Origin of the sequence: Streptomyces sp. UG1, from assembly GCF_049974585.1 — a bacterium.
Lineage (GTDB): Bacteria > Actinomycetota > Actinomycetes > Streptomycetales > Streptomycetaceae > Streptomyces.
Genome location: NZ_JBNGGG010000038.1, coordinates 1 through 112024, shown reverse-complemented (window position 1 = coordinate 112024; position 112024 = coordinate 1). Strand labels below are relative to the sequence as shown.

The window sequence follows — 112024 nt, the reverse complement described above, 5'->3', positions numbered from 1 at the left end:
GCCCCCTCAAGGCCGCTGTGGCGCGAGGGCGAGCTGCAGGGTGTCCCGGTAACCGGGGAGCCCCTTGACGTGGACTTCGCCGTCGACGCAGATCGTCTCGCCAGTGATCCAGGCGGCGTCTTCGCCTGCGAGGAACCGGACGACCTTGGCGACGTCGCCGGGCTCTCCGATGCGGCCGAGCGGGGTGCGTTCGAGGACGGCGTCGCCGAACACGCCGGTGGTCATGTGGTGGGACTCGGTCAGTGTCGTGCGCGTGAGGCCGGGGGCGACGGCGTTGACCCGGATGCCGTGTCTGCCGAGCTCGGAGGCGGCCACCTGAATGAACATACCGACCGCGGCCTTGCCCGCGCAGTAGTGCGCCAGGCCGTCGGTGGGGATCGCGAGGCTGACGGACGAGGTGTTGATGGCGGACGCGGTCCCGCCTCGGGCGATCGTGCGCCGGGCGAGGATCTTGGTTCCGAGGAACGGGCCGGTGGTCAGGACTGCCCTGACGTCGGCCCAGTCCTTCTCGTCGCGGCCGACGATCGGGAGAGGTCGGCGCATCCCGCGTTGTTGACAAGCACGTCGACCGACCCGAGCTCGCGTTCGGCGAGGTCGAACGCGGCGGTGAGGTCTTCGGCGGAGGTGACGCTGCCCGCCCGCACGGCGACCCGGCCGGGCGCGCCGGCACCGGCACCGGCACCGAGGAGTTCTTCCGTGATCGCGCGGCCGATTCCGTTGGCCGCGCCGGTGACGATCGCTACCGAGGAGGCGAGACTCATTTCATGATCCCTTCAGGTGGGCAGGCGGGGTGACGCTTCGCGGCTCACCGTCGCGGTCACTGCTTCTCGGACATCAGCCTGGCAACGCCGCCGCCGATGTAGTCGACCGTTCCCAGACCCTGCTCCACCGCGAGGGTCTCGGTCAGGTTGCGCAGTATCGCGGCGTCAAGGATCGAGTGGAACCGACCGTCCTCGGTGAAGTTGATGTTCGCCCCCGCCACACGCACGAAGAGCACGGTGACCGCCCTGGCAGGGATCCGCGGGCGGGGCGGGGGCTGACTCGCCGCCGCCATAGCGCCTCGCTGTGCCTGATACGGATCGCCCAGCTCTTGACAATCGGGGACGAATATTTGCCCTCTCAGGACATGCTTGTGATCCGCGCCACGTCGCTGTCGAACGATCCGCTTCTGGTGGCCGAACTCGGCGGCGACCCCGCGGAGTTGCAGCGCGCCTCGGGAATCCTCCGCCTCTCGGAGACACTGGAGATGGCGGCCGTGGTCGGCTTCAACCCCGACTCCGACGGCCTCGCCCGGGCCCGCCGCCTGAAGGTGCCGACGACCCACCAGGGCGTGGACGGTCTCATCGCCATGGACGGCTCGAGGACATCGACCTCGTCTTCGACGCCACGTCCGCCAAGGCGCACCTGGCCAACGCGGCCAGGCTGGAGCCGTGCGGCAAGCGGCTGATCGACCTGACTCCGGTCGCGATCGGGCCGTTCGTCGTGCCGGCGGTCAACCTCGACGCCGCCGACGTCAACATGGTCACCTGCGGCGGCCAGGCCACCATCCCGATCGTGCACGCCGTCGCCCGCACCACGCCCGTCCCGTACGCGGAGATCGTCGTCTCCATCGCCTCGAAGTCGGCGGGCCCCGGCACCCGGGCCAACATCGACGAGTTCGCCGCGTTGTAACGGAAGTCGTCCACGCCGCTGCCGCCGTACTCTTCCTCCACACCCAGCCCGAGCAGTCCCACGGCGCCCGCGGCCCGATACAGCGCACGGTCGACCCGGCCGGCCGCCTCCCAGGAGGCAAGGTGGGGGGTGACCTCCTTGGCGACGAACGCCCGGACCATGACCCGGAAGTCCTGTTCGTCGGTGTCGTAGATCTCTCTCTTCACAGGGGTCGTGCCTCCTCTGTCGTCCTGCATCCGGTGCTGTGCGAGGTCAGCACCTCATTGCCGTACAGTCGGCGCGCGAGCCGCGGACCGCTGCAGCCGTTGCTCCTGATGGGCGGCCGGGGCGTCGACCACGTAGAGGCGGCAGCCGAACGCCTTGGCCCCTGTCGGTCATCGACCGCGAAGAAGCTCGATCTTGGCCATGCCCTTGGGGTTGACCGCCTACAGGATCCGCCCGATCAGCACAACACCGTCAGCCCCGTCCCAGGTGCCGTGGAGGGGTGATCCGCCGGGCGTCGGCCGTCCCGGCGGTGTCGGTCGGCACGAGGTAAAGGGCCGAACCCCCTCGGCGGTCAGGGACTGGGCCACGATCAGGTGCCTGCCGTCGGCGTGACCTCGATGCCGTTGGCGTTGATACCGGCACTGGTCTGAGCCCAGTCGCCGCCCAGCGCGGCCTTCTCGGGCGCACCGATACTGCCGTCGGGCCCTATCGGCACCCGGATGAGGGCCGGGACGCGGCTGACGGTGAACCAGGCCGCGTCGCGGGTCACGGTCACGTCGTTGAGGAACGCGGCATCAGGGACGGTGACGTCGGCCGGCAACGCGCCGGACTCCGTGTCATACACCCGGAAACCGGTGAGGACGCTGTCACCGCCGGCACCCCAGAGCCGGCCGAAGGCGGTCGATGTCCATGCCGGCCGCCTTTCCGATACCGACGCTCCACCGACTGGCGGTCCGACACCGGCGAACCCGGCGCCCTGGACTGTTCAGCGACTGTTGGCCACTGGGGGGGCTGTGTCAGCGGGTGCGCTGGAGCTTGTCGAGGATTTGGGTGGTGGTGGCGGTCTCGCCGAGGCGGGGGAAGATGTTGTGGATGCTGTTGTGGTGGGCGTCGGGGTTCATGTCGGTCATTGCGTCGGTGGCGAGGACGACGTGGTAGCCGTGTTCGTGTGCGACCCGGGCGGAGGATTCCACGCCGATGCTGGTGGCGACGCCCGCCAGTACGACCTGGGTGACGCCGGCCTTTTGCAGGTCGTCGTGGAGGGTGGTGCCGCCGAAGGCGCTCCACCGCTGCCTGATGACGCGGATGTCACCGAGCTGTGGGGCGAGTTCGTCGACGGGGTCGGCAAAGTCCGGCTGTGGGATGAAGTCCGCAGGCCCGTTCACCTCGGTGCGTCCGGGGGCATCGCCCAAGATGCTGACCAGCGCGACCGGCAGACCGCGGGAGCGGAAGGCGGCGGCCAGATCGGCGGCGTGCTGGATGACCTGCTTCAGGCCGTCGGTGTCCCCGCCCGGCATGGCGAGGATGCCCTTCTGCAGGTCGACCACGATCAGGGCGGGCTTCGCGTCAACCGTGGAGAGTGTCACTTCGGATTCCGTTCTCGTGCGTGACGGGGCGCGCCCGCCTCTGGTATGCGAAGCCTCAAAGGCTGCACGGAAGTTTCGATACAGCGTATCGATACCTTGTAACGTAACAGTGTTGCGTTAGGCTGTCAAACATGGGGCGTCCACGAGAGCACGACGAACACACCGCCCGAGCCCTCCTTGAGGCGGCGGAGCGCGCCATCCAGCGGGACGGGCCGGAGGCCATCTCCATCCGCGGGGTGGCATCGGATGTCGGCACGACCACCCGCGCCGTCTACAGCCTGTTCGGCTCCAAGCAGGGCCTCGTCGCCGCGCTGGCCGCCCACGCCTTCGACCTGCTGCGCACGGGGATGGAGCAACTGCCCGAAACGTCGGCGCCCGACGACGACCTCATCGAGGCCGGCCTGGTGATCCGCCGGTTCGCCCTCGAACACCCCTCCCTCTTCCGCATCGTCTTCCGGAACACGGCGGACCCCTTCATGCGGAGCCAGCTCATGGTCCGCTCCGCATCCGCCCGGGCCCTGGACGTTCTCAAGGCGAAGATGGCGCGGCTCGCAGCCGCGGGACTGCTGGGCACCACCGGCGCCGACGAGGCGACCGTGCATTTCCGCGCGCTCTGCGACGGCCTTGCCGGACTCGAACTCGGTGGCACGTCGGCCATCCCCGCCGACGACGGCGAACGACTGTGGCGCGCAGGACTTGGCGCCCTTGTACGCGGCCTCACCACGCCCTGAACTGCCAACCGGGCGCGCTCTTCCCCACGCCCGGCACCATCCCGCTCAACGCCGGCGGCTGCCGCCCCGGCCTCGCCGAACTGCTCGGCTCCCTGCACCGACCAGGGTGGAGCCTGGCCGATCGTCTTGGCCCCAGCCTGCTCACCGCCCATCTCCACCGTTGACGACGCCGGGCGCGTCGCCTGCACACAACGCCGCGACAGGCCGTCACCACCGCCCGGAAGTGAAGATCACGACCACGACAGGCCCACCGACCCACCCGAAGAAGGCAGAGAGAGGACATCCCCCATGCCGCTGCGGGCGGTCCGTATGGTGCCCACGCCGATCCAGGCCCCGATGCCGCCAGGTGGGGCGGCATCGGGACAGCGCACGAAGTCGGCGGATCGGTGCGGCGGCGACTACTTACTGGCGACGTCCAAGGGCAGGATCTTGTGGAAGGTGAAGACCGCGGCAACTGCCACCACGACGTGCATGACGAGCAGCGCTATCACACCCACCGCGTCGGCGTGCGGTGTGTAGTCGCTGACGAGCATGGCGAGGTCGGGGATGAAGGAGACAACGACCACGGCCGGGAGGAGCTTGCGCAGCAGCGACTCAGGGTCCTTCGAACTTCGCCGGACGATGCTCCAGCCGATGGCGCCGATGACCAGGCCCACCACAGTGAAGAAGACGAACGCGGATGCCTGGAGCGGCTGGAAGTCATCGGAGGCACCGGCGGCGCGAGCGAGGGCGGCGATGTCCGCCTCGACGATCGAGGATGCTGCTGCGGCGGCGAGCAGGCCGCCGATGACGACAGGAGTGCCGGGCCGGCGCAAGGCGGGTGAGGGTGAGGCGGAGGTCAGGTTGGACATCAGTGCTCCAGATGGCAGAGTTCTCTCCTCCGGCCAGGCCGCAGCGGCGCCGGATCGCGATGCAGGTGAGCACGGATCGAGGCTCAGATGTTGGGGCGCAGGTCCAGGACGTCGTTCACCTGGTCGGCGCGGAGACTCGGTCCAGATACGGGCGAGGTCCGCTGTCCGGGTCACCGCGCGCATGTCGGCGCCGTCTCCCGCACGATGGCCGGTAGACCTGCACACCGCCCGGGGGGAGATCTGCACGAGAGGGCCGCCTGGGGCCGCCTCGCCGACGGACTCGGTGACGCCATCAGGCGATCTGTGCGGTGATGGCGCCCAGGCGTTCCACGCTGACAGTGACGGTGTCGCCGGAGGCCAGCGGGGGGTGGGCATCACGGCCGTAGCGGCCCCAGAGTTCGGCGAGGCAGCCGCCGCCGCAGGTGCCGGAGCCGAGAACGTCGCCGGGTTTGACCCAGGTGCCGCGGGAGGCGTACGCGGCCATCTCGGCGAAGGAGAAGGCCATGGAGGCGAGGCTGTCCCGCCCGATCAGGGTGCCGTTGACGGAGGCGGTCATGGCCAGGTCGAAGGACTTGCCACGGCGGGCGGAGGCGAGTTCGTCCGGGGTGACCAGGGCGGGGCCGAGCGTCGTGGCGGTGTCCTTGCCCTTGACGGGGCCGAGGGGCACCTGCATCTCGGCGAACTGGATGTCGCGTGCGGACCAGTCGATCAGGATCGTGTATCCGGCGATGTGGGATTCGGCCTGCTCGGGCGTGAGGTCGGTGCCGGGGCGGCCGATGACGGCGGCCACTTCCAGTTCGAGGTCGAAGGCGCCGCTGCCCGGGGCGATGGGGACCGGCTCGTCGGGGCCGATGATCGCGTAGGGGTTGGTGAAGTAGAAGGCGGGCGCCTCGTACCAGCGCGGAGGGATGGTGGCCTGCGGATCGGCGAGCTTGGCGACGCCCTCGACGTGCTGCTCGAAGACCATGAAGTCGCGGACGGTGGGCGGCTGCGGTAGGGGGGCCAGCAGGGTGGCCTCCTCTTTCTTGCGGACCTGGCGGGGGTCGCTCAGGGCGCGTCGGCCGGCGGCGTCGAGGCGTTCGCCGTCGTCGCCGAGCAGGTCGAGCAGGCGCAGGCCAGGTTCGAGGGCGTGGATGACATCCCCGTCGAGGACGCCGACGCGTTCCCCGTCGTCGGGGTGGGTGTAGGTGACGAAGCGCATGAGGGGCTCCCGTAGTGGTGGGGGCGCGGAGGTCAGAGTGCGCAGTGCAGGGGGCCGCCGTGGAACGTGACGGCGTCGGTGAACGCGGCAATGACATCGACCGTGTTGGCGTCCGCGTCGGCGTAGGCGCTGTGCAGGTTGAGCACGATGCGTTCCTGATCGGGCCAGTCGGCGAACTCGCCGAGGTCACAGTCGCGGGCGGCCTGAAGGGGTGTCAGGCCGCGGGCGCGGCCGTCGCGGGCGATGCGCTGGACGGCGCGGTAGTAGCGGGCGTGGGCGTCCAGGACGGTGTCGGTCTCCTCCCGGGTGATGAGGGGCCCGTGGCCGGGGACGATGGTCTCGGCCCCGAACGCCGCGAGCCAGTCCAGCGAGCGCAGGGCGCCCTCCAGCGACCCGGTGAGCACCATCGGGGTGACGTGGTGGAAGAGCAGATCGCCGGCGAACAGCACACGCTCGTCGGGGAGCCAGGCGATCAGGTCGCCGGGAGTGTGGGCGGTGTGTCCGGGGTGGTGGACCTCGATCCACCGGCTACCGGTGTGCAGGGTCGTTTCACGGTCGACGGTCACGTTGGGCGGTCGGTGGCGGGCGATGCCCCAGTCCGGTGCGGGCGCCCAGATCGGCGGCAGGGAGGTCAGCACGGTGTCCGCGAGGATCGACTCGCGGGTCTCCGAGTGGGCCAGGATGGGCACGTGCGGGGGCAGCAGGGCGTTGCCGTGACTGTGGTCGCCGTGCGCGTGGGTGGTGACGGCGGCCATGAGCGGCGCGTCGGCCGAGGCCTCGGCGACGGCCGCGAGAAAGGCTCGGGTGCGCTGCGCGGTCGCGCAGGTGTCGATGAGCACGGCGCCGTCCTCGCCCAGGACGGCACCGGCGTTGTTCAGCCACCAGGTGCCGTCGGGCTGGAGCCAGGCGTGCACGCCGGGCACGACCTCCACCAGGCGCGCGTCCTGCTCGCCTGACCGGCTGCGGGGCTTGGGCACGGAGGCGGACACCGCGAAGGGGTAGTGCTGTTCGGGCATGGCTGGTCCTCGTGTCAGGGGGATTCCTGGTGGCGGCCGGGGTCAGGCCAGTTGGTCGCGGAGCCACTGCAGGCTCCAGGGGAGGATCTCCCGCGCCTTCTGCAGGGCGCAGTGCGTGGCGTTCGGCACCAGCCGCACAATGGTGTTCGGACGGGTTTCCAGCGCCTCGGAGTCTTCGGCCGGGACGTGCTGGTCCTCGGCTCCGTTGACGTACAGCAGCGGCACCGGATCGCTGCCCCAGTCGTCCAGCAGCCCCTGGGCGCGCAGCGAGAACTCGCTCATGGCGGCCTGGAGTTCGGCGGAGCTCGGCTCGGCGTCCAGCCGCAGGGAGTTGCCGAAGATGCCGGGCATGCCGAACCGGAGCCGGGCGACGGCCTCGGGGCTGAAGGCGGTGTCGATGAGCCCGCCGACGCTCACCGCGGCGTCGACCATCCCGAGCAGGGCCAGCTTGATCGTCCAGTGCCCGCCGAAGCTGAAGCCGGTGGCGCCAACCCGGCGTGCCTCGGGGAAGCGGCGCCGCATCCAGTCGATGATCCCGGCGATGTACCGCTCACCGTCGGGACCATTGGGCACCGGCGACTCGCCAGTGCCGGCCATGTCGAAGGTGACCACCCGCGCGCCGATCATCCGAGCCGTCGCGACAGCGGTGGGATGCACCTCGGTCTTCCAGGTGTCGACGCCGCTGAAGACCAGGACGACGGGGGCGTCCGACGGCAGGTTCCCGGGGAGGTAGAGATGGATGGGGACCTCGACCACCTGTCCGCGGAAGTGCACGCCGATCACGTGTCGCTCAAAGGGCACCTCGAAGCCGGGCGAGGCCTGCAGGAAGGTGCGCAGTTGGTGGTCGTAGGCACGGGCGTGGGCGGCGTTGCCGAGGACGGGGAACTTGGCGATCCCGTACAGACGGCTGGCCAGGAGGGGATCCCCGTCCTTCTCGGCCCGCTCCGCGAGGAGGGACCACTCGTGCGCCCAGCCCCCGGGACCGTCGGCCCACAGATCGCGGATGCGGCGGGACATCTCGTCAAGAACTGCGGGATCGGTGCCGAACAGTGTCCATTGCGGCGTGCGCTCCTCGATGAGCTCGGCGGGATCGACAGGGAAGGTGTACGGCATGCGGCCTCCGGGTGCGTGAGAAGGCGGGGCCGCCGAGTACAGCCTCACCGGGAGCATCATGCACCATAATGCACGCATGCATCAAGATGCATGAATAGAATGGACTCAACCGCACCCGAGCCCCCGGCAGCCGGATCGAAACGAGGAGACATCCGTGACCCGATCACCCGCGACCTCCGCGGCCGGCGCCGGCCCGGCCGGGCAACCGCTCGGCCGCAGGGAGCGGCAACGCCAGAGGATCCGCGCGGCGATCCTGGACGCGGCCCTCGAGCTCTTCGCCGAGCAGGGGTACGCCGCGACGACCATCGACCAGATCGCCGAACGGGCTGACCTGGCCCGGCGCACGGTCTTCAACCACTTCCCCCGCAAGCGGGACATGCTCGACGGCTGGTCGGCCGAGCGCCGCGAACTCGTGGTCGCCCGGCTGGCACAGGAGGACGTGCGCCAGGCCCCCGCCCGCCGTCAGCTCGAACTCCAGATGGACGCCCTGGCCGAGGCCAACGAGCAGGACCCCAGGATGGCCCGCGTCATCTCGCTGGGGTGGCTGAGCGAACTAGGGACCTTCGAGAGCCCGTTCCCGGTCTTCGACACCTTCCGCGACAGCGTCCGTCTCGGCCAGGAGACCGGCGACTTCCGCCCCTCCCCCTCCCCCGAGACCGTCGCGGAAGCCCTCAGCGCCTGCTACATCGACACCCTCCACCGCTGGCTCCAGGCAGGCCAGCACACCGACAAGCCTTTCCCTCTCGCCCCGGCCCTGCGGGCGAAGCTGGACCTGATCCTGGACGGCCTGACGGCATCTCGGGCATGAGCACGAGGGGTGGCATCCGTCGCCATCTGCGCCTCCCGAGGTCCATGCGAGCACTCCCAGGACACACTCGGTCCCGGCCGTGTGTGTCCTGGGCGATTCGGCGCTGCGGCCTGAGAGCGAGCCAACCGGCGCCAGATTGCGTACGTACCATGAAGTTGCGGGACAGCCTCTGTCGGCCGACAGGCATGCAAGGCCCCGCATGTCACCGGCAGGTCTTCTGCCCTGCCAGGTGCGCCTGCTCCCTCCGTCCAACGACGACGACTGCCCCAGCCCTGACCCGCTACCGCCCCGAGCCCACTACGAGGTTCGCCACCTGAACTCGCACCCACCATGACCGTGGCCGCGACATACGGCTCCATACCCGAACCCGTCCGTGGCCGGGGCCGCCGTCGCAGCCGTCACCGAACGGGTAGGGATCAGGGCGGGCAGCGTGGTCGCGCCCCTCCAGGATCCGCTGCGCATCGCCGAGGAGTGGTCCGTGGTGGACAACATCTCGGGTGGCCGTGCGGCCGTGTCGTTCGCCTCCGGGTGGCATCCCCACGACTTCGTTCTCAACCCGCCGGGATACAACTCCCGGCAGGAAGACGTCATCGCGGCCATGAAGACCGTCCGACAGCTGTGGCGCGGGGAACCGGTGACGCGCGTGAACGGTCTGGGCAAGGAAATTCCGGTACGGGTGTATCCCCCTCCGGTGCAGCGGGAACCGCCCATGTGGCTGACGAGCGCCGGCTCCACCGACACCTTCCGGTTGGCGGGCGAGATGGGGGCCGGGGTGCTGACCCATCTGGTCAAGCAGGGAGTGGATGTGCTGGCCGAGAACATCGCCGTCTACCGCGAGGCCTTCCGGACGACGGCGTGCTGGAGGAGGCCCGGGGGCCAATGCGCGCGTACGTCGCCGGATCTCTCGGTCTGTTCGGCACCGGGAACACCGCGTCGCGGGACAAGGAGCCCCGGCTGTCACCGCAGCGGCGAGAGCGGTTAATCGACGCCTGCGTCGATCGGTACTTCCGCAGCCTGGGGCTCTTCGGCGCGACGGACAAGGCGATCACGACCGTGGAGAAGATCCGCGCCATGGGAGTGGTTGTGCCTGATCGACTTCGGTGCGCCGGTTGCGACCGTGCCGGCGGGGCTCGATCATCTCGATCTGGTCCGGCGGGCGGTCACGGCATGAGTCAGGACCGAGAGGGTAGGCAGACAGGTGCGCGTTCCCTGTGCGAGTTCCTTGATCCAGATCATCGAGCCACGCAGATGGACTCCGGCAAGGTGGCTGTCTGGGGTCTTGTCGTATCGGGTGGCGACACCTCTCCATGCCTTGAGCTTGTTGATCAGGCGCTCGACGGTGTTCCGTTCCTTGTAGAGCTCGGTGTCGTGGCTGACGGGCCGGCCGCCCCGACTGCCCTTCTTCTTGCGGTTGGCGGCATGGTCCGTCCGGGGGCGGCCGACAGATCCGCGCACCCGGACTTTCTTGAGTACCGGGATGAACTGCGGGCTGGCCGGCGGTCAGGGACGAAGGCCAGTGGGTGGCACTTGCGGTCGGCGGCGACGTGGATCTTGCTGGTCTGCCCGCCCCGCGAGCGTCCGAGCAGGGCCGCTTTCAGGCGGGCCTTGCGTCGACGCCGGATACGTCGCCGTTCCTCCCGCTCAGGATCAACAGCGTCGTGATGGGCCCGGGCGGTGGTGGAATCCACGCTGACCAGGGACAAGTCCACCTCACCCCGCTTCGCGGCCTCCGCGATCATCTTCTCCAGAAGCGCCTCGAAGACACCAGCGTCCCGCCACTGCCGGAACCGGTTGGACACGGTCGTCCAGGCGCCGAACTCACTCGGCACCTCACGCCACGGCGCACCCGTCCTGAACCGCCAGATCACTCCCTCGAACTGCTGCCGCAGCCGCTCCGGGCACGGACCGCGCTCGCCGACCGGCAGGTGCTGCTCGATCAACGTCCACTCGCTATCCGTCAGTTGTGCACGCGCCATACACGACGATCGACCGGATCCGCCCCGCCGCGCGGGCCGGATCCGCCAAATTGATCGAAACCAGATACGCGCCTAGTGCGCGGTGATTTTCGCGCCGGTGGCATAGCCGACGGCCGCGTCTAGGAGCTGTCCGACGACGTCGGCCTCCCCCGGGCTGCGCGGCGAGTAGACCATCAGATATGTCAGGGGCTCGCCGTACATCCCGGCCAGTGGGTGCCGCTCGGCCCACCCTGCCTCCAGCGCGGTGACGGCGTCCGACGGGCTGAGGATCATGTGCATCGAGCCGTCTCCCGGATGGATGTGGGCCACCTCTCCCTTGGCCATTCGTGTGGCAGCCGGTGCCTTGTCCAGATCCAGCAGGGTGATCGCGTCGTTGTGCCGTTCGAAGGCGCTGAGGCGGTAGCCGAGGACTCCGGGGGATCCGGCGGCGCATGCGTCGAAGCGGTCGAGTACGGCGACCCGGGCGCGCAGCGAGCCGGGCTGGTCGACCTGCCGGTGCGGCACGGGGTAGCGGCCGATGCGGGGCCGTTCGCCGTCACGGTGGGGGAGCTGCGTCAGCCATCGCCCGTCTCCGGCCTCTCCGATGAAGGGGAGGTGGACACCGGGGTCCTTCGTCTCCCGCATTCTGGTCCGCAGGTAGGTGACCTGCAGCCAGCCCTTGGCGCCGTGGGGGATGCCTCCTTGGCCCAGGGCGCGCCAGCGCTCGTAGTCCCGGACGGTGGCGACCGAGGCGGCGAACGTCGCCCCGGCGAGGCCCCATCGGACAAGGTCTGCTGTTGTCATGCTGCTTCCTTTCCGGGTGCGGCGACCATCCGCTGCCGGATCCGGCCGATGCCTTCGATGGTGGTGACGACCGTGTCCCCGGCCGCGAGGAACCGCGGCGGCGTGCGGCACAGACCCACGCCGCCGGGTGTGCCGGTGAGGATGACGTCGCCCGCGTTGAGGGGGATGACCGCGGACAGCCGCGCGATCAGCGTCGGGATCGGGAAGATCAGCTCCCGGGTGCTGGCCCGCTGCACGACCTCGTCGTTGACCGTGCAGGTGAGCGTGAGGTCGTTGACGTCGTCGAACTCGTCCAGGGTGACCACCCAGGGGCCCAGCGGGGAGAACCCCGGGTAGGACTTGCCGAGGCCGAACTGGGGAGCGGGACCGGACATCTGCAGGATCCGTTCGGACAGATCCTGGGCGACGGTCAGTCCGGCGACGTGGTCCCAGGCCTGGTCCTCGCCGATGCGGAAGGCGGTTCTGCCGATGACGACCGCGAGTTCCGCCTCCCAGTCCACGTTCCCGTCGGGCAGCTCCACGCTGCTGTAGGGGCCGGTGATCGACGAGGGGAACTTGGTGAACACCGGCGGCAGCCCCTCGGGCGCGGTGACGCCCGCCTCGTCCACGTGCTCGTGGTAGTTGAGACCTACGGCGATGATCTGCCCGGGCGCCGGCACGGGCGACCGCAGCCGCTCCGGTTCGAACGGCACGGCGTCCTCGAGCGGTGCGGTGGCCGCCCATCGCCGGAACTCGTCCCACTGTTCGTAGACGCTCTGGGGCGACGGGCCGAACCGGCCGGCGCTGGCCTTCTCGACGTCGTGGGCCGTGCCGTCGACGGCCAGGACCAGCCGTCCGTCAAGGTTCGCGAGGCGCATATGCATCTCCTGTCTCACCCCTCGGTGGGCTGCCGACCGCCGAGGGGACATTCGTGGATGGTCGGGGGGCGGCCGTTCCGCGATCGAGCGCCCTGCTCAGACGGCGGCGAGTGCCCTGCTCAGAAAGTCGAGCGTGGCCTCGTGAAGCGGCGCCGCGTCGAAGGCCGGGTCGACGTGACCGGCACCGGGAAGGACGACCAGGTCGGCCTGCGCGCCCTGCTCCCGCAACGCACGGTGCAGCCGGCGGCTCTGTGCGATGCCCACCCTCCGGTCGGCGTCCCCGTGTGCGATGAGGAACGGAGGGCTGTCCGGGCGGGCGTACCGGGGCAGTCGGGCGCGGTCGGTCTCGCCCGGGCGGTCGAGGGGTGCGAAGCCGAGAAAGCGCGCGGCTGACGAGCCCGGGGCATTCGACACCTCGATGACGTCGTCGGGCGCGTCGTCATCCAGCCGCAGATAGTCGTTGGGCGCGCAGTGGTCGATCACCGCCGCCAGCGCGCATGAGGTTTCCGCGTGTGGCCCGAGCCGCCCCACGAGCCACGCATCGTCGGCTCCCAGCCCGACGGCGCCGACGAGATAGCCGCCCGCGCTGGAACCGAATCCGACGACACGGTCCGCGTCCAGCCCGTATGTGCCGGCGTTCGCACGGACCCAGCGGACGGCGGCGGCCACATCGTGCACGGGGCCGGGGAAGCGGCACTCCCCGGAGAGCCGGTAGGCGACGGACGCGACGGCATAGCCCGCGTCCAGCAGGAACCGCCACGGGCCCATCGCCTTGGTCCCCGTGAAGAACCCGCCGCCGTGGGCGTACACCACCACCGGGCGCGCGACGCTCCTGCCGTCGTCGGGCAGGTGCAGGTCGAGTACGAGGGGCCGGAAGCCGGGTGACACCGCGTACGGCACGTCCAGGTAACTGCGCACGCCCTCGAACGGGACGCTCGGCATCGGGCGGAGCAGCTCCGGCCAGGGGCCCGGGTACCCACCCGGCTCCGCCGGGACCGCAATACCCTCGTCGGCGGGTTCCGCGCGAGCGGGCTGTCCGTGCGCGTGGCCCGCACCGGCACTCCCTCGCCGCTGGCGCCCGCCACCGAGCTGACCGCCTACCGCATCATCCAGGAAGCCCTCACCAATACCCACAAGCACGCGTCCGCGACCCGGGCCGCCGTGGTCCTGGACTACGGTGCGCACGGCCTTCGGGTCACCGTGACGGACGACGGACGTCCCGGCGCGGCCAAAGGCGCGGGCACGGGCCACGGGCTGATCGGCATGCACGAGCGGGCCGCCGCCATCGGCGGTACCGCCTCTGTCGGCCCGCGCCCCGAAGGGGGCTTCCAGGTCGTCGCCGACCTGCCGGTCTCACTCGCCCCCACCACCGTCTGACACGCCCGTGAGGAAAAGCCGTCAATGACGATTCGCGTCCTGCTCGCCGACGACCAGGCCCTGCTGTGCGGCACCTTCCGGCTGCTCGTCGACGTGCAACCGGACATGGAGGTCGTCGCGGAGGCCTCCAACGGCCGGGAGGCAGCTGAGCTGGCCCGGTCCGAGCGCGCCGACGTCGTCGTGATGGACATCCGGATGCCCGAGATCGACGGCATCGAGGCCACCCGGCTGATCGGTCAGGACGAGTTCGTCATCGAGGCGCTCCGGGCCGGTGCGAGTGGCTTCCTGGGCAAGGGAGTCGAACCGGCTCAGCTGCTCGATGCCATCCGCCTCGTGGCCGCAGACGAGGCGTTGCTCTCCCCCGCGGCCACCAAGGGCCTCATCGCCCGCGTCCTCGCCCAGCCCTCCCCCAGCGGCCTCGTCGACCCTCGCAGGCCGGCCACGCCGACTCCCAGGGAACGCGAGGTGATGAGCCTGGTGGCCACCAGCCTGTCCAACGACGAGATCGCCGAACGCCTCTTCGTCACCCCGGTCACCGTCAAGACGCACGCGAACCGGGCCATGGCCAAACCGGGCGCCCGCGACCGCGCCCAGCTCGTCGTCATCGCCTACGAGACCGGCCTGGTTCGTGCCGGAGAGCCGCAAGGCTGAGGTGCGCCGCCCGCTCCCGGCACGGGCGGGCCTGCTGCGAGCGTCGACAGGTCGCGGCACACGTGCCCGTCCGTCGGCCGTTACGGCTGCCCCTCTCCGCCCCGCTGTGCCGCGGCAAGCGCCGCCTCTGCCTTCTTGCGGTACACAGCGAGCTTCTCGGCGGGGGCGATGATCTGGTGGCTGCGAGACTTGACGGACACGTCGTGCTGGCCTGCGGCCTTGCGCAGGGCGCCCACGGTGGCCTGTTCGCGGGGGATGTGGGCGAACGGGTCGAAGGAGTACCAGCGCATCGCGTTCTCGTGCGTCATCTTGTTGATCTCGTCGTCGGGCACGGAGTTCGCGGTCAGCACCTCATGGAGTTCCTCGGGGGCGTTGGGCCACATCGAGTCGCTGTGCGGGTAGTCGGCCTCCCAGCAGATGTTGTCGATCCCGATGTCGTTGCGCAGCCTCACCCCGATCGGGTCGCTGATGAAGCAGGTCAGGAAGTGCTCACGGAAGATCTCCGAGGGCACCTTGCCACCGAAGTCCTGGAGCGTCCAGGTGGCGTGCATCTCGTAGGTGCGGTCCAGGCGGTCCAGGAAGTAGGGGATCCACCCGGTGCCGCCCTCCGACAGCGCGATCTTGAGGTTCGGGTACTCCTTCAGGACCCGGGACCACATCAGGTCGGCCGCCGCCTGGACGAGGTTGATGGGCTGAAGGGTGATCATCACGTCGGGCGGGGCATCGGGCGCGGTGATGGCGAGGCGGCCGGAGGAGCCGATGTGCAGGTTCATGACCGTGCCGCAGTCGGTCAGCGCCCGCCATACCGGGTCCCAGTACTCGGAGTGGAAGCTCGGGTAGCCGAGCGGGACGGGGTTCTCCGGGAAGGTGAGCGCGTGGCAGCCCTTCTCGGCGACCCGCCGTATCTCCTGGGCACAAAGCTCGGCGTCCCAGATGGCGGGGAGGGCCATCGGGATGAAGCGACCGGGGTGGGCGGCGCACCACTCGTCGATGTGCCAGTCGTTGTAGGCGCGGACCAGGGCGAGGGAGAAGTCGGAGTCCTCGGTGGCGAACAGGCGGGCGGAGAAGCCGGGGAAGGAGGGGAAGTTCATCTGGGCGAGGACACCGCCGGCGTTCATGTCGGCGACGCGTTCGTCGACGTCGTAGCAGCCGGGCCTGATCTCGTCCAGGCCCTGCGGCTCCATGCCGTACTCCTCTTTGGGCCGTCCGGCGACCGCGTTGAGCGCGGCGTTGCCGACGGAGTTGTCCCGGAACTGCCATACGTCGCTGCCGTCCTCGCGGTGGACCAGGCGCGGGGCGTCCTTCTTGTAGCGGGCCGGCAGGTGGTTCGCGAACAGGTCGGGCGGTTCGATGATGTGGTCGTCGACGCTGATGAGGATCATGTCATCGCGGTCCATGGGACTCCTTGGAGCTCGGGTCGGATCAGTCCGAGGCGGGCAGGGCCTTGGGCGGTTTGACCGTCAGGGGCTTTCCTCCGTACGTGAGTTGTCCGGCGCCGGAGGCGGTGCAGAGGAGTTCGAGCGTGTCGGCGGGGTCGACGTAGCGCTTGCCGATGAGGGTGTCGGGTGCCTCGCCGGACGGCTGGGCGGCGGGGGCGTCCTGGGCAGGGACCATGGGCGTGCCGCCGCACTCGATGGGGCTCGCCGCGTCCTGCGGGGCCCGGATGACGATCACGCGGGTGGTGGAGGTGGCGGAGGCGAGCTGGTCACCTGGGCGCGGGGTCGGTGCGGGGGAGCCCATTGCGCGGTTCTCCTTCGGGTACGGGTGCCGGTGCGGTGAGCCGCTCCCCCAGCCGGTCCAGGTCGAAGGACTGGCGGGCGAGCCAGAAGCGGAGGAAGCCGGTGAGCGAGTAGCGCAGGAACAGGGCGCCGCCCACCACGGTGGCGGCGATGCCGCCGAGGCCGATGGCGAGGGCGTCGCCCTGGGCGAGGGAGTTGTCCGTGGCGTGGGCGAGGGGGAACGCGAGCGCCCCGAGCACGAGCCCCGCGGCCATGAGCAGCCCGCCGAGGCGCAGCCAGAGGGTGGCGCGGGCGGCCGCGGGGTCGGGGATCTTCAGCTCGGCGAGTTCGCGGACGAACCGGTCCGCGCGCGCGTCGGAGGGTGCGGTCATGTCGGGCTCCCCAGGTAGTAGGAGGAGAGTTCGGCGTGCAGGGAAGTGTCGGGGCGCCCCTGCCACTGGACGCGGCCGCGGACGAGGACGGCGGCGTGGTCGGCGGTTTTCAGCACGGCGGCGGCGAACTGCTCGACAACGAGAACGGCGACGCCCTGCCGGGCGATGTCGGCGACGAGTTCGTACAGCTCGGCGACGACCAACGGGGCGAGCCCCATGGACAGTTCGTCCAGGAGCAGGACGGCGGGGTCGGTGGCCAGGCCCCGGGCGAGGGCGAGCATCTGCTGTTCGCCGCCGGAGAGCGTGCCCGCGGGCTGGGTGCGCCGGGTCCCCAGGACGGGGAAGCGGGCGTAGGTGATCTCCTCGATCTGCTCCTGGGTGCGGCCCGTGAAGGTCATCATCAGGAGGTTGTCGCGCACGGAGAGGTTCGGGAAGACGCCGCGGCCCTGAGGGACGAGGCACACGCCGTTGCGGGCGAGGTCGCGCGGGTGGATGCCGGTGGCGTCCCGGCCGCCGAGCAGTAGTCGGCCGGCGCTGGGCGGGTGCACTCCGGCGGCGACCTGCAGGAGCGTGGTCTTGCCGGCTCCGTTCGGGCCGAGGAGTGCTACTGTCCGGCCCGCCTCGACGGCCAGGTCGACGCCGTGCAGGACGGTGATGCCGCCGTGGGCGGCACGGATGCCCGACAGCTCCATCAGCGGCTCGGCACTCATGATCCCGCCTCCCCCAGGTAGGCCGCGAGGACCGTCCGGTCCTGCTGGACACGGGCGGGCGGGCCACTGGCGACGACGGTGCCGATGTCGAGGACGTACACCTCGTCGCAGACGCTCATCACCAGGCTCATGTCGTGCTCGACGAGGAGGACGGCCGTGCCTTCGTCGGCGAGGGAGCGCAGCAGGGCTGCGAACCGCTGTGTCTCCTCGGCGTCCTGTCCGGCCGCAGGCTCGTCCAGGAGCAGGACGCGCGGGCCGAGGACGAGCGCGCGGCCGACCTCGACCAGGCGGGCCAGGCCGGTGGGGAGCGCATCGGCGGGGTCGCCCGCCACGCCCGTCAGGCCGAGCCGGTCCAGCACCGCGTCAGTTGTACGGGCCGCGTGGCGGCGCCGGGGTCCGAGTTCGGCGGCGACGAGGAGATTGTCACGGACGGAGAGGCGGCCGAACAGCTCCAGGTGCTGGAAGGTGCGGGACATACCGCGCCGGGCGCGCCGGGCTGGGCCTTCGCGAGTGATGTCGTGGCCGTCGAGGCGGATGCGGCCGGCGCCGGGGCGGCGCAACCCGCAGACCACGTCGAACAGGGTGGACTTGCCCGCGCCGTTGGGGCCGATGAGGCCCGTGATCCGGCCTGCCTCGGCGGTCAGCGACACGCCGTCGAGGGCGCGGCGTCCGCCGAAGGAGACGGTGACCTCCTCAGCCCGCAGCAGTGGTGGCACGGCTCAGCACCTCCCCGTCCTCGGGCCGCCAGGGGCGACGTACTCCCCACCACTCGGGCGGGATGTCGGAGGGCGGCCGCTGTGTGGCGGCGGCACGGACACGCAGTAGTACGGCCGTGCCGAGGGCGATCGTGAGAAGCAGCCAGCCGTTCGCCACGTCGAGCGCGGCGAGCAGCCAGCACAGGCCGAGGACGCCGACCAGTGCGGACAACAGCGGCCGGTTCCGCCCCAGTGGCGCCCATTCGGCGCGCATATGGGCCAGGATGCCGCCGGGGCTGTGCGCGAGCCCCATGCCGGCGAGCGCGACGAGGAGCGCGGTCGCGTCGTGGACCCACGGGCCGGCGCCGTGCAGCAGCTGCGCTGGGAGGACGAAGGCGATGCCGGTGAACAGGCCGGTGCCGACCGCGCCGAGCCCGCCGATGACGGCGATCAGGAAGATCGACAGCCCGGCGACCAGGTTGAACTGCTCGGCGGTGACGGTCTGCAGCTGCATGCCGTACAGGGCACCGCCCAGTCCCGCGATCCCGGCGGACAGGGCGAAGACGGCGGTCTTGGCGACGAGGAGCCGTCCGCCGAGCGTGGCATAGGCGGCCTCGCTGTCACGCAGCGCGATCAGTCGGCGGCCGAACCGGCCCCGGCGCAGCGCGGCCACGCCGAGCGAGACGAGCGCGAGGCAGACCGCGGACAGGAGCAGCATCTGGGCCGGCGATGTGAGATGCAGGCCGAACAGGTCGGGGCCGGTCACCGCTACCGAGCCCTGGTCGAAGAGGGTGATACGCACGCCCAGCACCTCGAAGGCGGGCAGGGTGAAGATCCAGCGGTCGAGGACGACGGCGAAGGCGGCGGTGCCGAGGGCCAGGTAGATGCCGGACAGGCGCAGCGCGGGCAGCGCGATCAGCGCGCCGGACGCCGCGGCGACCAGCATGGCCACTGGCAGCGCCCACAGTTCGCCGTGCGCGCCGAGGTGCCCCCACACCACCGCTCCGATGCCGGCGATGGACAGCTGGCACAGGGAAATCTGCCCGGTGTAACCCGCGAGCGGTACGAAGGACAGGGCGATGACGCCGAGCGGGAAGAGCGTGCCGTACGAGATGATCGCGTCCTGCGTGAGGACCGTCACCAGAACCAGTGCGAAGAGCAGGACGGCGCCGGCGAGGAGGAGGCTGCCGCGCACCGTCGGCAGGGGAACCGGCACCAGGGTGCGGTCACGGCCGCGCAGCCGGCGGTGCGGGAAGGCCAGAAGGGCCAGGAACAGCAGCAGGGCCGGGGCGGCCAGGCGCAGGCCCGGCAGGTAGTCGTTCTGCGGCAGGTAACCGGCGAGGTAGGCCTCGAGGAGGCCCACGACGACCGCTCCGAGGAAGGTGAGCGGCAGGCTGCGCAGGCGGCCGAAGACGGCGGCGGTGTAGGCGCTGACGATGAGCAGGGACAGCTGCTGGGCGTCGAGTGCGACGGCGGGGGCGATGAGGATGCCGCCGACGGCGGCGAGCTGGATGCCGAGCACCCAGGCCAGCCGGGTGGCGCGCAGGGGGTCGGCGCCGGTGAGGCCGGCGAGCGCTCGGTCGTCGACGGACGCGCGCATCTCCGTGCCGGCGCGGGTGCGGTGGAGCAGGAACCACAGGGCCGCGGCGATCGCCGGGGCGACGGCCATGGTGATGGCCTGGTGCCAGGTGACGGCGGCCGGGCCGAGGCGGAGCGCGGGCCGGTCGGCGAAGAACGGCGTGAGCGGGCGCGCGGTGTTGGGGTCCCACACCCAGCGGGCCAGCGCGATGCACCCGGTGAGCAGGGCGACCGTCATCACGAGGCGCTCGGCCTCGCCGAGCGCCTGCACCGGCCGCATCAGGACGCGTTCGACGAACAGACCGAAGGCCGGGGCCAGTAGGAGCAGGACGACGGCGAGAGCGAGCGGAACCGGCCAGCCCCAGCCGACGGCCAGCTGCCAGTAAGCGAAGGCGGAGAGCATCCCGGCCGCGCCGTGGGCGAAGTTGAACACACCGGTGGTGGCGTGGGTGACCACCAGACCGGTGCCGATCACGGCGTAGACGGCGGCGGTACTCAGGCCCACCACCGTGAAGGCCAGGAGCTGATCCATGACTTGGAAATTAGCTTCTCCCTATTGGAGAAGCAACCATCCGGAGCAATACTCCTTGAGCGAGAATGTCATTCTCATACGGTCCGAGACGAGAGGACGACGGCCCTTGAGTGACACCGACGACCTGGTGGAGATCGAGCAGTTGCTGGCCCGGTACGCGGTGGCCATGACGCGCGGGGACGTGGACCGGGTACTCGCCGCGTTCACCCCGGACGGCAGTTACAGCGCCTTCGGCGACACCTACCCGCTCGACGAGTTCCCGGCGCTGATCGCGGCGGCCCCGAAGGGGCTGTTCCTCGTGGGGACGCCGGTGATCGAGCCGGCCGGCGACGCGGCCACCGGTACCCAGCCGCTGTGCTTCGTCGAGCACTCGGCGCACGAGATGCGCATCGGCTACTACAACGACACCTACGTCCGCACCCCGGACGGCTGGCGGCTGCGCACCCGCGCCATGACCTTCATCCGCCGCAGCGGCGTCCACGACTCGGGCCGCCCGCACGCCTTCGAACGCACCCGCCCATGAGGACCGGCGAGTTCCGGCAGGCGCTGGGAGCGTGGCTGGACACCCACGACCTGGCCCCCGGCGCGGACCACGGCCTCGACGCCCAGGTCGCCCAACTGGCCCGTGTCCGGCGGGAGCTGTGGGCGGCGGGCTGGATGCGACACGGATGGCCGCGCGCGGTCGGCGGGCTCGGCGGGCCGAGCGTGCTGCGGGCGGTGCTGGGCGAGGAGGTCGCCTCCCGCGACCTGGCTGAGCCCGGACTGTGGTCGATGGTCGAGGTCCTGGTTCCCACCCTGATCGACTACGCGCCGCCCGCGCTGGCCGCCGAGATGGTGCCCCGGCTGCTGGGCGGCGAGGAGCAGTGGTGCCAGGGCTTCTCCGAACCGGGCTCGGGCAGCGACCTGGCGTCCCTGTCCACGCGGGCGGTACGGGACGGGGACCACTGGGTGGTGACGGGCCAGAAGGTGTGGACGAGCCTCGCCCAGTACGCCGCCCGCTGCGTCCTGCTGGCCCGGACCGGAGAGCCAGGACACGCCGGCATCAGCGCCTTCTTCGTCGACATGGACTCCCCCGGCATCACCGTACGGCCGCTGCGCACGATGCACGGCGTCGACGAGTTCGCCGAGGTCTTCTTCGACGAGGCGCGCGTTCCCGCCGCGCGCCTGCTGGGCGCCCCCGGCGACGGCTGGCGGCTGGCGATGGACCTGCTGCCGCACGAACGGTCCACGTGCTTCTGGCACCGCGTCGCCCACCTCTACAGCCGGCTGGACCGCCTCCTGGCGGACGGCTGTGAGCCGGACGCGGACGCGCTGGGCGCCGTCTGGCTCGACCTGCACAGCGTGCGCTGCCGCTCGGCCGCCACCCAGCGGGCCCTGGCGGACGGCGGCCGGCTCGGACCGGAGACCTCGGTGGACAAGATCCTGCTGGCCGGTGCCGAGCAACGGCTGTTCGACACCTCGCGGGACCTGCTGCCGGGGTCGGTGGAGCTGGCGGCGGACGGGGCGTGGCGCACCGAGTACCTGTACTCGCGGGCCGCGACCATCTACGGCGGCACCGCCGAGATCCAGCGCAACATCGTCGCCCGCCGTCTGCTGGACCTCGGGAAGGAGTGAGCCGCGGTGGACGCCGCCGAACGCGCGCTGCTGGAAGAAGCCCTGCGCAAGACCATGACGACGAGCGCGCCGGGAACCGAACTCGACGCCGCACTCACAGGCCTGGGCTGGGCTCAGATCCTCACGGAGGAACCGGACACGGCGACTCCGCTGGTCTTCCGGCTGCTCGGGGAGACGGGAGCCCAGGCACCGGTCCTCAACGACGTCGTGCTTCGTTCGGCGTGCCGCCCGCTCGGGGGCACGCTGCCGCTGCCGTATGCGGGCGGGACCTGGGTGGAGTGGGCACGGGGCGGCTCCCAGGACGGCAGCGCCCTCGACCCCGGGCTCCCGATACGCCGGGTGGCCACGGGCGACGCCGTCCCCCTGGCCGCCGGGCGCCGAGCGCTGGGCTGGTGGCTGCTGGGCACCGGCCGCGCCATGCTGGCACTCGCCCGCGAACACGTCCTGGACCGGCAGCAGTTCGGTCGTCCGCTCGCCTCCTTCCAGGCGCTGCGGCACCGGCTGGCGGAGACGTACGTGGCGCTGGAGGCGGCGGAGGCGGTGCTGGCCGCCGCCGATGACGAGATCAGCGCGCTGCTCGCCAAAGCCACGGCCGGCCGGGCCGCGCTCACCGCCGCCCGCCACTGCCAGCAGGCGCTCGGCGGCATCGGCTTCACCGCCGAGCACGCCCTGCACCGGCACGTCAAACGTGCCCTGGTGCTCGACGGGCTGCTCGGCTCCACCCGTGAACTGACCCGCGAGGCCGGCCGGCTGCTGCTGCGTGAGACGCGCGCACCCCGCCTCGTCGACCTGTGAGAGGCGATCCGTGACCGACCTGTGGAACGACCTGCTCGGCTGCCTCGACCTCGCGCCCCGCGGGGCGGCAGCCTACGAGGGACGCTCGCAGCGGCTGGAGCACCGGCGGCTGTTCGGCGGCCAGTTGCTCGCCCAGTTCGCCTGCGCCGCGCAGCTCTCCGCGCCGGGCAAGGGCCTGAAGTCGCTGCACACGCAGTTCCTGCGGGAGGGACGCACGGGCGAGCCGGTGCGTTACGAGACCGAGGTGCCGCAGCAAGGCCGGACCTTCGCGACCGTACGGCTGACCGCCCGCCAAGAGCGGGGAGTCGTCGCGGTGGCGAACGCGAGCCTGCATGCCTGGGAGGAAGGGCCCGGTCGGCAGACGGCAGCCCCCGTGCCGGAGCTGCCCGGCCCCGAACGCGCCGCCGAACTCGGCGTCCTTCCCTGGGAGTCGAGGGCGGCGGCCGATCTCGACACCGCGAAGTCCGAGCCGCCCGAGTACGAGCTGTGGACCCGCATCCCGGACGCTCCCCGGGATCTCGCCCCCGCCCTCCTCGCATACGCCACCGACCTCACACCGATCGGCACCGCGCTACGTCCTGTGGAGGGCGTGACGCAGGCGGACGCGGGCCGTGCGTTCACCTCGGCCGTCACCGCACACACCGTGTGGTTCCACCGGCCGTTCGGCACCGGGGACTGGCTGCTGCTGCGTCAGCACAGCCCGCTCGCCGCGCACGGCCGGTGCTTCGGCCGCGGGGACGTCCTGACACCGGACGGCACGCTGCTCGCGTCGTACGCACAGGAGGCGCTGCTGCGGTTCACGGCATGAGCGGTGCGGCTGCGGTCGGGGCGTCGGCCGACGCGGGAGTGCACACCGGCGGCCCGGCCACCGGCACCCGCGCAAGCAGCCCGCCCGGCGACCCAGCCACCCGCACCCACGCAAGCAGCCCGCCCGGCGACCCAGCCACCCGCACCCACGCAAGCAGCCCGCCCGGCCACCCAAACTCACGCCAATCGCATGACTGGAGCCCGGCCGCAGACCTCGCCTGAGTGGTACGACGGAGCCCGGGCGCCCCCGCCTGGCGCCGGCGGCACGACGGCAGACCGGCCACCAGCACCCACGCCGGCCGCCCCGAAGCCGCCATGACGCTCTCCCCCACGGGCAGTTGTCAGGGTGCCGGGACCTCCAGAACCAGCGCCGATCCCATCCCCCCGCCCGCGCACATCGACGCGACGCCCACTCCGCCGCCCCGGCGGCGCAGTTCGTGGACGAGTGTGACGATCATCCTGGTGCCCGTGGCGGCGACGGGGTGACCGAGGGAGCAGCCGCTGCCGTTGACGTTCACCGTGTCCGGGTCCAGGCCGAGGCGGCGGATCACCGCGAGCGGCACCGAGGCGAACGCCTCGTTGATCTCGAACAGGTCCACGTCGGACACCGCCATGCCCGCCCGCTGAAGCGCCTTGGGGATGGCGTGCACGGGGGTCAGGCCGGTCTCGGCCGGGTCCAGGGCCACCGAAGCCCAGGAGCGCACCCTGGCCAGTGCGGGCAGGCCGAGCTGCTCGTCGGCCACGGCCACGGCCGCCGCCGCGTCGTTGGCGCCGCACGCGTTGCCCGCCGTGATCGAGAAGCCCTCGAGCTCCGGGTGGAGCGGTTTGAGGGCAGCCAGTTTCTCGGCGCTGGTGTCGCGGCGCGGGTGCTCGTCGGTCTCGAAGGGGCCGCGTGGGGTGTCGACCGGCACGGTCTCGTCCTTGAAGCGGCCCTCGTCGAGCGCGCGGACGGCGCTGCGGTGGGAGCGCAGCGCCCACGCGTCCATCTCCGCGCGGGTGAGGCCTTCCCTGACAGCCGTGTTCCAGCCGACCGTGATCGACATGTCGAGGTTGGGGGCGTCCGGGCGGTCCGGGTGCGAGGGCGGCACCCAGCGCTCGCTGTCCAGGAAGGACAATTTCGGTGCGGTGGACGCGGAGTTGACGCCTCCGGCGAGCACGAGCCGGTCCATGCCGGCCCGGACAGAACCGGCGGCCGTCTGGACGGCGGCGAGGCCCGCCGCGCAGTGCCGGTTCAGGGCGAGCCCCGGCACCCGCGGCAGGCCCGCCGTCAGCGCGGCGTGGCGGGCGACGACTCCGCCGCCGTAGTGCGACTCGGCGAGGATCACGTCGTCCACGAGTTCCGGATCCAGCCCTTGGGCCACGGCCGTGACGACACGGACCGCCAGGTCGTACGCAGTCGTCTCGCGCAGGCTCCCCTTGAAGGCGGTACCGATGGGCGTGCGCAGGGCGGCGACGAGCACGGCTTCAGGCATCGGCGGCCTCCTCCAGTTCGGCGACGAGCGTGCGGCGCAGGACTTTTCCGGTGGGTGTGCGAGGCAGTTCGGGGCGGAAGACGACGGTGTCCGGCGTCTTGGAGGAGCGCAGGCGCTGTTTCGCGAAGGAGCGGATCTCGTCCGGGTCGCCCGCCCCGACCAGCACCGCGACCAGGCGCTGGCCCCACTCCGGGTCGGGCATCCCCAGTACGGCGGCCTCGCGCACCCCCGGGTACTGGAGCAGCACGTCCTCGATCTCGGCGGGGGCGATGTTCTCCCCGCCCCGGATGATGGTGTCGTCGGCGCGGCCCTCGACGAAGAGGTAACCGTCCTCGTCCAGACGGCCCCGGTCACGCGTGGCGAACCAGCCGTCCCCGGCCACCGAGCTCGTCTCCGCGTACTCGCCGGAGATCTGCTCCCCGCGCACGAAGACGAGCCCCGTCCCGCCCGGTCCGAGCGGCTTTCCGTCCCCGTCCCGGATCTCGATCTCCACGCCCGGCAGCGGCCGGCCCACCGAGCCGAGCCGCGCCCGCACCGCCGGGTCGTCGGAGGCGACCGCCCGCCAGTGGTCGTCGGGGCCCAGCACACAGACCGACGAGGCGGTCTCCGTCAGCCCGTAGGCGCCCACGAAGCCGGTCTCGGGGAACTGGCGCAGGGCTCGCTCCACCACCGGGCGGGGGCAGCGCGCACCGCCGTAGGCGAGACTGCGCAGGGTCGGCGTCCTGGCCTCCGCGTCACCGAGTTCCGCAGTGATCCGGGCGAGCATCGTCGGCACGACCATGGCATGGGTGACACCCTCGCGGCGTACCGTGGCCAGCCAGTCGGCCGGGCCGAAGGCGGACTGGTAGACGACGCGGCGGCCGGCGTACAGGTTCGTCAGCAGGTTCATCAGGCCGGCCACGTGGTAGGGCGGGAGGGCTACCAGGCTCGCGTCGGCCGGCTCCGCGGAGCCGAAGTCCTGGGTGTTGAAGACGTAGGCGAGCAGGTGCCGGTGGCGCAGCAAGGCCGCCTTGGGGGCGGCGGTGGTGCCGCTGGTGTAGAGGACGACGGCGGTGGCGTCGCGGTCCTCGGGGGCGGGCCGCCACTCGGTCTTGCCCGGCGGCGGGGTCAGCAGCGCGTCCAGGTCGGCCGGATGCAGCACCTCGGCCCCCGGGTGCCGCAGGAGCAGGGTGCCCAACTGGTCGTCACCCAGCCGGTAGTTGAGGGGGACGAACGGGACTCCGGCCAGGGCCGCGCCGAACAGGGCGACGGGGTAGGCGAGGTGGTTCGGACCCAGGTACAGGACCGCTGTGCGGTCACGGAAGCGGTCGGCCGCGTGACGTGCGAGGCGCTGGAGCTCGGCCGCGGAGAGCGAGCGGCCGCCCTCCGTGACGGCCGGCCGGTCCCCCGCGGAGGCGGCCATTTCCAGAAGCACGGCTATATTCATGAGAACACCATTCTCCTACACTTAGAGGATGACTAGCAAGAGAGGGGAATGACAGTGCGCATCGACGGTGTGGCGGCCTTGGTGGTCGGCGGCGCGGGCGGGCTGGGTGAGGCGACGGTGCGGCGGCTGCACGCGGAAGGCGCCCGGGTGGTGGTCGCCGACCTGGCCGACGACAAGGGCAAGGCCATGGAGGCGGAACTCGGTGTGCGGTACGTCCGCACCGACGCCACGGACGAGGACTCTGTGGCGGCAGCGGTGCAGGCGGCAGAGCAGGCGGGCGAGTTCCGGATCGCCGTTGACTGCCACGGCGGCCCGGCGAGCGGCGGTCGGCTCGTCGGCAAGGACGGCTCACCTCTCGGCCTCGCCGGCTTCCGCACCACCGTCGACGTCTACCTGACGGGCGTCTTCAATGTCATGCGCATGACCGCAGCCGCCGTCGCGCGCACCGCACCCCTCGGCGAGGGCGGCGGTCGGGGCGTGATCGTGACGACGTCCTCCATCGCGGCGTACGAGGGCCAGATCGGCCAGCTGCCATACGCCGCCGCGAAGGGCGGGGTGAGCGCGATGACACTGGTCGCCGCCCGGGATCTGTCCCCTCTCGGCATCCGCGTGGTGTCCGTCGCTCCGGGCACCGTCCTCACGCCCGCGTACGGGAAGGCCGCCGACCGCCTGGAGGCGTACTGGGGCCCCCAGGTGCCGCATCCGCGGCGCATGGGCCGGCCGGAGGAGTACGCCGCACTGGTCCAGCACCTGTGCGAGAACGACTACCTCAACGGTGAAGTGGTTCGGCTGGACGGCGCGTTGAGGTTCCCACCGAAGTAGCCCCCCACACTGCAGGAGGTAAACCTTGCGCACGAGAACCCGGGGCTGGACTTGGCGCGCCCTCGTCCTCCTCCTGTCCCTGATGTCGGTGAGCGCCTTCCTGCAGCCCGCACAGGCCTCCGCGACCGCTCCCGCGCCGCCGGACCCCGAGCGGATCCGGGTACGGCAGCTGCCGCTGCCACCGACAGCGCCCTCGGAGAAAGCCGGTTCCTGCACGCCGGCGGTCAACCCCAACCGCACAGGCTGCATCTCCGCCGACTGGGCGGACGCTCTCCAGGGCGGCGGCTTCCTCTCGGACGGCCGTACGGTCACCGCGCTCGTTGCCTTCGCCGGCGCTCCGGCCGCACCCGACCCGGCGAGCGTCTACAGCGGCCGGCAGCTGGTCCTGGTCAGGACGGACGGGACGGCATTCCCGAACGATGACGCCTGGAAGTGCCTGACCTGCGGCACGCCGGCCGCCAACAAGCAGGGAGCGAACGAGGACGCGAGCTATCCGCAGCCCTTCGCGGACGGCAGGCGCATCCTGTACGGGTCGAACATCCTCGACTGCGGCCCCTACAAGCTCGCCTCAGCCGCCTGCACTCCGGACCGCGTCCACGTCTACCCGATCCGCTGGAACACCAAGGCGGACGGTTCGGGCCCGGGCGGCTCGATCCGCGAACTGCGCCTGCACCCCGACCAGGTCCACATCGGCTTCAACAGCACCTCGGTCACGGGCGGCCGCCTCGACCAGTACGGCTACTTCGCCCGCCTGCGCTTCGATCCCGCCCCGGCGACGGGCACACCACGCGCTCCGCGCTACGACCTGGAGAAAGTCACCCGCCTCTTCGACCCCTCCGTGACCGGACAACCGGTGCACAGCGACCCCGACAACCCGTCGAAGCTCGTGTTCGACCCCACGGTGCCCTCCGTCGGCGAGCTGCGCGGCTTCACCAAGGACGGCAAGGAGGTCATCTACATCGGGCATCCGGCCGAGTCGTCCAACATGGACCTGTTCGCCGCCGACCTGACCACGGGCGAGGTCCGCCGGATGACGGCCCACCCCGAGTACACGGACCCCGTGGACTCCTCGCCGGACGACCGGTGGATCGTGGCGCTCGACACCCGCGGCTCCGACCGGTCGATGTTCGTCTCCGGCATGACCGGCATCCCGCCGGTCACCGACCTGGTGACCACGTCCGCGGTCTCCTCCGTCCGCAACAACGGACAACGCCGCTTCTTCCAGCCGTACCTGATCGACCGATACGGCGACCGCGGCTCCTACCAGGGCCAGCAGCTGAACGCGGGCGACACCTCACCCGGCGGCATCGGCGACCCGAACTGGAACGCGGGCGCCGACCCGCGCTGGTCGCCGGACGGTACGGCCGTCACGTACTGGCAGCGGCTGGTCTCCGCACCTTCCTGCGGCGGCACGAACCCGCTGCCGTGCCCGCAGTCCACCGAGCCGGGCGGCCGGCGTACCCGCCTGATGGTCGCGGACCTGGTGGACCGCAAGCCAGTGCGCACGCGCCCGGTGAAGCCGGTGTCCGACGACGTGCCGTGGGGCACGCCGTACACGGCGGGCGACCCGGCGCCGCAGCGGCCGTACCCCGCGCAGGGCACCTACTCCCTGCGCGGCAAGACGTCCGGCAGCGCGACGGTGGACATCGTGTGGGACGACGCCAAGACGGCCGTGCAGACGGTGTCGGTGCGCTACAAGCGCTACTCGGACGACGGCAGGACCTTCCTGGGCGGCTCGGAGCGCGTCACGCGCACCAGCAAGAGCCCCACCCTGAACGCCGTCGACTGGTACTCGGACCTGACGCGGACCGGGCGGGATGGCAAGGTGCTGGCCACCAAGAAGACCAGTGCCGACGGTTTCCATCTGACGATCGACGTGTTGGAGACGGTCTTCCAGGCGACCGGCACGCTCACCACTACGGTCGGTGGCCGGACGTACACCCAGCCGGCCAACGGGACCTGACCGCCCCCGTGGCTCAGGCACGGTCCGTCTCCTGGCGCGCCTTGGCCCACAGCCAGCCTCGGTGGGACCGTCGGCGACGCCGAGTGTGGGGCCGGACTGCCCCATGCGGGTGGTGACCTTCACGCCCGAGACGTGGAGGCGGGCGCGGCGGGCGTCAGCGGGGTCGCCGGTGCGGTCGGCCCGGTCGACCTGCCAGAAGGCGTGCAGGACCTGGAGGCGGAACTGCCCGATCTGGATCCAGGTGTCCGCGAGTTGGTGCCGTACGGACTGCTGGTCGGCGAGTGGGCCGCCACGGGTACGGCGGGAGGCGATCCGGCTCGGTCATCATCTCCAGGGCGCGCCAGCACTGGCCGACCGAGCGCATGGCGTGGTGCAGCCGGCCGCCGCCGAACCGGGCCTGCGCGATGCGGAAGCCGGAGCCGGGCTCACCGAGCAGGTTCTCGGCGGGGACGCAGTCGGTGAACCGCAGGTAGGCGTGGGCGCCCTGGCCGAGCGGTTCGCCGGCCAGGCCCGTGCCGCGCACCATCTCCATGCCGGGGGTCCGGGCCGGATGAGGATCATGGAGGCGCCCTTGTGCACGGGCACGTCCGGGTCCGCCACCAGGACGACCTTGCCCTTCAGCCCCTGCACGGCGTCCGCCCCCACTCCCGTTGATAATGCTGGTCTCACGGCGACGTGCGCCAGTGAACGGGCTACAGCGCATCAGTAGGGATGGGGATGGGGTACGCAAACGCGCTGTTCGACCTCTCCGGCCGGGTGGTCCTCGTCACCGGCGGCAGCCGGGGCTGGGGCGGGCCATGGCGTTCGCGGCGGCACGCTGCGGCGCCGATGTCGTCGTGGCCAGCAGGACGTACGACGCCTGCGCTGCGGTGAGCGCGACGCGGTCCACGAGCGGTTCGGCAGGCTCGACCCGCTGGTCAACAACGCGGGCATGTCCCCTGTCTACGACGATCTGGCCAAGGTCACGGAGAAGGGCCGAGGCCGGCGGCGGCGTGATCGTCAACGTAGGCTCCACCGGCTCGATCCGGCCGCGTCCGGCGATCGTGCCGTACAGGGCCGCCAAGGCGGGGCTGAACGCGGTGACCGTGCCGAGGGGGTGCGTCCGCATGCTCTGCAACGCGTGGGCGAGCCGGACGAGGTGGTGGGCGCCGCCCTGTATCTGCTGTCGGACGCCCCCTCGTACACCAGCGGGGCGGCGCTGCGGGTGGACGGCGGCATGCCGTAGCAGCTCCTATGCCATGCCGCCGTGTTCTCCCAGGCGTGGCGGCGGGCCGTACCACGGCTCGTGTCCGGCGATCCGGAACGGGCTGCCGACCAGGCGGTGCCCGCCCGCCTCGACCACCGCATCCGGCGCCTCGGCGAGCGCGTCGGGGAGGGTGCGGACGGCCGCAGCCGGTACCCGCCGTGGACGCAGGCGGGCCTCCCAGCCGGTCGCGGTGTCGGCCGCGAGGGCCGCCGTCACCGTCGCGATCACCTCGTCGCGACGGGCCGCGCGCTCGGCCATGGTCGCGTAGCCCTCGATACCGGCCTCGGCGGCGAAGGAGCGCCAGAAGCCGTCGTGGGTGATGAACAGCGCCAGGTGGCCCTCGGCGGTGGGGAAGAGCTGGGCGGGAACGTAGTAGGCGTGGGCGCCGCCGAGGCGGCGCGGGGCCTTGCCGTCGTTGAGCCAGGCGGCGGCGTGGTAGTTGAGCTGGGAGAGCATCACGTCGCGCAGCGAGACCTCGATCTGGCCGCCGCGACCCGAATGGACCTGGGCCAGCAGACCGAGGGCGGCGGCCAGCCCGGCCGAGTTGTCGGCCGAGGAGTACCCCGGCAACAGGGGCGGGCCGTCCGGGTCGCCCGTCAGGGCCGCGATGCCGGTGGCGGCCTGGACGACGTAGTCGAAGGCGGCTGCGTCGCCCGCGTCCATGCCCCAGCCGGTCAGGGCGACGCAGACCAGGCGCTCGTTGAACGGCTTGAGCGCCTCGTGGGTCAGGCCGAAACGCTCGATGGCCGACGGTTTGAGGTTGACCAGCAGGGCGTCGGCATCGCGCACCAGCTCGTGCAGGCGGTCCTGTCCGGCCGCGGTGGCCAGGTCCAGACGGACCGAGCGCTTGCCCCGGTTGAGGCTGGCGAAGTAGGTGGCGGAGACCTGGCGGGAGAGGTCGCCGCCGGGTGGCTCCACCTTGGTGACCTGAGCGCCGAGGTCGGCCAGCAGCATGGTGGCGTACGGGCCGGCGAGGATGTGGCCGACCTCCAGGACGCGCAGGCCGGCCAGCGGGCCGTTCACTGGAGGTCCGCCGCTATCGCGGCCACCGCGTCGCGGGTGCGCAGTTTCGAAGCGACCAGTTCGTCCCGTCCGTTCCCGAGGGGCAGCAACCGCATCGACAGATCCGTCACCCCCGCGTCCGCGAACCGCCGGAGGCGGGCCCTGATGGCCGCCTCGTCGCCGGCCGCGCACAGGTCGCCGACGTCGCGGGCCTCTCCGTACTCCAGCAGGCGCTGGTAGTTGGGTGAGATCTCCGCCTCCCCGAGGATCCGGTTGGCCCGCTCGCGGGCCGAGTCCACCTCGTGCGGTGCGCACAGGCAGACGGGGATGCCCGCCACGATGCGTGGGGCGGGGCGTCCTGCCGCCTCGGCCGCCTTGGTGATCGTCGGGGCCACGTGTTCGGCGACCGCCCGCTCGTCGGCCATCCACAGCACCGTGCCGTCGGTGTACTCGCCCGCGATGCGCAGCATCACCGGGCCCAGCGCGGCCAGCAGCACCGACAGCGGAGCGACCGGGGCGAGGGTCAGCGGATTGTGGACGCGGAAGATGTCGTTCTCGACGTCCACCGAACTCGCCCCGGCCAGCGCCGCGCCCAGCACCTCCAGGTACGCGCGGGTGTACGCGGCGGGCTTCTCGTACGGGATGCCGAGCATGTCGCGGACGATCCAGTGGTGGGAAGCGCCGACGCCGAGCGCGAGCCGTCCTGCGGCCGCCGCGTGGGCCGACATCGCCTGGCGGGCGAGGGCCACGGGGTGCTGGGCGTGCACCGGGACGACCGCGGTGCCCAGCTCGATGCGCGAGGTGGCCTGCCCCATGAGGGAGACGGCGGTCAGGGCGTCGAAGTCGGTCGGTACCTGCGGCACCCACACCGTGTCGAACCCGGCCTCCTCGGCCCAGCGGGCGTCGTCGGCCATGCGCGCCGCCTTGTGCGCCGCGTCGCCCCGCTCGGGGCCGCTCATCACTCCGACTCGCATTCAGTTCTCCCGAGCTGTCAGGGCGCGGATGTCCGCGACGATCGCGTCGAGCGGGGTGCCCGTCGGATACACGGCGGCGGCCCCGGCCTCCCGCAGCCGCGTCACGTCCCCGGCCGGGATGGTGCCGCCGACCACGACGGGGATGTCGTCGCCGCCGGCGGCGCGCAGCGCCTCGACCGTGCGACGGGTGAGGGCGAGGTGGGCACCGGAGAGGATGGACAGGCCGACCACGGCGACGTCCTCCTGCACGGCGGTGGCGGCGATGTCGTCCACGCGGTGCCGGATGCCGGTGAACACCACCTCGAACCCGGCGTCCCGCAGCCCTCGGGCGACCAGTTTCGCACCGCGGTCGTGGCCGTCGAGCCCGGGCTTGGCGACGAGAACGCGCACAGGTGTGGCCATCAGAACACCACCGGCTGCCGGAACTCGCCCCACACCGCGCGCAGGGCGTCGGCCATCTCGCCGACGGTGCAGTACGCGCCCGCGCAGGCGACGAGCGGGTCCATCAGGTTGGTGTCTCCTTCGGCGGCACGGCGCAGGTCGTCCAGGCGGGCACGCACCTCGGCGGCGCTGCGCTCGGACTTCACCCTCGCGAGCCGCTTGAGCTGGCGTTCGCGGCCCTCGGCGTCGAGTTCATAGGTGGCGAGGTCGGGCGGCGGCTCGTCCACCGTGAACCGGTTGACGCCGACGACCGGCCGCTCGCCGGAGGCGGTCTCCTGGTGCAGACGCCAGGCCTCGTCGGCGATGAGCCCTTGCAGATAGCCGTCCTCGATGCATCGGACCATGCCGCCGTGAGCCTCAAGATCGGCCATGATCTCGACGATCCGTTCCTCGGTCGCGTCGGTGAGTGCCTCCACGAAGTACGACCCGCCCAGCGGGTCGGCGACCTTGGCCACGCCCGTCTCGTACGCGAGGATCTGCTGGGTGCGCAGGGCGAGTGTCGTGGACTCCTCGCTGGGCAGGGCGAACGGCTCGTCCCAGGCAGCCGTGAACATCGACTGCACGCCGCCGAGGACGGAGGCGAGCGCCTCGTAGGCGACGCGCACGGTGTTGTTGCGGGCCTGCGGAGCGTACAGCGAGGCCCCGCCGGCCACGACGCCGAAGCGGAACATGCAGGCCTTCCCGGTCCTCGCACCGAACCGCTCCCGCACGATCGTCGCCCAACGCCTGCGGCCCGCCCGGTACTTGGCGATCTCCTCGAAGAAATCGCCGTGTGTGTAGAAGAAGAAGGAGATCTGCGGGGCGAACTGGTCGATGGTCATACGGCCACGCTCCAGGACCGTCTCGCAGTATGTGACGCCGTCGGCGAGCGTGAACGCCATCTCCTGGACGGCGTTGGCGCCCGCGTCACGGAAGTGCGCACCCGCGACGGAGATCGCGTTGAATCGGGGTACCTCGGCAGCACAGAACTCGATCGTGTCCGCGATGAGCCTGAGCGAGGGTTCCGGAGGCCAGATCCAGGTGCCGCGCGAGGCGTACTCCTTGAGGATGTCGTTCTGGATGGTGCCGGTGAGCTTCGCCCGGGGGATACCGCGCTTCTCGGCTGCGGCGACGTAGAAGGCGAGCAGGATCGCGGCCGTGCCGTTGATGGTGAAGCTGGTGCTGATCCGGTCCAGCGGGATGGTGTCGAAGAGGATCTCGGCGTCGGCGAGGGTGTCCAGCGCGACCCCGACCCGGCCGACCTCGTCGGTGTACTCCGGGTCGTCGGAGTCGTAGCCGCACTGGGTGGGCAGGTCGAGCGCCACCGACAGGCCCGTGCCGCCCTGGTCGAGGAGGTAGCGGTAGCGGCGGTTGGACTCCTCGGGCGTGCCGAAGCCGGAGTACTGGCGCAAGGTCCAGGTGCGGCCCCGGTAGCCGGTGGGGTAGTTGCCCCGTGTGAAGGGGAACGTGCCGGGGTCGGGCGGCTCAATGGGGCGGTCGGCGGGGCCGTAGACCGGCTTGAGCGGGATGCCGGAGGCGGTACGAGGGTCGTCGGTCATGACAGCTGGTCCTTCATCACCTTTCCGGTGGCGTTCAACGGCAGCTCGGTACGGAACTCCACGTGGCGGGGCACCTTGAAACCGGCCATCCGCTCCTTCGCCCAGGCGATGAGTTCCGCCTCGGTGACCTCGGCGCGCGGGACGACGAACGCCTTGCCGACCTGGCCCATCCGCTCGTCCGGCACGCCGATGACGGCGGCCTGGGCGACGGCCGGGTGCTTCAGCAGGAAGCCCTCGATCTCGGCCGGGTAGGCGTTGAAGCCGCCGACGATGAACATGTCCTTCTTGCGGCCGACGATCCTCAGCCGGCCCTCGGCGTCCAGCTCTCCCAGGTCGCCGGTGTGGAGCCAGCCGTCGGCGTCGACGGTCTCGGCGGTGGCCTCGGGGTCGTCGAGGTAGCCGCGCATGACGGAGTAGCCACGCACGAGCACTTCCCTGTCGTCCGCGATGCGCACCTCGAATCCTTTGCAGGGTCGGCCGACGGTCGTGGCGACGGCCTCGTGGGGGTCGCCGGGGCGGGACGCGGTGACGGTGCCGGCCTCGGTGAGGCCGTAGCCGGTCATGAGGTGACGGAACGGCAGCTCGGTCGTGATGCGGCGGACCAGCTCGACCGGGATGTCGGCGGCGCCGGTCACCGCGACCCGCAGCGAGGAGAGGTCACGGCCGCCGGCCGCCTCCAGCAGGGAGTGGTAGAGCGTCGGCGGGCCCGGCAGGACGGTCACCCGTTCCTTCTCCACCAGGCCCAGCACGTGGTCCACGTCGAACACGGCGACCGGGAGGACGGTCGCGCCCCGGATCATCGACGCGACGATGCCCGCTTTGTAGCCGAAGATGTGGAAGAACGGGTTGACGATCAAGTACCGGTCGCCTTGGCGGAGTTGAGCCAGGTCGCACCACTCGGCGTACAGGCGCAGAGTCTGGCCGTGGGTGGTCATCACGCCCTTGGGGCGGCCGGTCGTACCGGACGTGAAGACGATGTCGGCCAGGTCGTCCTCGTCCACCTTGCGCTCCAGCGGATCGCCGGAGGCGAGGAAGCCGGACGTCTTCAGGTCGATGACCGGCACGCCGGGCGGGCCCGTGAACTCCCGGTCCAGGAAGCCGCTCTGGACGCACAGCGCCTTGGCGCCGCTGCGTACGACGATGTCGTGGGCCTCCTCGTCGAGGAAGCGGGTGTTCACCGGCACCAGCACCCCGCCGGCCATGAGGAGGCCGAACGCGGCGACGATCCACTCGGCCGAGTTGGGCGCCCAGATCGCCACCCGGTCGCCCGGCCCGACGCCCGCCGAGGCGAACGCCCCGGCGGTGCACCGGACTTGGTCCGCGAGGTCGGTGAAGGTCAGGCGCAGCTCGCCGTCGACCACGGCCTCGGCGTCCCCGAACCGGTCGGCCGCGCTCAGCACCAGCTCGGGGATGGTCCGGGCCGGGGTCATGCGTCGATCAACCGGGCGAGGTTTCCGCCCATGACCTTGGCCTTGTCCGCCTCGCTCAGCTTCACCAGCAGGTCGACGTAGCTGACCGGGTCGGCCAGGCCCTCCGGGTGGGGGTAGTCGGAGCCGAACAGGACGCGTTCGATGCCGATGAGGCTGCCGAGCTCGGCCATGTCCTCCTCCCAGAACGGGCTGATGTGCACGTTCCGCTTGAAGACCTCCACCGGGTCCTCCTGGAACTCGTGCGGCATCTTCTTGTGCACGTCGGCGAGCCGGCTGAGCAGCGGCTCCACCCAGGAGGCGCCGTTCTCGATCACCGCGACCTTCAGCTCGGGGAAGCGGGACAGCGCGCCGTGGCAGATCAGTGAGGACACCGCGTCCTCGATCGGCCGCCACTCGTTGACCTGCCGGAAGGCGTTGGGCTTGAACGGCAGGAACTCGCGCCGGGCGCCCTCCCAGTCGTTGGCGTAGTTGGAGTAGCCGCTGTCGGAGGAGTGGAAGGCGACCAGGACGCCGGTCTCGACGACCCGCTTCCAGAACGGGTCGAACTCCGGCAGCGCGAAGGACCGGGTGCCGCCGAATCCGGGCACCGGCGCCGGGCGGACCAGGATGGCGCGGGCGCCGCGCTCCACCACCCAGTTCAGCTCCTCGATCGCCTTCTCCACGATCGGGAGGGTGATGACGGGCACGGTGAAGATGCGGTCCTTGTAGGTGAAGCCCCAGGTCTCGTGCAGCCACTGGTTGAGGGAGTGAATGACTACGTGGATCAGCTCCGGGTCGTCCTTCATCCGCTCCTCGATGAGACTCGCGAGGGTCGGGAACATCAGGCTGCGCTGGATGCCCAGCTCGTCCATCAACTCCAGGCGCGGGCCCGGCTCGCGGAAGGCCGGGACAGAGCGCATGGGTTCGCCGAAGATCTCCCGGCGGGTCTTGCCGGTGGGGTTGCCGACCCGGAAGTACTCCTCCATCGCGCCCGGGCGGGCGACCACCTCGAAGGTGGGGTTCGGGATGTACTCGCTGATCTGCCCGCGAATCGCGATCTTGGTGCGGCCGCGGACGTTCACGTACTCGATCGCCCCGTCGTACTCCTTCGGGAGGTACTTGGTGAGCGCCTCCTGGGTCTCGTAGAGGTGGTTGTCCGCGTCGAAGAGCGGATACGCGAGTGCGCGAGAGGGCATGAGATCCTCCTTCACCAGTCGCGAGAATCGTATTCTCACTTACGGGAAGTGGCAATGTTCCTGCGGAGCAGGAACTTCTTGACCTTGCCGCTCGGGGTGCGTGGGAAGTCGTCCACCTTGTGCACCTCCTCGGGCCACTTCTGGCGGGCCAGCCCGGACCGGTCGAAGTGCAGGCGCACCTCGGCCAGGCTCGGCACCGACCAGCCCGGCAGCATGCGCAGGACGGCCGCGGCGCGCTCGCCGAGCCGCGGATCGGGCACGGCGACCACGGCCGCCTCCGCCACGCCGTCCAGGCCCAGCAGGACCTCCTCGACCTCCAGGGCGCTGATGTTCTCCCCGCCGCGGATGATGACGTCGGCCTTGCGGTCGGTGACGGACAACCACCCTTCGGTATCGCGCGTGCCGATGTCGCCGGTGCGGTACCAGCCGTCGGCGTCGAAGGCCGCGGCGGTCAGCGCGGGGGCGGTGTAGCCGAGGCACAGGTCGGGGCCACGGGTGAGGATCTCGCCGTCGTCGGCGAGTCTCACCTCGACGCCGGGGAGCGGGAGTCCGTCGGTGTGCAGGCGCTTCGCGGCCGGGCCGTCGTACGGGGTGCAGGTCACCGACGGGTGTTCGGTGGAGCCGTAGGCGCGGAAGACGGTGATGCCGAGCGACTCCAGGCGGGTCGTCACGGCGGAGGCCACGGTGGCGCCGCCGAGTCCGGCGTACTTCAGGTGCGCGATGTGCTCGGGTGTGCAGTCGGGGTGGTCGAGCAGGCTCGTCATGTAGTACGTCGCCCCGCCGCCGACCGTCAGGCCTTCGGCCCGCATGAGCGCGAGCGCCTGGGCCGGATTCCAGGTGTCGCCGAGGTTGACCGGAGAGCCGTCGAGGACCGGTATGAGGAACGCGTTGATCATGCCGATGAAGTGGCCGACCGGCGCGACGGTGAACTGCCGCCCCCGGTCCGGCGGATAGCTCGCCGCCAGCTGGCGGGTCTCGTAGCCGAGGGTGCGGTGACTGTGGACGACGCCCTTGGGGTCGCTGGTGGTGCCGGAGGTGAAGGCGATCAGGGCGGGGGCACCCGGGTCCACGGGCAGGACGCCGGCCATCGGCTCGTCGGCGAGCAGCGCGTCGAAGTCCCGGCCCACGACGCCGACGACCGGGACCTCCGTGCACAGCTCCGGCCGGTACTCCAGCCGCCCGAAGCGGTCGGCGGCGAAGAAGGCCTTCGGGCGGGTGGCCTCGACGATGTAGCGGACCTCCTTCGGCCCGTAGAAGTGGACGACCGGCACGACGACCGCGCCGAGGAGGGCCGAGGCCCAGAACACGGCCGCCGCCTCCATCCAGTTGGGCAGCTGCATCACCACCGCGTCGCCGGGTCCGACACCGCGCGCCCGCAGACCGGCGGCCAGCCGCCGCGCCACCCGCTCCACGTCGGCGAAGGTCCCCGACCAGGGCCGCACCTCGGAGTGCACACGGAACTCCACGCCTTTCGCCTTGGCCAGCCCGTTCGTCAGCATCTCGCCGAGGGTCTCGCGCGTCCAGAAGCCCTCGGCCTCGTAACGCGCCGCCACTTCGAGCGGGATGGACCGCAGGGCTCCAGGGGGAATCGTCAACATTTCGGAGGCTCCTCCCTCTGCTTGGAGAATTGCACTCTCCCATAGCGAGAAGGTAAGTTCCACACATGCCACGGGACCACGGCTTCCACCCGGTGCGGATCACCCGGATCGTCGACGAGACGCCGGACACGCGCACCTTCGCCCTCGACGCGCGGTTCCCCTACCGGGCCGGGCAGTTCCTGACCTTCAAGGCGTGTGACACGCTGCGGAGTTACTCGATGTCGTCCTCACCCGACACCGACGGAGAGGTCTGTGTGACGGTGAAGCGGGTGCCGGGCGGGCTGGTCTCCGGCTGGATGCACGAGCGGCTCAGGCCCGGTGACACCCTTGAGGCCACCCGGCCCACCGGGTCGTTCTGCCTGCGCGAGGACGCGGGCGGGCGGCCGCTGGTCGCGTACGCCGGCGGGAGCGGGATCACGCCGGTGTTCTCGCTGGTCAAGAGCGCACTGGCGACGACCACGCGCCCTGTCCGGCTGCTGACGGCACATCGGGACGCAGGCTCGGCCATCTTCCGCGAGGCACTGGACACGCTCGCCGCCCGCCATCCGGCCCGGTTCGACGTGCGCTCGCACCTCGACGACCGGGACGGACTGGTCACCGCGGATGAGATACGGGCCCTCGTCGACGCAGAGGCGGACTACTACGTCTGCGGGCCGGAGCGGTTCATGGCGCTGGTGGAGGACACACTGACCGCGCACTCAGTGGCCCGGGAGCGGATCCTCATCGAGCGGTTCACGCCGGCACCGGCCGAGGAGGCACCCACGGCCGGACCCGTCACCGGCACCATCACCGTCGACCTGCGCGGACAGCGCCGTACCGTGCCGCAGCGACCGGGCGAGACTCTGTTGCAGAGCGCCCGCCGGGCCGGGTTCACGCCGCCGTTCTCCTGCGAGTCCGGGGACTGCGCCACCTGTATGGCCCGGCTGACGGACGGCGAGGCGAAGATGCGGGTGAACAACGCCCTGGAACCGGACGAGATGGCCGACGGCTATGTGCTCACCTGCCAGGCCGAGCCCACGACCCCCGACGTGACCGTGGTGTACGAGGACTGATCTCCACAGCAGCATCGGTATCCGCCCCGACGACCGGAAGGCCGCGCATGGTTGAGCTGGAGCTTCAGGACGGCCTGGCCGTCGTCACCATCGACCGCCCACACGCCCGCAACGCCATCGACCTGGCCACCATGGGCGAGCTGGAGAAGGCCCTGGACGTGGCCGAGGGCGCCACGGCGCTGGCGGTGACCGGAGCGGGTGAGAAGGCGTTCGTCTCCGGCGGCGACCTCAAGGAGCTGGCGCGGCTGCGCACCGAGGACGAGGCGGCCGGCATGGCGCTGCGGATGCGGGCGCTGTGCGACCGTATCGCCGCCTTCCCCGGCCCGGTGGTGGCCGCGCTGGGCGGGCACGCGCTGGGCGGCGGCGCGGAGGTGGCCGTCGCGGCCGACATTCGCATCGCCGCCGAGGACATCCGGATCGGCTTCAACCAGACCAAGCTGGCCATCGTGCCGGCCTGGGGCGGCGCCGAGCGGCTGGCCCGGCTGGTGGGGCCCGGGCGGGCCCTGCTGCTGGCGGGCACCGGGCGGGTGCTCGACGCGGCCGAGTCCGAACGGCTGGGGCTGGTGGACCTGGTCCTGCCCCGCGCCGGCTTCGCCGGCGCCTGGCGGGAAGTGGCCCGCGCTCTGGCCACTGCACAGGGGCGCGAGATCAAGAACCTCACCACCCGGACCCGACCGCCGCGCGAGGCAGCGGCAGCCTTCGCCCGGCTGTGGGTGTCCGAGGAGCACTGGGAAGCGGCGGAGAAGGTGATGTCCCGTGGCAAGTGACGTACGCCTCGAAGAGGGGCCGTTCGGCCCGGAGGTCCGCCCGGAGGGCGGGGCGGTGGCACAGACGGTGCTGTACCTGCACGGTGATCCGCGGCTCGCGGGCACTCCGCAGGACGCCCTGCCGACCGCGCGTGAACTGGCCCGCCTCACCGGCTGCGCGGTCGTCTGCGCCCGCTACCGGCCCCGCTTCCCCCACGCCCTCGAGGACGTGCACGCCGCCTGGGAGCACTGCCACGCGGATGGTCCGGCGGCCGTGGCGGGCAAGCGGCTCGGCGGGGCCCTCGCCGCGGGCCTGCTGCTGCGGCTGCGCGACGCGGGCGCGACGCTGCCGACCTGCGCAGTGCTCTCCTCACCGGTGCTCGACTTCACGCTGGACTCGCCCAGTCTGCTGCTCAACGCGGCCGCGGACCGTACCGTGGACGCCGAGGCGCTGCCGGTGCGCGCGGCCGCGTACGCGGGGACAGCACCGCGCGACCATCCCCTGCTCAGCCCTCTCCACGGCAACCTGCACGGCCTGCCGCCGCTCCAGCTGCACGCGGCCGGCACGGAGGTGCTGCTCGACGACACCTTGTCCTTCGCGACGCGAGCGGCACATTCCGGCATCGGGGTCGACATGCGGATCTACGAGGACTCCGCGGCGCAGGGGCTGCGGCAACTGGGGGCGACCGCGGAGTTCCTGCGGGCCGCGTGTCCGGACGGCCTTCTCACGCCCCGTCGCGGATGAACTCCGATGCCCGCCACGCCATCGCCATCACCGGCCCGTTGAGGTTCCCGGACACCATCAGCGGCAGGACGGACGCGTCGACCACCCGCAGGTTGTCCACGCCGCGCACCCGCAGCCGCGCGTCCGTCACGTCGTCCTGGCCGGGGCCCATCGCGCAGGTGCCGATGGCGTGGAAGCCGCAGTAGCCCCCGTCGAGCGCTGAGCGGACGATCTCCTCCTCCGTGTCGGACCGCACGCCCGGCCCGGGAAACGTCTCGCGCCGGATGCGGGAGGCGATCGGGTCGGTGGCGAAGAAGTCCCGCAGCCGCCTGAACAGGTCCGCGGTGACCTGCCGGTCGTACGCGGAGGTGAAGTAGCCGGGGTCGATGTCCAGCCCGGCGTCGGGGTCGGCCGACGTGATGGCCGGCGATCCCTCGGAGGTGGGCCTGAGCACCATGGCACACGCCGAGACGCCGGGTTCCCGCTCCACACCCGCGGGTTTGCCGGGTACCAGGGCAGCGAGCGACCAGGGGGCCAGCAGCACTTCGGTGTCCGGCTTGTCGGCCTCCGGGCGGGACTTCAGGAAGGCCATCACGTCGTAGGCGGGGCGGGCCAGTGGCCCCTTGCGGGTGAGCAGATAGGCCGCCCCGGTGCGGGCCCGGGCGGCCGGAGTGGCCAGCTGCCGGTTGGCGCCGAGCGGGGCGCAGGCGGAACCGCAGCGCCAGGCACCGGTGCTCACGCAACCGGCTCCCGATCGCGGGGCGGTCCAGGCGTACGTCGACGCCCGCGGCGCGCAGCACCTCCGCAGGGCCGAGACCGGACATCTGGAGCAGTCTTGGCGTGGCCAGGCTCAGGATCAGCTCGCGCCGGGCACGGATGTCCTCCTCCTGCCCGCCGGCGCGGCGCACCCGGACCCCGACGGCCTTGTCCCCGTCGAACAGCACCCGTATGACGGTCGTGTGCCGCGCGATGGTCAGGTTGGGTCGGGAGCGGGCGGGCCGCAGGAACGCCCGGGCGGCGCTCACCCGCTGTCCGGCCTTGATGGTGGCCATGGCGTGGCCGATCCGCTCGCCGTCCTCCTCGTTGACGTCCGGCACGGCACGCAGCCCGAACGCCTGCCCCGTCGCGATGAGTTCGTCGCACAGCGGGTCCGGGTCGCGGACCGTGGAGACGTGCAACGGGCCACCGGTGCCGCGGGTGGGTGAGGGGCCGAGGGCGTTGTCCTCGATGGCGCGGAAGGCGGGCAGGACGGCGTCCCACCCCCAGCCGGGGTTGCCGAGCCGTTCCAGGTCGTCCCAGTCGGCGCGACCGCCCCGGTTGTAGACCATCCCGTTGACCGAGCTGGATCCGCCGAACACCTTGCCGCGCACCCAGACCTCAGGGCGTCCGCCCTCGCGGAGCGGGCGGGGGTGCCAGGAGAACCCGGGGTCGCCGAAGAGCTTGCCGACGCCCTTCGGGATCCGCGGATACGGATGCCGGTCCGCGCCGCCCGCCTCGACGAGCAGGACGCGCACCCCGGGTTCCTGCGAGAGCCGTTCGGCCAGGACACAGCCCGCCGAACCGGCACCCGCGATGACGTAGTCGTACACCACGGCCCTCCTTGTGGGTGACAGGGCCGCGCCGGCGCCGCGCGGCCCCTCCTCGATGCCCGCGCGGCGCCGGCCGGGTGGTCGGTCCGGAACGGCGGTCAGGAGCCCGGCGTGTCGTCGCGGTACACCTGGCCGCCCTTCATCACGAAGCACACCCGCCCGGCGACGGAGAGGTCGGTGAGCGGGTCGCCGGGTACGGCGATGACATCGGCGAGCAGTCCGGGGGCGAGCCTGCCCCGGTCGTCGGCGTCGATCAGCTCGGCGGCGACAGTGGTCGCGGCGCGCAGGACGTCGACGGGCCGCATGCCCCGGTCGGCCAGGGCGAGGAGTTCGAGGACGCCCTTGCCGTGCGGGATGGCGGGGGCGTCGGTGCCGACGGCCACCTTCACCCCGCGCCGGATTGCGCGGGCCGTGGACTCGCGGGCGCGTGGAAAGACCTCGGCGGCCTTGGCCTGGAGTTCCGGGTCCGCGTGCCGGGTGTTCATGGTCTCGGTGAGGGACGTGGTGGCCACCAGGAAGGTGCCGCGCTCCACCATCAGGTCGTACGTCGCGTCGGTCGCCAGGAACCCGTGCTCGATGCAGTCGATGCCAGCCTCCACGGTGGCCCGGATCGCCGAGTCGCCCATGCAGTGCGCGGCGACCTTGCGCCCGGCGCGGTGCGCCTCGTCGACGATGGCGCGCAGCTCCTCGTCGGAGTACTGCTGTGCGCCCGCTGGGCCGGTGTGCGACATGACCCCGTTGGAGGCGCACACCTTGATGACCCGCGCCCCGTACTTGATCTGGTGGCGGACCGCCTTGCGCACCTCCGCCACCCCGTTGGCGATGCCCTCCTCCACGGTGAGGGGCAGCACACCGGGGGCGAAACCCTGGAACATGGTGGGGTCGAGGTGCCCGCCGGTCGGGGCGATCGCGTGCCCGGCGGGCACCACGCGCGGCCCCTCGACCCAGCCCAGGTCGATCGCCTTCTTCAGCGCGACGTCCAGGAGCACGCCGCCGGTCTGCACGAACAGGCCGAGGTTGCGCACGGTGGTGTAACCGCGCCTCAGGGTGCGGCGGGCGTTGGCGGCCGCGCGCAGCGTCCGCAGGGCCGGGTCCTCCTGGACCGGGATGAGCGGGCTCGCGTGGTCGGGGCCGCCGAGGAAGAGGTTGACCTCCATGTCCATCAGGCCCGGCAGCAGCGTGACGTCCCCGAGGTCGCGTACGACCGTGCCCTCGGGCAGCCGGGCCGGCTGGATCTCGGCGATGCGCTCGCCCACCACCAGCACCTGGCCCGGCTCGACGATCTCGCCCTTGTCGACGTCCAGCAGGCGCGCAGCCCGCAGCAGCACCGGCGACTGCGGGGTCTTCTGCGGTGCGGCCATCACACGGCGGGTTCGACGACGGCGTCGATGCCGGCGGGCCCGCTGTCCGGGACGCGCGGCTGGCCCCAGGCCTCCACCGGGAAGGCGACGGTCACCAGGGCGCAGAACGCCCACAGCAGGTGCTTGTCCTCGTCGCTGATGCCGTCGAGGCTGACGTTCTCCAGGTAGGCGGTGCCCTTCTCCAGCAGGGGGAACGCCGTGTCGTAGAAGGCCTGCAGCTCCTCCATGGTGCTGTTGACGCGCTTGGCGTAACGGGCGCGCTCGCCGTGCACGGCCCAGTCCGCGAACGGTTCGAGCGCGGCGAACTCGGGGGGAAAGACGTTGGCCATGACTGCTTCTCTCCGTGTCTGTTCGCGGAACGTCTCAGGATGCGGTGGCCGGCGCCGTGGACTGCCGCTGCTCGTAGTCGCGCACGTAGTTCTGCGCAGTGCTGTGCAGATGGCGCAGCAGGACCTCCTGGTCGCACAGCGGAAACGTGTCCAGCGTGCGCGATTCGAGCATGGTCTGCGTGGCCTCCAGGGTGTTGCCGTCCTGCAGGCCGTACTCCTTGAACGACACCACCGCCAGCTCCTGTTGCAGACGCTGGAAGGCGTTCTTCGGCGGGACGAAGTAGGCCGTGCCCTCGAAGATGTGGGTGTGGTACGAGGTCGGCCAGTAGTGGTAGGTCAGCACCCAGTTGGGCCGCCAGATCAGCAGCATGAAGTTGGGGAAGAACACGAACGAATCCATGCCCCAGACCTTGCTGCGGATCGGGTTGATGGCAGGCGGGAGCTCCTCGGCGGTCAGGCCGATGTCCGGGGCGTCCCAGGGGCCGAACAGGCCGCTGCGCAGGGCCCGTTCGATGGGCTTGACCATGGCTTTCTCCTTGGGGGGTGCGATGCCGCCCCAGGAGGAGACCATGCTGTGCGGGCCGTCGATGTCGTAGGCCAGCGCCTCGTAGCCATACTTCTTGATCTTGGCGGCCTCGCCGGCCTCGTACTGGCCGCTGTGCAGGATCGGCGCGTGGTAGAACTCGGCGAACGCGTCGATGAACAGTTTCCAGTTGCTGCCGATCTCGGCGCGGTACTTGTGCACCTGGGTCAGCTTGTGGAACGGGTAGCCGTCGATGCCCTGCGCGAACTTGCCGAGGTAGTCCTTGAGCGGCGTGGTGTTGTCCGGGTCGAGGTTGACGAAGATGAACCCCTCCCACACCTCGGTCTGCACCTGCAGCAGGCCGTACTTCGACTTGTCGATGTCGAAGAACTCCGACTCCTGCTGGACGAAGGTGAGCTTGCCCGCCAGGTCGTAGCGCCAGGCGTGGTACTTGCAGGTGAAGGCGCGGCAGGTGCCCTTGGTCTCCTCGCGGGGGTAGTCGTCCCACACGAGCTTGTTGCCGCGGTGCCGGCACACGTTGTGGAAGGCGCGCACCTCGCCGTCCATGCCGCGGACCACGACCACGGAGGCGCGGGCGGCGTCCAGCTCCTTGGTGAAGTAACGGCCCTTGCGGGGCAGTTGCTCGACCCGCCCTACGTTCAGCCAGGTCCGGCGGAAGACGGCGTCCCGTTCCTTCTCGTAGAACTCCGGTGAGATCGAGTCCGCGTAGGACACGGGCGCCGTGTCGATCTTGAAGTGCTCGGTCCAACTGCCCTCGGAGGGCTTGGGAAAGTGCGCCATGGGTCGGAACCTCCGGTCAGGTTGACACGGCCACGATAACAGCATGGTTCTCGATTTTGGAGAATCACGTTTCCAAAGCTGTCGAACATCTTCCGACCCCTGCCTCACCCGGCGGCTTCGCCGCTCAGCAGCCGCCTCGGCGGCGACCGCCAGGTCTTTGCGCAGGAAGGGACCCGCACTTGCCGCGAACGCCGCCACCGAGCCCCTGGCCTTCGCCCCGGTCGCCGCCCGGCTCGCGGCACTGACATGCGGCAGCGCGGCGAGCAGCACCTCTTCCGCGACCCCCAGCTGCCGCCCGAGGCACACAGCGTCCGCGAGCAGCCCGATCTGGCCCGCGAACAGCAGGTTGTTGAGCAGTTTGACCAGCTGGCCGGCGCCCAGCGGACCGACGTGCAGCAGGGGATCGGCGTAGGCCTGGAGCGCGGGCCGTACCTGCCCCACGGCGTCCGGCCCGCCGCCGGCGAGGACGGTGAGCCGACCGGCCGCGATGTCGTGCGGGCCGCCGCTGACCGGCGCGTCCACCACGGCCGCGCCCCGCCCGGCCGGCGCCCGGGCCGTGCGCGGGCTGCCGGTGGTGTGCATGACGAGCACGGCATCCGCGGGGAGCGCGTCGAGCAGTGAGCCGTCCAGGCAGACCTCGCGGACCTGCGCGTCGCTGTAGAGGCAGAGCAGGACGGCTTCCGCGCAGCGGGCGGCGTCCGCGAGCGCGGTCACGGGCTCGGCGCCCGCACGCGTGAGCGCCCGCGCCGCCCCGGCATCACGGACGTACCCGCGTACCCGATGTCCGGCCTGGACGAGCCGCTCCACCATGGGACGGCCCATCCGTCCGGCGCCGACGAAACCCAGATCCACGGGAATCCCCACCTCTCTTGCAGAGCCAGTCATGGAAACCTCATTCTCGTATACTGTTATCCTTACTCTCACCAGTGGAGGACGCCTTTGACGGCACGTCACAGCGACTGGATCGGCGGCCGCTCCGAGCCCCCCGCAGAGCGGGACCTGGCTGCAGACGCTCGACCCGGCCACCCGCGCGGCCGGCGACGAGATCACGGCGGACGCGGACACCCTGATGAGCCTGGAGCGGGCGCGCACGGGGAAGGTACCGGCCCAACTGCGGCCCGAAGTCGACATGTCGGCTGCGTACTTCCGCGCGGGGGTGCACACCTACACCCGCTACGAGCCCTACGGCGTCGTCGGCGTGATCACCCCGTGGAATCTCCCGCTCAACCAGGCCTGCCGGGCGCTCGGCCCCGCGCTCGCGAGGGGCAACGCCGTCGTGGTGACCCTGCCCTTCCGCGGCGAGGCCGAGGCACTCACGCTCGCCAACGACTCCCCTTGCGGGCTGGTGGCCGTCGTGTGGAGCGGCGACCTGGCGCGGGGACTGCGGCTGGCCGAGGCGATCGAGGCGGGGCAGGTGGGCGTGAACGGCGGGCCGCTCACGATCGAGACGCCGTTCGGCGGCTACAGGCGCAGCGGCCACGGGCGGGAGAAGTGCCTGGCGGCCCTGCACGAGTACGCGCAGCTCAAGACCGTCAGCGCGGCCCTGCGCTGAGGCTGGGAGGAGAAAGCGGATGTACGACGGCGAGTGGCGGCTGGCCGCGGCAGCGGCGCGCGCGGAGGTCCTCGGCGACGACGGCACGCGACTGCCGCCGGGAGACCCCGTACCGGCCGAGTACCAGGACTACCTGATGTCGGTGGCGTGGGGCGTGTGGGCGCGCGGCGGCCCGCTGAGCAACCGCGACCGCAGCCTGCTGGTGCTGGCCATGACCGCGGCGCTCGGACGGATGGACGAGTTCCGTCTCCATCTGGGAGCCGCGCCGCGCGCCGGGGTGACCGACTCCGAGGTCGACGAGCTGCTGTTCCAGATCACCGCCTACTGCGGCGCTCCGGCCGGGAACTCGGCCCGCTCCGTCATCCGCGAGGTCCGCGGCGCCCGGGAGGCGGTGTGAGCGCGCGGCCGGGGGTGGTCGGGTTCGTGGGGCTGGGCAACATGGGCGGCGCACTGGCCTCGAACCTGGTGCGCGCCGGGTTCGAGGTGGTGGCGTACGACGCCGCCGGCCCCGCGCGCACACCGCTGGGCGCCCGATGGGCGCCGAACCCGGCGGAGGTGGCGCGGGCCGCCGGCACAGTGGTGCTGAGCCTGCCCGACGGCGCCGTATGCCAGGAGGTCGTGCGTGACCTCACCAGTGCCCGGGACCGGTGGGTCACCCACGTCGTGGACACCTCCACGGTGGGCGTCACGGCCGCACGCGCGCTGTCCGCGATCGGCCCGGGGTATGTGGACGCGCCCGTGTCGGGCGGGGTGACCGGCGCCCAGAAGCGCACCCTGATGGTCATGTACGCCGGGTCGGACGAGGACTGCGCCCATGTGGAGCCGGTGCTGGCCGGGCTCAGCGACCGCCGGCGCAGAGTCGGCGACCGCCCCGGGCAGGCGCAGGCGCTGAAGCTGGCCAACAACTTCCTGTCGGCGACCGCGCTGGCGGCCACCAGCGAGGCCGTCGCCTTCGGACGGGCCGCCGGGCTGGACCCTGGCGTGATGTTGGAGGTGCTCAACGTCTCCAGCGGGCGCAGCGGGGCCACCGCCGACAAGTTCCCGGAGGAGGTGCTGACGGGTCGCTATGCCTCCGGGTTCAGCAACACGCTGATGGCCAAGGACGTGCGGCTCTTTCTGGGCGAAGTGGAGCGGCTGGGCGGTCCGGCGGCGGTCGCGGGCGTGACGGGCTCGGTGTGGGAGGCGTTCAGCGCCGAGGAACCCGGGGCCGACTTCACCCGCATCTATCCCTTCGTCGCGGGGGATTGACTCTCGGTGGTGGCGGTCTCGGCGCCGAGCAGGACGGACATCGTCTCCCGCACAATCTGCGGATAGCGGTGCGCCTCCGGGTCCACCAGCCACAATTGGTGGACGCCCTCGACCAATGCCAGGACGGCCGCGGCAGCGGTCGGCGCGCTCAGCCCGCTGGGCAGTCGCTGCCCGTATCGCTCGACCAAGCTCGCGGTCAGGTGGTCCTGCAGGGAGCAGCACCGCTCCCGGACGTATCCGGCCGCGGGTTCCTGCCCGGTGACTGCCTCGGCCAGCACCACGCTGTGCACGGCGGCGAGTGAGGGGTGGTCCTGCTCGAATGCGACGGCCTCGGCGAAGTCACCGGCCCAGTCCTCACCGACCCGACGATCGGCCAGATGCTCGCGGTGGAGCTGCTCACGGAAGTTGAGTATCTCCAGCAGCAGCCGCTTCTTGCTGGGGAAGTAGTGCAGGACGCCCTGCCGGGTGAGGCCGGCCCGTTCGGCCACCGCGTCGATCGAGGTGCCCTTGAATCCGCGGGCGGCCAGGACCTCCAGTGCCGCCTCCAGGATCTGCTCACGCTGCCCCGACACCACGCCCTGCCCCTTCCGCCGTTGGAGAGGTGCCCGCACACCGTACGCACGCCAGTCGGCGCAGGTCGAGAGGGCGTACCGGATCCCTCTCAGCGTCCCATCGCGGCAAGGGCGGCCAGGGCGGCGTCCCGAAGTGCCGCCGCGTCGCGTACACCCGCCCTGTCCGCGATCTCACCGAACAGGCGGACGTCCTTGGCGAGCAGTCCGCCCGCGTGAGCGGCGATGCGGTCCAGGCTGCCGCCCGCGTCGGTGACCCGGTCCAGCGCGAAGCTGGCCGCGCTGCCGCGCGGCAGCACCCGGCCCAGGGCGGTGCCGTCCAGACCGAGGGTGGCACCCAGCCCGAGCGCGTCGGCGGCGAGCCCCAAGTGGGCGGTGAACAGCAGGTTGTTGAGAATCTTGGCGATCTGCCCGGAGCCGGTCGGACCGAGATGGACGACGGGGTCGCCGTAGGTGTCGAACACCGGGCGGCAGTAGGCGAAGACCTGGGGGTCGCCGCCCGTCATGACGACCAGGGTGCCCTGTTCGGCGGCCCGGCCGCCGCCGCTGACCGGTGCGTCCAGGACGGAGACACCCGATGTGCGGGCCAGCGCCTCCAGGCGACGGCAGGTGTCGGGGTGGACGGTGGAGTGGACGGCGATCACCCCGCCCCGGCGCAGCCCAGCGAGAACACCGTCCGGGCCGGTGACCACCTGCTCGACGTCGGCGTCGTCGACGACGCACACGCACACCAGGTCGCTGGCGGTGGCCAGTTCCGCGGGCGAGCCGGCCGTCCTGGCGCCGCTGTCCGCGAACGGGGCGAGTGTGGTGCGCCTGCGGGCCCACAGGGTCGTCTCGTGTCCCGCCTCGACGATCCGGCGGGCCATGGGCGCGCCCTGACTGCCCAGCCCGATGAAGCCCACGCGTACGGGTGCCCTGCTCACGTCGTCCGCCGAGGGCGCCAGAACGCGGCGAGCAGCCCTGCGGTCGCCACCACGCCCACCCCGAGCGCGACACCGGCGCCCGCCCACCCGGTCACCTCGATACCGGCCGCCGTGTCCACCGCGTACTCCCCCGGCCCCCACGCGCCGAGCGCCACGGCGAGCACGCCCAGGACGAGGACGTACTCGTAACCCTCTTTGAAGACGAAGAAGCCGTGCGGGCGGTGGGCGAGCAGTCCGGCGACCAGCATCACCGACAGCACGGCCGCGCAGGCCAGCGGGGTCAGCAGCCCGAGGACGAGCAGGACGCCCGCGCCGATCTCGGTGACCACGCTCAGCCAGGCCTGCAGCCGCGGCCGGGTCAGGCCGAGCCCGGCGAACCAGCCGGCGGTTCCGGTGATGCCGCCTCCGCCGCGCCAGTGGTTCCAGCCGTGCGCCACCATGACCGCGCCCAGCACCAGCCGCATCACGAGCGCGGCGGCGTCGAAGGCCTCACCCATCGCGCCTCCCCCGTTCCGTGGGCAGCGCCGGCACACCGAGCGCGCACTCCTCCACGAAGGCCAGGACGTGCAGGTGGTAGGCGAGGGCGGTGCGGCCGACGCTGGTGTTGTGGCCCGCGCCCGCCTGCTCGTGGAGCACCACGCGGGGCGAGCCGGTGAACAGCGAGGCGAGGTCGGCCAGGGCCTCCGGCCCATTGGCCCACACCTGTTCGTACTCGGCGAGCGTGAGGTGCACCGGCACCGGGACGCGTGCCGCCAGCCGGGTGAACTCCTCCTGCCAGCCCTCCCGGTGCCCTTCGTAGGCGGGCGAGGTAGCGCCGATACGACGGCCGCCGTGCACGTCCGGCGGATAGGCCTGCGGTGGATCCCACAGCGCGTGACGAAGGCTGGGCCGGGTGCGGGTCGGGTCGCGCCGCCACTCCTCCATCGCCCGCGCCGCCCGGGGGTGGTGCACCAGGCCCATGCCGGCCAGCTCCACTCCCAGCAGCTGAGCGCCGCGCGGGTCGCTCGCCATGCGGACGGTGAGTTCGCTGCCGGCCGAATGCGCCCAGAGGAACACACCGACGCCGCGCTCGCGTCCCACCAGCAGGGCTTCCACCGCCTCGTACGCGAAGTCGGTGCGCTGTTCGGGCGTACGCATCCGGTCCTCGTGTCCGGCCGAGCTGCCATAGCCGGGGCGGTCCAGGGCGAGGACGGTGAAACCGGCCGCGGCGGCGGTGCGCAGGAGGGAGAGCCTCGGGTGTCCGGGGTGGTCGAAGTAGGCGGAGGTGGTGGCTCCGCCGTGCAGGACCACGATCACGGCCTGCGGGCGGGGTGCCTCGGCGACGAGGGCGGAGGCAGGGACGCCGCGTACACCGACCACCTGTCGGCGTACCACGGTGGTGAGTTCGGGTTCCAGTGAGGTCATCCGTCCGTCCTGAGCAGGAGTACGCCGCTGGGAGTCAGCCCGCCGCTGGAGACCACCGCGGTGCGCGCGCCCGCCACCTGCCGGGCCGCGGCTTCGCCGCGCAGCTGGAGCACCGCCTCGTGGAGCAGGCCCATGCCGTGGGTCCGGCCGTGGGACAGCTGACCTCCGTGCGGGTTCAGCGGCAGCACCCCGTCGCGGGCGATGTTCTTGCCGCCGTCCAGGAAGTCCCGCGCCTCGCCGATGCCGCAGAAGCCGAGCGCCTCGATCCAGGACAGGCAGTTGAAGGTGAAGCCGTCGTACAGCAGCGCCACGTCCACGTCGGCGGGGCGCAGGTCGGTGCGGGTCCACAGGTGGGCGGACTGGCCGAGCACCTGGGGTTCGTGGGTGAGGGTGGACTGGTCCCACTCGGGGCGTTCGAGGATCTGCGTGCCGACGGCCTCGATACGGACCGGCGGTTTGGCAAGGTCGGGCGCGGTCTCGGCGGCGGAGACGACGACGGCCGTGGACGCGTCGCAGGGGACGTCGCAGTCGTAGAGCCCGAAGGGGGTGGTGACGGTGCGCGCGCAGAGGTAGTCGTCCATGGTGAGCGGGTCGCGGTAGATCGCGTCCGGGTGGCGGGCGGCGTTCGCGCGCTGGTTGAGGGCGATCCGGCCGAGGGTCTCGCGGGTGGTGCCGTAGCGGTGCATGTGCCGCTGGGCGTTCATCGCGAGCATGATCGCGGGCGAGACGGCTCCGAACGGCTTGAACCACCCGTCGGGGCCGGGGGGTTGCGGCATGCGGATCCGGCCCTGCCGGACGAGTTCCGCGTACGTCGCCTCCCACACCGTACGGAAGCACAGCACATGCCGGGCCAGGCCGCCCGCCACCGCGAGCATCGCGGCGATCACCGAACCGCCCGGGCCGAAGGTCTCCCCCGCCCCGTTGTGCCACACCGGGCGGATGCCGAGTGCGGACTCCAGGGCGGTCACCCCGCCCTCGGCGAAGCCGCCGTAGGCGCCGCCGCCGGGGTAGGTGGACAGGCCGTCGATGTCGTCGAGGGTGAGTCCGGCGTCGGCGACGGCCTTCTCGCAGGCTTCGACGGTGAGTTCGAGGGGCGGCACCATGAGGCGGCGGCCGACGCGGGAGGCACCGGCGCCGCTGATGACCGCGTGCTCCTCGAACTTGCTGCGTGCCGGCGCCCCGCGCAGGTGCTCGGTGACCGGGGGGTCCTCGGGCAGGGGTGCGGGCGGGGGCTGCTCGTCGCACGGCCGGAACAAGGGCAGCCAGGCCTCGCCGGCCTGCTCGAAGACCGCCTCCATGCGCATGCCGAGCCGCAGGTCCTCGGGTGCGCGGTCGACGACGTTGGTGGTCAGCCGGACCCGGGGGTCCTCCTCGATCGCGACCTGGGCCACGACGAACGGGGAGGGCAGGCCCGGGAAGGGAAAGCGGTGGTTGACGGTGAAGCCCACGAGCGTGGCCCGGCCGGACACCTCACGGATGTGGGTGTCATGCCCCCGGCAGTGGCGGCACACCGGCTGCGGCGGGTGGATCAGCACCCGGCAGCCGGTGCACGCCAGGAAGCAGAGCCGTCCGTTCCTGCCGGAGGTCCAGAAGAACTCGGTCTCCTGGCTGATCTGCGGCTGTGGACGGACGGCACCCTCGGGTGCGCTCAACGGATCTTCGCCTCCGCCTTGCGTACCGTGACCGGCTCGGCGAGCCCCTGCTCGTCGCAGGCCCGCTGGAGGGTCTCCAGCGTTTCCGCCAGTCCGGGTCCGAGGCGGGGGCCGGGGGTGAAGGTGGCGGGCAGGTGGCGCATGCCCTGGATGACGCCGATGGTCTCGTAGTGGACCGTGCCCTCGGGGTCGCTCGCGAAGTCCGGCATCCGGTCGAGGACTTGCAGCAGCATCCGTTTGAACACGGTACGGGCGACGTTGGAGCCGATGCAGCGGTGCAGGCCCAGGCCGAAGGCGGTGTGGCGGTTGCCGCCGCGGGCGAGGTCGACGCGGTCGGGGTCGGGGAAGACCTGCGGGTCGCGGTTGGCCATCGCCCAGGACAGCCACAACCGGTCGCCCTCCTTGAACTCCTTGCCCGCGATCTCGCAGTCCTCCGCGACGGTACGGCCGTCGCCGGGCGCCGGGGTGAAGTAGCGCAGGAACTCCTCGGTGGCCGAATCCAGCAGGGTGTCGCGCTCCCGGCTGAGCCGGGCCCGCTCGTCGGGGTGCTGGGAGAGCCACTCCAGGGCGTGCGCGGTCAGCGCGGTGGTGGTGTCGAAGCCGCCGCCGATGAGCAGGGCGAGGGCGCCGACCAGATCCTCCTCGGGAGGGGCCTTGCCGTCGATCTCCATCCTGACGAGGGCGTCGGCCAGGCCGGGACGCGGGTGAGCGCGGACTTGCCGAAGGGTTGCCGCGATGTCCCGGATCATCGCCATGTGGGCTTCCACAACCCGGGCCATCTCCGGCGAGTTGGGCGGGGTGTACACGCCGGCGTGGGCGGGCTCGTTGTACAGCTCCCACTTCTTGAGCGGGATGCCCATCATGGCGAGGGTGAAGACGGCCGGGACGATGTTGGCGAGGTCGTCGACGAAGTCGATCCGGCCCGTCTCGATCTTCTCGTCGATGCAGGCGCGGGCCACGTCGTCGATGAACGGGATCCACCGCTTGACGGCCGCCGGGGAGAGGTAGGGGTTGAGAGCGTTGCGGTAGGCGCGCTGCTCGGGCGGGTCCATCTCCAGGAAGCCGCCGCGGATGCCCCTGCCGCGGTGCGGTGCCGGGATGCTGATGCCCTGGTAGCCGCGGCGCTCGCCGTGCACGTCGTGGTCGTTGGACAGTGTCTGGCCGGCGCGGGCGAAGGCGAGCAACTCGCGGTTGCCGGCGGCCACCCAGTGGCCGCCGTAGGTGTCGGACCAGGCGAGCGGGCAGCCCTCGTGGAACTCGCGGGTCTGCTCCTCGAACCTGTGGCGGTACTCGGGCGCGTGCCGGTCGAAGTGCACGCGGGGCTGCTTGCGGGCCTCGTCGCCGGTGGTGTCCGGTGCGGTCATGGGGGTGTGCTTCCTCTCGGTCCGCCGGGTGGGCTCAGAACACGCTGATGGCGCGCTCGGGGCAGGAGCGGACGGCCTCGACCACCGCGTCCTCCTGATCGGCGGGGACGTCCTCGCTCACCGGCGAGGAGTGCCCGTCGATCTCGCTCAGTTCGAAGACCTTCGGGGCGTTCATGGCGCACAGGGTGTGGCCCTGGCAGCGCTCGGGGTCGACGCGTACTTTCATCGGGCGGACTTCCTCACGTGAGGTCGGACATCGACTTGCCGACGTCGGCCAGCGTGACGGGCTTGCCGAAGTCGGCCTTGTACTTGTAGGTGGCGGCGTCGCAGCGGTAGGCGCCCTGGTCCGGCTTGAAGTCGGCGGCCTGCCAGCCCTTCGCTGTCGCCTCGACGATGGAGTAGCACTTGGGCGGTTCCTTCGAGGTGAGGTCGAACGGAGCCTGCAGGCCGCCCGCGGTCCAGTCGGTGTTCTTCATCGCGTTCTCGTACACGCATGCGCGCGTGAGGGTCGTGCAGTCGCGGGCTGCGGTGGCGAACAGCAGCCAGGCGGAGAAGGCGCGCAGGGCCGGGTAGGTGACCTCCTTGCCGGGGGCGTACTTCTCGAACAGGTCGATCACCTGCTGGACGGCGGGGTTGTCGGTGGCGCTCTCCAGCGGGGCGGTGGCGAACAGTTCGGCATAGTTGTGCTGCTCGGCCAGGGCGGGACCGGCCAGTTGCGGGAAGGCGGGGCCGTAGGCGTTGCTGTTGGCGTCGATCCAGTCGGGGGGCGTAACCGATGGTGGTGAGGGCCTGCTCCAGTTTGGCCAGGCTCGGGAAGTCGCCCAGGAAGACCAGGCCCCTGACGCCGTTCTTCTTGATCGACTGGGCGTAGGGGGTCCAGTCGGACACACCGGCCGCCGGGTACAGGTCGCTGTAGGAGACCTTGCCGCCGAGCCCGGCGACAGCCTCCTTGAACTGGGCGGCCATGACCTTGGTGACGGGGGCGTCGCCCGCGATGACGCCGACCTTCCCCGCGGAGTCCGGGTACTTCTCCTTCAGCAGCCAGGAGTAATAGCCGGCGTACTGGAAGTACCCGGCGGTCGGGCCGGAGGCGATCGCCTGGAGATCGGACCCGATGGCGCCGATCTGGCTGGTCTGGGCGGGGAAGTTCGGCAGCAGGCACTTCAGCCGGTCCTGTACGCCGAGGCTGTCCAGCGCGGAACCGCCGCCCACGAGCGCGAAGTCCGCCTTGCATGCCTCCAGCACCCGCTGGCGGACCTCCATCAGCCTGGTGTCGCGGGTGATGGGCACGAGGTCGCGGCCGTTGATGCCGCCCGCGTCGTTGCACCAGGAGGTGAACACCTTGGCGGCGTCCACGAATTCGGACCTCTTGGTGAAGCCGAGGTCGGACAGGACACCGATCTGGATCTTGTCGGCGGTGATGCCCTGGACGGTCGACGACTTTGCGGTGCCGGGACCGCATACGTCCTTCAGCGTGCCGAAGTCAGAGCTCTGCTGGGCGGCGGGGCCCGTCTTCCGTGCGGTGTCGGTGCCGGGGTCGTCGGAGCGGGTGGAGCAGCCGGCCAGTAGCACCGCGACCGCGGTGCCCACGCCGATCAGCAGCCTGCGCATGGTGCCTCCTCGGGAAGCTCGGACGCCGTCGTCCGAGGGAGGTGAGGGAGTGCGGGGGGCATGGGTCGGGTGACCGCCGGCCTGGGCCGGGCGGGCGCGGGTTCAGGTGATCGCGCCGCTCGCCTTGAGGGCGAGGATGCGGTCCCAGTCGTAGCCCAGCTCGGTGAGGATCTCCTCGGTCTGGGCGGCGAACTCGGGGGCCGGGCCGAGGCTGGTGTCCTCGACGTCGAACTGGGCGGGGCTGGCGACGAGTTCGAGGGCGCCGGCCTGTCCGATGTAGCCGTTGGCGCGGACCTGCTGGTCGGCGGCGGCCTGCAAGGTGTCCTGGACGGGCGCCCAGGGGCCGTCGAGCGCGGCGAGGTCCGTGGACCACTCGGTCAGGGTGCGGCTCGCGATCACCTCACGGAGGATCTTCACCGCTTCGCCGGTGTGCGCGGCGATGGCCTCTGCGGTGGCGAACCGCGGGTCGTCGGCGAGTTCCGGCCGCCCGATGCACCGGCACACGCTCGGCCAGAACTTCGCCGGCTGGAGCATCACGAAGGCGATGTGCCGGCCGTCGGCGGTGCGGTACAGCCCCGAGAGCGGGTTGGTGGGCGAACCGTGGGCGCTGGGCGGCACGCCCTCCCAGGCGCGGTCGAGGTGCAGGGAGAGGGCGATGGAGTGGCCGAGTGCCCACAGTCCGCTGCCGAGCAGGGAGACGTCCACGACAGGGGCCTCGCCGGTGCGTTCGCGGCGCAGCAGGGCGGCCGCGATGCCGCCCGCGAGGTTGGTGCCGGAGACGGTGTCGCCGTAGGCGGGCCCGGGCGGGCTGATCACGCCGTCGCTGCCGGGCGGGGTAATGCTCGCGGCCGTGCCGGCCCTGGCCCAGAAGGCGGTCATGTCGTAGCCGCCCTTGTCGGCCTCGGGGCCGCGCGGGCCAAGGGCGCTGCCGCGGGCGTAGACGATGCGCGGGTTGACCACGCGGATGTCGTCGACGTCGATGCCGAGACGGGCACGGGAGGCGGGCATGAAGCTGGTGAGGAACACGTCGGAGTCCCGCGCCAGTTCGTACAGCACCTCGCGGCCCTCCGGCTTGCTCATGTCCAGGCCGAGGGAGCGTTTGCCGCGGTTGGCGTGGGCGACGTTGGGGTTGGGGTCGCCCTCCACCTTGAACGGGCCGGTCTGGCGCAGTCCGCGCTGCGGGTCGCCGGTGACGGCGTGTTCGACCTTGATCACGTCGGCGCCCCAGTCGGCGAGCACGGCCCCGGCCGAGGGCACGAAGCCGTACATGGCGACTTCGAGGACGCGGATGCCTTCGAGCGGCTTCATGCCTGCTCCACCGGAGCCACGACCCGGCCGAACGCCTTCTCCTCCAGGAACTCCTCGAACCCGGAGCGTCCGCTCTCCCGGCCGATGCCGGACTGCTTGTAGCCGCCGAACGGCACGTCGGCGGAGAAGTAGTTGCCGCCGTTGATGGAGAAGGTGCCGGTGCGGATGCGGCGGGCGATGCGGATCGCGCGCTCCTCGTCGGCGCTGTGCACCGCGCCGGAGAGGCCGTACTTGGAGTGGTTGGCGATACGGACGGCGTCGTCCTCGTCGTCGTACGGGATGACCGCGAGAACGGGTCCGAAGACCTCCTCCTGGGCGATCTCGCTGTCGGGGTCGACGTATCCGAGGAGGGTGGGTTCGTAGAACCAGCCGGGGTCGATCCGCTTGCCGCCGCGGACCAGCCTCGCCCCGGCCTCGACGGCGCGCTGCACCATGCCGTCGACCTTGTCGCGCTGCTGCTCGCTGATCAGCGGTCCCATGGCCGTCTTCGGGTCGGTGGGGTCGCCGACGCGGACGCGTTCCATCCCGGCGGCGACCAGCTGCACGATCCGGTCGTGCTGGTCGCGCGGGACGAGGAGGCGGGAGGTGAGGGCACACCCCTGGCCGGAGTGGGAGCAGATCGTGAAGGCGGCGAACATGGCGGCCTTGGTGAAGTCCGCGTCGTCCAGGACGATCATGGCGGACTTGCCGCCGAGTTCGAGGAAGACCCGTTTCACGGTGTCGGCGGCCGCCGCCATGATCCGGCGGCCGGTGGTGGTGGCGCCGGTGAAGGTGACCACGTCCACGTCGGGGTGGGTGGTGAGCACCTCGCCCACCTCGGCGCGCGAGGAGCTGAGGACGTTGACGACGCCGGGCGGGATGTCGGTGTGCTCCGCGATGAGTTCGCCGAGGGCGAGGGTGGTGAGCGGGGTCTGCGGGGCGCCCTTGAGGACGACCGTGCAGCCGGCCGCGAGCGCGGGGGCGATCTTGGCGAGGGCGAGCTGGTTGGGGAAGTTGTACGGCAGGATCGCGGCGACGACGCCCGCCGCCTCCTTCTCCACCCAGCGGTGGTGGCGCTGCCCGCGCGAGGCGGTCTCGCCGAGGTCCTCGGTGAACTCGTAGGTCTCCAGGAGGTCGGCGTAGTACGTCACGATGCCGATCGGCTCGTCGAGCTGGGGGCCGTGGGTGAGCTGGCGGGGCGCGCCGACCTCGGCGATGGTCAGGTCGCGCAGTTCCTCGCGGTGCTCGTCGAGGGCCTTGTGCAGCTGCCGCAGACAGCGCACCCGCCGGTCCCTGTTCGTGGACCAGTCGGTGGTGTCGAAGGCGCGGCGGGCGGCGGCGATCGCGGTCTCGGCGTCGGCCTTCGTGGCGTCGGGCGCGTGACCGAGGAGGCTGCCCGTGGCGGGGTTGTGCGACGCGAACGTCGTTTCTGCGGCGACGAGTTTGCCGTCGATCAGCTGGGACTTGACGACGAGGGTGCTCACAGCCGCACCACCGATCCGCCGTCGACGGCGATGACCTGGCCGGTGACCCAGGACGCCTCGTCGGAGAGCAGGAACAGCAGGGCACCCGCCTGGTCGGCGGGGGTGCCCATGCGCTTGAGGGCGAAGGACTGCACCATGGCCGCTCGGTACTCCTCCGGGATGATGCTGCGGGCCGCCTCGGTGTCCGTCGGGCCGGGCGCGATCGCGTTGACGCGGATGCCGCGCGGGCCGAGCTCGGCGGCGAGGGAGGCGGTGAGGTGGTTGATGCCGGCCTTGGCGAGCCCGTAGAAGCCGGTGGCCTGCCAGGCCGCGGTGGACGACTGGTTGACGATCGCGGCGCCCTCCTTCAGGTGCGGCAGGACGGCCCGCGTGACGTGCAGCGCGCCGAGGAGGTTCACCTTCAGGAACCGGTCGAGGTAGTCGTAGTCGACGGTGACGAGGCCCTCGCGGCGCATGCCGTGGAATATGGCCGCGTTGTTGACCAGGTGGTCGATCCGCCCGAACTCGCTCATCACGGTGCCGGCGAGCGCCTCGGCGGAGGCGGGGTCGGCGACATCGGCCCGCACGAACAGGGCGTCGCCGATCTCCTTGGCGACCCGCTGCCCCTGCTCCTCGTTCAGCTCGGCGACCACGACCTTCGCACCCTCGGCGGCCAGCGCCCTGACGTACCCCTCGCCGATGCCCTGGCCGGCCCCGGTGACGATGATCACCTTGCCCTTGAACCGCATCCCAGCCTCCTCGCTCGGTTGATTTCGGAAACTACATTCTCGATTTGCGCGAATCAAGCATCCGAACAGGAGAAGCCGATACTCTCACCGGCAGAGGACTTCCGGCCCCCATACTGTCGAGAATATGGTTCTCGCATACGGAAGGGGCATTTTCATGATCGAGTCCAAAGCTCTGAGTCCAGCGCTCGGGGTGGAGTTCACCGGCGTCACCGACCCCCTCGAAGAGTCCTTCGTCCACCGCTGCGTCGAGGCTCTCAAGTGGCGAGGCGTCCTGCTGGTGCGCGGACTGCACCTCGACGACGGGCAGCAACTGGCGTTCAGCCGCAGGCTCGGCGAGGTCGTGGCGCTGCGCGGCCAGGAGATCTTCCCGATCTCCGTCAACCCCGCGAAGAGCAAGAGTGCGAAGTACCTCAAGGGCGCGTTCTTCTGGCACCTCGACGGCACCAGCGACGACATCCCGATCAAGGCCACCACGCTCACGGCCAGGCACGTCGCCACCGCCGGCGGCGGCACCGAGTTCGCCGGCACCTACGCGGCGTACGAGAACCTGCCGGAGAAGGATCGCGAGCGCTACGACGACCTGCGCGTGGTGCACACCTTCGAGGCCGCCCAGCGCCTGGTGCACCCCGACCCCACCGAGCAGGAGCTGGCCGCCTGGCGGACCCAGCCCGCCCACGAGATGCCCCTGGTGTGGCGCCGCCGCGACGGCCGCCGCTCCCTGGTCATCGGGGCGACCGCCGACCACGTCGTCGGCATGGACCCGGGCGACAGCCGCGCCCTGCTGGACGAACTGCTCGACTGGACCACCCAGGAACGCTTCCGCTACACCCACGACTGGGAGGTCGGCGATCTGGTCGTCTGGGACAACACCGGTGTCCTGCACCGCGCGCTGCCCTACGACGAGAACTCCGAGCGGCTGCTACACCGCACCACCATCGTCGGCGACGAGGCCTTCGCATGAGCGGCACGCAGAGCGCGGGCGGCGCGGAGAGCGTGCGGACGGCCGTGGTGACCGGCGGCGCCTCCGGTATCGGCCGGGCCATCGCCCGACGGCTCGCCGCAGACGGGCTGCGGGTCGCCGTCCTGGATCTCGCACCCGGCGAGGACGGCCACGCCCTCACCGCCGACGTCGCCGACCGCGCCCAGGTCGACAAGGCGATGGACGCCGTACGCGAACGCCTCGGCCCCATCCACGTGCTGGTCAACGCGGCCGGCAAGGACGGCTTCACCCGGTTCGCCGACCTCTCCTTCGCCGACTGGCAGCGGGTGGTCGACATCAACCTCACCGGCGTCTTCCACTGCGTGCAGTCGGCCCTGCCTGACATGGTCGCGGCCCGCTGGGGCCGGATCGTGAACATCTCCTCCTCCAGCACCCACTCCGGCCAGCCGTTCATGGCGCACTACGTCGCCGCCAAGTCCGCCGTCAACGGCCTCACCAAGTCCCTGGCCCTGGAACTCGGACCGAAGGGCATCACGGTGAACGCGATCCCGCCCGGCTTCATCGACACCCCCATGCTGCGCACCGCCGAACAGAACCAGCGGCTCGGCGGCACCATCGAGGACCACATCGCCCGCACCCCGGTGCGCCGGGTCGGCCGCCCCGAGGACATCGCCGCGACCTGCTCCTTCCTGATCAGCGAGGAGGCCGGCTACATCACCGGGCAGATCATCGGCGTGAACGGAGGGCGCAACACATGACGCGGCTGCCACCGGTCCCGTACGAGGAGTGGGACGCCGAGGTGCTGCGCCCGCTGACGGGCGGGCGCACCGTCGCGCCGTCCAACGCCCTCGGTCTGCTCCTGAACCATCCGCGTCTGGCCAAGGCCTTCCTCACCTTCAGCACCCAGCTTCTGTACCGCAGCACCCTGCCCGCCAGGACGCGTGAGCTGACGATCCTCCGGGTCGCCTGGCGGCATCGGTGCCGGTACGAGTGGACACACCACGTGCTGATGGCTCGCGAGGCCGGGGTCACCGAACGGGAGGTGGAGGAGGTACGGCGGGGCGCGGACACCCTGTTGAACCGTGCCGTGGACGAACTCGAGACCACCTCCGCGCTCTCCGACGAGCTGTACCAGGAGCTGGCGAAGGACCTGGACGAACGGCAGCTGATGGACTTCGTGTTCACCGTCGGCGCGTACGGAATGCAGGCCATGGCCTACAACACCTTCGGTGTGCAACCCGATCCGGGGATGGACGACGGGGGCATGGACGATCAGGGACCGGAGGCGTAGCCGGGTGGCGCACACACAGCGTTGCGCACACCGCGACAAGCCGCTTCGCGTCGTCCAATGGGCCACGGGAAACATCGGCACGCGATCGCTGCGCGCCGTTCTCGACCATCCCCGGATGGTGCTGGCGGGTGTCCACGTCCACGCTCCCGGCAAGGCCGGACGTGACGCCGGCGACCTGTGCGGGACGGGCCCCACGGGCATCACCACCACCCACCGCCTCGACGACGTCCTCGCTCTGCGGGCTGACTGCGTGCTGTACATGCCGCGCGCGAGCGACCTCGACGAGGTGTGCGCCCTGCTCGCGTCAGGCGCGAACGTCGTGACCACGACCGGCGGGTTCCGCCACCCGGCCGGCATGGATCGCGCCGTCAGGAGCAGGGTCGAGGACGCCTGCGAGCGGGGCGGCACCTCGATCCACGACACCGGCAGCAGCCCCGGGTTCATCACCGAGGCCGTACCGCTCGTGCTGGCCTCCGTACAGCGACGGCTGGAAACCCTGACCATTCACGAGTACGCCGACCTGTCCCGGCGCAACTCGCCGGGGCTGCTGTTCGACGTGATGGGCTTCGGCCGGGCGCCGGACGCCGCCGCGTTCGACGACCGCCGCCTGGCACACGTCCGGGCGAGCTTCGGGCCGTCGTTGCGTCTGGTCGCGGATGCCCTGGGGCTGCCCCTGGACTCCGTGGAGGCGCACGGGCGATTCGCCACCGCCGCACGCACGACCGACATCGCCGCCGGTGTCCTGCGAGCCGGAACGGTGGCGGCGCAACGGATGACCGTGTCCGGCGTGCGCGACGGCCGCACCCTGCTGCGGTTCGACGCGACCTGGTATTGCACCACGGACCTCGACCCGGCCTGGGACCTCCGCCCCACCGGATGGCATCTCACGGTCGACGGCGACGCGCCCCTCGGCATCGACATGCGATTCCCGGTGCCGCTCGAACGGATGGCCGCGGTCTCCCCCGGCTACACCGCCCACCGGGCCGTCAACGCCGTCCCCGCCGTCTGCGTCGCGGCCCCGGGCATCCGGACGACGGTGGACCTTCCCCCGTTCACCGCGATGCTCGGCTGAGCCGGGGCCGTCTTTTGAGCCGGGAACCGTCTTCCGGCTCAGCCCTGCTTCAGGCGCTGCTTCATCTCGTCGAGGCGGGTCAGGATCGGGAAGCCGTCCACGCTGAGCGCGTTGCCGTGTCCGGTCTGGTGGATGTCGAAGACGGACTGGAGGGCGGCATAGAAGCCCTGGACGTCGAGGGTCTGGTTGACGGCGCGCTTGGCCTGCCGCAGCCCGAAGGGCGGCATCGCCGCGATCCGCCCCGCCAACTCATACGCGGCCGTGTCGAGTTCGTCCAGCGGGACAACCTTGTTGACCATGCCGACCTGCTCGGCCTCCCGGGCGGTCAGCGGCCGTCCGGTGAACAGGATCTCCTTGGCCTTGCGCGGGCCCAGCTCCCAGGTGTGGCCGTGGTACTCGACCCCGCCGATGCCCATGTGCACCACCGGGTCGGAGAACTCGGCGTTCTCGGCGGCCACGATCAGGTCGCAGGGCCAGCACAGCATCAGCCCGGCGGCGATGCACTTGCCCTGGACGGCCGCGATCGTGGGCTTGGGGATGTTGCGCCACTTCAGCGAGTACTCCAGGTAGCGGCGCGTCTCGGCATCGTAGATCCACTCCAGGGTGATCTCATCCGGGCCGGGCCAGCGGTCCTTCAGGTCGTGCCCGGCGGAGAAGTGGCGGCCGTTCGCCCTCAGCACGACCACCCTTACGTCCTCGTCACGGGCGGCCCGGGTCCAGACGGCGTCGAGGTCGTCGAGGAGTGCCATGGTCTGGGCGTTGGCTGCCTCGGGGCGGTTGAGGGTGATCGTGGCGATGCCGTCCTCGGCGTCGTACAGGATCTGCTCCATGACCGGCGTCCTATCGGGGTAGGCCGAGGATGCGCTCGGCGATGATGTTGCGCTGGATCTCGCTGGTGCCGCCCGCGATGGTGCCGGCGAAGCTGCGCGCGTACCGCTCGAACCAGCTGGAGGTGAAGTCCTCGTGGTGCATGTGGTGGTACGGCCCCGTGCGTGCGGGATGCGCCAGCGCCTCGGTGCCATGGGCCTCCAGGGCGTGCAGGGAGGCGTTCTGGACGGCCTCGGAGCCGAGCAGCTTGAGCACCGAGATCTCGGCGGGGTCGCGGTCCGGGCCGAGCTGGCGGTAGCCGAGCAGCCGCAGGGCCGTCAGGTCCATCCGGAGGGTGGCGTACCACTCCTGACCGGCGCCGGCGTCGGCAGCGTCGCGCAGCAGTTCCTCGAGGCGTTCGGCATACGACAGCCAGAGCAGGGTGCGCTCGTGACCGAGGGAGCCGTTCGCCACCCGCCAGCCCTCGTTCAGCGGCCCGACGAGGTTCTCGCGCGGTACGCGCACGTCGGTGAAGAACACCTCGTTGAAGTCGAGGTCGTCCTCGGCGGCGACCGATCCGAACGGGCGGCGTACGACGCCCTCGGTGTCCGTCGGGATCAGCAGGGCGCTGAGCCCCTTGTGCTTCGGCGCGTCCGGGTCGGTGCGGACGAAGGCGAGCAGGACGTCGGCGTCGTGGGCGCCGGAGGTCCAGATCTTCTGGCCGTTGACCACGAACCCGTCCTGGTCGGGCACGGCCCGGCTGCGCAGGGAGGCCAGGTCGGAGCCGGCCTCGGGTTCGCTCATGCCGAGCGCGGCGGTCATCTCGGCGCGCAGGATCGGCACGGCCCAGCGGCGCTTCTGCTCCTCGGTGCCGAAGGTGATGAGGGAGGCGGCGATGATGCCGAGGCCCTGCGGATTGAAGCTGTGGTAGATCCGGCGGCGGGCCAGCTCCTCCAGGTGGGCGAGCTGCTGCGGCAGCGTGGCGCCCCGGCCGCCGTACTCGGGCGGCCGGCCCGGCAGCAGCCAGCCGGCGTCGAACAGGGTGCGCTGCCAGCGGCGCGCCCAGTCGGGGATGTGGGCGGTGGAGCGGGAGCGTTCGCCGGCCTCGGCCTCGGCGGGCAGGTGGGCGTCGAGGAAGGCGGAGAACTCCGCACGGAACCGTGAGACGTCCGGGTCGTCGGCGAGTTTCACGAGGTCACGCCTTTCATGACGTCAGGAGTGCCTTCCTGTGGACGGATGCGGTACCGAGCAGCAGGTCGCAGGCCTGGGCCCGCTTCAGGTAGTACTGCAGCTCGTTCTCCCAGGTGAAACCCATGGCGCCGAACAGCTGCAGTCCGTGCCGGAAGACCACGCGCTGGCACTCCCCCGCCGCCGCCTTGGCCATGTGCGCGGCGTCGGTACGACGCGGGTCGTCCTCGGCGATGGTCAGGGCGCAGAAGTGGGTGAGGGCGCGGGCGCGCTCGACGGCCACGTGCATGTCGGCCGCCTTGTGCTTGACGGCCTGGAAGGAGCCCAGCGGCCGGCCGAACTGCACCCGCTGCTTCACATGGTCGAGCACCAGGTCGAGGATGCGGCGGCAGGCGCCGACGCAGGTGGCCGCGAGCCCCAGGAGAGCGAGGTCGGGTACGCCCACGGCGAGGTCGCCCGCGCTGACGTGGCCGACGTGCAGATTCGGATCGAGGACGGCGACGCGCTCGGCGGCGAGCTCGGCTCCCGGTACGACGGTGACGCCGCCCGGGGTGAGCAGGGCGACCTCGTCGGCACGGCCGGCGTCCAGGACGTACCGCCCGGTGCCGTCGAAGACGCCGGTGCCGCTGCGTTCGGGGAGGCGGCCGGCCAGCGGGGCGAACCAGGTCGCGGTCGCCAGGAAGGGCGTCGGGTCGGCCACATGGCCCAGCTCTTCCAGGATGAGGGCGAGTTCCAGTGGGGGCGCCTCCAGCCAGCCGAGCCGGAGATACGTGTCCCACTGCTGCTCCACGGGCCGGCCCCGCACCTTGGCGACGGTCTCCCGCACCGTGCGCTTGAGCAGCCTCTGCTCCTCGTCGAGTTCGAACTCCACGCCCGGCCTCCGCCCTCCTGCCGTACCGGTGGAACGACACCGGGCACGGGCCCGGATCGAGCGAGAATAGCATTCTCGTTACACGGAAGTAAGAGTCTTGCTTTTTACGGAGCGCAATTCGGTAGGTCGAGAGGCCCTTCTTTTCACATGCGTGGAGTACCGTTCTACTCATGAGTGTCGTCCCCGCAGAACCGGTCGAGCCCCCCGAGCCCGCCTGGCGGCAGCGCGCCGTCGAGCGTTCCACCCGGGCCGCGAAACTACGCGCCGAGCAGCGCGTCCAGCGCTTCCTGGACGCCGCGCAGGAGCTCATCGCCGACAAGGGCACCACCGACTTCACCGTGCAGGAAGTCGTGGAGCGCTCCCGGCAGTCGCTGCGCAGCTTCTACCAGCACTTCGACGGCAAGCACGAGTTGCTGCTCGCCTTGTTCGAGGACGCGCTGTCGAAGTCGGCCGCCGAGCTCCGGGAGAAGGCCGCCGCGGGGCAGGACCCACTGGAACGGCTGAAGATCGCGGTCGAGTTGCTGTACGACTCCTGCAGGCCCCGCGAGGGCCGGCAGTCGCCACTCTTCACCGACTTCGCCATCCAGCTACTGGTCACCCACCCGGACCAGGTGGCCACCGCCCACCTGCCACTGCTCAGCTTCTTCACCGAATTGGTGGAGGAAGCCGTCGAGGCTGGGCAGGCGGTTTCCCCGAAGCCGCGGCGCACCGCTTCCCTGATCATGCAGACGGCCATGTTCACAGCCCAGGCCCCCTCCGCCCGCGTCGGCGCTCACCCTTCGCCGATCACGGTGGAGGAGGTGTGGGACTTCTGCCTGGGCGGGATCACGGGCGGGGCGGCCGCGCCACCGGAGAGGAACACCGGAGCGGCGAAGAAGACCGGCGCGAGGAAGACCACCCCGAGCAGCGCGAAGAAGAGGACCACCTCGGGCACGGCCGCCAAGAAGACCACGGCGGCGGCGAAGTCCAGTGCATCACGGGCGAGTTCGCGCCGCAAGGCATGACATAACCATCAGCACACGGAGAGGGCCTGCGCGGGTTCCACCTGCGCAGGCCCTCTGTCACGCAAGCCCCGGCACGGGACCATTGACAGGCGTTTCGGTCTGACCTTTGATATGTTTCGCAAATCAGCCGTCGGCAGAGGGGTTCCCCGCCGTGGATTTCGAGCTGACCGAGGACCAGGAGACGATCCGCAAGGCCGTGGCCGGTCTCCTGCGTGACTTCGACGACCGGTACTGGATGGAGAAGGACCGGGACCATGCGTTCCCCGAGGAGTTCTACGCGGTCGTCGCAGGCGGCGGCTGGCTGGGGATCGCGATACCGGAGGAGTACGGCGGCCACGGCCTCGGCATCACGGAGGCGACGCTGCTGCTGGAGGAGGTCGCGCGCTCGGGCGGCAGCATGAACGCGGCCAGCGCGATCCACATGTCGATCTTCGGGATGCACCCGGTGGTGGTGCACGGCTCCGAGGAGCTCAAGCGCCGCACCCTGCCCCGGGTCGCCGCCGGTGACCTGCACGTCTGCTTCGGGGTGACGGAGCCGGGCGCCGGGCTGGACACGACGAGCATCACGACGTACGCCCGCCGGGACGGTGACCACTACGTCGTCAGCGGACGCAAGGTGTGGATCTCCAAGGCCGTGGAGTCGGAGAAGATCCTGCTGCTGGCCCGTACGGCGAAGCTCGACGAGGTGGAGAAGCGGACGGACGGCATGACGCTGTTCCTGACCGACCTGGACCGCGACCGGGTGGACATCCGCCCGATTCCGAAGATGGGCCGCAACGCGGTCACCTCGAACGAGCTGTTCATCGACGAACTGCGCATTCCCGTCGAGGACAGGGTGGGCGAGGAGGGCCACGGCTTCCGCTATCTGCTCGACGGCCTGAACCCGGAGCGGATGCTGATCGCCGCCGAGGCGCTCGGCATCGGCAGGGTGGCGCTGGACCGGGCCGTGCAATACGGCCGTGAGCGGGAGGTGTTCGGCCGCCCGATCGGCATGAACCAGGGCATCCAGTTCCCGCTGGCCGAATCCCTGGCCCACCTGGACGCGGCGGAACTGGTGCTGCGCAAGGCGACCTGGCTGTACGACCAGGGCCGACCGTGCGGGCGCGAGGCGAACACCGCCAAATACCTGTGCGCGGACGCCGGGTTCACGGCCGCCGACCGGGCGCTGCAGACCCACGGCGGCATGGGCTACTCCGAGGAGTATCCGGTCGCCCGCTTCTTCCGCGAGGCGCGGCTGATGCGGATCGCCCCCATCAGCCAGGAGATGGTCCTCAACTACCTGGGATCGCACACACTGGGACTGCCGAGGAGCTACTGATGACCGACCGTACGGGACTGTTCGACCTCACGGGCCGGTCGGCGCTGGTCACCGGCGCCGCCGGCGGTATCGGCTCGGCGGTGGCCGAAGCGCTGGCCCGCGCCGGGGCCGCGGTGCTCGTCACCGATGTCGACGAGGGGGCGGCTGCGGCCGTCGCCGGGAAGCTCACCGCCGCGGGACTCGCGGCGGACAGTGCCGCCCTGGACGTGACGGACCGGGGCGCCGCCGACGCCGCGGCATCCCGGGCCGCCGCGCTCGCCGACGGGACGCTGCACATCCTCGTCAACAACGCCGGGGTCACCGCACCCGCGATGTTCGAGAAACTTCAGCAGGACTCCTTCCGGCGGCTGATCGACATCCACGTGATGGGCGCCTTCCACTGCGCCCAGGCCGCGCTGCCGTTCCTGCCGACCGACGGGACCGGACGCGTCATCAACGTCACGTCCTCGGCCGGCCTGACCGGAACCCTCGGACAGGTGAACTACTCAGCGGCCAAGGCCGGCATCATCGGCTTCACCAAGTCCCTCGCCCGCGAGCTGGCCAGGAAGCAGATCCTCGTCAATGCCCTGGCTCCGCTCGCCGCGACCCCGATGACGCAGACCATCCGGACCGACCCGAAGTTCGCGGACCGGATGCTCGCCCGCATACCGCTGGGCCGCTGGGCCGAGCCGGAGGAGATCGCGGGGGCGTTCGTGTTCCTCGCGTCCGACGCGGCGTCCTTCGTCACCGGCCAGGTACTACCGGTGGACGGCGGGCTGGTCATCTGACAGGCACCGCCGTCTGACAGGGGCACGCGCGATGTGTTGAATGGTTCAGCCGAAACGGACGTGTACGACGAGAGGCCTGAACACGTGCCCAGCCCCCAGCCCACCTCCCCCCACACCCCGCGCTTCGACACGCTCACCGTTCCCAAGGCGTCGGACGTGCTGGCCGCCGAGGTGCGTGAGCGCATCCTGTCCGGGGAGTTCGCCGAGGGCACGCCGCTGCCCCCGGAGCGGCAGCTGGTCGAGCAGACGGGGCTGAGCCGGGCGACCGTGCGCGAGGCGTTGCGCATCCTGGAGGTCGAGCGGCTGGTGGAGATCCGGCCGGGGCGCGGGGGCGGGGCCTTCGTGCACCGGCCGGGCCGGGAATCCCTCGCGAACACCGTGCAGTTGGTCATCCGGGGCCAGCAGATCCGGCTGGAGTCGCTGCACGAGACGCGCGAGGCGATCGAGCCCGCGTGCGCCGCGCTCGCGGCGGGCCGCCGCACCGAGCAGGACCTGGCCGACCTGGACGCCGCCCATACGGAGCTGGTCGAGGCCGGTGACGACATCCGCCGGTTCCTGCGGGCCAACGTGCGCTGGCACAACGCCGTGGCGAAGGCGGGCGGCAACGAACTGCTCATCGGGTTCCTCAGCGCCCTCTCGGAGTCGATCTACGCGGCCACGCACCTGGAACAGTTCACGGACGCCCGTACCCGCGAGGTCACCGCCCGAGCGCACGCGCGGATCACCGAGGCGATCCGGGCGGGCGACGGCGCGGCGGCGCGGCGTCGGATGAGCCGCCATGTGTGCGGGTTCGCCCGGGCCGCCGCGGAAGTGGACCGGCGAGAGCAGGTGGAGCTGGCGAAGCCCGAGTCCTGACCTGCCCGCAGGCGAACGGGCCCGCCCGGACCCGGACCCGCCTCAAGAGAATGACATTCTCGAATTCGCGCAACACCATTGACACTATCGGCCTGACCTTTAATAACATCGGCGGCATGAACGACGTGAGCCCCGTCCTGACCGTGGCCGCCGACGGAGACGTCCGCATCGTCACGCTGAACCGGCCCGAGCGCCTCAACGGTGTCTCTGCGGAGCTGCACCGCCGGCTGTCCCAGGTGTGGCGCGAGCTGGCGGAGGACACCGAGGCGCGGGCGGTCGTCCTCACCGGAGCGGGCCGGGCTTTCAGTGCGGGCGGCGACTTCGACCACCTGCGTCGCCACCACGACGATCCGGGGCTGCGTGAGCGGTCGATCCGGCTCGACCGGACCATCCAGACGGAGATGATCCGGTTTCCGCTGCCGGTCGTCGCGGCCGTCAACGGCCCCGCGGTGGGCCTGGGTTGCTCACTCGCCCTGGGCTGCGACCTCGTCCTCATGGCGGAGGACGCCTGTCTCGCCGACCCGCACGTCTCGGTCGGCCTGGTGGCGGGCGACGGCGGTGTGACCCTCTGGCCGCTGCTGACGAGCCTGCTGCGGGTGAAGGAGTACCTGTTCACCGGGGACCGTATCCCGGCCGCCACCGCCGTCGAACTGGGCCTGGCCAACCGGGTCGTGCCCGGTGCCGATCTGATGCACGAGGCCCTGACGCTCGCCCACCGGCTCGCGGCGCAGCCCGCGGAGGCGCTGCGCGCGACGAAGGCGGCGCTCGCCGCGGTGGTCGAGCAGGTCTCGCGCGGCGGCATGGAGGCGGCGCTGCTGGCCGAACGGTCCACCATGACCAGCCCCGACCACATCCGCATCATCAACGACCTCGCCTCCCGCGCGAGCCGCCGCACCACGACCACCGCCGAGGAGGTCTGAGCGTGGAACGCGAGGAGTTCACGCTGGTCCGGGACATGCTGCGGTCGTTCGCGACCCGCTTCCGCACGGGATCGGCCGACGAGGCCGAACCACAGGCGCGCGCGGCGGCGCAGAAGGCGCTCGACGAACTCGGCCTGGCGCAACTGCGCCGCGCCTCCCCGCCGGACGCGACCGTGCAGGAGTGCGCCCTGCTCGCCGAGGAGCACGGCAGGCACCCGCTGACCACCTCCCTGCTCGGCACCGTGCTGCTCGCCCCCGAACTGCTGCGTCTCCTCGACGCCGGAGAGCGGGCCGAGGCCACACCTCACGGGGCCCGGCCCACCATCGCCCTCGCCCACGACCTGCGCTTCCCCGGTCCGGGCACCTTGGATCCGGTGGCCTGGGACTGCGAGGGCGCCGACGGCGCGCTGTACGTCGACTCGGACGGGTTCGTGAGAAAGGCGGAGTTGGGGCCGCCCGCCGCGACCGCCGACCTGCTGCGCAGCGTGCGGAAGGCCGACCCCGCCGAGGAACAGGTCGTCGGCAGGCTCACCCCGGAGACACACCAGCGCTGGCAGGCGTACGCCCTGGTCGTCGTGGCGAGCGAACTCGTGGGCGCGGCCCGCTCGTTCGTCGAGCAGAGCGTGGACTACGCCCGCGAGCGCCACCAGTACGGGCAGCCGATCGGCTCCTTCCAGGCGGTGCAGCACCTGCTCGCCGACGCGACCGAGCTGGTGGAGGCCTGCACGAGCGCCACCCGGTACGCCGCCTGGTGCCTGGACCAGGAACCGCCGGACCGCGCGTTGTCCGCCGCCCGCGTGGCCAAGGCCGAGGTCAGCTCCTCGGCCGTCGAGGCGGTGTACGCCGGGATGCAGGTGTTCGGCGGCATCGCCCAGACCTGGGAGCACGTGGCGCACCTGTATCTGCGCCGGGTCCTGGTCGGAGCCACGCTGCTGGCGACGACGGCCGACCTGCTGCCCGCCCTGGCCGCACCGGAGGCGACGCGATGACGGACATGCCCCTGGACTTCGGCGACCCGGCGGACCTGGACCGGCTCCGCCGCGACTTCCGCGCCTGGCTGGCCGGCCACCCGCTGCCCGAACGGCAGCCGGACGAGCCGGTCCCGGTCTTCCTGCACCGCTGGCACCGCCGGCTGTACTCCGGCGGCTGGGTCGGCCTCGACGTACCTCAGGAGTACGGAGGCCGGGGCCTGACCGCCCTGCACCAGGTGGCCGTCAGCGACGAACTGGGAGCGCGCGGCGCGCCCGGCGTCCCCCGCATCGGTTATCTCGCCCACGCCCTGCTGGAGTTCGGTTCCGAGGAGCAGCGCCGCCGCCTGCTGCCGCGCATGCTCTCCGGCGACGACGTGTGGTGCCAGGGCTTCAGCGAGCCGGCCGCAGGCTCGGACCTCGCCGGCATGAGCACCTACGCGGAACGACACCCTGGCGGCCACTACACGGTCAACGGCCAGAAACTGTGGACCAGTTACGCCCAGTACTCCGACCTGTGCCTGCTCCTCGCCCGCACCGACCGGACCACTCCCCCGCACACCTCCATCTCGGCGTTCGTACTGCCCCTGGACCGCACGGGCGTGACCGTACGGCCGCTGCGCGCGGCGAACGGCGACGACGAGTTCTGCGAGCTGTTCCTCGACGACGTCACCCTGGAGGAGTCCGAGCGGATCGGTGTCGAGGGGGACGGCTGGCCGCTGGCGATGACGACGGTGGCGTACGAGCGCAACGCCCTGGACACCGGGCACCTGTCGAAGTACGGGCTGCTGGTCGAACGGCTCCGCCGCACCGCGCACGAGCGCCGCGGCACGCTCCCGGACGGGCTGCTGTCGGAGATCGGCCGGTGCGTCGTCGACTACCGGGTGCTCGTCGCGCACGCCCGGCGCCGCACCGCCGAGCGGCTCGCCGGGCAGAGCGCCGGCCCGGAGTCGTCCGTCGACAAACTGCTGATGACCCGGGCCGAGCAGCGGCTGTACGAGACGGCGCTGAAGGTGTACCCCGAGGAGCTGTACGGGGAGGGCGGCGAGGTCCTGGGCGACTACTTCTACTCGCGCGCCGCCTCCGTGTACGGCGGCACGTCCCAGATCCAGCGCAACATCATCGCCAAGCGGCTGCTGCGCCTGCCGGCCGACCGCCGTGCCTGAACGGAGCCCCGTCATGCGACACGACCAGGAATTGAAGAGCATTCCGAACGTGGTGAGAGTGGCCGCGCGGCGGTTCGGTGACGCCCCGGCCCTCGTCGACGGCGACCTGCGCCTCACCTTCCGGGAACTGGAGACCCGGATGGTCGAGGCGGTGCGCTCGGCGCTCGCGCTCGGCATCGGGCCGGGTGACCGGGTCGGCCTGTGCGCGCCGAACTCGGCGGAGTGGATCGTGACGGCACTCGGTATCCAGGGTGCCGGGGGTGTCGTCGTACCGCTCAACACCCGGTTCAAGGCGGCCGAGATCTCCTACGTCCTGCGCAAGTCCGGGGCGAGGGCGCTGTTCGCCGCCGCGTCCTTCCTCGGCACCGACTACATCGCTGACCTGCGGCGCACCGACCCCGAACTGCCCGCGCTGCGGATCACGGTGTCGATGCCTGGCGGACCGGAAGGCCTGCGCTGGAGTCAGTTCCTCGCACACGGCGAGGAGGTCACCGAGGCAGCCGCCCACGAGTCCATCGACCGGCTCACTGCGGACGACGTCTCCGACGTGATGTTCACCTCCGGCACCACCGGCCACCCCAAGGGCGTGGTCCTCACCCATGGGCAGACCCTGCGGGCGTACGGCTGGATGTCCACGGCGTACACCTTCGCCCCGTCCGACAGCTTCCTGGTCATCCCGCCGTTCTTCCACTGCTTCGGCTACAAGGCGGGCTGGCTCGCCTCGCTGATGCACGGCGTGACCGTGATCCCCATGGCCGTCTTCGACGCGGGGCGCGCCCTGGAGATCATCCACCAGGAGCGGGTCAGCATCATCCTCGGCCCGCCCACCATTTTCCACGACCTGCTGAACCATCCGGAGCGCTCCGGGTACGACCTGTCGTCGCTGCGGGTGTCCATGACGGGCGGCACGACGATCCCGGAGTCGCTGATCCGGGCAATGAAGAAGGACCTGTCCTTCGACATCGTGCTCAGCGCCTACGGCCTCACGGAGTCGACCGCTTTGGTGACCACCACCCGCCCCGGGGACACCGAGGAGACGGTGGCCCGGACCACCGGCCGCCCGATCCCGGACGTCGAGGTCCGCATCGCGGACGACGCCGGCCGGGAGGTACCGGCGGGCCGGGACGGGGAGATCCTGGTCCGCGGCTACAACGTCACCCGCGGCTACTGGGACGACCCCGAGGCCACCGCAGCGACGATCGGCCCCGACGGCTGGCTGCACACCGGCGACATCGGGCACCTGGACACGGACGGCAACCTGGCGATCGTCGACCGCAAGAAGGAGATGTTCATCGTCGGCGGCTTCAACGCCTACCCGGCCGAGATCGAGAAACTGCTCCTCGGCTACGAGCCGATAGCCCAGGTCGCCGTGATCGGTGTCCCGGACGAGCGGCTCGGCGAGGTCGGCTGCGCCTTCGTCGTGCCCAGGCCGGGCGCGGACATCGGTGCGCAGGACGTGATCGCCTGGGCCAGGGAGCACATGGCCAACTTCAAGGTGCCCCGCCAAGTGCGATTCGTGGACCGGCTTCCGCGCAATGCGAGCCAGAAGGTCCTCAAGCACGAGCTGCGCGCCCGGTACGAGGGCTGAGCCGGTGACCAGCAGCGGCGGCCTCCTGGCGGGCATCACGGTGGTGGCACTGGAGCAGGCCGTGTCGGCCCCCATGTGCACGCGGACGCTCGGTGACCTCGGCGCCCGGGTGATCAAGGTGGAGAACCCGAAGGGCGGCGACTTCGCCCGCCACTACGACGACGTGGTCGGCGGCCTCGCGGCGCACTTCGTGTGGGTCAACCGGGGCAAGGAGTCGGTCGCCTTCGACCTGAAGTCGGACGCCGGGCAGGCGGTCCTGCACCGGCTGCTGGAGCACGCCGACGTCCTGGTCTCCAACCTCACCCCCGGCACCACGGCCAAGCTGGGCCTGTCCCCGGCGGACCTTCAGGTGCGCCACCCCGACCTGATCGCCGTCGAGATCGACGGGTACGGCCCCGGCGGCCCCCTGTCCCACAAACGCGCCTACGACCTGCTGGTCCAGGCGGAGTCCGGGGCCTGCTCGGTGACCGGCCGGCCCGGGGCACCGGCCAAACCGGGCCCGCCCGTGGCGGACGTGTGCAGCGGCCTGTACGCGGCGCTGTCGGTGCTGGCGCTGCTGTACGCCAGGCGGCCGGGGCAGGTGACGGTGAGCCTGTTCGACACCATGGCCGAGCTGATGGGGTATCCGCTGACGTACACCCGGCACTCGGGGGTCGAGCAGCAGCCGCTCGGGATGAGTTCGCCCGCCGTGTCGCCGTACGGCGCCTACCGCACGGCCGACGGGCAGACCGTCGTGCTCGGCACCACCAACGACCGTGAATGGCAGCGGCTGGCACGGGAGTTGCTGAATCGCCCCGACCTGGCCGACGACGAGCGGTTCCGCACCAACGCCGGCCGTGTCGAACACCGCGCGGTCCTGGACGCGGAGATCGGCGCCTGGTGTGCGCGCCACGACCTGGGTCACGTCCAGGACCGGGCGGACGCGGCCGGGATCGGCAACTCCCGCTACAACACGGTGGGCGACGTCCTCGCCCATCCCCACCTGGGCGCCCGCGACCGCTGGCGGCACGTCGACACACCGTCGGGGCCGGTGCCCGCGCTGCTGCCGCCGCCCGTGATCTCCGGGTACGAGCCGCCGATGGGCGCCATACCGGCGCTGGGCGCCCACACGGACGCCGTGCTGGCCGAACTGGGCTACTCGCAGGCGGAGATCGCCGGCCTGCGGGCAGGGGGCGCGGTCCGGTGAGCGTGCTGCTGACGAGCGACGCCGACGGCGTACGGACGCTGACCCTGAACCGGCCGCACCGCAGGAACGCGATCGACGCCGAGCTGTGGGAGGCGCTGCGCACGGCCCTGGTGGAGGCGGGCGGCGACCGGTCCGTGCGGGCACTGGTGCTGACCGGCGCGGGCGGCGCGTTCTGCTCCGGCGCGGACATCCCCCGGAAGGTCAGCAGCGCCCATCCCCTGCACCGGATACGGCCCCTGACCGAAGTGACCCTGCTGCTGCACGAGCTGCCCGTCCCCACGGTCGCCAAGGTGACCGGTGTGGCGGTGGGGGCGGGCTGGAACCTGGCGCTCGGCTGCGATCTGGTGGTCGCCACGCCCGGGGCCAGGTTCTCGCAGATCTTCGCGCGGCGCGGGCTGTCCCTGGACTGCGGCGGCTCCTGGCTGCTGCCGAAACTCGTCGGGTTGCAGCAGGCCAAGCGGCTCGCGCTGCTCGCGGAGACGATCGACGCGCACGAGGCGAAGGCACTGGGCCTGGTGACCTGGGTGGCGGAAGCCGACACGGTGGACGCCTTCGTCGACGACCTGACCGCGCGCCTGGTGGCGGGCCCCCCGATCGCCCTCGCCCAGACCAAGGCGCTGCTGAACGAGGGCGCCGACCGGACGCTGAGAGACGTGCTCGCCGGCGAGGCGCGGGCGCAGGCGGTGAACTTCGCCGGCGCGGACGTCCGCGAGGCGTACGCCGCGTTCGCCGCCGGACGTGAACCACTCTTCACGGGCCGCTGGGCGGTGCCGCCGAATCGAACCGAGGAGGACGATACGTGACACGGGAAGCGGTGATCGCGGCAGCGGTCCGTACGGCCGTGGGCAAGCGCAACGGCGGGCTGGCCGGCGTCCACCCGGCCGACCTGTCCGCCACGGTGCTGGGCGCGCTCACCGAGCGGGCCGGGGCCGTCCCGGAGGTGGTGGACGACGTGATCTGGGGATGCGTCTCGCAGATCGGCGACCAGTCGAGCAACATCGGCCGCTACGCGGTGCTGGCGGCGGGCTGGCCCGAGAGCATCCCGGGGACCACGGTCAACCGGGCCTGCGGTTCGAGCCAGCAGGCGCTGGAGTTCGCCGTGCAGGCGGTCCTGTCCGGGCAGCAGGACGTGGTGGTGGCAGGCGGGGTGGAGGTCATGAGCCGGGTGCCGCTCGGCGCCGCCAGGGCGGAGGGGATACCGTACGGCCCTCAAGTCCTCGCCCGGTACCAGGACTTCTCCTTCAACCAGGGCATCTCCGCCGAGAAGATCGCGCAGAAGTGGGGCTTCACGCGGGCCCGGCTGGACGCGTACGCGTCGCTGTCGCACGAGCGGGCGGCGGCCGCGCAGGACGGCGGGGCCTTCGCGGAGCAGATCGTGCCGGTGGCGGGGGTCACCGCGGACGAGGGCATACGCCGGGGCACCAGCGTGGAGACGCTCGCGAAGCTCAAGCCCTCCTTCCAGGAGGACGGTGTGATCCACGCGGGCAACGCCTCGCAGATGTCCGACGGCGCGGCGGCCCTGTTGGTGACGACGTCCGAGAAGGCGCGCGAGCTGGGACTGACGCCGATCGTGCGGTACCGGGCGGGCGCGGTCGTCGGTTCCGATCCGGTGCTGATGCTCACCGGGCCGATCCCGGCCACGGAGAAGGCTCTGCGCAAGGCGGGAGTGGGGCTGTCCGAGATCGGGATTTTCGAGGTCAACGAGGCCTTCGCCCCCGTTCCGCTCGCCTGGCTCGCCGAGACCGGCGCCGACCCGGACCGGCTCAATCCGCTCGGCGGCGCCATCGCGCTCGGCCATCCGCTCGGCGCCTCGGGTGCCGTCCTGATGACCCGCATGATCCACCACATGCGTGACCGCGGCATCCGCTACGGCCTGCAGACCATGTGCGAGGGCGGCGGCACCGCGAACGCCACCCTCGTCGAACTCGCCGACTGACGGGGGGTGTTGCCGTGCGACGTGATGTCTTCACCGCCGACCACGAGACGTTCCGGGAGCTGGTCCGTGACGTCGTGGCCAAGGAGGTCGTCCCGCACTACGCCGAGTGGGAGAAGGCCGGGCGGCTGCCCCGACCGTTCTTCGCACGGCTCGGCTCGCTGGGACTGCTCGGCACGGCGATCCCGGAGAGGTACGGCGGGGGCGGGCAGCCCGACTACCGCTACAACGTCGTCCTCCAGGAGGAGGCGGCCCGCGCCCTGGTCACCCTGGGCACCGTCCGCACCCAACTCGACGTGGTCCTCCCGTACTTCCTCACCTACGCGAACGACGAGCAGCGTGAGCGCTGGTTCCCCGGGCTGGCCTCCGGCAAGCTGCTGACCGCGATCGCGATGACCGAGCCCGGCACCGGCTCCGACCTCGCCGGGATCCGTACGACGGCCGTGCGGGACGGTGACTCGTACGTCCTGAGCGGTGCCAAGACCTTCATCACCGGCGGGCTGCTCGCCGACCTGGTGATCGTGGTGGCGCGCACGTCCACCGACCCGGACGACCGCAGGGCGGGACTCACCCTGCTGGTCGTGGAGGACGGCATGCCGGGGTTCACTCGCGGCCGGGTGCTGGACAAGATGGGCATCAAGGTGCAGGACACGGTGGAGCTGGCCTTCGACGGTGTCCGCGTGCCCGTCGCCAACCGGCTCGGCGAGGAGGGCAGGGCCTTCGAGTACCTCGGGCACAACCTGCCGCAGGAGCGCATGACCGTCGCGGTCGGTTCGGTCGCGCAGGCCCGCGCCGCCCTGGACACCACGATCGCCTACGTCAAGGATCGCAAGGTATTCGGCTCCCCGGTCGCCTCCTTCCAGAACACGAAGTTCGAACTCGCCGCGGTGGCCGCCGAAGTGGAGGCCGCGCAAGCCATGCTCGACCGGGCGGTCCTGGAACTGGTCGAGGGCCGGCTGTCCGGCGCCGACGCCGCCAAGGTCAAGCTGTTCTGCACCGAAATGCAGGCACGCGCCGTCGACCGCTGCCTTCAACTCTTCGGCGGATACGGCTACATGACGGAGTACCCCATCGCCCGGCTGTACGCGGACGCCCGCATCACCCGGATCTACGCCGGCACGAGCGAGGTCATGAAGGTCATCATCGCCAAGTCACTCGGATTGTGAGGCACGTGGGTGGACGACTTCTCCGGCAGGCCGGGCACGGCCTTCGTGGCGGGCGGCACAGGCGGCATCGGAACCGCGATCGTGCGGACGCTCGCCGAACGCGGCAGTGACGTCGCGTTCACCTACCGAGTCAACGAGGCGGCGGCGAATGAACTCACCGCGGAGGTGAAGGCGTACGGCCGCCAGGTCACCGCCCTGCGGGTGGACCTGACCGACGAGGCGCAGACGGCACGGGCCGTGCGTGGATGCGGCGGCGTGCACACACTGGTCTACGCGGCCGGACCCCACGTGCCCATGACCCACCTGAGCAAGGTCACGCCCGCCCGGTACCGCGCCCAACTGGAGGCCGACGCGGTGGCGTTCTTCAACCTCGTCCACCCCGCGCTGCCGCTGCTGCGCGAGAGCCGGGGCAGCATCGTCGCCGTCACCACCGTCGCCACCCGCCGCTACCCCGTGCGCGACGGCCTGTCGTCGGGTGCCAAGGGGGCGGTCGAGGCGGTCGCACGCGCCCTGGCCGCCGAGGAGGGCCGCTACGGCGTCCGGGTCAACTGCGTCGCCCCCGGCATGCTCACGGACGGCATCGCGGCCCGGCTGATCGACACGGGTGAACTCGGCGAGGAGGCCCTCGCCATCACCCGCCGCAACATCCCCCTGCGCCGCTTCGGCCAGGCCCAGGACATCGCGGAGGCGGTCGCGTTCCTCGCCTCGGACCGGGCCGGGTTCGTCACCGGGCAGGCGCTGGGGGTGGACGGCGGGTACAGCGTCTGACCGGCGGCGTGACGAGACGCCGGTGGGCGTCAGTGAGCGAGCTCCGGGCCGGAGCCCGCTGGGTGGGCGACGACCACACGTACCCGGGCAATGTTGTCCACGCGTGTGAACACGGCCGAGGCGTCACCGTCGCGCTGGGCGCGGACGCGCACGGTCACGAAGTGGGTGCCGGGTGCGGCGAAGGCGTGGCGCCGCTCCACGCGGACCCGCTCGGCCGGTTCGACGTCCTCCGTCACCGGGAACGTACCGTCGCCGTCAAGGTCCCACTGGACCGCGACCACCTTGCCCGCAGCGGGCGGGACCTCCGCGACGGCGCACAGTGTGACCTGCTGCCCGGACGGGACATCCGCGCGGGCCGTGCCGTCCACGGTCAGGTCGACCACGGGCTGAATGCCACCCCGCGCGGCGGCGGACGGCGGCACCACGACCTGCCCGTCGCAGATCGTGTAGTCGGTCGAGGCGGCCGGGGGCACGCCCGACTCGGTCCATGCGCTCAGATCCCGTAGCGCCTGGTGCAGAACTCCCAGGTAGCTCACGGACCGAGTCGGGTCCTCCTGGATCTCCTGATCGCCGTGGAGGGCGTTGTCCACGTACCAGAGGCGGACGTGCTCGTCGGTGGCGTCCCCGAGGTGTTCCCGCACCCTCGACCGGTACCAGTCCGCCTGCCAGGGGAACGCCTCACGGTCCAGAAGGCAGGCGACCGCGATCATCTTTCCGGTGAACTTCCCCGTCTGCACGGATCCGGCGGCGCCGGTGGCGAAGAGCGGCCCCAGGTGCACGGGGCGCTGCGGCGGGACCGGGTCGCCGTTCTCGTCGCGGAACTGGTCCCAGACCGCGAACCCCTGCGGCGGGACCTGGTGGCGGTGGTACGTCTGGGCAGCGAGGAAGTTGCTGTTGTCGACGTCGACGGCGTCCCCGGGAGACAGCCCGGTGAGCGCGGGTGTCCCGTTCGGCTCGTCCAGCACCGCCAGGTCGCCGCGTACTTCCCTCAGGACCAGGGACTGCCCCGCGGCCCGCCCGGTCCGGACGGTGAGCTCCGCGCCCTGCGCGTCACACGGTGCGGGCTCCGCGAACCGGAGGGCGACGACGGCCTCCTCGTCCCGCTCCTGTCCCTTGAAGGCGTGGTCCACCCCGCCCCGGGCAGCTGCCGCGGGGGCGGAGCTTGCCAGGCCCAGATGCGCGGCCTCGCGCGACGTGACCGTGGCGACGACGCGGGAGCTGTGCCGGAGCCGGTCACGGTGGACCGAGGACCCGGGATCGGCGCCCAGGTATCCGGGTTGCGTCCAGAAGTCCGCGAAGTATCCGGGGTCCATGGCGAGGGCACCGCCGTAGAGGGCGGTGAAGGCGTGCATGCCCATCGTGCGGTGGCCGAACCAGGCGCGCGGCGGGAAGCCCATGGCCGTCACCTCCGCCAGCGCTGCGCGCTCTTCGGGATCCAGCCCTTCGAACATGTCGCCGCTGCCACCGGGCTCCAGGGCGTCGACGATGCGGTCGAACCGATGCCTGAGCACCCGTTGTGCGTGCATGCGCACGCAGAACACGTTCGGTATCGCCATCGGACTCCCCACGACGTACGGCACGAAGCCGTCCCAGACACCGTCGGTGTTCTCGGCGCCGGCGATGGTCCGGTACGCGCCGCCACTGCCGCCGTACGCATACCCGTGGGGACGGTGGGGCCCGTAGACGCGCTGCGCGACGACGCGTGAGTAGCGGGCCGCTGCCGCGTTGGCGCGGAAGCCCGCGATGGTGGGGTCGCCCGGGGGCACGGTCCCGCCGCCCCCGCCGCCGTTGGTCTCCAGGAAGTACGCACCGCTCGACACCGCGAACGAGATCCTGTCCTCCTGTCCGCGGGCCGTCTGCGCCTGGTGCTCGCTGCCGGGGACCGGCGTGATGTGCTGGAAAAAGCGTCCCTGGTATGCCTCGGCGGGCGGGAAGTAGATCGAGAACCGTGTCTCGCTGTCGGCGAATCCGCCGTGGAGGTAGCGGTGCCGCACCGGGATGTCACGCCATTCGTCCACGTCCAGGTAGGGTTCACCGAAGTCCTGATCGTCCGTCACGCTCACTGCGCTCCCCTCGCGTTCGGCTAGAGGCCTACGTCATCGCGGTTCAGCAACTCCCGGGCCGCCATCCAGTTCTCGCCCGACAGCCGCCGCACCGCGTCCCGCAGCAGCCAGCCCACTTCCAGCGTGCGGTCGTTCACCCACATCAGCGTCAGTCCGTCCCACAGCGCCACGATCTGGCGGGCGACCTGCGCCGGATCCAGTCCCGGGTGAGCGAGCCCCTCCTGCTGCCGCCGGGCGACGAGCCTGGTGAAGATGGCGACGCCGCGCTCGGTGCGGCGCGTGAAGTACTCCGCCGCGGGATGGCTGGGCGTGGCGGCCTGGCCCATGAGCACGACATACAGACGCACGCGCCGTTCGTTCTCCCGCAACGCCGAGTCGGCCGCCCGCCGGAGTGCTTCGAGGTCCAGGCGGACCTCGTCGCTCTCCCCATCCGCCGACAGCACGGCGATGTCGTCGGCCCGTTCCAGCGCGGCCACCAACAGGTGGTCCTTCGTGGGGAAGTGGTACAGGACGGTCGGTTCGGGGGTGTGTGACCGCTGCGCGACGAGCGCCGTGGTCACCGATGCGTGGCCGGCCTCATCGACCAGTTCGAGGACGGCGAGCGCGATCTGCTCACGACGCTTGTGGGACCGCGCGTAGAGCCCCCTTTTCGAGGCGGTCGCTTCGTTGCTCACTCCGGCGAGTCTAGGATCTCAATGCTGAGCGAACCATAGTGTTGCAGTGGAAAGCTCCGGAAGGATCCTCGATCCGAGCGCGCTCGGCCAAAGCCAATATTGATGTCTACTCAGGTTTGTGCGCCCGTGGCTCCCTCGGTGATCGGCCGACCGCCCACATACACGGCCCGTACGGCGTCGGCGGTCAGCGCGTCGAGTGCTTCGCGCAGGGGCACGCGGAGCAGGCACAGGTCGGCCGGCGCACCGACCGTCACCTTCCTGGGGGTCGAGGGCCGTTCCGGTCTGCCGAGGAAGAGGCGCAGCGCCGCCTGCGGTGTGAGGCCCTCCCCGTTGCCGCGTGCGACGGCGGCCCGCATCACGGCCCACGGGTCGTGGGTGCCGTACGGTGCGTCGGTTCCGGCGGCGACGGGAACGCCGGCCTCGGCCAGGCTCCGGCAGCGGTAGAGGTGTGGCCGGTCGTCGGGGTGGACGTCGGTGGCGTACGACTGCCCCCGCTCGACGGGGAAATGGGGCTGGGTCACCACCGTCACGCCGAGCCGCCGGAGCCAGGGGACGGTCTCCGCCGGGATGACGGACCCGTGTTCGATCCGGTCGCCGTCAACCGGGCCCGCGTCGTCCAGAGCGAGGAGCGTCACGAGCAGTTGCACACGGGTGACGCAGTGCACGGCGACCGGGCGGGGCCGTATCCCGGTCATCGTGGCGGCCAGGTCGGCGGGGGTGGGCAGCGTCAGGTCGTCGAGCATCAGCTTCACCGGGCGGTCGACGCCCATGACGAGGAGCCGCTGGGGCAGGACGGCCAGCGTCTGCGCGAGCCCGTCGGCGGGGTGCGGGTCGGCGTTGGTGAAGCCGGTCAGGCCGAGGCGTGCGGCCCGTCGCCCGACCCGGGCCAGGTCGAGCCGCAGGGGCGGTACGACATGACGCAGCCGCGCGTCCTCGCGCCAGAACCGCCCGTCGGCATGGTCGCCGTCCAGCCCCGCCGCCCGCAGCGCCGCACTGTTCAGGAACCACATCGCCCCGCTGCGGTGCTGCACCCGGACCGGCCGGTCGGGCACGAGCGCGTCCAGCGCCCGCCGGTCCAGCTCCCCGGCGACACTCTCGTGGTAGCCGACGGCCCGCACCCACTCCCCCGGCGCACCGGCGCCGCGCAGCGCCGCCGCGAACCCGTCACGCCCGGCGACGTCGGAGGGGCCGACCCGCACCGAAGCGGCCTCGGCGGCCAGCGCGGTGAGGTGGACGTGATGATCGTGCAGGCCAGGCAGCAGCGCCCCGCCGCGCCCGTCGACGTCGGCCGGGCCCGCCAGCCGAGCTCCGATCGCGGCGATGCGGCCGTCCACGACCCGCACGTCCACCCGGCCGCGCCCCTCGACCTCCACGTCCCTGATCAGCACGGCCGCACCGGCGTGTCGGCGAGCGCTGCCGTGCATGCCGCCATGGACACGCACAGCAGCTCCCCGCCTCCGCGGTCGAGGGAGCGGGCCACGGCGTGGGCGGCGTACAGGCCGGTGACGGGGTCGCCGAGCGCGTCGCCGAGGAACACCGGGTCGCCGTGGGCGTCACGGCCGGTCAGGCCGCCTGCGACGGCCGCGTCGTCGCCGAAGGCGATCCGGTCGTCCGCGCGGCCGTACCCGGTGATGCCGACCCAGACCCGGCCGGGGCGAGCGGCCAGGAACTCCTCGGCGCGCACACCGAGCCGCCGCAGCGCCCTCGGCCGGGACGCCTCGATGACGACGTCGGCGTCCGCGACCACGTCGGCCGGCGCGCCCGAGGTGAAGTCCAGCACCAGGCTGTCGTGCCCGTCGTGGAGCCAGTGGTAAAAGCCGGGGTGCCCGAACCGGGCCCCGTCCGGCCGGGTCGTGCTCTCCACCTTCACCACCCGGGCCCCGGCCTGGCCCAGCAGCCGTGCGCACAGGGGGCCGGCCCACAGCGCGGACAGGTCGACGACCCGCAGGCCTTCGAGATCGCGCGGCTGTGGTTCCCCGTGGCGCTCGGCACGAACGGGCGCACGGCCGCCGCACGCCGAGCCGAGGGCCGCGGCAGCGATGCCCAGAAGTTGTGCGGACCGGGCGAGTTCGGCTGCGGAGGTCCGCCGCGCCGCCGCCGGCAGGTCCGCGTCCGGCGCGCCGAGGAGCGCCAGCAGGGCGGGGAGGGACGTGTGGTCGTCGGGGCGGGCCAGGTTGACCGCGGCCCATCCGTCGGCGGTCTCGAGGAGGTGGCAGGAGCCGCCCGCCGAGGTCCTGCCGGGCGGCGGGAGCCCGGCGAGGTGGGCACGCAGGAACAGGGCGGTGGGCAGATCGACGGGGACGCCCGTCAGGCCGGTGAGGTCCGCCACGACCGCGCGGAGCGGGTCGAGGTGGGGCTCGACGGTGACCATCCAGCGGTCGAGAGCGGCATTCTTTGACACGCGAACACCCTTCTCCCAAGAGGTGAGGCAAGATTACACTCCGGTGGCCATGGAGCCGCCCTTCCTGCTGGCCGACCTCGACCGCACAGCGCCGCCCGGGCCGGGAGGCCCCTGTGTACGGGTCGCGGTGGCGGCCCGGCCGAGGGATACGGCGGAGGAGTTCGACGTACTTCTCACGGCCGCCCCCGATCCGCCGCGCCCGTGGGTCTGCTGCGCGGATCCGTACGCCACCGCCCGGCAGCTGCGGGACACCGTCGCGAGCCGGCCCGACGCCTGCCTCGCTCTCGTCCAGGTGCTGCGCATGGGCGCCGCACTGCCGCCGCCCGACCGGCTGGTCGTCGAATCCCTCGCCTACTCGGCCCTCCAGGCGGGCGCGGCCTTCCGGGCCTGGCTCACCTCGGCCCGGCCCCGCACCCCGCGCCCGGCCGCCGAACCCGTCCGGCTGCACCGCGACGGCGACCGCCTGACCATCACCCTGGACCGCCCCTGGGTGCGCAACGCCTTCGACGCGGCCACGCGGGACGCCCTGTGCGAGGCTCTGGAGGTCGCCGCGGCGGACCCGACGATCGCCCGCGTGGACCTGTACGGAAACGGTCCCGCGTTCTGCAGCGGAGGCGACCTCGCCGAGTTCGGCACGTCACGGGATCCGGCCGAGGCCCACCGGGTGCGCGTGCAGCGGAGCCCGGCCGCGCTGCTCCAGCGGTGCGCGGCCAAGGTGACCGCCCATCTGCACGGCGCCTGCGTGGGGGCCGGCATCGAGCTGGCGGCGTTCGCCGGGCGGGTGACGGCCGCACCGGACACGGTGATCCGGCTGCCGGAGATCGGGATGGGACTGATTCCCGGGGCTGGCGGCACGGCGAGCCTGCCCGCCCGCATCGGCCGGGAACGGACGGCCTGTCTGGCCCTGTCCGGCGCCCCTTTGACCGCGTCCCGGGCGCGGCGCTGGGGACTGGTCGACGAGGTCGACGAACGGCCGCGCACCCGTCACGGCACCGAGATCACCGTAGGCGACTAGCAATCCCTTGATTTGAGAACTAGATTCTCTTCAGAGAGAACTCTCCTTCCCTTCCGTGCTGCCGTCACACCAAAGAGGAGGCCGGCCAGTGGCGCACCACGACGAGCCGTCCGACGACATCGACGCGATCGACTTCTTCCGGGACGACGGACTGGTGGCGGATCCGTACCCCTACTTCGATGCCCTGCGCGCCCGGTGCCCCGTGCACCGCGAACCCCACCACGACGTGGTGATGGTGACGGGGTACGACGAGGCGGTCGAGGTGTTCCAGGACTCCAGGACGTTCTCCTCGTGTGTCTCGGTCACCGGGCCCTTTCCCGGCTTCCCGGTCCCGCTGGAGGGCGACGACGTCAGCGACCTCATCGAGCGGCACCGCGACGAACTGCCGATGAGCGACCAGTTGCCCACGCTCGACCCGCCGGTGCACACCGCGCACCGCGGGCTGCTGATGCGGCTGATCACGCCCAAGCGGCTCAAGCAGAACGAGGCGGCCATCTGGGAGATCGCCGACCGGCTGCTGGACACCTTCCTGGCCCGCGAGGAGGGCGAGTTCATCAGCGAGTTCGCCGGTCCCTTCACGCTGCTCGTCATCGCCGACCTGCTCGGCGTGCCGGAGGAGGACCGGGAGGAGTTCCTCGACCGCCTCCAGCGCCGGCCGCAGGCCGGGGGCGGTATCGGCAGCACCGGCGACGACACACTGGCGCACTCGCCGCTGGAGTTCCTGTACGGGCGGTTCACGCACTACATCGAGGACCGGCGCCGCGAACCGCGCGAGGACGTCCTGACCGGTCTTGCCACCGCCACGTTCCCCGACGGCTCGCTGCCCGAGGCCGCCGACGCGGTCCGGGTGGCCGCCAACCTGTTCTCGGCCGGGCAGGAGACCACCGTCCGCCTGCTCAGCTCCGCACTCAAGGTGATCGCCGAACGCCCCGACATCCAGCGGCTGTTGCGCGACGAACGCGACCGCATCCCCAACTTCGTCGAGGAGACGCTGCGGATGGAGAGCCCGGTCAAGGGCGACTTCCGGCTCTCCCGGGTTCCGGCCACGGTGGGCGGCGTCGACGTCCCGGCCGGTACGACGCTCATGGTGGTCAACGGAGCGGCGAACCGCGACCCGCGCCGCTTCGAGGACCCGGGAGCCTTCGACCCCGCCCGCCCCAACGCCCGCCACCACGTCGCCTTCGGGCGCGGTATCCACACCTGCCCCGGAGCACCGCTGGCCCGGGCCGAGGCGCGGGTGGCCATCGAGCGCCTGCTGGACCGTACGACGGACATCAGGATCTCGGAGCGCGTGCACGGCCCTGCGGAGTCGCGCCGCTACCAGTACCTGCCGACGTACATCCTGCGCGGCCTGACCCACCTGGGCCTGGAGTTCACGCGCGCCGAGGAGGCCACGCGATGAAGGCCACGGTCGACGAGGACCGCTGCCGCGGGCACGCGGTCTGCTGCACCCTCTGCCCCGAGGTGTTCGATCTGAGCGACGACGGCTACGCCGTCGTCGAACAACCCGATGTGCCGGAGCGGTTCGAGCAGACGGTGCGGACCGCGGCGATGAGCTGCCCTGAGCGGGCGATCACAGTGAGCTGATGGGAGGCCAGGGAGCTAGGCCGGCCGCGGCGGCATCTCGAACCCGGCGAGCAGCACCGCGTTGGTGTCTGCCGCGGCCTGCCTCAGCGGCTTCGCCCGCGCGTACCCGGCCGACTCGTACCAGGCCCGCGCCGCCTCGACCGACGCGAACTCCAGGACGACGGTCCGGTCACCGTGCCACCGGCCCTCCAGCACCCGGGGCTCCTCGTCGACGGCCAGGACGGAGGCTCCGGCCTCGACCAACGACGGTGCGGCCGCCCGGCTGTAGGCGTCCATACCGGCCCGGTCACGGACGGCCTCGGTCAGGATGACGTACCCCTTGGACACGATTCCTCCCCTGTGGGATGTTCACGAACAATAGACGGTATATGAGTTATGCGTCATATGAGTTATAGCACGCCGTCGGCCAACTCGACTGCCTCGGCGGCGAGTTGGAGAGTGGGAAGCCGCGCATCGGCTCCGGCGGCCAGGCGGTGACGGCGTGCTGCCCTCGCCTGAGCTGTCGTGCGGCCTCCCGCCGGGTCCGGACTTCGCCGAACTGGCCGCGCTGGCCGAGGAACTCGGCTATGCCCGGGTGTGGATCTACGACTCCGCGCCCCTGTGGGAGGACCCCTTCGTCCACCTCGCCCTCGCCGCACGCCGTACGACCCGCATCGGTCTCGGCACGGCGGTCCTCGTCCCCGACCAGCGCTCGGTGATGGCCATGGCGTCCGCCATCGCCACCATCGCCCGCCTGGCACCGGGCCGCTTCCGGGCCTGCTTCGGCACCGGCTTCACCGCCCGCCTGGCACTGGGACAGTCACCGATGCGACTCGACGCCTTCATCGCCTACGTCGCCGCCCTCCGCCGGCTCCTGGCGGGCGAGACGGCCATGGTGGACGGCAAGCCGGCGCGCATGCTCCACGCCCCTGGCCTCACGGTGCCCCGGCCGCTCGACGTGCCCCTGTGGATCAGTGTCTTCGGCCCTCGGGGCACCGCCCTGGCCGCCGACGTGGCCGACGGGATCATCGGCCGCCCCCACCCCACCCTGCCGACGTCGACGATCCTGTCCGGCACGGTCCTCGACGAGGGCGAGGACCCCGGCTCCGACCGGGTGCGCGAGGCGGTCGGGCCATGGCGCGTCGTCGACTGGCACGACGCCTACGCGCGCGGCGGTGCCGAGGCGGTCGACGCCCGGCCCGGAGGGCGGGCCTGGCGCGAGGACCTGGAGGCACTTGCCGACGAAAGCCAACGCCATCTGCTGACCTTCGAAGGCCACGTCACCCATCTCACGGAGCGCGACCGCCCGCTCCTGGAACACATCGACACGACCACCATGGTCGGCGACGCCGCCCGCATCGGCCGCAAACTGACCCGCCTCGGCGAACTCGGCTTCCAGGAGGTCATCTACACGCCGACCGGCCCCGACATACCCCGCGAACTGCGCGCCTTCGCGACGGCCGGGTGACCCCGTCCCGTTGACAACGCGAACGGCGCACACCTACCGTCTCTTTACCAGTTGAGAATCGCCTTTCCATTTATTGGATACCGCACTTCCGACTGACGGTCCGCACCCGGTGCTGTGCGCCCCGGTCAGAAAGGTCGTGAAGAGATGGAGACGGTCGGTGTCATCGGGCTGGGTGTCATGGGCGCCCCCATGGCGGCGAACCTGATCAAGGCCGGATTCGACGTCGTCGGCTACAACCGGTCGGCCGGTCCGGTGGAACGCCTCGTGGCGGCCGGTGGCCGGGCGGCGACCGGCATCGCCGAGGTGGCCGCGCAGGCCGACGCGGTTGTCACCATGCTGCCGGACTCCCCTGATGTCGAGGAGGCCGTCCTCGGCACGGACGGCGTCCTCACACATGCGCGGGAAGGACTGCTGCTGGTCGACTGCAGCACGATCCGGCCGGAGACGTCCCGGGCCATCGCCGAGGCGGCGCGCGAGGCGGGGGTCCGCCCCTTGGACGCGCCGGTCAGCGGAGGCGAGCAGGGCGCGATCGACGGCACCCTGTCGATCATGGTCGGAGGCCGCGACGACGACTTCGCCGCGGCCCGGCCGTTACTCGACGCGGTGGGCAGGACAGTGGTCCACGTGGGCACCGACGGCGCAGGGCAGACCGTCAAGGCAGCGAACCAGATGATCGTCGCCGGCGTCATCGCTCTCGTCTCCGAGGCGCTGGTCCTTCTGGAGGCGAGCGGTGTACCGACAGGGTCGGCGCTCACCGTTCTCAAGGGCGGCCTGGCCGGCAACCAGGTCATGAACGTGAAGGGCGACGGCATGCTGGCCCGGACCTTCACGCCCGGCTTCCGCATCGACCTGCACCACAAGGATCTCGGCATCGCGCTGGACCTCGCACGGGCGACCGGTGTCGCCGTGCCACTGACCGGTGCCGTGTCCCAGCTGCTGACCGCGGCCCGCGCCCGGGGCCTCGGAGCCCTGGACCACAGCGCGCTCCTCCTTGTCATCGAGGAACTCGCAGGACGCGCACCGGCGAGCGGCGACCGACACCCAGCGGCTTCTTGATGTCCCGTACGCAGGGATGGCCGAGGGTGCAGGCGGTCAGCGCCCCAGCGCCGGAACCGCGGATACGAGGAAGTCGCGTACCGTCCCCTCGACGTCCACCGATTCCCGGTCGTACAGCCACTGCATCTGCAGGCCGTTGATGAGCGAGATCGTCATGGTCGCGAGTTGCGCCGGGGGAAAGGGGGCGCTGAGATCGCCGCGCTCGGCGAGCGTGGTGAACGCCCGCGTGTAGTGCTGGCGAATGTCCTGGTACCGCTTGACGTAGTAGTTGTGCGCCGGGTGGTCGGGGGACGTCGCTTCGCCGGAGAGCACGGTGTGCAGTTCGATCATCCCGGGACTGCGCCGGTTCTCACGGAGTATCGCCAGTTGGCCCCGGAGCGCGTCCAGCGGATCCGTTTCCGGCGTGCGGGCGTTCAGTTCGGTCAGCAGCTGCGAGCTGTGCTCGGCGCGCAGCTCAAGGAGTGCGATGAGCAGGTCTTCCTTGGTGGGGAAGTGATGGCGAAGGCCGGTGTGGCTGATCCCGGCGCGCTGAGCGATGTCCTTGGTGCTGGAGCCGTGGAAGCCGGCGTCTCCGAAGGCGTCGACACAGGCCTGGAGGATCTTGCGTCGCACCTCGGCGGTCTTGGCGTAGGGGCCGCGTCCCGTCGTCGCCATACAAACTCCCGTCGAAACTAGCATCACGTTGCTGTTTTGGTGGTACGGTCACGCTACCACCCGCAGTCGTGGTATTGGCCAATGTTTCCGGATGCAGGCCTACGAGCCCATCGCACCCGCACGCGCGACGGACGAACCGCGTGCCGGACCCGGGCCCGGCCGGCTGCGTACCGCCCCCGTCACCAGCGTTCCGGCACCCACCTCCCTCCCGAGCCGCCTCCGACAGGAGAGAACATGCTGAAGCCCAGGGCCACCCGTACACGTGAAGTCGTGTCCCTCGACGGACTGTGGCTGTTCGCCATCGACACGGCGCTCGGCGCCGAGCCGTGGCGGGGCTGGCTGGACACCCCTCTGGAAGCCCCCGTACCCGCCAGCTACAACGACCTGTTCACCGACCCGGCGATCCGCGACCACGTCGGCTGGGTCTGGTACCAGCGCACGGTCCGGGTGCCGCGTGGCTGGGCCGGGGAGCGGATCTTCGTCCGGGTCGACGCGGCCACGCACACCGGCCGGGTGTACGTCGATGACGTGCTGGTCACCGAGCACGTCGGTGGCTACACCCCCTTCGACGCCGACATCACCGAAGCGGTGAGCGCCGGGGAGGAGTTCCGGCTGACGATCGCGGTGAGCAACGAACTCACCCACACCACCATTCCGCCCGGCAGCGTCACCGTCGCCCAGGACGGGCGCCGGCAGCAGAAGTACCTGCACGACTTCTACAACTACGCCGGACTCGCCCGCTCGGTCTCGCTGCACTGCGCCCCCACGGTACGGGTCGGGGACGTCACGGTCGTCACGGATGTCGAGGGGACGACCGGGCTCGTCGACTACTCCGTCGTCACCACGGGGCCTGCCGATGTACGCGTGCGCCTGCTCGACGCCGACGGGACCGAGGTGGCCGCCGACTCCGGCGCTCAGGGAATGCTGCGGGTCCCGGGAGCCAAGCTCTGGCAGCCCGGCAAGGCGTACCTGTACGAGCTGGTCACCGAAGCACTCGACGGAGACACTGTGATCGACAGCTACCCGCTGGCCGTCGGCATCCGCACCGTCGAGATACGCGACACCCAACTGCTCATCAACGGCGAGCCGTTCTACTTCACCGGCTTCGGCAAGCACGAGGACACGGCCGTACGCGGCAAGGGGCACGACAACGCCTACCTCGTCCACGACTTCGAGCTGATGCGCTGGTGCGGAGCCAACTCCTTCCGCACCACGCACTATCCGTACGCCGAAGAGGTCCTCGACCTCGCCGACCGGCAGGGCTTCGTCGTCATCGACGAGTCGGCGGCCGTCGGGCTCAACCTCTTCATCGAGGGCGGCATCGCCAACCCGAACAAGCGCCCCACGTTCTCGCCGGACACCATGAACGACGCGACCCGCGCGGCGCACGCGCAGGAGCTGCGGGAGCTGATCGCCCGCGACAAGAACCACCCCAGCGTCGTCATGTGGTGCGTCTCCAACGAGCCCGCCTCCCACGAGGAGGGCGCGCGCGAGTACTTCGAGCCCCTGGTCGACCTGGTCCGCGAGCTCGATCCGACCCGCCCGGTGACGTACGCCAGCTTCATGTTCGCCAGCCCCTCCAACGACCGGATCGCCGACCTCTTCGACGTCCTCTGCCTCAACCGCTACCACGGCTGGTACCTGGCCAACGGCGACCTCGCCACCGCCGAGGCTGCCCTGGACGCCGAGCTCGCGGACTGGGTGAAGACCCACGGCAAGCCGATCGTGATGAGCGAGTACGGCGCCGACACCGTCAGCGGCCTGCACTCGGTCTGGGACATCCCGTGGACCGAGGAGTACCAGAAGGCCCTCCTGGAGATGCACCACCGCGTCTTCGACCGCTTCGACGCGGTGATCGGCGAACAGGTATGGAACTTCGCCGACTTCCGCACCTCCAACGGCATCCACCGGGTCGACGGCAACAAAAAGGGCGTGTTCACCCGGCAGCGCCAGCCGAAGGCCGCGGCCCACACCCTTCGGGCCCGTTGGCGGCGGAACGGGTCGCGTAAACCCACCGCGTGACCGAGCCTCCGTCCCGCACAGCACTCCTGAACAGCCCATCGGACCCTCCCCGGACAAGGAAGTTCGCGAGATGCCCCTACGACCGCACAGCACACGCCGCCACGCTCCCGCCCTCACCACCGCGACCGCGCTGATCACCCTGTCGTCCGTCGCCGCCTGCGGCGGCTCCACCGACGGGTCCGACAGCACGCCGAAGGCCGGCGAGGCACTCAAGCTCGCCATCCAGACCGCGCCGAACTCCCTCGACCCCGCCCAGCTCACCGTCGGCGAGAACGGGTTCATCTGGAGCGCCCTGTACGACACACTCCTGTACACCGACAACAACGGGGAGCTCAAGCCCAACGCGGCCACGAGCTGGAAGTACAGCGACGACCGCCGCACCCTCACCCTGAAGCTGCGCTCCGGCATGACGTTCAGCAGCGGCGCCGAGGTCGACGCCGCCGCGGTGAAGGCGACCGTGGAGCACACGATGAAGACGGCGGGGCCGGCCCGGGCGCTGTTCAAGCGCGTGGACAAGGTGGAGGCGCCGGACAAGCGCACGGTGGTCTTCCGGCTCGACGCGCCCGACGCGGTGCTGCTCCACGCCCTGGCCTCCGAGGGAGGCGTGATCGCGGACCCCAGGACGGTCGACGACAAGCGCACCGCTCGCAACCCCGTCAGCTCGGGACCGTACGAACTCGACACCAACAAGACCGAGGCCGGAACGGTGTTCGTGCTCAAGCGGCGGGACGACTACTGGAACGCGAAGGACTTCCCCTTCCGCACCGTGGACGTCCGGCTCATGAAGGACCCGGGCGCGTACACGAACGCGCTGCTCTCGGGGCAGGTCAACGCCGGCAGCGTACGGGTGGAGGAGGAGAAGCGCGTCCTCGCGGCCGGCTTCAAGAAGACGGATGTCAAGGCCACCGCGCTCGCGATGCTCGTGCTCGGCGACCGCGAGGGCGAGGTGGAGCCCGCGCTCGGCGATGTACGGGTCCGGCGGGCGATCGCCATGGCCTTCGACCGCGAGAAGATCAACAAGCAGCTAGTCAAAGGGGCGGCCACGCCGATGCAGCAGCAGTTCAGCCCGAACGGCCCCGCATACGACCCCGAGCTCGACGGCTCCTTCGACTACGACCCGAAGAAGGCCAAGGAGCTCCTCGCCGACGCCGGATACCCCCAGGGCTTCTCGGTGCGTATGCCGGAGATCATCTACGCCAAGCCGTTCGTGCCGACCATCACGCAGGCGCTCGCGGACATCGGCATCAAGGTCAGCTGGGACGCCATCCCGCCGCAGCGCACGTACTCGGCCTACTCCTCGAAGAAGTACCCCATGTACTTCACCGTCGAGTCCTCCATGGCCTTCCCGCGCGAGCTCAACTGGTACATCCCGACCAACACCTCGCACAACCCCTGGGGGACCCGTGACCCGCAACTCGACGACCTGATGCGGAAGTTCCACCGCGAGGCCGATCCGGACAAGAGCGCCGAGCTCGCGAAGCAGACGAACGCCTTCCTGACCCGTGAGGTCTGGGACGCGCCCCTGCTCAGCCTCGACCGGCTGTGGTTCACCAAGGACGGCATCACCATGCTCAACCACGGAGAGAGCAATGTCTCCACGCTCCGTTGGTTCGGCACCGCGGATCAAGGGGCTGACCGGTGATCCTCTACGCAGTGCGCAGGCTCGGGGCCGGCCTGGTGCTCGCACTGCTCGTCTCGGTGATCACCTTCTGGCTGCTCAGCTTCAGCTTCGACGACGTCGCCGCGAGCCTGCTGGGCTCCGGGGCGACGGCCGGTGCGGTCGAGGCCCGCATGAAGTCCCTGGGTATGGACCGGCCGGTCCTCGTGCAGTACGCCGACTGGCTCGGCCACGCCGTGCGCGGCGACCTCGGGACCTCGTACTTCACCAGTGAGCCGGTCCGCGGAGCGGTCATGGACCGGCTCGGTGTCACCCTGTCCGTCGTGCTCACGGCGCTCCTGGTCACGGCCGTGATCAGCGTGGCGCTCGGCGTCGCCTCCGCCACCCGGGGCGGCGGGGTCGACAAGGCGGCCCAGGGCGTCTCGCTCGTGGGCTACCTGGTGCCGTCGCTGCTGTTCGCCATCGCCCTGGTGTATGTGTTCGCGATCAAGCTGAACTGGCTGCCGGCCACGGGATACACCCCGTTCACCGAGAACCCCGCGAAATGGGCGGCGAGCATCGTCATCCCCGTGGCGGCGCTCATGATCTCGGGCATCGCCACCCTCACCGCCCAGGTGCGCGGCGCGATGATCGACGAGCTGCGCAAGGACTACGTACGCACCCTGCGCACCCGTGGGCTCTCCCCGCGCCGGATCGTCCTGCGGCATGTGCTGCGCAACGCCGCGGGCCCCGCGCTCACTGTGCTCTCCCTGGAGTTCCTCACCATGCTCGGGGGCTCCCTCGTCATCGAGAACGTCTTCGCGCTGCCCGGCTTCGGGAGCTTCTCCTTCAACGCCGCCCTGCAGGGAGACATCCCGGTGATCATGGGCGTGATGCTGCTCGGGGTGCTCATGGTCGTCGTCGTCAATCTGGCCGTGGACCTCCTTAACGGCTGGCTCAACCCGAAAGCGAGGGTGCGATGAGCGAGAAGACGCAGACGCGAACGCCGGCGGACCCGGCCGCGCACCGCGCCTCCACCCTGCGCCGGCTCTCCCGTAACCCGCAGGCGGTCGTGACCGTGACGATCCTGCTCGTCATCGTTGCGGCGGGCCTGCTCGCGAACGTGCTCGCGTCCCACGGTCCGAACGCCGCCTCGCTCGACGCGATCAACGCCCCGCCCGGCACGGACGGCTATCCGCTCGGCGCGGACAAGGACGGCCGCGACATCCTCTCCCTGCTCCTGCACTCCATCAACACCAGTGCGGTCACCGCGCTCATCGGCACCGGCATCGGGCTCGCGGTCGGCGTACCGGCGGGCCTGACCGGCGGCTACTTCGGCACCCGGGTACGGGCCACCACCGAGTGGCTGTTCAACCTCATCATGACGTTCCCCGGGCTGCTGCTCCTGATCGTCCTGATGCCGGTCACCAAGGGCGACTACCGGGCCACCATGGCCCTGTTCGGAATCCTGATGTCGCCGGTCATCTTCCGTATCGTGCGCAATCAGGTGCTCGGCGTGAAGAACGAACTCTTCGTGGACGCCGCCCGCGTCTCCGGGCTCCCCGACCACCGCATCCTGGCCCGGCACGTCCTGTTCGCCGTACGCGGACCGGTCATCATCGCCTCGGCGTTCTTCGCCGGTACGGCCATCAGCGTCCAGGCCGGACTCGCCTTCCTCGGCGTCGGCAACAGCGAGGTGCCCAGCTTCGGAGCGATGATCGCCTCCGGGTTCTCCAATCTGTACGTCGCGCCGTCGCAGTTCGCCTTCCCCAGCCTGCTGCTCGGTGTGATCACAGCCTCGCTGGTGCTGTTCGGCAACGCGCTGCGGGACACCCTTGAGGGCAGTACGCGGCGGCCGCAGCCGATCGTCTCGCCGACCCGGCCGCGGTCCGCCGCGTCGGGTGCGGCGGCCGACAGCGAGGGGCTGCTCGTGGTCGAGGACCTCGCCATCGCCTACGACTCCCCGTCCGGCGAACCCACCGAGGTGGTCCGCGGCACCGGCTTCACCCTCCAGGCCGGAGAGACTCTCGGCCTGGTCGGAGAGTCGGGTTCCGGCAAGACCCAGACCGCCTTCGCGGTGCTCGGCGTGCTGCCTCCCGAGGCGCGGGTGGCACGCGGCTCGGTCCGGCTCGACGGCCGCGAACTGCTCGGACTGCCCGATCGCGAGATGCGGAGTGTCCGCGGGCACTCCATCGCCTACGTCCCCCAGGAGCCGATGTCCAACCTGGACCCGTCCCTCACCGTCGGCGCCCAACTCGCCGCCTGTGTACGCGCGGTGCAGCCGATGCGTCGCGCCGAGACGCGTCAGCGCGTGCTCGCCCTGCTCGACCGGGTCGGCATCCCCGACCCGGAGCGCGTCGCCGGCTGCTACCCGCACCAGATATCCGGCGGCATGGCGCAACGCGTGCTCATCGCGGGAGCCGTGGCGGGCCGGCCGCAGGTCCTGATCGCCGACGAGCCGACCACCGCGCTCGACGTGACCGTCCAGGCCGAGATCCTCGACCTCCTCCACGACCTGCGCAAGCGCCTGAACATGGCGGTCGTGCTCGTCACCCACAACTTCGGGATGGTCGCCGACTTCTGCGACCGGGTCGCGGTCATGCGCGGCGGCGAGATCGTCGAGACGGGCACGACGACCGAGATCTTCGACGCACCCCGGCACGAGTACACCCGCATGCTGCTCGACGCGATCCTCGACGACACCGTACGCACCGATGCTCCTGCCGAAGCGTCCACCGATGTGCCGGTCGATGCGCCCACGGGAGGAAGGACCCCATGACGAACGCCCTGCTCGACATCAGCGGCCTGCAGGTCACGTTCCCCGGCCGCGGCCTGCGGCGCCGGCCCCACCAGGCGCTGCACGGCGTGTCCCTGAGCGTGTCCGCGGGCGAGACGCTGGGCCTCGTCGGCGAGTCCGGGTCCGGCAAGACCACCATCGGGCGCGCCGTCCTCGGTCTCGTACGGCCGAGCGGCGGGCGCATCACGTTCGACGGCGACGACATCACCCATGTCACCGGCGCCCGCCGCCGTGCGCTCGCGCGGGACATCCAGGTGGTCTTCCAGGACCCTTACAGCTCGCTCAACCCGTCCCTCACCATCGGCGACATCCTCGGTGAACCCCTCGTCGTCCAAGGCGCCACCCGGACCGACGCAGGCGCCCGCATCGCCGCCCTCCTCGACCAGGTCGGGCTGCCCGCGAACAGCGTGGCCCGGCTGCCCCGCGAGTTCAGCGGCGGCCAGCGCCAGCGGGTGGCCATCGCGCGGGCCCTCGCGCCGCGCCCGAGACTCATCGTGTGCGACGAACCCGTCTCCGCCCTCGACCTGTCGACGCAGCGCAGGGTCCTGGACCTGCTCGTCGACATCCAGCAAGGCACCGACGTCGCCTATCTGTTCATCTCGCACGACCTGAGCGTGATCCGGCACGTCAGCCACCGGGTCGCCGTGCTCCACGACGGAGACATCGTGGAGTCCAGCCCGGCTGCCACGGTCACGACGACCCCCGAACACCCGTACACCCGCCGCCTGCTGCTCGCCGCCCCGGTCGCCGATCCGGCGGCACAGCAGCGCCGGCGAGAAGAGCGCCGGCGGCTCGCCGAGCAGGAAGACATGATCGCCACATGACCCACGTACGTGACATCAAGAAGGTCCTCGCGACCGTTCCGTACAGCGAGGCCGAACTCGACAGGCTGCGGGAGGCGTTCGCGCCCGCGGAGATGGTCACGGTCTCCTACCGGGACAACGAGGGCATCGCCGCAGCGCTCCAGGAGGTCGATGTCGCGGTCACCCTGGGCGACCTGGACGACCGCCACCTCGCGGCGCCGCACCTGAAGTGGGTGCACTGCGACCACGCCGGGCTGACGCGTTCGGCGCTGCCCGAGGTGTTCGACAAAGGGCTCATCGTGACCGGTTCGGCGGGGCGCTCGGCCGCCGCGCTCGCCCAGCACGTCTTCTTCTTCGCGCTGTCGCTCACGTTCGACAGCTACGGACTGCACGATGCCCAGCGCCGCCACGTGTGGGGAGGACTGGAGAACTACCACGACCGGCTGAGCCTGTGGGGCCGGACGATGGGGATCATCGGACTCGGACATACGGGGACGGAGGTCGCACGGCTCGCGGAGGCGTTCGGGATGCGCGTGATCGCGTACCGCCGTCAGGACACACCGGCTCCGGGACCGGTGGAGCGGCTGTACTCCGCCGAGCGCGGTGACACGGTGGCGCCGTTGCTCCGGGAGAGCGACGTGGTGGTCGTCGCCGCGCATCTCAGCGACGAGACATACCACCTCATCGGCCCGCGCGAGCTGCGGATGATGAAGCCGTCCGCGTACCTGATCAACATCGCGCGCGGGGCGCTCGTCGACGAACCGGCGCTCGTGGCGGCACTGGAGGACGGTGTGATCGCGGGAGCGGCATCGGATGTCTTCGAGACCGAACCCCTGCCGCCGAACGCCCCGGTCTGGGACGCGCCCAACATGCTGATCACGCCCCACGTCACTCCGCGCCTGCCCGACCGCACCCAGCGCTCCATCGACATCATCACCGAGAACGCCCGCCGCTACCGCGCGGGCGAACCCCTGCTCAACAGGCTTGAACCGCACCATGTGTTCACCCGGCGGTGAGCCGCCCGCCCCAGCCCTGCACGAGCCGATGAGGATGAGGTCATGACCCACTGGTGGCAGAACGGCCCGATGCGCCTCGTACAGACCAACCTGCGGGAGATCGACGTCACCGCGGACCCGGACCGGTTCGTGGAGTCTCTACAGGAGTTCTCGGCGAACGTCGTCCTCTTCAACGCCGGCGGTATCGTCGCCAACTACCCCACGTCTCTGCCCTTCCACCACCGCAACCCGCACCTGCGCAGCGACTTCCTGGGCGAGGTGATCGAACGCACCCGGGCCGCCGGCATCCGCCTCATCGCCCGCTTCGACTTCAGCAAGCTCAACGAGACCATCGCGGCCGGCCACCCCGACTGGCACTACAAGAGCCTCGCGGGCGAGTCGGTCACGTACAACGGCCAGGTGCACACCTGCCTGAACGGCGCGTACCAGCAGGAGAAGTCCCTGGAGATCCTCGCCGAGGCAGCCGAGCGCTACCCGATCGACGGCGTCTTCATCAACATGCACGGCTACCAGGTACGCGACTACAGCCGCGTCTTCCACGGCTTCTGCCAGTGCGCCAACTGCGCACGCCGGTTCGCCGAGGAGTGCGCGGGGGAGCTGCCCCGCTCCACGGAGGACGAGAGCTATCCCGCTTACCTGGAGTTCCAGGCCCGTACCGTCGCCGAGCTCTTCCAGCGCCGGGCCGCCGCCGTGAAGGCCATCCGCCCGTCCATCGCCACGTGCAACTACACACCGTCGGGCACCGACATCTTCCGCCTGGAGTCCGGCACGCACATGGCCGACGGCATCCCCGACTTCACCTACGCGGCCAGCCATCACGTGAAGATGGTCACCGACAGCTTCCCCGGCATGGCGGTCAGCAACGCCGCCGTCCACTTCGTCGACTTCCCGATGCGCAACTCCGCCGTATCACCGCACCTGACGGCCCTGCGCCTCGCCCAGGACACGGTGCACGGCGGCTGGCTCGACTACTACGTCCTGGGCACGCTCGACGGGCAGGAGGATCGGCGGTGCTTCGACCAAGTCCGTGAGCTGTATGGATTCCACGCCGCGCACGAGCGCTACTACACCGGCACGAAGCCGGTCTCGGACGTCCTCCTGGTCCAGCCGCGCGGCCGGGGACCGGAGTTCTTCGGCATGTACCGCATCCTCGCCGAGAACCACGTGCAGTTCGACGTGATCAGCGAGTCCGTGGCCGACCGGGAGCGGCTGCGCGACTACGCCGTCGTCGTCGCCCCCGCCCCCCGCCTGGCCCTCGACACGGACCGCCCCGTCCTGCGGACCGGCACCACCGGCAAGGAGCACATCCAGGGCGCTTACTTCGCGATCCGCCCGGAGGACAAGAAGAGGCTTACCGGCCTGGACGACCTGGACCTGGTGTACCTCTACGGCGCGTTCGAGCCCGGCGGCAAGAGCGAAGGGACGGGCTTCCTGGCCTACATACCGCCGCACATGTTCGGCCCGCCGGAGAAGTGCTACTACACAGAGATCTCCTCCGACGTCCACGGCATGGTCCGCACACCCTCCGGCGATGTCGAGATCCCCTGGAACATCGGCACTCACTACCAGGAGTACGCGAACGACGGCCACGCCCGCCTGGTGATGGCGGCCCTCCGCGACCTGCTCGGCCTCGAACCGAGCCTCACCACCGACGCGCCGCCCCTGGTGGAGGTGTCCGTACGGGACAACCCCGGCGCGCGATGCCGGCTCGTCAACCTGGTCAACCTGACCGGCCAGCTGGGCACCGCCTTCCACGCGCCGGTCCCGGTCCGCGACATCACGGTGAGCCTCGCCACCGACCGCCCACCGCTCCGCGCCCACGCACTGCGCTCCGCCGTCGACCTCGCCCTGACCCTCCGCGACGGCACCGTCTCGCTGACCCTGCCCGAACTGCCGCTCTTCGAGACCGTGGTCATCGAGTACGGCGGACGACAGTGACGATGGACTCCTCCAAGGTCAGCGATTTCGTCGCGGTCGTCGGCACGGAGTACGTCCTCACCGAGCCGACCGAGCTGCGCACTTACGCATGTGACGGACTGACCGGCTACCGCGTGGTTCCCGCGCTGGTTGCCCTACCCGGCTCGGCCGCGGAGGTGGCAGCCACCATCGAGGGCTGCGCCCGCCACGGCATCCCCTTCGTGGCGCGCGGCGCCGGTACCGGTCTGTCCGGCGGTGCCCTGCCGGTCGCCGACGGGTGGTCATCTCCTTGCAGCGGCTGCGCCGGGTGGTCGAGGTCGACCCGGTGAACCGGCGGGCCGTGGTCGAGCCGGGCGTCACGAACCGCGAGATCAGCCGGGCCGCGGCACCGTACGGCCTGCTACTACGCGCCGGACCCGTCCAGCCGGCAGGTCTGCACGATCGGCGGGAACGTGGCGGAGAATTCGGGCGGCGCGCACTGCCTCAAGTACGGCTTCACCGTCCACCACGTCCTCGCCGCCGACGTGGTGCTCGCCGATGGCACGGTGACCACGCTGGGCGGAGACTCGCCGCAACAGCCCGGATACGACCTGCTCGGTGCGTTCACAGGGTCCGAAGGCACCCTCGGGGTGATCACCAAAGTGGTGGTGCGGCTGCTGCCCAGGCCCGAGACCGTCTCCACCGTGGTCGCCGATTTCCCCACCGTGGCCGCCGCCGGCGACGCCGTCACCGCCATCATCGCCGCCGGGATCGTCCCGGCCGCCATCGAGATGATGGACAACCTCGCTGTCCGGGCGGTCGAGGCGGCGGTCCCCGCCGACACCGCGGCGGCGCTCGTCATCGAGCTGGACGGCCCGGCGGACGAGGTCACCGAGCAGTTCGACCGGGTGCTCGGACTCTGCCGTCGGCACGGCAGCACGAAGCTGCGCGTGGCCGACGACCCGGCCGAGCGGGAGCTGATCTGGACGGGCCGCAAGGCGGCATTCGCCGCTGCGGGACGGCTCAGCCCCGACTACATCGTCCAGGACGGGGTGGTCCCGCGCGGCCGGCTGGGCGAGGTGCTGGTCCGGATCGCCGGGATGGCCGACGAGGCGGGCCTGCGGGTGGCGAACGTGTTCCACGCCGGCGACGGCAACCTGCACCTCCAGGTCCTGCTCGCTGAACATCGCGGGCATGGAGCAGGCCTTGTCGGTGCCGATGCCGGGCGATGACGCGCCTGCGGTCGGCGTTCGACCCGGCGGGGCTGTGCAATCCGGGGAAGATCTTCCCGACGCCCCGGCTGTGCGGTGAGCGCCCCAGCCCGTACCGGCCCCATCCACTGGAAGCGGCGGGGGTGATCGACCGATGGTGACGCGCCTGCGGCCGACCACGCTCGCCGAAGTGCGGGACGCGGTCCGCGACGGCCCGCCGCGCCTGCTGATCGCCGGTTCCGGTACGGCCGCGGAGTGGGGCGGCACACCGTCGCCGCACGACGCCGTCCTGGACGTCACCGGGCTCGACGGAGTCCTGACGTACCAGCCCTCCGACCTGACCGTCGCGGTCAAGGCGGGCACGCCGCTCGCCGCTCTGCAGGAGGTCCTGGCGGAGAACGGGCAGCAGGTCGGGCTCGACGCGGCCCGGATCCCGCGCGGCGCGACGGTCGGCGGACTGCTCGCCACGGCCGACGGGGGCCCGGCCAGGCACGCCTACGGCACGCTGCGCGACTGCGTCATCGGGATCACCGTCGTGCTGGCGGACGGGACCGTCGCGCGCTCGGGCGGGCAGGTCATCAAGAACGTCGCCGGCTACGACCTGGCCAAGCTGTTTCACGGCTCGCTGGGCACGCTCGGCGTGATCGCCGAGGTCACCCTGCGGTTGCACCCGCTGGCCGAGGCATCGTGCACCGTCGCCGCCGCCTGCACCCCCGGGCGGAGCCTGGAGTTGGCCGACCGGATGATGCGGGAGGCCCTGGAGCCGGTGGCGCTGGAGTGGTACGACGGCCGGCTGCTGGCCCGCTTCGACGGCAGCCGCGCCGGGGTGGCCCGGCGGGCCCGTGCCGCGGGCTTCGACCAGGCCGATCCCTCGGTCTGGCAGGCGGTGGCCGCCGTCTCGCTGGGAGAACCCGGCGACACGGTGTTCCGGCTCGGAACGCTGCCCGGCCTGTGGCCGTGGGTGGCGGATCTCGTGGGTGCGTTGACCGGCTGCCGGCCCGGCCCTCAGCAGCAGTGTCGCGGCCGGGATTCATACGGTGCGGCTGGCGGGCGGCAGCCCCGAGGAGTTGCGCCGGCTGCGGGAGGAAACCGATGGCCGGGGCGGCAGCACGGTCGTTCTGCGCCGTGGGGTGGACATGCCGGCGTGGGGCCCGCCGCCGGCATCCGTGGGCGTGATGCGGGCCGTCAAGCAGCGGTTCGACCCGTCGGACCGCTTCGGCGCCGGAAGGTTCACCCCATGGATCTGAACTCGTTCGACGAGACGAATCCGCCTCGACGGGAGTTGCTTGACGACTGCGTCCACTGCGGCTTCTGCCTGCCCAGTTGCCCCACGTACCTGCTGGACGGGAGGAGATGGACTCGCCCCGTGGCCGTATCCACCTGATGGACATGGCCGACCGGGGCGAGGTGCCGCTGGATGCCACGTTCGCCCGGCACATCGACGGGTGTCTGGGCTGTATGGCCTGTGTCACCGCGTGCCCGTCCGGCGTGCGCTACGACCGGCTGCTGGAGGCGACCCGGCCCCAGGTCGAGCGGAACGTCCCACGCGCGCCCGCGGACGCCTTGTTCCGCCGGCTGATCTTCAGCCTGTTCCCCTGTCCGAACCGCCTGCGCGCCGCCACGGTGCTCGGGCTGCTGTACCGGCGCACCGGTCTGCGGCGACTGCTGCGCCGGCTGCTGCCTCCCCGGCTCCGCGCCCTCGACGGTCTGCTGCCCCCCGTGCGACTGCGCGCCCTGGTCTCCCGTACGCCGTCCTTCGTACCCGCACGGACCGAACGGCGTCTGCGGGTCGCGTTGCTGGCCGGATGCGCCCAGCGGGTCTACTTCGGCCACGTGAACGCCGCGACCGCCCGGGTGCTGTCCGCCGAGGGCTGTGATGTCCTCATCCCGCCCCGCCAGCCGTGCTGCGGTGCGCTGAGCATGCACGCGGGCCTGGACTCCGACGCGGCGCGGCGGGCGCGCGGCACCATCGACGCGCTCGGCGACCTGGACGTGGACGCGATCGTGGTCAATGTGGCCGGCTGCGGGTCCACGCTCAAGGAGTACGGCGAGCTGCTGCACGACGATCCCGCCTACGCCGAGCGAGCCGAGGCGTTCTCGGCGAAGGTCCGCGACGTCCACGAGCTGCTCGCGTCTCTTCCCCCGGTGGCCCCGCGTCGACGGCCCGTCAAGGTGGCGTATCACGATGCCTGCCACCTGGCCAACGCACAGCGGATCACAGCCGAACCGAGGCAGCCGGACATCTGCTGTGGCTCGGCCGGTATCCACAACCTGGTGCAGCCCGAGCCGGCTGAGCGACTGGGCCGGCGCAAGGCGGGCAACCTCCTCGCCGGCCGGCCCGACGTGATCGCCACCGGCAACGCGGGCTGCCTTCTGCAGATCCGCCGCCACGCCGCCGACGCCGACGTTCCCGTCGTCCACCCGATCGAACTCCTCGACGCCTCCCTGCACGGCACGACATCGGCTCTGCGGACCGCCCGCCCCGGGAAGTTCCCGTCGGCCGCGGAGACGGCTCCCGACAGCCCCGCATGACGGGCGGCCGCCGCGACGCCGCGAACCTCAGGTGTTGCGGCCGCCGTTGACGCCGATGACTTGGCCGGTGATGTAACCGGCCTCGTCGCTCGCGAGGAACGCGCAGGTCGCGGCGATGTCCTCCGGTGTGCCGGCCCGGCGCACCGGGGTGCGGGCGGCGTGCTCGTCGACGGTGCCGCCCAGCCGGCCGCGCGCCTCGTTGCGGCGGGTCATCGGGGTGTCGATGAAGCCGGGCGGGATCGTGTTGACGGTGATGCCCTGCGGGCCGAGTTCCAGGGCGAGCGCCTTGGTGAAGCCGATGACGCCGGCCTTGGAGGCGACGTAGTGGGTCATCAACGGCTGGCCGCTGTGGGCGGAGGACGAGGCGATGTTCACGATCCTGCCCCAGCCCGCGGCCACCATGTCGGGGACGGCCGCCTGGCAGCAGTGGAAGGTGCCGGTGAGGTTGACGGCCAGCAGCCGGTTCCACTCCTCGACACTGATGTCGAGGAGTCTGCGGAAGCCCTCCTTGCCCGCGTTGTTGACCAGGACGGTGACCGGGCCGAGCCGGCGCCTGACGTCGGCCATGCCCTGGTCCACGGCGTCGCGGTCGGCCACGTCGACCGCGAGCGCGACCGCGGTTCCCCCGTCGGCGGCGATCGAATCCGCCGCGGCCTTCGCCGCCGTCGCGTCCAGGTCGAACACGGCCACCGCGGCCTTCTCCCGGGCCAGCCGCTGGGCGACGGCCAGTCCGATGCCCGAGCCGCCGCCCGTGACGACCGCGGCCTTTCCCTGAAGTGAGCCGCTCACACGGCCCTCCCTCCCGTGAGACGCTCCAGTGGCCGGTCCGGGGGACCGGCCACCGGAGGGTGCCGGATGTGTCACGCGTCCGCGGGGCCGGCGCGCATGCTGCGCGGGTCGTGGAGCCAGCCCTGGACGATGTCGATGAAGGTGCCCGGATACTCGTCCGGGAGCCGGGAGGCCTCCTGGAGGTCGGCCGCGAGCTGCGGCGGGACGACCACATCCAGGGCGGCCAGGTTCTCCGCGAGCTGCGCCTGCGTACGCGCCCCGATGATCACGGCGGTCACCGGCCGGGTCCGGAGCCAGGCGAGCGCGAGCTGGGCCGGTGTGCAGCCCAGTTCGCGGGCGCCTCGCCGGACGGCGGCGGCGACCCGGAAGCCGTGCTCGTTCTTGATCAGCCGGTCGAGGGCGACCGTGCGCTGTCCGAGCCTGGTGTCCTGCGACGGCTGCCCGGGAGTGATCTTGCCGGTGAGCATGCCGGCACCGAGCGGGCTCCAGCCGACGAACCCGAGTCCTTCCTGCGCGACCAGCGGGAAGTGCTCCCGTTCCAGGGTGCGCACGATCAGGTTGTACTGGCCCTGCAGGGCGATGAGGCGGTCGGTGCCGAGCCGGTCGCCGACCGCCAGGGCCTGCATGAGGCGGTAGGCGCGGATGTTCGAGACGCCGATGTGGCGGACCTTTCCGGAGCGGACCAGGTCGTCGAGGGCGCGCAGGGTCTCCTCCAGGGGGGTGCGCTCGTCGTCGACGTGGATCCAGAAGATGTCGATGTGGTCGGTGTCCAGGCGCCGCAGGCTCCTCTCGCAGGCGGCGGTCAGGTGCACTCGGCCCGTGCCGCCGTCGTCGGGCCCGGCCCCGACCGGCAGGCCCGCCTTGGTGCCTAGCACGACCCTCTCGCGCCGGCCCTTCAGGGCCCGCCCGCAGATCTCCTCCGCACTGCCGTAGGCGTCCGCGGTGTCGAGGAAGTTGCCGCCGGCCTCCAGGTAGCGGTCCACGAGGGCGGTGGCCGTGGCCTCGTCGCAGCCCCAGCCGCGCATGCCGAAGGTCATGGTGCCCAGCGCGAACTCGGACACCACCGGGCCGCTGTGTCCCAGGCGCCGTGTCCTCATGGTGCTCACACCGCCTGAGCCGATTGGTCGACGACCCACCGGACCATGCGGCGCAGCGGCTCGGTGCCGTCGTGCGGCAGCCCCAGGGTCTGCTCCCGGTCCACCCCGGCGGAGGGGGCCAGCAGGGAGGCACCCGCGGGCAGGACGCGCTGGACGCCATGCAGGGCCAGCGGGTCGCGCAGCCGCTCACGCAGCCGCTCGGGGTAGACGCCGACGGTCTGGGTGGCCTCACTGACCCAGTGCCGTACGCGGGTGATGTCCGCGACCGGGACGAGGTTGACGACCCGGTTGCTGAGCATGTCGGCGAACTCGACGGGTTCGTCGGTACGCGAGACGACGACACCGGCACCGGCGGTGTCGCCGATGACGCGGTAGAAGGTGTCGTCGAGGGCGAGTGCCCGCATCTCCTCCTCCAGGGCCGCGTTGGGGCGCCCGGGGGCGGTCGACTCGTGCGGGGGCAGGCTGAGGAAGGCGTCGTGGACGGCCCGGCCGAACGCCTCCAGGCGGGTCAGGTCGTCCTCGTCGGTGCCGCACTCGACGTAGACGATCCGGGTGGAGGAGCAGGCGGTCTGGTTCATGCGCCCGGCCATCAGGGCGACACCGACCGCGGCCTCCCGGGTCGCGGCGGGCGACTGAAGGGCCTCGTGGCCGACGACGGACACCGACAGCTTGGGGTTCATGCTGATCAGTTCGATACCCGGCACGAGGTACTTCTGAATGTGCGTCATGGACGCCATGCCGCCCCAGGCGGTCAGCTTCTCGATGCGCGAGGGCCGGTAGATCCGCCGCTCCACCTCCTCGTCGCCGCCCTTCCAGTAGGCGACCGCGAAGTGCCTGGTGACCGGGTGGCCCGGGTCCAGGTCGATCATGGTGCGTACGATCGCTGCGGCGGTGCAGGGATCGTTGGACGGCATCTTGATCAGGCAGTCGCCCTTGGTCAGGGCGGCGCGCTGGACGGTCATCGCCGCCACCACCGGGACGTTGCCGGCGATGACGTGCATCTGCCGGGTGCCGATGGCGCGCATCCGCATCGTCGAGCGGCCCGGGCGGCCCCGTTCGACCCAGCCGTCGAGGAAGGCCTTGCCCACCGTCTTGTCGATCTGCCCGCTCAGCCGGTCCCGGTCGAACATGGCGGGGAGTTGCTCGTAGACGGGCCGCAGCACCGGCTCCGTGAGCTCCCCGGCCGCCAGGCACAGCTCGAACGCCTGCCGCATCAGTGGGTTGTTGTCCAGCGCGAGCCGCGGGCCGAGCGCGGCGAGGAAGTCGATGATCTCGTCGATGGGCGTGTCGTGCAGGTCCCGCAGGGCGTCGGCGTCCGCGAGCACGAGATCGGCGGCGTGCCTGCACGGGTCCGGGGCGCGGAAGCGGGCCCCGGCACGGCCGCCGAACTCGACGGCGTCCGGCCCGGGTTCGATGACCCGGCCGCGGATGATGAGGGGGATGTCGAGGGTGGCGTTCCGGGTCGGTGGTGTCGTCAGCGTCATCGTCACGCCCCGTTCACGTAGTCCATGAAGGCGCCGTAGGCCTTGGCGGTGCCCGCGCAGGTGATCTTGTCGTACCCGCCGTCGAGTTCGCCGAACCGGGCGATGTCCTTGCCCAGCCGGGGGCCGCCCCAGCCGCACGGGCAGTGGTGGTCCCAGTGGACGGTGACCCGGTCGCCGGAGATGAACCCGCCCCAGTACGTCTCGGCGAGCAGGTCGTACAGCGCCAGCCGGCCGGTGACGGTCCCGGTGCGCGGCAGGAGTGCGGCCTCCTCGTCGAGGACGATCGGCACGGTCCAGGGCAGCAGGTGGTAGAAGCCCCAGCCGCACAGCGGAGCGGTGCCCATGCACTCGGACATCCCGTACAGGCTGCGGATGCGGTCGATGCCGAAGAAGTCCTTCAGCAGCTCCTCCCAGTCGGGCGGGGCGTCCCTGAACCCCTTCATCCCGCCGCCCGCCATGAGGATCGAGTCCGGGGCGAACGCGCAAGTGACGCCGCTCTCACGGCCCTTGAGGGCCAGGCGGACCAGGTCGGCCGACGTACCGCCGATACGCACCCGCTGCCCGCGGAAGTCCTCCGCCAGCCTGGCGAACCACCGCTGAAGGTCGTCGTCGCGGTGCCGGCTCGTCTCGATCAGCTGCTTGCGCTCCCGGAGCAGCTCCGGATCGATCTCCAGCCGGTCCAGTTCCCCGCTCTCCTCGGCCGCCGCCAGCCGGCCGGCCAGGGACAGCAGGTCGGAGGAGATCGGGTAGTCGTACAGCGCGTGCCGGGCGGCGTCCCCGCCCGCCTGCTCCCGGGCGAACAGGCGGCCCATCTTGGTCATCATCTGGTGGCCCGAGCGGTAGCCCGCGGAGAACTGGGGGATCCTCACCTCCCGCACGTCCACCCCGATCGCCGCGCGCATGGCCGCGAAGTGGACGTTGCGCCAGGCCGGCCACTCGGCCCGGGAACGCGGGATGAAGCTGAGTTTGCCGGTGGTGCCCGTCGAATGGCCGACGATCATTCCGTTGTCGTCGAGGCGGTCCAGCCAGGCGTCCACCGACCGCACCCCCTCCAGGGGTACGGCGGTCAGGTCGTGCGCGGTGAGCCGGTCCAGCCAGGCGGTGAGCCGGTCGAACCGGCGCCGCTCGATGAGGCCGATCGGATAGCTCTTGTAGACGCGGTGGTCGAAGAGCACCGGCACGACGTCCTCGATCGCCTCGATCCGGTCCACGCCCTGACGGGTCGCCAGCGCGTCCAGGGCGGCGACGCGGGGCCGCAGCGTCTCGAACCGCCGGGCCACTGCCCGGCGTTGGGCCTCCTCGACCTCGCCCCGCGACAAGGCGAACAGTTCCTCGATGGGCCGGCGCGTCCATGCCGCCACGTCGTCAGGGTTCAACGGCGCCGCGGGGGTCGTCTGCGTCATGACTCTCCATCCCGCTCCGTACTGTCCTGGACATCAAATATACGGAGCCGTATACTTATGTCAATGGAGACCACACCGAGCCCGGCAGGGCGCCTGCGCGCCGGACGGCCCACACAGGCCGAAGCGGAGCAGTTGGGCGTCCGGCTGCGCGAGGCCGCGCTGGAGGTGTTCCTGGAGAAGGGGTTCGACGGCACCTCGATGGAAGCTGTGGCGAAGGCTGCGGGCATCACCAAGCGCACGCTCTACGGCCGCTACCCGGACAAGAGGACACTGTTCGGCGCGGTCGTGAAGTGGGCGCTGTCCCGGTGGGCCGGCGACGAGCCACCGGCTGTCGAGCCCGGCGGCGACCTGGCCGCCGGACTGCTGGCGATCGGACGCTCCGCACTGGCCCGGGCGGTGGACCCCGACGTCGCCCGTCTCACGCGCATGGCGACCGCCGAGGCACACCGCTTCCCGGAATTCGCCCTCAGCACGCGCACGCTGACCTGGTCACCGCGGATCCGGGCAGTGGTCGATCTCCTGGAGGCGCACGCCGGTCAGGGAAAGGTGACCGCCCCCGACCGCGAGATCGCCGCCGAACAGTTCCTGGCCATGGTGACCATGGTGCCCGCCCAGTTGGCCGCCTTCGGCCTCGCCCGCGACTCCGAGCTGGAGGAACGGCATCTTCGCCATGCCGTGCACCTGTTCCTGAACGGGGTGCTGAGCCGCTGATCCCGCCGGTGTCCCGACCCCGGCTGTGCCGCCCGCACCCGCCCAGACGCAATGACCGGGAGAGCGCTCGTGAAACGGATGGACGTGACGATCGACGTCACCGACGCCGCAGGCCTCGGTGAACCCGCCGGCATCGCCATGACGGCACACCTGCCGGACCCCGGCGCCCTCGCCTCGCCGGCCGTGGTGTGCTTCGCCAAACCGGGCGCCGGTTTCTCCCGGGGCTACTTCTCCGCCGACCTGCCCGGACCCGGCAACGGCAGCCAGGGCGACTGGCATGCCGCGGCCGGCTGGATCTTCGTCTCGGTCGACCACCTCGGCACCGGCGACAGCACCCGTCACGACCCGGCCCGGCTGGGCTACGGCACGCTGACCGCGGCGAGCCGCGCGGCGGAGCAGGTGGTGCTGGACCGTCTCGCCAAGGGCACGCTCGACGCGACCCTGCCCGCCCTCGCCGACCCCGTCGTGCTGGGCATCGGCCAGTCCATGGGCGGCTCGCTCACCGTGGCCCAGCAGGGCCGGTACCATTGCTACGACGGCATCGGCGTCCTCGGCTACAGCGCCGTCCACAGTCACCCGCCCGCTCCGCCGGGCGCCGCGCCCACCGTGGTGCCGTGGACCCCGCGCGACACCCCGCCCGGTCAGGAGCCGATCGTGCTCAACGCGGCACGCCTCGACGCGGCCCGACGCTCCGCACCACCGCCCGACATCGCCTCCGCCGCCAACAGGTGGCTGTTCCACTACGACGACGTGGACACCGACCGGGTGCGCCAGGGCCCGTGGACCGCCTCGACCTACCCCATGGGTGTGATCGCCTCCTGCCTCACCCCCGGCGTGATCGCTCCCGAGGCGGCAGCGGTGGAGGTCCCCGTACTGGTGGCCCTCGGTGAGCGCGATGTGTCCGCCGACCCCAAGGGAGAGCCCCGCGCCTACCTATCGGCCGCGTCCGTGGACCTGTACGTCTGCCCGCGCATGGGCCACATGCACAACTTCGCCACGACCCGGGAACTCCTGTGGCACCGCATCCAGACCTGGGCCGCCTGGGTGCGGGCCGCCGCGGTCGCGACAAGGGCGGACTGAGGGAACGCCCGGCATCCGTGCGGGCAGGCCGGTCGCCGGACCGGCCTCCCGGACCGGACACCACGCAGCGGCTCACACCCCCGCCACCCTGCGCGGCCCGCGTCAACGGCGACAGCATGGAGCGCGTCCACCGTAGTGGTTCCACCTCGTCGGGCGGCGGGCGACCAGATCGGCGACAGCGAGGTCAGCACGGTGTCCGCACCCCGGCCCGGGCACGGCTCGCCGGAGGACGCACCATCGGTGTTCAAGTTCAGCCAGAGCAGGGCAGCAAGAGGACACCTCGTACATATACTTCCAATGCATCAGAATCCGAGATGTCTGCTACAGAACGTCACTGAACCACATTTGACACCCGGAATGCCCGGATATGCCGCAGAAGCGGACGGGAACGACAATACCTACAGCCTGAATTCGACCCGGATTCGCCCCGAGCTGTTTATTCAGTGCGTAAACATGGCCTCTGACCTGTGGAAATAACCCACACAGCCCGCTCGACGCGGACCACCATGGCACGCTGCGGTGTGCCGCGTGCAGCCACACCCATCCGCTGGGCGACCCGGCCTGGCAGTGCGCGAACTGCCACGGCCTCCTCGACCTCGTGGGGCACACACCGCTCATGCCCAAGACAGCCGACATCGCCATGGGCGAGGACACCCCCCTGGTCACCACGCCCGGTCAGCTCGGTGTCCAACTCAAAGTCGACCGTCTCATGCCGACCGGACCCCTCAAGGACCGCGGCGGAGTGATGCCGGCTGCCCTCGCCGCCCGCCTCGACGTGTCCCGGCTCATGGCCGACAGCAGCGGCAACGCGCGAACCGCCGTCGCCACTCGCGCCGGCATCGCCTGCGACGTGTACGTACCGGCCGGCACCTCAGCAGGCAAGGTCGCGCAACTGCGCGCCTACGGCGCCACCGTGCACCAGATACCCCGCACCCGCGAAGACACCGTCCAGGCGACAGCCCGAGCCGCCGACGAGCCGGGTGTCATCTACGCCGGCGACGTCCACTACCCCTTTTTCCCGCACGGCACCAAGACCTACGTGCTGGAGCTGCGGGAACAGCTCGGCTGCGGGGTGCCCGACACCCTCGCCCGGGCCACCGGCGGACCGGCGGCACCACGGTCATCCCGGCCGTCGGACCGGCTCCGGGGTTTCGGCACGGAGTCGGACGCCGCGGACGGTTGGTGCTGCTTGGGCAAGGATGTTCCCCCCAGCCGGGGGAACACCTGGTGGTGCCCGGGGGTCAGGCCAGTTGGTCGCGGAGCCACTGCAGGCTCCAGGGGACGATCTCCTGGGCCTTCTGCATGGCGCAGTGGGTGGCGTTCGGGACGAGCCGGACGACGGTGTTCGGGCGGGACTCCAGCGGCCTGGAGTCGTCGGCGGGGACGTGCTGGTCCTGGTC

The 112024-nt window shown here is 71.4% G+C and carries 107 protein-coding genes and 9 pseudogenes; 56 read left to right on the top strand and 60 right to left on the bottom strand.

Going from position 1 to position 112024, the window contains the following annotated elements; translation table 11 throughout:
• Positions 1 to 6: 6 nt before the first annotated feature.
• Positions 7 to 761, bottom strand: a pseudogene (locus tag ACP4J3_RS36155) (SDR family NAD(P)-dependent oxidoreductase).
• A 56-nt stretch (positions 762 to 817) separates the two neighbouring features.
• Complete coding sequence (locus ACP4J3_RS36150) at positions 818 to 997, bottom strand: hypothetical protein (protein WP_426540548.1); 180 nt, start codon at positions 995 to 997, stop codon at positions 818 to 820.
• A gap of 129 nt (positions 998 to 1126) precedes the next feature.
• Here ACP4J3_RS36150 and ACP4J3_RS36145 point away from each other — a divergent pair.
• A pseudogene (locus tag ACP4J3_RS36145) lies at positions 1127 to 1659 on the top strand (hypothetical protein); the annotation flags it as partial.
• A 23-nt stretch (positions 1660 to 1682) separates the two neighbouring features.
• Here the strand turns inward: ACP4J3_RS36145 and ACP4J3_RS36140 are convergent.
• The 3 genes and pseudogenes from ACP4J3_RS36140 to ACP4J3_RS36130 all read right to left on the bottom strand — a co-directional run.
• Positions 1683 to 1832, bottom strand: a pseudogene (locus ACP4J3_RS36140) (acyl-CoA dehydrogenase family protein); the annotation flags it as partial.
• A gap of 413 nt (positions 1833 to 2245) precedes the next feature.
• Positions 2246 to 2500 carry a hypothetical protein gene (locus ACP4J3_RS36135; protein WP_426540547.1) on the bottom strand — a complete coding sequence of 85 codons (255 nt, stop codon included), beginning with the start codon at positions 2498 to 2500 and terminating at the stop codon, positions 2246 to 2248.
• A 172-nt stretch (positions 2501 to 2672) separates the two neighbouring features.
• Positions 2673 to 3242, bottom strand: a complete 570-nt coding sequence (locus tag ACP4J3_RS36130) for an isochorismatase family protein (RefSeq protein WP_426540546.1) — start codon at positions 3240 to 3242, stop codon at positions 2673 to 2675.
• A gap of 131 nt (positions 3243 to 3373) precedes the next feature.
• Between ACP4J3_RS36130 and ACP4J3_RS36125 the strand changes: the two genes are divergently transcribed.
• On the top strand, positions 3374 to 3973 hold the full coding sequence (locus tag ACP4J3_RS36125; protein WP_426540545.1) for a TetR/AcrR family transcriptional regulator: 600 nt from the start codon (positions 3374 to 3376) through the stop codon (positions 3971 to 3973).
• 398 nt (positions 3974 to 4371) lie between these two features.
• Here the strand turns inward: ACP4J3_RS36125 and ACP4J3_RS36120 are convergent, their stop codons facing one another.
• The 4 genes from ACP4J3_RS36120 to ACP4J3_RS36105 all read right to left on the bottom strand — a co-directional run bounded on the left by ACP4J3_RS36120 (position 4372) and on the right by ACP4J3_RS36105 (position 8154).
• A complete protein-coding gene (locus ACP4J3_RS36120) occupies positions 4372 to 4824 on the bottom strand; it encodes a DUF6069 family protein (protein WP_426540544.1) in 453 nt (150 codons plus the stop codon).
• A gap of 292 nt (positions 4825 to 5116) precedes the next feature.
• Positions 5117 to 6025, bottom strand: a complete 909-nt coding sequence (locus tag ACP4J3_RS36115) for a fumarylacetoacetate hydrolase family protein (protein WP_426540543.1) — start codon at positions 6023 to 6025, stop codon at positions 5117 to 5119.
• 32 nt (positions 6026 to 6057) lie between these two features.
• Complete coding sequence (locus ACP4J3_RS36110; protein ID WP_426540542.1) at positions 6058 to 7041, bottom strand: MBL fold metallo-hydrolase; 984 nt, start codon at positions 7039 to 7041, stop codon at positions 6058 to 6060.
• 42 nt (positions 7042 to 7083) lie between these two features.
• The gene (locus ACP4J3_RS36105; protein WP_426540541.1) at positions 7084 to 8154 is read right to left on the bottom strand and encodes an alpha/beta fold hydrolase; all 1071 of its coding nucleotides are present in this window, start codon (positions 8152 to 8154) and stop codon (positions 7084 to 7086) included.
• Positions 8155 to 8308: 154 nt separating this feature from the next.
• Here ACP4J3_RS36105 and ACP4J3_RS36100 point away from each other — a divergent pair, with 154 nt between their 5' ends.
• Together ACP4J3_RS36100 and ACP4J3_RS36095 are read left to right on the top strand one after the other, a co-directional pair.
• Positions 8309 to 8962 (top strand): TetR/AcrR family transcriptional regulator, encoded by a 654-nt coding sequence (locus tag ACP4J3_RS36100; RefSeq protein ID WP_426540540.1) that lies wholly within the window; start codon positions 8309 to 8311, stop codon positions 8960 to 8962.
• Positions 8963 to 9335: 373 nt separating this feature from the next.
• Positions 9336 to 9944 (top strand): LLM class flavin-dependent oxidoreductase, encoded by a 609-nt coding sequence (locus ACP4J3_RS36095; protein WP_426540539.1) that lies wholly within the window; start codon positions 9336 to 9338, stop codon positions 9942 to 9944.
• Between the two features lie 233 nt (positions 9945 to 10177).
• Here ACP4J3_RS36095 and ACP4J3_RS36090 read toward each other — a convergent pair.
• The 4 genes and pseudogenes from ACP4J3_RS36090 to ACP4J3_RS36075 all read right to left on the bottom strand — a co-directional run.
• Positions 10178 to 10938 (bottom strand): annotated as a pseudogene (locus ACP4J3_RS36090) (IS5 family transposase); the annotation flags it as partial.
• 72 nt (positions 10939 to 11010) lie between these two features.
• Positions 11011 to 11721 (bottom strand): hypothetical protein, encoded by a 711-nt coding sequence (locus ACP4J3_RS36085; RefSeq protein WP_426540538.1) that lies wholly within the window; start codon positions 11719 to 11721, stop codon positions 11011 to 11013.
• Complete coding sequence (locus ACP4J3_RS36080) at positions 11718 to 12578, bottom strand: fumarylacetoacetate hydrolase family protein (protein WP_426540537.1); 861 nt, start codon at positions 12576 to 12578, stop codon at positions 11718 to 11720. Before ACP4J3_RS36080 ends, ACP4J3_RS36085 begins: the two co-directional genes overlap by 4 nt.
• Positions 12579 to 12674: 96 nt before the next feature.
• Complete coding sequence (locus ACP4J3_RS36075; RefSeq protein ID WP_426540536.1) at positions 12675 to 13520, bottom strand: alpha/beta hydrolase fold domain-containing protein; 846 nt, start codon at positions 13518 to 13520, stop codon at positions 12675 to 12677.
• A gap of 96 nt (positions 13521 to 13616) precedes the next feature.
• On the opposite strand from ACP4J3_RS36075, the gene ACP4J3_RS36070 reads away from it, so the two are divergent.
• Positions 13617 to 13955, top strand: coding sequence for a sensor histidine kinase (locus ACP4J3_RS36070; protein WP_426540535.1), 339 nt, complete (start codon positions 13617 to 13619; stop codon positions 13953 to 13955).
• A 24-nt stretch (positions 13956 to 13979) separates the two neighbouring features.
• Positions 13980 to 14606 (top strand): response regulator, encoded by a 627-nt coding sequence (locus tag ACP4J3_RS36065; RefSeq protein ID WP_426540534.1) that lies wholly within the window; start codon positions 13980 to 13982, stop codon positions 14604 to 14606.
• Between the two features lie 80 nt (positions 14607 to 14686).
• Here ACP4J3_RS36065 and ACP4J3_RS36060 read toward each other — a convergent pair whose 3' ends face one another.
• From ACP4J3_RS36060 to ACP4J3_RS36035, 6 genes are read right to left on the bottom strand one after another with little or no spacing between them, the layout of a single operon-like run.
• Entirely contained in the window at positions 14687 to 16003 is a 1317-nt protein-coding gene (locus ACP4J3_RS36060) for an amidohydrolase family protein (RefSeq protein WP_426540533.1), read from the bottom strand.
• A gap of 25 nt (positions 16004 to 16028) precedes the next feature.
• Complete coding sequence (locus tag ACP4J3_RS36055) at positions 16029 to 16346, bottom strand: hypothetical protein (RefSeq protein ID WP_426540532.1); 318 nt, start codon at positions 16344 to 16346, stop codon at positions 16029 to 16031.
• Positions 16312 to 16716 (bottom strand): hypothetical protein, encoded by a 405-nt coding sequence (locus ACP4J3_RS36050; RefSeq protein ID WP_426540531.1) that lies wholly within the window; start codon positions 16714 to 16716, stop codon positions 16312 to 16314. The genes ACP4J3_RS36055 and ACP4J3_RS36050 overlap by 35 nt, the downstream gene beginning before the upstream one ends.
• Entirely contained in the window at positions 16713 to 17426 is a 714-nt protein-coding gene (locus ACP4J3_RS36045) for an ABC transporter ATP-binding protein (RefSeq protein WP_426540530.1), read from the bottom strand. Before ACP4J3_RS36045 ends, ACP4J3_RS36050 begins: the two co-directional genes overlap by 4 nt.
• Positions 17423 to 18142 carry an ABC transporter ATP-binding protein gene (locus tag ACP4J3_RS36040; protein WP_426540529.1) on the bottom strand — a complete coding sequence of 240 codons (720 nt, stop codon included), beginning with the start codon at positions 18140 to 18142 and terminating at the stop codon, positions 17423 to 17425. Before ACP4J3_RS36040 ends, ACP4J3_RS36045 begins: the two co-directional genes overlap by 4 nt.
• A complete protein-coding gene (locus tag ACP4J3_RS36035) occupies positions 18120 to 20231 on the bottom strand; it encodes an ABC transporter permease subunit (RefSeq protein ID WP_426540528.1) in 2112 nt (703 codons plus the stop codon). The genes ACP4J3_RS36040 and ACP4J3_RS36035 overlap by 23 nt, the downstream gene beginning before the upstream one ends.
• A 106-nt stretch (positions 20232 to 20337) precedes the next feature.
• Between ACP4J3_RS36035 and ACP4J3_RS36030 the strand changes: the two genes are divergently transcribed.
• From ACP4J3_RS36030 to ACP4J3_RS36015, 4 genes are read left to right on the top strand one after another with little or no spacing between them, the layout of a single operon-like run.
• Positions 20338 to 20754: a nuclear transport factor 2 family protein gene (locus ACP4J3_RS36030; protein ID WP_426540527.1), complete on the top strand. Its 417-nt coding sequence runs from the start codon at positions 20338 to 20340 to the stop codon at positions 20752 to 20754.
• Entirely contained in the window at positions 20751 to 21845 is a 1095-nt protein-coding gene (locus ACP4J3_RS36025; RefSeq protein WP_426540526.1) for an acyl-CoA dehydrogenase family protein, read from the top strand. The genes ACP4J3_RS36030 and ACP4J3_RS36025 overlap by 4 nt, the downstream gene beginning before the upstream one ends.
• Before the next feature lie 6 nt (positions 21846 to 21851).
• Positions 21852 to 22640 (top strand): acyl-CoA dehydrogenase family protein, encoded by a 789-nt coding sequence (locus tag ACP4J3_RS36020; RefSeq protein WP_426540525.1) that lies wholly within the window; start codon positions 21852 to 21854, stop codon positions 22638 to 22640.
• Positions 22641 to 22650: 10 nt separating this feature from the next.
• The gene (locus tag ACP4J3_RS36015; protein WP_426540524.1) at positions 22651 to 23448 is read left to right on the top strand and encodes an acyl-CoA thioesterase; all 798 of its coding nucleotides are present in this window, start codon (positions 22651 to 22653) and stop codon (positions 23446 to 23448) included.
• 340 nt (positions 23449 to 23788) lie between these two features.
• Here ACP4J3_RS36015 and ACP4J3_RS36010 read toward each other — a convergent pair whose 3' ends face one another.
• Together ACP4J3_RS36010 and ACP4J3_RS36005 are read right to left on the bottom strand one after the other, a co-directional pair.
• Complete coding sequence (locus ACP4J3_RS36010) at positions 23789 to 24919, bottom strand: thiolase family protein (RefSeq protein WP_426540523.1); 1131 nt, start codon at positions 24917 to 24919, stop codon at positions 23789 to 23791.
• The gene (locus ACP4J3_RS36005) at positions 24912 to 26345 is read right to left on the bottom strand and encodes a class I adenylate-forming enzyme family protein (protein WP_426540522.1); all 1434 of its coding nucleotides are present in this window, start codon (positions 26343 to 26345) and stop codon (positions 24912 to 24914) included. Before ACP4J3_RS36005 ends, ACP4J3_RS36010 begins: the two co-directional genes overlap by 8 nt.
• A 48-nt stretch (positions 26346 to 26393) precedes the next feature.
• Here ACP4J3_RS36005 and ACP4J3_RS36000 point away from each other — a divergent pair, with 48 nt between their 5' ends.
• Together ACP4J3_RS36000 and ACP4J3_RS35995 are read left to right on the top strand one after the other, a co-directional pair.
• Positions 26394 to 27167 carry an SDR family oxidoreductase gene (locus tag ACP4J3_RS36000; RefSeq protein WP_426540521.1) on the top strand — a complete coding sequence of 258 codons (774 nt, stop codon included), beginning with the start codon at positions 26394 to 26396 and terminating at the stop codon, positions 27165 to 27167.
• A 25-nt stretch (positions 27168 to 27192) separates the two neighbouring features.
• The gene (locus ACP4J3_RS35995; protein ID WP_426540520.1) at positions 27193 to 29130 is read left to right on the top strand and encodes a hypothetical protein; all 1938 of its coding nucleotides are present in this window, start codon (positions 27193 to 27195) and stop codon (positions 29128 to 29130) included.
• A 210-nt stretch (positions 29131 to 29340) separates the two neighbouring features.
• Here the strand turns inward: ACP4J3_RS35995 and ACP4J3_RS35990 are convergent.
• A pseudogene (locus ACP4J3_RS35990) lies at positions 29341 to 29442 on the bottom strand (acyl-CoA dehydrogenase family protein); the annotation flags it as partial.
• Between the two features lie 454 nt (positions 29443 to 29896).
• A complete protein-coding gene (locus ACP4J3_RS35985) occupies positions 29897 to 30238 on the bottom strand; it encodes a hypothetical protein (protein WP_426540519.1) in 342 nt (113 codons plus the stop codon).
• Positions 30239 to 30250: 12 nt separating this feature from the next.
• Here ACP4J3_RS35985 and ACP4J3_RS35980 point away from each other — a divergent pair, with 12 nt between their 5' ends.
• On the top strand, positions 30251 to 30355 hold the full coding sequence (locus ACP4J3_RS35980) for an SDR family oxidoreductase (protein WP_426540518.1): 105 nt from the start codon (positions 30251 to 30253) through the stop codon (positions 30353 to 30355).
• Between the two features lie 6 nt (positions 30356 to 30361).
• Here ACP4J3_RS35980 and ACP4J3_RS35975 read toward each other — a convergent pair whose 3' ends face one another.
• From ACP4J3_RS35975 to ACP4J3_RS35945, 7 genes are read right to left on the bottom strand one after another with little or no spacing between them, the layout of a single operon-like run.
• A complete protein-coding gene (locus ACP4J3_RS35975) occupies positions 30362 to 31399 on the bottom strand; it encodes a CaiB/BaiF CoA transferase family protein (protein ID WP_426540517.1) in 1038 nt (345 codons plus the stop codon).
• On the bottom strand, positions 31396 to 32352 hold the full coding sequence (locus ACP4J3_RS35970) for a TIGR03564 family F420-dependent LLM class oxidoreductase (RefSeq protein ID WP_426540516.1): 957 nt from the start codon (positions 32350 to 32352) through the stop codon (positions 31396 to 31398). Before ACP4J3_RS35970 ends, ACP4J3_RS35975 begins: the two co-directional genes overlap by 4 nt.
• Positions 32353 to 32754 (bottom strand): cobalamin B12-binding domain-containing protein, encoded by a 402-nt coding sequence (locus tag ACP4J3_RS35965; protein ID WP_426540515.1) that lies wholly within the window; start codon positions 32752 to 32754, stop codon positions 32353 to 32355. It abuts the gene before it with no gap.
• Entirely contained in the window at positions 32754 to 34331 is a 1578-nt protein-coding gene (locus ACP4J3_RS35960) for a methylmalonyl-CoA mutase family protein (protein ID WP_426540514.1), read from the bottom strand. The genes ACP4J3_RS35965 and ACP4J3_RS35960 overlap by 1 nt, the downstream gene beginning before the upstream one ends.
• Positions 34328 to 35761, bottom strand: a complete 1434-nt coding sequence (locus ACP4J3_RS35955; protein ID WP_426540513.1) for a FadD3 family acyl-CoA ligase — start codon at positions 35759 to 35761, stop codon at positions 34328 to 34330. Before ACP4J3_RS35955 ends, ACP4J3_RS35960 begins: the two co-directional genes overlap by 4 nt.
• Entirely contained in the window at positions 35758 to 36936 is a 1179-nt protein-coding gene (locus tag ACP4J3_RS35950) for an amidohydrolase family protein (RefSeq protein ID WP_426540512.1), read from the bottom strand. The genes ACP4J3_RS35955 and ACP4J3_RS35950 overlap by 4 nt, the downstream gene beginning before the upstream one ends.
• Before the next feature lie 35 nt (positions 36937 to 36971).
• Positions 36972 to 38534, bottom strand: coding sequence for an AMP-binding protein (locus ACP4J3_RS35945; RefSeq protein WP_426540511.1), 1563 nt, complete (start codon positions 38532 to 38534; stop codon positions 36972 to 36974).
• Between the two features lie 65 nt (positions 38535 to 38599).
• Between ACP4J3_RS35945 and ACP4J3_RS35940 the strand changes: the two genes are divergently transcribed.
• Genes ACP4J3_RS35940 through ACP4J3_RS35930 form a run of 3 tightly spaced genes read left to right on the top strand, consistent with a single transcriptional unit; the run spans position 38600 to position 41077 of the window.
• Positions 38600 to 39586: a 2Fe-2S iron-sulfur cluster-binding protein gene (locus ACP4J3_RS35940; protein WP_426540510.1), complete on the top strand. Its 987-nt coding sequence runs from the start codon at positions 38600 to 38602 to the stop codon at positions 39584 to 39586.
• A gap of 47 nt (positions 39587 to 39633) precedes the next feature.
• Positions 39634 to 40353: an enoyl-CoA hydratase/isomerase family protein gene (locus ACP4J3_RS35935; RefSeq protein ID WP_426540509.1), complete on the top strand. Its 720-nt coding sequence runs from the start codon at positions 39634 to 39636 to the stop codon at positions 40351 to 40353.
• Positions 40343 to 41077 carry an alpha/beta hydrolase fold domain-containing protein gene (locus ACP4J3_RS35930; RefSeq protein ID WP_426540508.1) on the top strand — a complete coding sequence of 245 codons (735 nt, stop codon included), beginning with the start codon at positions 40343 to 40345 and terminating at the stop codon, positions 41075 to 41077. Before ACP4J3_RS35935 ends, ACP4J3_RS35930 begins: the two co-directional genes overlap by 11 nt.
• Here the strand turns inward: ACP4J3_RS35930 and ACP4J3_RS35925 are convergent.
• The 5 genes and pseudogenes from ACP4J3_RS35925 to ACP4J3_RS35905 all read right to left on the bottom strand — a co-directional run bounded on the left by ACP4J3_RS35925 (position 41058) and on the right by ACP4J3_RS35905 (position 46511).
• Positions 41058 to 41795, bottom strand: a complete 738-nt coding sequence (locus ACP4J3_RS35925; protein ID WP_426540507.1) for a GMC family oxidoreductase — start codon at positions 41793 to 41795, stop codon at positions 41058 to 41060. The genes ACP4J3_RS35930 and ACP4J3_RS35925 overlap by 20 nt on opposite strands.
• A gap of 49 nt (positions 41796 to 41844) precedes the next feature.
• A pseudogene (locus ACP4J3_RS35920) lies at positions 41845 to 42645 on the bottom strand (GMC family oxidoreductase); the annotation flags it as partial.
• 98 nt (positions 42646 to 42743) lie between these two features.
• A complete protein-coding gene (locus ACP4J3_RS35915) occupies positions 42744 to 44006 on the bottom strand; it encodes an amidohydrolase family protein (protein ID WP_426540506.1) in 1263 nt (420 codons plus the stop codon).
• Positions 44006 to 44335 (bottom strand): hypothetical protein, encoded by a 330-nt coding sequence (locus ACP4J3_RS35910; RefSeq protein ID WP_426540505.1) that lies wholly within the window; start codon positions 44333 to 44335, stop codon positions 44006 to 44008. The genes ACP4J3_RS35915 and ACP4J3_RS35910 overlap by 1 nt, the downstream gene beginning before the upstream one ends.
• 34 nt (positions 44336 to 44369) lie before the next feature.
• A complete protein-coding gene (locus tag ACP4J3_RS35905; protein WP_426540504.1) occupies positions 44370 to 46511 on the bottom strand; it encodes an SRPBCC family protein in 2142 nt (713 codons plus the stop codon).
• A gap of 217 nt (positions 46512 to 46728) precedes the next feature.
• On the opposite strand from ACP4J3_RS35905, the gene ACP4J3_RS35900 reads away from it, so the two are divergent.
• Genes ACP4J3_RS35900 through ACP4J3_RS35890 form a run of 3 tightly spaced genes read left to right on the top strand, consistent with a single transcriptional unit; the run spans position 46729 to position 48459 of the window.
• Positions 46729 to 47211: an aldehyde dehydrogenase family protein gene (locus ACP4J3_RS35900; protein WP_426540503.1), complete on the top strand. Its 483-nt coding sequence runs from the start codon at positions 46729 to 46731 to the stop codon at positions 47209 to 47211.
• A 19-nt stretch (positions 47212 to 47230) separates the two neighbouring features.
• The gene (locus ACP4J3_RS35895; RefSeq protein WP_426540502.1) at positions 47231 to 47608 is read left to right on the top strand and encodes a carboxymuconolactone decarboxylase family protein; all 378 of its coding nucleotides are present in this window, start codon (positions 47231 to 47233) and stop codon (positions 47606 to 47608) included.
• The gene (locus tag ACP4J3_RS35890) at positions 47605 to 48459 is read left to right on the top strand and encodes an NAD(P)-dependent oxidoreductase (protein ID WP_426540501.1); all 855 of its coding nucleotides are present in this window, start codon (positions 47605 to 47607) and stop codon (positions 48457 to 48459) included. The genes ACP4J3_RS35895 and ACP4J3_RS35890 overlap by 4 nt, the downstream gene beginning before the upstream one ends.
• Here ACP4J3_RS35890 and ACP4J3_RS35885 read toward each other — a convergent pair.
• The 12 genes and pseudogenes from ACP4J3_RS35885 to ACP4J3_RS35830 form a co-directional block, all read right to left on the bottom strand.
• On the bottom strand, positions 48435 to 49034 hold the full coding sequence (locus tag ACP4J3_RS35885; protein ID WP_426540500.1) for a TetR/AcrR family transcriptional regulator: 600 nt from the start codon (positions 49032 to 49034) through the stop codon (positions 48435 to 48437). The genes ACP4J3_RS35890 and ACP4J3_RS35885 overlap by 25 nt on opposite strands.
• Positions 49035 to 49120: 86 nt before the next feature.
• Complete coding sequence (locus tag ACP4J3_RS35880; protein WP_426540499.1) at positions 49121 to 49951, bottom strand: NAD(P)-dependent oxidoreductase; 831 nt, start codon at positions 49949 to 49951, stop codon at positions 49121 to 49123.
• A complete protein-coding gene (locus ACP4J3_RS35875) occupies positions 49948 to 50448 on the bottom strand; it encodes a DoxX family protein (protein ID WP_426540498.1) in 501 nt (166 codons plus the stop codon). The genes ACP4J3_RS35880 and ACP4J3_RS35875 overlap by 4 nt, the downstream gene beginning before the upstream one ends.
• Positions 50441 to 51355: an alpha/beta hydrolase gene (locus ACP4J3_RS35870; RefSeq protein WP_426540497.1), complete on the bottom strand. Its 915-nt coding sequence runs from the start codon at positions 51353 to 51355 to the stop codon at positions 50441 to 50443. Before ACP4J3_RS35870 ends, ACP4J3_RS35875 begins: the two co-directional genes overlap by 8 nt.
• The gene (locus ACP4J3_RS35865; RefSeq protein ID WP_426540496.1) at positions 51352 to 53007 is read right to left on the bottom strand and encodes a thiolase C-terminal domain-containing protein; all 1656 of its coding nucleotides are present in this window, start codon (positions 53005 to 53007) and stop codon (positions 51352 to 51354) included. The genes ACP4J3_RS35870 and ACP4J3_RS35865 overlap by 4 nt, the downstream gene beginning before the upstream one ends.
• A complete protein-coding gene (locus ACP4J3_RS35860) occupies positions 53004 to 54371 on the bottom strand; it encodes a cytochrome P450 (protein ID WP_426540495.1) in 1368 nt (455 codons plus the stop codon). The genes ACP4J3_RS35865 and ACP4J3_RS35860 overlap by 4 nt, the downstream gene beginning before the upstream one ends.
• Positions 54372 to 54405: 34 nt before the next feature.
• Complete coding sequence (locus ACP4J3_RS35855; protein WP_426540494.1) at positions 54406 to 54597, bottom strand: ferredoxin; 192 nt, start codon at positions 54595 to 54597, stop codon at positions 54406 to 54408.
• A 13-nt stretch (positions 54598 to 54610) separates the two neighbouring features.
• Positions 54611 to 55261: an ABC transporter substrate-binding protein gene (locus ACP4J3_RS35850; protein ID WP_426540493.1), complete on the bottom strand. Its 651-nt coding sequence runs from the start codon at positions 55259 to 55261 to the stop codon at positions 54611 to 54613.
• Positions 55194 to 55982, bottom strand: a pseudogene (locus ACP4J3_RS35845) (ABC transporter substrate-binding protein); the annotation flags it as partial. The pseudogene ACP4J3_RS35845 and the gene ACP4J3_RS35850, both read right to left, overlap by 68 nt.
• Positions 55983 to 56084: 102 nt before the next feature.
• On the bottom strand, positions 56085 to 57290 hold the full coding sequence (locus tag ACP4J3_RS35840) for a CaiB/BaiF CoA transferase family protein (protein ID WP_426540492.1): 1206 nt from the start codon (positions 57288 to 57290) through the stop codon (positions 56085 to 56087).
• Positions 57287 to 58753 (bottom strand): aldehyde dehydrogenase family protein, encoded by a 1467-nt coding sequence (locus tag ACP4J3_RS35835; protein ID WP_426540491.1) that lies wholly within the window; start codon positions 58751 to 58753, stop codon positions 57287 to 57289. The genes ACP4J3_RS35840 and ACP4J3_RS35835 overlap by 4 nt, the downstream gene beginning before the upstream one ends.
• Positions 58750 to 59481: an SDR family oxidoreductase gene (locus ACP4J3_RS35830; protein WP_426540490.1), complete on the bottom strand. Its 732-nt coding sequence runs from the start codon at positions 59479 to 59481 to the stop codon at positions 58750 to 58752. The genes ACP4J3_RS35835 and ACP4J3_RS35830 overlap by 4 nt, the downstream gene beginning before the upstream one ends.
• Positions 59482 to 59635: 154 nt before the next feature.
• Between ACP4J3_RS35830 and ACP4J3_RS35825 the strand changes: the two genes are divergently transcribed.
• From ACP4J3_RS35825 to ACP4J3_RS35810, 4 genes are read left to right on the top strand one after another with little or no spacing between them, the layout of a single operon-like run.
• Positions 59636 to 60442, top strand: a complete 807-nt coding sequence (locus ACP4J3_RS35825; RefSeq protein ID WP_426540489.1) for a TauD/TfdA dioxygenase family protein — start codon at positions 59636 to 59638, stop codon at positions 60440 to 60442.
• Positions 60439 to 61179 (top strand): SDR family NAD(P)-dependent oxidoreductase, encoded by a 741-nt coding sequence (locus ACP4J3_RS35820; RefSeq protein ID WP_426540488.1) that lies wholly within the window; start codon positions 60439 to 60441, stop codon positions 61177 to 61179. The genes ACP4J3_RS35825 and ACP4J3_RS35820 overlap by 4 nt, the downstream gene beginning before the upstream one ends.
• A complete protein-coding gene (locus tag ACP4J3_RS35815; RefSeq protein ID WP_426540487.1) occupies positions 61176 to 61712 on the top strand; it encodes a carboxymuconolactone decarboxylase family protein in 537 nt (178 codons plus the stop codon). Before ACP4J3_RS35820 ends, ACP4J3_RS35815 begins: the two co-directional genes overlap by 4 nt.
• Positions 61713 to 61716: 4 nt before the next feature.
• Positions 61717 to 62784: a dihydrodipicolinate reductase gene (locus ACP4J3_RS35810; protein ID WP_426540486.1), complete on the top strand. Its 1068-nt coding sequence runs from the start codon at positions 61717 to 61719 to the stop codon at positions 62782 to 62784.
• A gap of 38 nt (positions 62785 to 62822) precedes the next feature.
• Here the strand turns inward: ACP4J3_RS35810 and ACP4J3_RS35805 are convergent, their stop codons facing one another.
• From ACP4J3_RS35805 to ACP4J3_RS35795, 3 genes are read right to left on the bottom strand one after another with little or no spacing between them, the layout of a single operon-like run.
• The gene (locus ACP4J3_RS35805) at positions 62823 to 63614 is read right to left on the bottom strand and encodes an enoyl-CoA hydratase (RefSeq protein WP_426540485.1); all 792 of its coding nucleotides are present in this window, start codon (positions 63612 to 63614) and stop codon (positions 62823 to 62825) included.
• 10 nt (positions 63615 to 63624) lie between these two features.
• Complete coding sequence (locus ACP4J3_RS35800) at positions 63625 to 64782, bottom strand: acyl-CoA dehydrogenase family protein (protein ID WP_426540484.1); 1158 nt, start codon at positions 64780 to 64782, stop codon at positions 63625 to 63627.
• Between the two features lie 13 nt (positions 64783 to 64795).
• Entirely contained in the window at positions 64796 to 65650 is an 855-nt protein-coding gene (locus tag ACP4J3_RS35795) for an acyl-CoA dehydrogenase family protein (protein ID WP_426540483.1), read from the bottom strand.
• 170 nt (positions 65651 to 65820) lie between these two features.
• Between ACP4J3_RS35795 and ACP4J3_RS35790 the strand changes: the two genes are divergently transcribed.
• From ACP4J3_RS35790 to ACP4J3_RS35730, 13 genes are all read left to right on the top strand, one after another.
• Positions 65821 to 66654, top strand: a complete 834-nt coding sequence (locus ACP4J3_RS35790) for a TetR/AcrR family transcriptional regulator (protein ID WP_426540482.1) — start codon at positions 65821 to 65823, stop codon at positions 66652 to 66654.
• A 151-nt stretch (positions 66655 to 66805) separates the two neighbouring features.
• Positions 66806 to 67972, top strand: coding sequence for an acyl-CoA dehydrogenase family protein (locus tag ACP4J3_RS35785; RefSeq protein ID WP_426540481.1), 1167 nt, complete (start codon positions 66806 to 66808; stop codon positions 67970 to 67972).
• Positions 67972 to 68739, top strand: coding sequence for an SDR family NAD(P)-dependent oxidoreductase (locus ACP4J3_RS35780; protein WP_426540480.1), 768 nt, complete (start codon positions 67972 to 67974; stop codon positions 68737 to 68739). The genes ACP4J3_RS35785 and ACP4J3_RS35780 overlap by 1 nt, the downstream gene beginning before the upstream one ends.
• Positions 68740 to 68823: 84 nt before the next feature.
• Entirely contained in the window at positions 68824 to 69594 is a 771-nt protein-coding gene (locus ACP4J3_RS35775; protein WP_426540479.1) for a FadR/GntR family transcriptional regulator, read from the top strand.
• 116 nt (positions 69595 to 69710) lie between these two features.
• The gene (locus ACP4J3_RS35770) at positions 69711 to 70514 is read left to right on the top strand and encodes an enoyl-CoA hydratase/isomerase family protein (protein WP_426540478.1); all 804 of its coding nucleotides are present in this window, start codon (positions 69711 to 69713) and stop codon (positions 70512 to 70514) included.
• Positions 70515 to 70516: 2 nt separating this feature from the next.
• Complete coding sequence (locus ACP4J3_RS35765; RefSeq protein WP_426540477.1) at positions 70517 to 71503, top strand: acyl-CoA dehydrogenase family protein; 987 nt, start codon at positions 70517 to 70519, stop codon at positions 71501 to 71503.
• Complete coding sequence (locus ACP4J3_RS35760) at positions 71500 to 72648, top strand: acyl-CoA dehydrogenase family protein (RefSeq protein WP_426540476.1); 1149 nt, start codon at positions 71500 to 71502, stop codon at positions 72646 to 72648. The genes ACP4J3_RS35765 and ACP4J3_RS35760 overlap by 4 nt, the downstream gene beginning before the upstream one ends.
• 13 nt (positions 72649 to 72661) lie before the next feature.
• A complete protein-coding gene (locus ACP4J3_RS35755; protein ID WP_426540475.1) occupies positions 72662 to 74236 on the top strand; it encodes a FadD3 family acyl-CoA ligase in 1575 nt (524 codons plus the stop codon).
• 4 nt (positions 74237 to 74240) lie between these two features.
• Complete coding sequence (locus ACP4J3_RS35750; protein WP_426540474.1) at positions 74241 to 75422, top strand: CaiB/BaiF CoA transferase family protein; 1182 nt, start codon at positions 74241 to 74243, stop codon at positions 75420 to 75422.
• On the top strand, positions 75419 to 76225 hold the full coding sequence (locus tag ACP4J3_RS35745; protein ID WP_426540473.1) for an enoyl-CoA hydratase/isomerase family protein: 807 nt from the start codon (positions 75419 to 75421) through the stop codon (positions 76223 to 76225). Before ACP4J3_RS35750 ends, ACP4J3_RS35745 begins: the two co-directional genes overlap by 4 nt.
• Entirely contained in the window at positions 76222 to 77358 is a 1137-nt protein-coding gene (locus tag ACP4J3_RS35740) for a thiolase family protein (protein ID WP_426540472.1), read from the top strand. Before ACP4J3_RS35745 ends, ACP4J3_RS35740 begins: the two co-directional genes overlap by 4 nt.
• A 14-nt stretch (positions 77359 to 77372) precedes the next feature.
• Positions 77373 to 78521, top strand: coding sequence for an acyl-CoA dehydrogenase family protein (locus tag ACP4J3_RS35735; RefSeq protein ID WP_426540471.1), 1149 nt, complete (start codon positions 77373 to 77375; stop codon positions 78519 to 78521).
• 9 nt (positions 78522 to 78530) lie between these two features.
• A complete protein-coding gene (locus ACP4J3_RS35730; RefSeq protein WP_426540470.1) occupies positions 78531 to 79289 on the top strand; it encodes an SDR family NAD(P)-dependent oxidoreductase in 759 nt (252 codons plus the stop codon).
• Positions 79290 to 79318: 29 nt separating this feature from the next.
• Here ACP4J3_RS35730 and ACP4J3_RS35725 read toward each other — a convergent pair whose 3' ends face one another.
• The 4 genes from ACP4J3_RS35725 to ACP4J3_RS35710 all read right to left on the bottom strand — a co-directional run bounded on the left by ACP4J3_RS35725 (position 79319) and on the right by ACP4J3_RS35710 (position 84427).
• A complete protein-coding gene (locus ACP4J3_RS35725) occupies positions 79319 to 81346 on the bottom strand; it encodes a PKD domain-containing protein (RefSeq protein ID WP_426540469.1) in 2028 nt (675 codons plus the stop codon).
• A gap of 26 nt (positions 81347 to 81372) precedes the next feature.
• Complete coding sequence (locus ACP4J3_RS35720) at positions 81373 to 82026, bottom strand: TetR/AcrR family transcriptional regulator (protein ID WP_426540468.1); 654 nt, start codon at positions 82024 to 82026, stop codon at positions 81373 to 81375.
• A 110-nt stretch (positions 82027 to 82136) separates the two neighbouring features.
• Positions 82137 to 83450, bottom strand: a complete 1314-nt coding sequence (locus tag ACP4J3_RS35715) for an amidohydrolase family protein (RefSeq protein ID WP_426540467.1) — start codon at positions 83448 to 83450, stop codon at positions 82137 to 82139.
• The gene (locus ACP4J3_RS35710) at positions 83408 to 84427 is read right to left on the bottom strand and encodes a CoA transferase (RefSeq protein ID WP_426540466.1); all 1020 of its coding nucleotides are present in this window, start codon (positions 84425 to 84427) and stop codon (positions 83408 to 83410) included. Before ACP4J3_RS35710 ends, ACP4J3_RS35715 begins: the two co-directional genes overlap by 43 nt.
• A 49-nt stretch (positions 84428 to 84476) precedes the next feature.
• Here ACP4J3_RS35710 and ACP4J3_RS35705 point away from each other — a divergent pair, with 49 nt between their 5' ends.
• The 3 genes from ACP4J3_RS35705 (at position 84477) to ACP4J3_RS35695 (ending at position 87029) form a co-directional block, all read left to right on the top strand.
• Positions 84477 to 85442: an enoyl-CoA hydratase/isomerase family protein gene (locus tag ACP4J3_RS35705; protein ID WP_426540465.1), complete on the top strand. Its 966-nt coding sequence runs from the start codon at positions 84477 to 84479 to the stop codon at positions 85440 to 85442.
• Positions 85443 to 85530: 88 nt separating this feature from the next.
• Entirely contained in the window at positions 85531 to 86844 is a 1314-nt protein-coding gene (locus ACP4J3_RS35700; protein WP_426540464.1) for a cytochrome P450, read from the top strand.
• Complete coding sequence (locus ACP4J3_RS35695; protein ID WP_426540463.1) at positions 86841 to 87029, top strand: ferredoxin; 189 nt, start codon at positions 86841 to 86843, stop codon at positions 87027 to 87029. The genes ACP4J3_RS35700 and ACP4J3_RS35695 overlap by 4 nt, the downstream gene beginning before the upstream one ends.
• Positions 87030 to 87044: 15 nt before the next feature.
• On the opposite strand, the gene ACP4J3_RS35690 is transcribed toward ACP4J3_RS35695, so the two are convergent.
• The gene (locus ACP4J3_RS35690; RefSeq protein ID WP_426540462.1) at positions 87045 to 87356 is read right to left on the bottom strand and encodes a DUF1330 domain-containing protein; all 312 of its coding nucleotides are present in this window, start codon (positions 87354 to 87356) and stop codon (positions 87045 to 87047) included.
• A 154-nt stretch (positions 87357 to 87510) separates the two neighbouring features.
• Between ACP4J3_RS35690 and ACP4J3_RS35685 the strand changes: the two genes are divergently transcribed.
• Both ACP4J3_RS35685 and ACP4J3_RS35680 read left to right on the top strand, forming a co-directional pair.
• Positions 87511 to 88476: an LLM class flavin-dependent oxidoreductase gene (locus ACP4J3_RS35685; RefSeq protein WP_426540461.1), complete on the top strand. Its 966-nt coding sequence runs from the start codon at positions 87511 to 87513 to the stop codon at positions 88474 to 88476.
• Positions 88477 to 88620: 144 nt separating this feature from the next.
• A complete protein-coding gene (locus tag ACP4J3_RS35680) occupies positions 88621 to 89532 on the top strand; it encodes a 2-hydroxy-3-oxopropionate reductase (RefSeq protein WP_426540460.1) in 912 nt (303 codons plus the stop codon).
• 36 nt (positions 89533 to 89568) lie between these two features.
• On the opposite strand, the gene ACP4J3_RS35675 is transcribed toward ACP4J3_RS35680, so the two are convergent.
• On the bottom strand, positions 89569 to 90186 hold the full coding sequence (locus ACP4J3_RS35675) for a TetR/AcrR family transcriptional regulator (protein ID WP_426540459.1): 618 nt from the start codon (positions 90184 to 90186) through the stop codon (positions 89569 to 89571).
• Positions 90187 to 90420: 234 nt separating this feature from the next.
• On the opposite strand from ACP4J3_RS35675, the gene uidA reads away from it, so the two are divergent.
• The 12 genes and pseudogenes from uidA to ACP4J3_RS35615 all read left to right on the top strand — a co-directional run bounded on the left by uidA (position 90421) and on the right by ACP4J3_RS35615 (position 104060).
• Positions 90421 to 92208, top strand: a complete 1788-nt coding sequence (uidA, locus tag ACP4J3_RS35670; RefSeq protein WP_426540458.1) for a beta-glucuronidase — start codon at positions 90421 to 90423, stop codon at positions 92206 to 92208.
• A 70-nt stretch (positions 92209 to 92278) separates the two neighbouring features.
• Positions 92279 to 93850, top strand: a complete 1572-nt coding sequence (locus ACP4J3_RS35665) for an ABC transporter substrate-binding protein (RefSeq protein ID WP_426540457.1) — start codon at positions 92279 to 92281, stop codon at positions 93848 to 93850.
• Positions 93847 to 94788, top strand: a complete 942-nt coding sequence (locus tag ACP4J3_RS35660) for an ABC transporter permease (RefSeq protein WP_426540456.1) — start codon at positions 93847 to 93849, stop codon at positions 94786 to 94788. The genes ACP4J3_RS35665 and ACP4J3_RS35660 overlap by 4 nt, the downstream gene beginning before the upstream one ends.
• Positions 94785 to 96584: an ATP-binding cassette domain-containing protein gene (locus ACP4J3_RS35655; RefSeq protein WP_426540455.1), complete on the top strand. Its 1800-nt coding sequence runs from the start codon at positions 94785 to 94787 to the stop codon at positions 96582 to 96584. Before ACP4J3_RS35660 ends, ACP4J3_RS35655 begins: the two co-directional genes overlap by 4 nt.
• Positions 96581 to 97426, top strand: coding sequence for an ATP-binding cassette domain-containing protein (locus tag ACP4J3_RS35650; protein WP_426540454.1), 846 nt, complete (start codon positions 96581 to 96583; stop codon positions 97424 to 97426). The genes ACP4J3_RS35655 and ACP4J3_RS35650 overlap by 4 nt, the downstream gene beginning before the upstream one ends.
• Complete coding sequence (locus ACP4J3_RS35645; protein WP_426540453.1) at positions 97423 to 98421, top strand: D-2-hydroxyacid dehydrogenase; 999 nt, start codon at positions 97423 to 97425, stop codon at positions 98419 to 98421. Before ACP4J3_RS35650 ends, ACP4J3_RS35645 begins: the two co-directional genes overlap by 4 nt.
• Before the next feature lie 42 nt (positions 98422 to 98463).
• Entirely contained in the window at positions 98464 to 100359 is a 1896-nt protein-coding gene (locus tag ACP4J3_RS35640; protein WP_426540452.1) for a hypothetical protein, read from the top strand.
• A 2-nt stretch (positions 100360 to 100361) separates the two neighbouring features.
• Positions 100362 to 100690, top strand: a pseudogene (locus tag ACP4J3_RS35635) (FAD-binding oxidoreductase); the annotation flags it as partial.
• A gap of 73 nt (positions 100691 to 100763) precedes the next feature.
• A pseudogene (locus tag ACP4J3_RS35630) lies at positions 100764 to 100883 on the top strand (FAD-binding oxidoreductase); the annotation flags it as partial.
• Positions 100863 to 101549: an FAD-linked oxidase C-terminal domain-containing protein gene (locus ACP4J3_RS35625; RefSeq protein ID WP_426540565.1), complete on the top strand. Its 687-nt coding sequence runs from the start codon at positions 100863 to 100865 to the stop codon at positions 101547 to 101549. The pseudogene ACP4J3_RS35630 and the gene ACP4J3_RS35625, both read left to right, overlap by 21 nt.
• 133 nt (positions 101550 to 101682) lie before the next feature.
• Positions 101683 to 102912 carry an FAD-binding protein gene (locus ACP4J3_RS35620; RefSeq protein WP_426540451.1) on the top strand — a complete coding sequence of 410 codons (1230 nt, stop codon included), beginning with the start codon at positions 101683 to 101685 and terminating at the stop codon, positions 102910 to 102912.
• Positions 102882 to 104060 (top strand): (Fe-S)-binding protein, encoded by a 1179-nt coding sequence (locus tag ACP4J3_RS35615; protein ID WP_426540450.1) that lies wholly within the window; start codon positions 102882 to 102884, stop codon positions 104058 to 104060. The genes ACP4J3_RS35620 and ACP4J3_RS35615 overlap by 31 nt, the downstream gene beginning before the upstream one ends.
• A 27-nt stretch (positions 104061 to 104087) precedes the next feature.
• Here the strand turns inward: ACP4J3_RS35615 and ACP4J3_RS35610 are convergent, their stop codons facing one another.
• From ACP4J3_RS35610 to ACP4J3_RS35595, 4 genes are all read right to left on the bottom strand, one after another.
• Entirely contained in the window at positions 104088 to 104849 is a 762-nt protein-coding gene (locus tag ACP4J3_RS35610; RefSeq protein ID WP_426540449.1) for an SDR family NAD(P)-dependent oxidoreductase, read from the bottom strand.
• A gap of 71 nt (positions 104850 to 104920) precedes the next feature.
• A complete protein-coding gene (locus ACP4J3_RS35605; RefSeq protein WP_426540448.1) occupies positions 104921 to 105946 on the bottom strand; it encodes an aldo/keto reductase in 1026 nt (341 codons plus the stop codon).
• Positions 105947 to 105951: 5 nt separating this feature from the next.
• Positions 105952 to 107430 (bottom strand): acyl-CoA reductase, encoded by a 1479-nt coding sequence (locus ACP4J3_RS35600; RefSeq protein ID WP_426540564.1) that lies wholly within the window; start codon positions 107428 to 107430, stop codon positions 105952 to 105954.
• Positions 107431 to 107432: 2 nt separating this feature from the next.
• Positions 107433 to 108833 (bottom strand): hypothetical protein, encoded by a 1401-nt coding sequence (locus tag ACP4J3_RS35595; RefSeq protein WP_426540447.1) that lies wholly within the window; start codon positions 108831 to 108833, stop codon positions 107433 to 107435.
• Between the two features lie 63 nt (positions 108834 to 108896).
• Here ACP4J3_RS35595 and ACP4J3_RS35590 point away from each other — a divergent pair, with 63 nt between their 5' ends.
• From ACP4J3_RS35590 to ACP4J3_RS35580, 3 genes are all read left to right on the top strand, one after another.
• Positions 108897 to 109544, top strand: coding sequence for a TetR/AcrR family transcriptional regulator (locus ACP4J3_RS35590; RefSeq protein WP_426540446.1), 648 nt, complete (start codon positions 108897 to 108899; stop codon positions 109542 to 109544).
• A gap of 69 nt (positions 109545 to 109613) precedes the next feature.
• Complete coding sequence (locus ACP4J3_RS35585) at positions 109614 to 110624, top strand: hypothetical protein (RefSeq protein ID WP_426540445.1); 1011 nt, start codon at positions 109614 to 109616, stop codon at positions 110622 to 110624.
• A 616-nt stretch (positions 110625 to 111240) separates the two neighbouring features.
• A partial coding sequence (locus ACP4J3_RS35580; protein WP_426540444.1) for a pyridoxal-phosphate dependent enzyme occupies positions 111241 to 112024 on the top strand: 784 nt, incomplete at its 3' end.

Bases quoted from the DNA above. Each gene is read 5' to 3' on its own strand.
- ACP4J3_RS36125 (WP_426540545.1), top strand. From the start codon at position 3,374: ATGGGGCGTCCACGAGAGCACGACGAACACACCGCCCGAGCCCTCCTT.
- ACP4J3_RS36120 (WP_426540544.1), bottom strand. From the start codon at position 4,824: ATGTCCAACCTGACCTCCGCCTCACCCTCACCCGCCTTGCGCCGGCCC.
- ACP4J3_RS36115 (WP_426540543.1), bottom strand. From the start codon at position 6,025: ATGCGCTTCGTCACCTACACCCACCCCGACGACGGGGAACGCGTCGGC.
- ACP4J3_RS36110 (WP_426540542.1), bottom strand. From the start codon at position 7,041: ATGCCCGAACAGCACTACCCCTTCGCGGTGTCCGCCTCCGTGCCCAAG.
- ACP4J3_RS36105 (WP_426540541.1), bottom strand. From the start codon at position 8,154: ATGCCGTACACCTTCCCTGTCGATCCCGCCGAGCTCATCGAGGAGCGC.
- ACP4J3_RS36085 (WP_426540538.1), bottom strand. From the start codon at position 11,721: ATGACAACAGCAGACCTTGTCCGATGGGGCCTCGCCGGGGCGACGTTC.
- ACP4J3_RS36080 (WP_426540537.1), bottom strand. From the start codon at position 12,578: ATGCGCCTCGCGAACCTTGACGGACGGCTGGTCCTGGCCGTCGACGGC.
- ACP4J3_RS36075 (WP_426540536.1), bottom strand. From the start codon at position 13,520: ATGCCGAGCGTCCCGTTCGAGGGCGTGCGCAGTTACCTGGACGTGCCG.
- ACP4J3_RS36065 (WP_426540534.1), top strand. From the start codon at position 13,980: ATGACGATTCGCGTCCTGCTCGCCGACGACCAGGCCCTGCTGTGCGGC.
- ACP4J3_RS36060 (WP_426540533.1), bottom strand. From the start codon at position 16,003: ATGGACCGCGATGACATGATCCTCATCAGCGTCGACGACCACATCATC.
- ACP4J3_RS36055 (WP_426540532.1), bottom strand. From the start codon at position 16,346: ATGGGCTCCCCCGCACCGACCCCGCGCCCAGGTGACCAGCTCGCCTCC.
- ACP4J3_RS36050 (WP_426540531.1), bottom strand. From the start codon at position 16,716: ATGACCGCACCCTCCGACGCGCGCGCGGACCGGTTCGTCCGCGAACTC.
- ACP4J3_RS36045 (WP_426540530.1), bottom strand. From the start codon at position 17,426: ATGAGTGCCGAGCCGCTGATGGAGCTGTCGGGCATCCGTGCCGCCCAC.
- ACP4J3_RS36035 (WP_426540528.1), bottom strand. From the start codon at position 20,231: ATGGATCAGCTCCTGGCCTTCACGGTGGTGGGCCTGAGTACCGCCGCC.
- ACP4J3_RS36025 (WP_426540526.1), top strand. From the start codon at position 20,751: ATGAGGACCGGCGAGTTCCGGCAGGCGCTGGGAGCGTGGCTGGACACC.
- ACP4J3_RS36010 (WP_426540523.1), bottom strand. From the start codon at position 24,919: ATGCCTGAAGCCGTGCTCGTCGCCGCCCTGCGCACGCCCATCGGTACC.
- ACP4J3_RS36005 (WP_426540522.1), bottom strand. From the start codon at position 26,345: ATGAATATAGCCGTGCTTCTGGAAATGGCCGCCTCCGCGGGGGACCGG.
- ACP4J3_RS36000 (WP_426540521.1), top strand. From the start codon at position 26,394: ATGACAGTGCGCATCGACGGTGTGGCGGCCTTGGTGGTCGGCGGCGCG.
- ACP4J3_RS35985 (WP_426540519.1), bottom strand. From the start codon at position 30,238: ATGCGGACGCACCCCCTCGGCACGGTCACCGCGTTCAGCCCCGCCTTG.
- ACP4J3_RS35970 (WP_426540516.1), bottom strand. From the start codon at position 32,352: ATGCGAGTCGGAGTGATGAGCGGCCCCGAGCGGGGCGACGCGGCGCAC.
- ACP4J3_RS35965 (WP_426540515.1), bottom strand. From the start codon at position 32,754: ATGGCCACACCTGTGCGCGTTCTCGTCGCCAAGCCCGGGCTCGACGGC.
- ACP4J3_RS35960 (WP_426540514.1), bottom strand. From the start codon at position 34,331: ATGACCGACGACCCTCGTACCGCCTCCGGCATCCCGCTCAAGCCGGTC.
- ACP4J3_RS35955 (WP_426540513.1), bottom strand. From the start codon at position 35,761: ATGACCCCGGCCCGGACCATCCCCGAGCTGGTGCTGAGCGCGGCCGAC.
- ACP4J3_RS35950 (WP_426540512.1), bottom strand. From the start codon at position 36,936: ATGCCCTCTCGCGCACTCGCGTATCCGCTCTTCGACGCGGACAACCAC.
- ACP4J3_RS35945 (WP_426540511.1), bottom strand. From the start codon at position 38,534: ATGTTGACGATTCCCCCTGGAGCCCTGCGGTCCATCCCGCTCGAAGTG.
- ACP4J3_RS35940 (WP_426540510.1), top strand. From the start codon at position 38,600: ATGCCACGGGACCACGGCTTCCACCCGGTGCGGATCACCCGGATCGTC.
- ACP4J3_RS35935 (WP_426540509.1), top strand. From the start codon at position 39,634: ATGGTTGAGCTGGAGCTTCAGGACGGCCTGGCCGTCGTCACCATCGAC.
- ACP4J3_RS35915 (WP_426540506.1), bottom strand. From the start codon at position 44,006: ATGGCCGCACCGCAGAAGACCCCGCAGTCGCCGGTGCTGCTGCGGGCT.
- ACP4J3_RS35910 (WP_426540505.1), bottom strand. From the start codon at position 44,335: ATGGCCAACGTCTTTCCCCCCGAGTTCGCCGCGCTCGAACCGTTCGCG.
- ACP4J3_RS35900 (WP_426540503.1), top strand. From the start codon at position 46,729: ATGAGCCTGGAGCGGGCGCGCACGGGGAAGGTACCGGCCCAACTGCGG.
- ACP4J3_RS35895 (WP_426540502.1), top strand. From the start codon at position 47,231: ATGTACGACGGCGAGTGGCGGCTGGCCGCGGCAGCGGCGCGCGCGGAG.
- ACP4J3_RS35875 (WP_426540498.1), bottom strand. From the start codon at position 50,448: ATGGGTGAGGCCTTCGACGCCGCCGCGCTCGTGATGCGGCTGGTGCTG.
- ACP4J3_RS35870 (WP_426540497.1), bottom strand. From the start codon at position 51,355: ATGACCTCACTGGAACCCGAACTCACCACCGTGGTACGCCGACAGGTG.
- ACP4J3_RS35860 (WP_426540495.1), bottom strand. From the start codon at position 54,371: ATGACCGCACCGGACACCACCGGCGACGAGGCCCGCAAGCAGCCCCGC.
- ACP4J3_RS35855 (WP_426540494.1), bottom strand. From the start codon at position 54,597: ATGAAAGTACGCGTCGACCCCGAGCGCTGCCAGGGCCACACCCTGTGC.
- ACP4J3_RS35840 (WP_426540492.1), bottom strand. From the start codon at position 57,290: ATGAAGCCGCTCGAAGGCATCCGCGTCCTCGAAGTCGCCATGTACGGC.
- ACP4J3_RS35830 (WP_426540490.1), bottom strand. From the start codon at position 59,481: ATGCGGTTCAAGGGCAAGGTGATCATCGTCACCGGGGCCGGCCAGGGC.
- ACP4J3_RS35825 (WP_426540489.1), top strand. From the start codon at position 59,636: ATGATCGAGTCCAAAGCTCTGAGTCCAGCGCTCGGGGTGGAGTTCACC.
- ACP4J3_RS35820 (WP_426540488.1), top strand. From the start codon at position 60,439: ATGAGCGGCACGCAGAGCGCGGGCGGCGCGGAGAGCGTGCGGACGGCC.
- ACP4J3_RS35815 (WP_426540487.1), top strand. From the start codon at position 61,176: ATGACGCGGCTGCCACCGGTCCCGTACGAGGAGTGGGACGCCGAGGTG.
- ACP4J3_RS35805 (WP_426540485.1), bottom strand. From the start codon at position 63,614: ATGGAGCAGATCCTGTACGACGCCGAGGACGGCATCGCCACGATCACC.
- ACP4J3_RS35790 (WP_426540482.1), top strand. From the start codon at position 65,821: ATGAGTGTCGTCCCCGCAGAACCGGTCGAGCCCCCCGAGCCCGCCTGG.
- ACP4J3_RS35780 (WP_426540480.1), top strand. From the start codon at position 67,972: ATGACCGACCGTACGGGACTGTTCGACCTCACGGGCCGGTCGGCGCTG.
- ACP4J3_RS35770 (WP_426540478.1), top strand. From the start codon at position 69,711: ATGAACGACGTGAGCCCCGTCCTGACCGTGGCCGCCGACGGAGACGTC.
- ACP4J3_RS35760 (WP_426540476.1), top strand. From the start codon at position 71,500: ATGACGGACATGCCCCTGGACTTCGGCGACCCGGCGGACCTGGACCGG.
- ACP4J3_RS35755 (WP_426540475.1), top strand. From the start codon at position 72,662: ATGCGACACGACCAGGAATTGAAGAGCATTCCGAACGTGGTGAGAGTG.
- ACP4J3_RS35715 (WP_426540467.1), bottom strand. From the start codon at position 83,450: ATGCACGGCAGCGCTCGCCGACACGCCGGTGCGGCCGTGCTGATCAGG.
- ACP4J3_RS35705 (WP_426540465.1), top strand. From the start codon at position 84,477: ATGGAGCCGCCCTTCCTGCTGGCCGACCTCGACCGCACAGCGCCGCCC.
- ACP4J3_RS35695 (WP_426540463.1), top strand. From the start codon at position 86,841: ATGAAGGCCACGGTCGACGAGGACCGCTGCCGCGGGCACGCGGTCTGC.
- ACP4J3_RS35680 (WP_426540460.1), top strand. From the start codon at position 88,621: ATGGAGACGGTCGGTGTCATCGGGCTGGGTGTCATGGGCGCCCCCATG.
- ACP4J3_RS35675 (WP_426540459.1), bottom strand. From the start codon at position 90,186: ATGGCGACGACGGGACGCGGCCCCTACGCCAAGACCGCCGAGGTGCGA.
- uidA (WP_426540458.1), top strand. From the start codon at position 90,421: ATGCTGAAGCCCAGGGCCACCCGTACACGTGAAGTCGTGTCCCTCGAC.
- ACP4J3_RS35665 (WP_426540457.1), top strand. From the start codon at position 92,279: ATGCCCCTACGACCGCACAGCACACGCCGCCACGCTCCCGCCCTCACC.
- ACP4J3_RS35655 (WP_426540455.1), top strand. From the start codon at position 94,785: ATGAGCGAGAAGACGCAGACGCGAACGCCGGCGGACCCGGCCGCGCAC.
- ACP4J3_RS35650 (WP_426540454.1), top strand. From the start codon at position 96,581: ATGACGAACGCCCTGCTCGACATCAGCGGCCTGCAGGTCACGTTCCCC.
- ACP4J3_RS35645 (WP_426540453.1), top strand. From the start codon at position 97,423: ATGACCCACGTACGTGACATCAAGAAGGTCCTCGCGACCGTTCCGTAC.
- ACP4J3_RS35640 (WP_426540452.1), top strand. From the start codon at position 98,464: ATGACCCACTGGTGGCAGAACGGCCCGATGCGCCTCGTACAGACCAAC.
- ACP4J3_RS35620 (WP_426540451.1), top strand. From the start codon at position 101,683: ATGGTGACGCGCCTGCGGCCGACCACGCTCGCCGAAGTGCGGGACGCG.
- ACP4J3_RS35615 (WP_426540450.1), top strand. From the start codon at position 102,882: ATGGACTCGCCCCGTGGCCGTATCCACCTGATGGACATGGCCGACCGG.
- ACP4J3_RS35605 (WP_426540448.1), bottom strand. From the start codon at position 105,946: ATGAGGACACGGCGCCTGGGACACAGCGGCCCGGTGGTGTCCGAGTTC.
- ACP4J3_RS35600 (WP_426540564.1), bottom strand. From the start codon at position 107,430: ATGACGCTGACGACACCACCGACCCGGAACGCCACCCTCGACATCCCC.
- ACP4J3_RS35595 (WP_426540447.1), bottom strand. From the start codon at position 108,833: ATGACGCAGACGACCCCCGCGGCGCCGTTGAACCCTGACGACGTGGCG.
- ACP4J3_RS35590 (WP_426540446.1), top strand. From the start codon at position 108,897: ATGGAGACCACACCGAGCCCGGCAGGGCGCCTGCGCGCCGGACGGCCC.